Source organism: Phaeobacter sp. B1627 (assembly GCF_006265095.1).
GTDB lineage: Bacteria > Pseudomonadota > Alphaproteobacteria > Rhodobacterales > Rhodobacteraceae > Epibacterium.
Genome location: NZ_VCNK01000016.1, coordinates 1 through 114,473, shown reverse-complemented (window position 1 = coordinate 114,473; position 114,473 = coordinate 1). Strand labels below are relative to the sequence as shown.

Annotated in this window: 104 protein-coding genes, 2 tRNA genes and 5 pseudogenes (1 of these 111 running past the window's edge); 54 read left to right on the top strand and 57 right to left on the bottom strand. The window is 59.7% G+C overall.

Translation table 11 applies throughout. The features are described 5' to 3' along the window. The 4 genes from FGE21_RS09580 to FGE21_RS09565 all read right to left on the bottom strand — a co-directional run. Positions 1-1,739: the 5' portion of a S8 family serine peptidase gene (locus tag FGE21_RS09580; protein ID WP_139663068.1), read on the bottom strand. Its footprint begins 265 nt before the window's first position; 1,739 of the gene's 2,004 nt are visible here — the first part of the coding sequence; the start codon lies at positions 1,737-1,739; its stop codon lies beyond the left edge, outside the window. An 11-nt stretch (positions 1,740-1,750) separates the two neighbouring features. Then, positions 1,751-2,926 (bottom strand): phosphatase PAP2 family protein, encoded by a 1,176-nt coding sequence (locus tag FGE21_RS09575; protein WP_139663067.1) that lies wholly within the window; start codon positions 2,924-2,926, stop codon positions 1,751-1,753. A 33-nt stretch (positions 2,927-2,959) separates the two neighbouring features. Next, entirely contained in the window at positions 2,960-4,585 is a 1,626-nt protein-coding gene (locus tag FGE21_RS09570; protein WP_176695404.1) for a winged helix-turn-helix domain-containing protein, read from the bottom strand. A 167-nt stretch (positions 4,586-4,752) separates the two neighbouring features. Continuing rightward, positions 4,753-5,397, bottom strand: coding sequence for a hypothetical protein (locus FGE21_RS09565; RefSeq protein WP_139663065.1), 645 nt, complete (start codon positions 5,395-5,397; stop codon positions 4,753-4,755). 260 nt (positions 5,398-5,657) lie between these two features. Between FGE21_RS09565 and FGE21_RS09560 the strand changes: the two genes are divergently transcribed. Further along, positions 5,658-6,986, top strand: coding sequence for a hypothetical protein (locus FGE21_RS09560; RefSeq protein ID WP_139663064.1), 1,329 nt, complete (start codon positions 5,658-5,660; stop codon positions 6,984-6,986). A 453-nt stretch (positions 6,987-7,439) separates the two neighbouring features. Further along, entirely contained in the window at positions 7,440-9,308 is a 1,869-nt protein-coding gene (locus FGE21_RS09555) for a heavy metal translocating P-type ATPase (protein WP_139663063.1), read from the top strand. Positions 9,309-9,413: 105 nt separating this feature from the next. On the opposite strand, the gene FGE21_RS09550 is transcribed toward FGE21_RS09555, so the two are convergent. The 9 genes from FGE21_RS09550 to atpD are packed head-to-tail and all read right to left on the bottom strand — an operon-like array spanning position 9,414 to position 15,950. Next, positions 9,414-10,307 carry a F0F1 ATP synthase subunit gamma gene (locus FGE21_RS09550; RefSeq protein WP_139663062.1) on the bottom strand — a complete coding sequence of 298 codons (894 nt, stop codon included), beginning with the start codon at positions 10,305-10,307 and terminating at the stop codon, positions 9,414-9,416. Beyond that, positions 10,291-11,874, bottom strand: coding sequence for a F0F1 ATP synthase subunit alpha (locus FGE21_RS09545; RefSeq protein WP_255731474.1), 1,584 nt, complete (start codon positions 11,872-11,874; stop codon positions 10,291-10,293). Before FGE21_RS09545 ends, FGE21_RS09550 begins: the two co-directional genes overlap by 17 nt. Further along, on the bottom strand, positions 11,819-12,589 hold the full coding sequence (locus tag FGE21_RS09540) for a F0F1 ATP synthase subunit B (RefSeq protein WP_139663061.1): 771 nt from the start codon (positions 12,587-12,589) through the stop codon (positions 11,819-11,821). Before FGE21_RS09540 ends, FGE21_RS09545 begins: the two co-directional genes overlap by 56 nt. A 3-nt stretch (positions 12,590-12,592) precedes the next feature. Further along, the gene (locus tag FGE21_RS09535) at positions 12,593-12,880 is read right to left on the bottom strand and encodes a F0F1 ATP synthase subunit C (RefSeq protein ID WP_139663060.1); all 288 of its coding nucleotides are present in this window, start codon (positions 12,878-12,880) and stop codon (positions 12,593-12,595) included. Further along, positions 12,880-13,572, bottom strand: a complete 693-nt coding sequence (locus FGE21_RS09530) for a F0F1 ATP synthase subunit A (protein ID WP_139663059.1) — start codon at positions 13,570-13,572, stop codon at positions 12,880-12,882. The genes FGE21_RS09535 and FGE21_RS09530 overlap by 1 nt, the downstream gene beginning before the upstream one ends. Further along, positions 13,569-13,868, bottom strand: coding sequence for an ATP synthase subunit AtpR (locus tag FGE21_RS09525; RefSeq protein ID WP_139663058.1), 300 nt, complete (start codon positions 13,866-13,868; stop codon positions 13,569-13,571). The genes FGE21_RS09530 and FGE21_RS09525 overlap by 4 nt, the downstream gene beginning before the upstream one ends. Next, a complete protein-coding gene (locus FGE21_RS09520) occupies positions 13,865-14,152 on the bottom strand; it encodes an AtpZ/AtpI family protein (protein ID WP_139663057.1) in 288 nt (95 codons plus the stop codon). The genes FGE21_RS09525 and FGE21_RS09520 overlap by 4 nt, the downstream gene beginning before the upstream one ends. After that, positions 14,149-14,559: an ATPase gene (locus FGE21_RS09515; protein ID WP_139663056.1), complete on the bottom strand. Its 411-nt coding sequence runs from the start codon at positions 14,557-14,559 to the stop codon at positions 14,149-14,151. The genes FGE21_RS09520 and FGE21_RS09515 overlap by 4 nt, the downstream gene beginning before the upstream one ends. After that, positions 14,556-15,950 (bottom strand): F0F1 ATP synthase subunit beta, encoded by a 1,395-nt coding sequence (atpD, locus tag FGE21_RS09510; protein ID WP_139663055.1) that lies wholly within the window; start codon positions 15,948-15,950, stop codon positions 14,556-14,558. Before atpD ends, FGE21_RS09515 begins: the two co-directional genes overlap by 4 nt. A gap of 493 nt (positions 15,951-16,443) precedes the next feature. Between atpD and FGE21_RS09505 the strand changes: the two genes are divergently transcribed. From FGE21_RS09505 to FGE21_RS09495, 3 genes are read left to right on the top strand one after another with little or no spacing between them, the layout of a single operon-like run. Then, positions 16,444-17,841 (top strand): bifunctional enoyl-CoA hydratase/phosphate acetyltransferase, encoded by a 1,398-nt coding sequence (locus tag FGE21_RS09505; RefSeq protein WP_139663054.1) that lies wholly within the window; start codon positions 16,444-16,446, stop codon positions 17,839-17,841. Further along, a complete protein-coding gene (locus FGE21_RS09500) occupies positions 17,838-19,082 on the top strand; it encodes an acetate/propionate family kinase (RefSeq protein ID WP_139663053.1) in 1,245 nt (414 codons plus the stop codon). The genes FGE21_RS09505 and FGE21_RS09500 overlap by 4 nt, the downstream gene beginning before the upstream one ends. A 59-nt stretch (positions 19,083-19,141) precedes the next feature. Continuing rightward, a complete protein-coding gene (locus tag FGE21_RS09495) occupies positions 19,142-19,441 on the top strand; it encodes a phasin family protein (RefSeq protein ID WP_176695403.1) in 300 nt (99 codons plus the stop codon). A gap of 30 nt (positions 19,442-19,471) precedes the next feature. Here the strand turns inward: FGE21_RS09495 and FGE21_RS09490 are convergent, their stop codons facing one another. Then, a complete protein-coding gene (locus tag FGE21_RS09490; RefSeq protein ID WP_139663127.1) occupies positions 19,472-20,359 on the bottom strand; it encodes a LysR family transcriptional regulator in 888 nt (295 codons plus the stop codon). Between the two features lie 102 nt (positions 20,360-20,461). Between FGE21_RS09490 and FGE21_RS09485 the strand changes: the two genes are divergently transcribed. Next, complete coding sequence (locus tag FGE21_RS09485) at positions 20,462-20,974, top strand: lactoylglutathione lyase family protein (RefSeq protein WP_139663051.1); 513 nt, start codon at positions 20,462-20,464, stop codon at positions 20,972-20,974. A 22-nt stretch (positions 20,975-20,996) separates the two neighbouring features. Here FGE21_RS09485 and FGE21_RS09480 read toward each other — a convergent pair whose 3' ends face one another. Both FGE21_RS09480 and FGE21_RS09475 read right to left on the bottom strand, forming a co-directional pair. Further along, a complete protein-coding gene (locus FGE21_RS09480; RefSeq protein WP_139663050.1) occupies positions 20,997-21,884 on the bottom strand; it encodes a VOC family protein in 888 nt (295 codons plus the stop codon). 84 nt (positions 21,885-21,968) lie between these two features. After that, positions 21,969-22,397 (bottom strand): DoxX family protein, encoded by a 429-nt coding sequence (locus tag FGE21_RS09475; protein ID WP_139663049.1) that lies wholly within the window; start codon positions 22,395-22,397, stop codon positions 21,969-21,971. A 124-nt stretch (positions 22,398-22,521) separates the two neighbouring features. Between FGE21_RS09475 and FGE21_RS09470 the strand changes: the two genes are divergently transcribed. Further along, complete coding sequence (locus tag FGE21_RS09470) at positions 22,522-23,448, top strand: LysR family transcriptional regulator (protein ID WP_139663048.1); 927 nt, start codon at positions 22,522-22,524, stop codon at positions 23,446-23,448. A gap of 100 nt (positions 23,449-23,548) precedes the next feature. Here the strand turns inward: FGE21_RS09470 and FGE21_RS09465 are convergent, their stop codons facing one another. Beyond that, on the bottom strand, positions 23,549-24,460 hold the full coding sequence (locus FGE21_RS09465) for a LysR substrate-binding domain-containing protein (RefSeq protein WP_139663047.1): 912 nt from the start codon (positions 24,458-24,460) through the stop codon (positions 23,549-23,551). A gap of 111 nt (positions 24,461-24,571) precedes the next feature. On the opposite strand from FGE21_RS09465, the gene FGE21_RS09460 reads away from it, so the two are divergent. The 5 genes from FGE21_RS09460 (at position 24,572) to FGE21_RS09440 (ending at position 28,741) form a co-directional block, all read left to right on the top strand. After that, a complete protein-coding gene (locus FGE21_RS09460) occupies positions 24,572-25,405 on the top strand; it encodes a transporter substrate-binding domain-containing protein (RefSeq protein ID WP_139663046.1) in 834 nt (277 codons plus the stop codon). A gap of 67 nt (positions 25,406-25,472) precedes the next feature. After that, on the top strand, positions 25,473-26,237 hold the full coding sequence (locus FGE21_RS09455; protein WP_139663045.1) for an amino acid ABC transporter permease: 765 nt from the start codon (positions 25,473-25,475) through the stop codon (positions 26,235-26,237). Then, positions 26,237-27,106 (top strand): amino acid ABC transporter permease, encoded by an 870-nt coding sequence (locus tag FGE21_RS09450; protein WP_139663044.1) that lies wholly within the window; start codon positions 26,237-26,239, stop codon positions 27,104-27,106. Before FGE21_RS09455 ends, FGE21_RS09450 begins: the two co-directional genes overlap by 1 nt. A 5-nt stretch (positions 27,107-27,111) precedes the next feature. Then, the gene (locus FGE21_RS09445; protein ID WP_305037102.1) at positions 27,112-27,867 is read left to right on the top strand and encodes an amino acid ABC transporter ATP-binding protein; all 756 of its coding nucleotides are present in this window, start codon (positions 27,112-27,114) and stop codon (positions 27,865-27,867) included. A gap of 19 nt (positions 27,868-27,886) precedes the next feature. Next, positions 27,887-28,741 (top strand): D-amino-acid transaminase, encoded by an 855-nt coding sequence (locus FGE21_RS09440; protein ID WP_139663043.1) that lies wholly within the window; start codon positions 27,887-27,889, stop codon positions 28,739-28,741. Between the two features lie 188 nt (positions 28,742-28,929). On the opposite strand, the gene FGE21_RS09435 is transcribed toward FGE21_RS09440, so the two are convergent. The 7 genes from FGE21_RS09435 to FGE21_RS09405 form a co-directional block, all read right to left on the bottom strand. Beyond that, positions 28,930-29,652, bottom strand: a complete 723-nt coding sequence (locus tag FGE21_RS09435; RefSeq protein ID WP_139663042.1) for a TetR/AcrR family transcriptional regulator — start codon at positions 29,650-29,652, stop codon at positions 28,930-28,932. Between the two features lie 224 nt (positions 29,653-29,876). Then, positions 29,877-30,971 (bottom strand): siderophore-interacting protein, encoded by a 1,095-nt coding sequence (locus tag FGE21_RS09430; protein ID WP_139663041.1) that lies wholly within the window; start codon positions 30,969-30,971, stop codon positions 29,877-29,879. Continuing rightward, positions 30,971-32,053, bottom strand: a complete 1,083-nt coding sequence (locus FGE21_RS09425; RefSeq protein ID WP_139663040.1) for an ABC transporter substrate-binding protein — start codon at positions 32,051-32,053, stop codon at positions 30,971-30,973. Before FGE21_RS09425 ends, FGE21_RS09430 begins: the two co-directional genes overlap by 1 nt. Continuing rightward, complete coding sequence (locus tag FGE21_RS09420; RefSeq protein WP_139663039.1) at positions 32,047-34,182, bottom strand: TonB-dependent siderophore receptor; 2,136 nt, start codon at positions 34,180-34,182, stop codon at positions 32,047-32,049. The genes FGE21_RS09425 and FGE21_RS09420 overlap by 7 nt, the downstream gene beginning before the upstream one ends. Before the next feature lie 344 nt (positions 34,183-34,526). After that, positions 34,527-35,819, bottom strand: coding sequence for a sorbosone dehydrogenase family protein (locus tag FGE21_RS09415; RefSeq protein WP_139663038.1), 1,293 nt, complete (start codon positions 35,817-35,819; stop codon positions 34,527-34,529). Positions 35,820-36,012: 193 nt separating this feature from the next. Beyond that, positions 36,013-38,049, bottom strand: a complete 2,037-nt coding sequence (locus FGE21_RS09410; protein WP_139663037.1) for a TRAP transporter fused permease subunit — start codon at positions 38,047-38,049, stop codon at positions 36,013-36,015. A gap of 79 nt (positions 38,050-38,128) precedes the next feature. Continuing rightward, the gene (locus FGE21_RS09405) at positions 38,129-39,133 is read right to left on the bottom strand and encodes a TAXI family TRAP transporter solute-binding subunit (RefSeq protein ID WP_139663036.1); all 1,005 of its coding nucleotides are present in this window, start codon (positions 39,131-39,133) and stop codon (positions 38,129-38,131) included. Between the two features lie 258 nt (positions 39,134-39,391). Here FGE21_RS09405 and FGE21_RS20055 point away from each other — a divergent pair, with 258 nt between their 5' ends. Continuing rightward, complete coding sequence (locus tag FGE21_RS20055; RefSeq protein ID WP_176695402.1) at positions 39,392-39,559, top strand: hypothetical protein; 168 nt, start codon at positions 39,392-39,394, stop codon at positions 39,557-39,559. On the opposite strand, the gene FGE21_RS09400 is transcribed toward FGE21_RS20055, so the two are convergent. From FGE21_RS09400 to FGE21_RS09390, 3 genes are read right to left on the bottom strand one after another with little or no spacing between them, the layout of a single operon-like run. Next, the gene (locus tag FGE21_RS09400) at positions 39,556-40,860 is read right to left on the bottom strand and encodes a TRAP transporter large permease (protein WP_139663035.1); all 1,305 of its coding nucleotides are present in this window, start codon (positions 40,858-40,860) and stop codon (positions 39,556-39,558) included. The two genes, FGE21_RS20055 and FGE21_RS09400, sit on opposite strands and share 4 nt — an antisense overlap. A gap of 43 nt (positions 40,861-40,903) precedes the next feature. Continuing rightward, positions 40,904-41,497, bottom strand: coding sequence for a TRAP transporter small permease subunit (locus tag FGE21_RS09395; protein ID WP_139663034.1), 594 nt, complete (start codon positions 41,495-41,497; stop codon positions 40,904-40,906). Between the two features lies 1 nt (position 41,498). After that, positions 41,499-42,482: a TRAP transporter substrate-binding protein gene (locus FGE21_RS09390; RefSeq protein ID WP_139663033.1), complete on the bottom strand. Its 984-nt coding sequence runs from the start codon at positions 42,480-42,482 to the stop codon at positions 41,499-41,501. Between the two features lie 241 nt (positions 42,483-42,723). Between FGE21_RS09390 and FGE21_RS09385 the strand changes: the two genes are divergently transcribed. Next, positions 42,724-43,626 (top strand): LysR substrate-binding domain-containing protein, encoded by a 903-nt coding sequence (locus FGE21_RS09385; protein WP_139663032.1) that lies wholly within the window; start codon positions 42,724-42,726, stop codon positions 43,624-43,626. A 167-nt stretch (positions 43,627-43,793) separates the two neighbouring features. Here the strand turns inward: FGE21_RS09385 and gndA are convergent, their stop codons facing one another. The 3 genes from gndA to FGE21_RS09370 are packed head-to-tail and all read right to left on the bottom strand — an operon-like array spanning position 43,794 to position 47,265. Next, a complete protein-coding gene (gene gndA, locus FGE21_RS09380) occupies positions 43,794-45,212 on the bottom strand; it encodes an NADP-dependent phosphogluconate dehydrogenase (protein WP_139663031.1) in 1,419 nt (472 codons plus the stop codon). 47 nt (positions 45,213-45,259) lie between these two features. Then, entirely contained in the window at positions 45,260-46,300 is a 1,041-nt protein-coding gene (locus FGE21_RS09375) for an L-idonate 5-dehydrogenase (protein ID WP_139663030.1), read from the bottom strand. Between the two features lie 17 nt (positions 46,301-46,317). Further along, positions 46,318-47,265 carry a 2-hydroxyacid dehydrogenase gene (locus FGE21_RS09370; RefSeq protein WP_139663029.1) on the bottom strand — a complete coding sequence of 316 codons (948 nt, stop codon included), beginning with the start codon at positions 47,263-47,265 and terminating at the stop codon, positions 46,318-46,320. 114 nt (positions 47,266-47,379) lie between these two features. Between FGE21_RS09370 and FGE21_RS09365 the strand changes: the two genes are divergently transcribed. From FGE21_RS09365 to FGE21_RS09355, 3 genes are read left to right on the top strand one after another with little or no spacing between them, the layout of a single operon-like run. After that, positions 47,380-48,171: an SDR family oxidoreductase gene (locus tag FGE21_RS09365; protein WP_139663028.1), complete on the top strand. Its 792-nt coding sequence runs from the start codon at positions 47,380-47,382 to the stop codon at positions 48,169-48,171. After that, the gene (locus FGE21_RS09360) at positions 48,158-48,697 is read left to right on the top strand and encodes a gluconokinase (RefSeq protein WP_255731470.1); all 540 of its coding nucleotides are present in this window, start codon (positions 48,158-48,160) and stop codon (positions 48,695-48,697) included. Before FGE21_RS09365 ends, FGE21_RS09360 begins: the two co-directional genes overlap by 14 nt. 31 nt (positions 48,698-48,728) lie before the next feature. After that, a complete protein-coding gene (locus FGE21_RS09355; RefSeq protein ID WP_255731469.1) occupies positions 48,729-49,757 on the top strand; it encodes a LacI family DNA-binding transcriptional regulator in 1,029 nt (342 codons plus the stop codon). A gap of 84 nt (positions 49,758-49,841) precedes the next feature. On the opposite strand, the gene FGE21_RS09350 is transcribed toward FGE21_RS09355, so the two are convergent. After that, entirely contained in the window at positions 49,842-50,516 is a 675-nt protein-coding gene (locus FGE21_RS09350) for a 4-carboxy-4-hydroxy-2-oxoadipate aldolase/oxaloacetate decarboxylase (RefSeq protein WP_139663026.1), read from the bottom strand. A gap of 226 nt (positions 50,517-50,742) precedes the next feature. On the opposite strand from FGE21_RS09350, the gene FGE21_RS09345 reads away from it, so the two are divergent. From FGE21_RS09345 to FGE21_RS09310, 8 genes are all read left to right on the top strand, one after another. Beyond that, positions 50,743-51,198 carry a biotin/lipoyl-containing protein gene (locus tag FGE21_RS09345; RefSeq protein ID WP_139663025.1) on the top strand — a complete coding sequence of 152 codons (456 nt, stop codon included), beginning with the start codon at positions 50,743-50,745 and terminating at the stop codon, positions 51,196-51,198. Next, positions 51,195-52,568: an acetyl-CoA carboxylase biotin carboxylase subunit gene (gene accC, locus FGE21_RS09340; protein ID WP_139663024.1), complete on the top strand. Its 1,374-nt coding sequence runs from the start codon at positions 51,195-51,197 to the stop codon at positions 52,566-52,568. The genes FGE21_RS09345 and accC overlap by 4 nt, the downstream gene beginning before the upstream one ends. Continuing rightward, positions 52,561-53,214 carry a 5-oxoprolinase subunit PxpB gene (pxpB, locus tag FGE21_RS09335; protein WP_139663023.1) on the top strand — a complete coding sequence of 218 codons (654 nt, stop codon included), beginning with the start codon at positions 52,561-52,563 and terminating at the stop codon, positions 53,212-53,214. The genes accC and pxpB overlap by 8 nt, the downstream gene beginning before the upstream one ends. Then, positions 53,211-54,182 (top strand): biotin-dependent carboxyltransferase family protein, encoded by a 972-nt coding sequence (locus FGE21_RS09330; protein WP_139663022.1) that lies wholly within the window; start codon positions 53,211-53,213, stop codon positions 54,180-54,182. The genes pxpB and FGE21_RS09330 overlap by 4 nt, the downstream gene beginning before the upstream one ends. 1 nt (position 54,183) lies before the next feature. Further along, entirely contained in the window at positions 54,184-54,618 is a 435-nt protein-coding gene (locus FGE21_RS09325) for a hypothetical protein (protein WP_139663021.1), read from the top strand. Beyond that, positions 54,615-55,382, top strand: coding sequence for a LamB/YcsF family protein (locus FGE21_RS09320; protein ID WP_139663020.1), 768 nt, complete (start codon positions 54,615-54,617; stop codon positions 55,380-55,382). The genes FGE21_RS09325 and FGE21_RS09320 overlap by 4 nt, the downstream gene beginning before the upstream one ends. A 40-nt stretch (positions 55,383-55,422) precedes the next feature. Further along, positions 55,423-56,199, top strand: a complete 777-nt coding sequence (locus FGE21_RS09315; RefSeq protein WP_139663019.1) for an SDR family oxidoreductase — start codon at positions 55,423-55,425, stop codon at positions 56,197-56,199. Between the two features lie 90 nt (positions 56,200-56,289). After that, the gene (locus FGE21_RS09310; protein WP_139663018.1) at positions 56,290-57,498 is read left to right on the top strand and encodes an aspartate transaminase; all 1,209 of its coding nucleotides are present in this window, start codon (positions 56,290-56,292) and stop codon (positions 57,496-57,498) included. Between the two features lie 150 nt (positions 57,499-57,648). Here the strand turns inward: FGE21_RS09310 and FGE21_RS09305 are convergent, their stop codons facing one another. From FGE21_RS09305 to FGE21_RS09285, 5 genes are all read right to left on the bottom strand, one after another. Further along, a complete protein-coding gene (locus FGE21_RS09305) occupies positions 57,649-58,623 on the bottom strand; it encodes an ABC transporter ATP-binding protein (RefSeq protein ID WP_139663017.1) in 975 nt (324 codons plus the stop codon). Next, on the bottom strand, positions 58,620-59,612 hold the full coding sequence (locus FGE21_RS09300; protein ID WP_139663016.1) for an ABC transporter ATP-binding protein: 993 nt from the start codon (positions 59,610-59,612) through the stop codon (positions 58,620-58,622). The genes FGE21_RS09305 and FGE21_RS09300 overlap by 4 nt, the downstream gene beginning before the upstream one ends. 1 nt (position 59,613) lies before the next feature. Next, positions 59,614-60,480: an ABC transporter permease gene (locus FGE21_RS09295; RefSeq protein WP_139663015.1), complete on the bottom strand. Its 867-nt coding sequence runs from the start codon at positions 60,478-60,480 to the stop codon at positions 59,614-59,616. Continuing rightward, on the bottom strand, positions 60,473-61,393 hold the full coding sequence (locus FGE21_RS09290) for an ABC transporter permease (protein WP_139663014.1): 921 nt from the start codon (positions 61,391-61,393) through the stop codon (positions 60,473-60,475). Before FGE21_RS09290 ends, FGE21_RS09295 begins: the two co-directional genes overlap by 8 nt. Positions 61,394-61,464: 71 nt before the next feature. Further along, positions 61,465-63,090 (bottom strand): ABC transporter substrate-binding protein, encoded by a 1,626-nt coding sequence (locus FGE21_RS09285; protein WP_139663013.1) that lies wholly within the window; start codon positions 63,088-63,090, stop codon positions 61,465-61,467. 509 nt (positions 63,091-63,599) lie between these two features. Here FGE21_RS09285 and FGE21_RS09280 point away from each other — a divergent pair. After that, positions 63,600-64,406, top strand: a complete 807-nt coding sequence (locus FGE21_RS09280) for a sugar phosphate isomerase/epimerase (RefSeq protein ID WP_139663012.1) — start codon at positions 63,600-63,602, stop codon at positions 64,404-64,406. A 63-nt stretch (positions 64,407-64,469) separates the two neighbouring features. On the opposite strand, the gene phnE (FGE21_RS09275) is transcribed toward FGE21_RS09280, so the two are convergent. From phnE (FGE21_RS09275) to phnD, 4 genes are all read right to left on the bottom strand, one after another. After that, positions 64,470-65,279, bottom strand: a complete 810-nt coding sequence (gene phnE, locus FGE21_RS09275; protein WP_370285612.1) for a phosphonate ABC transporter, permease protein PhnE — start codon at positions 65,277-65,279, stop codon at positions 64,470-64,472. Continuing rightward, positions 65,279-66,073 (bottom strand): phosphonate ABC transporter, permease protein PhnE, encoded by a 795-nt coding sequence (phnE, locus tag FGE21_RS09270; protein ID WP_139663010.1) that lies wholly within the window; start codon positions 66,071-66,073, stop codon positions 65,279-65,281. The genes phnE (FGE21_RS09275) and phnE (FGE21_RS09270) overlap by 1 nt, the downstream gene beginning before the upstream one ends. Beyond that, positions 66,070-66,843 carry a phosphonate ABC transporter ATP-binding protein gene (phnC, locus tag FGE21_RS09265; protein WP_139663009.1) on the bottom strand — a complete coding sequence of 258 codons (774 nt, stop codon included), beginning with the start codon at positions 66,841-66,843 and terminating at the stop codon, positions 66,070-66,072. The genes phnE (FGE21_RS09270) and phnC overlap by 4 nt, the downstream gene beginning before the upstream one ends. A 120-nt stretch (positions 66,844-66,963) precedes the next feature. Further along, positions 66,964-67,944, bottom strand: a complete 981-nt coding sequence (gene phnD / locus FGE21_RS09260; protein ID WP_139663008.1) for a phosphate/phosphite/phosphonate ABC transporter substrate-binding protein — start codon at positions 67,942-67,944, stop codon at positions 66,964-66,966. A 263-nt stretch (positions 67,945-68,207) separates the two neighbouring features. Between phnD and FGE21_RS09255 the strand changes: the two genes are divergently transcribed. Both FGE21_RS09255 and FGE21_RS09250 read left to right on the top strand, forming a co-directional pair. Further along, positions 68,208-68,942, top strand: a complete 735-nt coding sequence (locus FGE21_RS09255; protein WP_139663007.1) for a winged helix-turn-helix domain-containing protein — start codon at positions 68,208-68,210, stop codon at positions 68,940-68,942. After that, the gene (locus FGE21_RS09250) at positions 68,942-71,434 is read left to right on the top strand and encodes an ATP-binding protein (protein ID WP_139663006.1); all 2,493 of its coding nucleotides are present in this window, start codon (positions 68,942-68,944) and stop codon (positions 71,432-71,434) included. Before FGE21_RS09255 ends, FGE21_RS09250 begins: the two co-directional genes overlap by 1 nt. A 311-nt stretch (positions 71,435-71,745) precedes the next feature. Here FGE21_RS09250 and FGE21_RS09245 read toward each other — a convergent pair. Continuing rightward, positions 71,746-71,820: transfer RNA gene (locus tag FGE21_RS09245), tRNA-Thr, on the bottom strand. 319 nt (positions 71,821-72,139) lie between these two features. On the opposite strand from FGE21_RS09245, the gene murA reads away from it, so the two are divergent. The 13 genes from murA (at position 72,140) to FGE21_RS09180 (ending at position 80,862) form a co-directional block, all read left to right on the top strand. Then, entirely contained in the window at positions 72,140-73,411 is a 1,272-nt protein-coding gene (gene murA, locus FGE21_RS09240; protein ID WP_139663005.1) for a UDP-N-acetylglucosamine 1-carboxyvinyltransferase, read from the top strand. Next, positions 73,411-73,887 carry a DUF2948 family protein gene (locus FGE21_RS09235; protein WP_139663004.1) on the top strand — a complete coding sequence of 159 codons (477 nt, stop codon included), beginning with the start codon at positions 73,411-73,413 and terminating at the stop codon, positions 73,885-73,887. The genes murA and FGE21_RS09235 overlap by 1 nt, the downstream gene beginning before the upstream one ends. 63 nt (positions 73,888-73,950) lie before the next feature. After that, a complete protein-coding gene (hisD, locus tag FGE21_RS09230; protein WP_139663003.1) occupies positions 73,951-75,255 on the top strand; it encodes a histidinol dehydrogenase in 1,305 nt (434 codons plus the stop codon). Positions 75,256-75,579: 324 nt separating this feature from the next. Beyond that, positions 75,580-76,059, top strand: a complete 480-nt coding sequence (locus tag FGE21_RS09225) for a UPF0262 family protein (RefSeq protein ID WP_139663002.1) — start codon at positions 75,580-75,582, stop codon at positions 76,057-76,059. Positions 76,060-76,062: 3 nt separating this feature from the next. Continuing rightward, on the top strand, positions 76,063-76,518 hold the full coding sequence (locus FGE21_RS09220) for a low molecular weight phosphatase family protein (RefSeq protein ID WP_139663001.1): 456 nt from the start codon (positions 76,063-76,065) through the stop codon (positions 76,516-76,518). Further along, positions 76,519-76,914, top strand: coding sequence for a ketosteroid isomerase-related protein (locus FGE21_RS09215; RefSeq protein WP_139663000.1), 396 nt, complete (start codon positions 76,519-76,521; stop codon positions 76,912-76,914). It abuts the gene before it with no gap. Further along, entirely contained in the window at positions 76,914-77,501 is a 588-nt protein-coding gene (locus tag FGE21_RS09210) for a GNAT family N-acetyltransferase (protein ID WP_139662999.1), read from the top strand. The genes FGE21_RS09215 and FGE21_RS09210 overlap by 1 nt, the downstream gene beginning before the upstream one ends. Positions 77,502-77,609: 108 nt before the next feature. Further along, positions 77,610-78,488, top strand: coding sequence for a carbon-nitrogen hydrolase family protein (locus FGE21_RS09205; protein WP_139662998.1), 879 nt, complete (start codon positions 77,610-77,612; stop codon positions 78,486-78,488). An 82-nt stretch (positions 78,489-78,570) separates the two neighbouring features. Beyond that, entirely contained in the window at positions 78,571-78,789 is a 219-nt protein-coding gene (gene infA, locus FGE21_RS09200; protein ID WP_005620785.1) for a translation initiation factor IF-1, read from the top strand. Between the two features lie 137 nt (positions 78,790-78,926). After that, a complete protein-coding gene (locus tag FGE21_RS09195; RefSeq protein ID WP_139662997.1) occupies positions 78,927-79,508 on the top strand; it encodes a nucleoside triphosphate pyrophosphatase in 582 nt (193 codons plus the stop codon). Further along, positions 79,505-80,527 (top strand): ribonuclease E/G, encoded by a 1,023-nt coding sequence (locus tag FGE21_RS09190; RefSeq protein WP_139662996.1) that lies wholly within the window; start codon positions 79,505-79,507, stop codon positions 80,525-80,527. The genes FGE21_RS09195 and FGE21_RS09190 overlap by 4 nt, the downstream gene beginning before the upstream one ends. Next, complete coding sequence (locus tag FGE21_RS09185; protein WP_139662995.1) at positions 80,524-80,706, top strand: DNA gyrase inhibitor YacG; 183 nt, start codon at positions 80,524-80,526, stop codon at positions 80,704-80,706. The genes FGE21_RS09190 and FGE21_RS09185 overlap by 4 nt, the downstream gene beginning before the upstream one ends. An 81-nt stretch (positions 80,707-80,787) precedes the next feature. Then, a tRNA-Phe gene (locus FGE21_RS09180) sits at positions 80,788-80,862 on the top strand. Between the two features lie 280 nt (positions 80,863-81,142). Here FGE21_RS09180 and FGE21_RS09175 read toward each other — a convergent pair. Both FGE21_RS09175 and FGE21_RS09170 read right to left on the bottom strand, forming a co-directional pair. Beyond that, positions 81,143-82,358: pseudogene (locus FGE21_RS09175) on the bottom strand (IS66 family transposase); the annotation flags it as partial. Further along, a pseudogene (locus FGE21_RS09170) lies at positions 82,331-83,332 on the bottom strand (IS5 family transposase); the annotation flags it as partial. The pseudogenes FGE21_RS09175 and FGE21_RS09170, both read right to left, overlap by 28 nt. 159 nt (positions 83,333-83,491) lie before the next feature. Between FGE21_RS09170 and FGE21_RS20375 the strand changes: the two are divergent. The 4 genes from FGE21_RS20375 (at position 83,492) to FGE21_RS09155 (ending at position 87,793) form a co-directional block, all read left to right on the top strand. Beyond that, positions 83,492-83,668: a hypothetical protein gene (locus tag FGE21_RS20375; RefSeq protein WP_255731466.1), complete on the top strand. Its 177-nt coding sequence runs from the start codon at positions 83,492-83,494 to the stop codon at positions 83,666-83,668. A 9-nt stretch (positions 83,669-83,677) separates the two neighbouring features. Further along, positions 83,678-84,337: a tyrosine-type recombinase/integrase gene (locus FGE21_RS09165; protein WP_255731465.1), complete on the top strand. Its 660-nt coding sequence runs from the start codon at positions 83,678-83,680 to the stop codon at positions 84,335-84,337. A gap of 232 nt (positions 84,338-84,569) precedes the next feature. Beyond that, positions 84,570-86,828, top strand: coding sequence for a hypothetical protein (locus tag FGE21_RS09160; protein WP_139662994.1), 2,259 nt, complete (start codon positions 84,570-84,572; stop codon positions 86,826-86,828). A gap of 296 nt (positions 86,829-87,124) precedes the next feature. Then, a complete protein-coding gene (locus FGE21_RS09155; RefSeq protein WP_176695401.1) occupies positions 87,125-87,793 on the top strand; it encodes a DUF433 domain-containing protein in 669 nt (222 codons plus the stop codon). A gap of 1,488 nt (positions 87,794-89,281) precedes the next feature. Here FGE21_RS09155 and FGE21_RS09145 read toward each other — a convergent pair. Next, the gene (locus FGE21_RS09145; protein WP_139662992.1) at positions 89,282-90,214 is read right to left on the bottom strand and encodes an IS5 family transposase; all 933 of its coding nucleotides are present in this window, start codon (positions 90,212-90,214) and stop codon (positions 89,282-89,284) included. A 132-nt stretch (positions 90,215-90,346) separates the two neighbouring features. Between FGE21_RS09145 and FGE21_RS09140 the strand changes: the two genes are divergently transcribed. Then, on the top strand, positions 90,347-90,553 hold the full coding sequence (locus tag FGE21_RS09140; protein ID WP_139662991.1) for a hypothetical protein: 207 nt from the start codon (positions 90,347-90,349) through the stop codon (positions 90,551-90,553). 245 nt (positions 90,554-90,798) lie between these two features. Further along, positions 90,799-94,848 (top strand): P-loop NTPase fold protein, encoded by a 4,050-nt coding sequence (locus tag FGE21_RS09135; protein ID WP_176695400.1) that lies wholly within the window; start codon positions 90,799-90,801, stop codon positions 94,846-94,848. Between the two features lie 654 nt (positions 94,849-95,502). Here the strand turns inward: FGE21_RS09135 and FGE21_RS09130 are convergent. Continuing rightward, positions 95,503-96,566 (bottom strand): annotated as a pseudogene (locus FGE21_RS09130) (IS3 family transposase). A gap of 846 nt (positions 96,567-97,412) precedes the next feature. Here FGE21_RS09130 and FGE21_RS09125 point away from each other — a divergent pair. Further along, positions 97,413-97,808, top strand: coding sequence for a hypothetical protein (locus tag FGE21_RS09125; protein WP_139662989.1), 396 nt, complete (start codon positions 97,413-97,415; stop codon positions 97,806-97,808). Positions 97,809-98,058: 250 nt separating this feature from the next. Then, positions 98,059-98,406 (top strand): hypothetical protein, encoded by a 348-nt coding sequence (locus FGE21_RS09120; RefSeq protein ID WP_092061518.1) that lies wholly within the window; start codon positions 98,059-98,061, stop codon positions 98,404-98,406. Positions 98,407-98,764: 358 nt separating this feature from the next. On the opposite strand, the pseudogene FGE21_RS09115 reads toward FGE21_RS09120, so the two are convergent. The 5 genes and pseudogenes from FGE21_RS09115 to FGE21_RS09095 all read right to left on the bottom strand — a co-directional run. Then, positions 98,765-98,923 (bottom strand): annotated as a pseudogene (locus tag FGE21_RS09115) (glutaredoxin); the annotation flags it as partial. Between the two features lie 11 nt (positions 98,924-98,934). Next, the gene (locus FGE21_RS09110) at positions 98,935-99,759 is read right to left on the bottom strand and encodes a DUF6692 family protein (RefSeq protein WP_176695399.1); all 825 of its coding nucleotides are present in this window, start codon (positions 99,757-99,759) and stop codon (positions 98,935-98,937) included. Between the two features lie 77 nt (positions 99,760-99,836). Beyond that, positions 99,837-100,241 (bottom strand): cytochrome c, encoded by a 405-nt coding sequence (locus FGE21_RS09105; RefSeq protein WP_139662988.1) that lies wholly within the window; start codon positions 100,239-100,241, stop codon positions 99,837-99,839. Further along, positions 100,238-101,617: a multicopper oxidase family protein gene (locus FGE21_RS09100; protein ID WP_139662987.1), complete on the bottom strand. Its 1,380-nt coding sequence runs from the start codon at positions 101,615-101,617 to the stop codon at positions 100,238-100,240. The genes FGE21_RS09105 and FGE21_RS09100 overlap by 4 nt, the downstream gene beginning before the upstream one ends. A 1-nt stretch (position 101,618) precedes the next feature. Continuing rightward, entirely contained in the window at positions 101,619-102,059 is a 441-nt protein-coding gene (locus tag FGE21_RS09095; protein WP_139662986.1) for a cytochrome c, read from the bottom strand. Positions 102,060-102,968: 909 nt separating this feature from the next. Between FGE21_RS09095 and FGE21_RS09090 the strand changes: the two genes are divergently transcribed. The 3 genes from FGE21_RS09090 (at position 102,969) to FGE21_RS09080 (ending at position 107,190) form a co-directional block, all read left to right on the top strand. Beyond that, on the top strand, positions 102,969-103,697 hold the full coding sequence (locus FGE21_RS09090) for a hypothetical protein (RefSeq protein ID WP_139662985.1): 729 nt from the start codon (positions 102,969-102,971) through the stop codon (positions 103,695-103,697). 281 nt (positions 103,698-103,978) lie between these two features. Beyond that, on the top strand, positions 103,979-105,814 hold the full coding sequence (locus FGE21_RS09085) for a hypothetical protein (protein WP_139662984.1): 1,836 nt from the start codon (positions 103,979-103,981) through the stop codon (positions 105,812-105,814). Then, a complete protein-coding gene (locus FGE21_RS09080; protein ID WP_139662983.1) occupies positions 105,712-107,190 on the top strand; it encodes a hypothetical protein in 1,479 nt (492 codons plus the stop codon). Before FGE21_RS09085 ends, FGE21_RS09080 begins: the two co-directional genes overlap by 103 nt. A 14-nt stretch (positions 107,191-107,204) precedes the next feature. Here the strand turns inward: FGE21_RS09080 and FGE21_RS09075 are convergent, their stop codons facing one another. The 3 genes from FGE21_RS09075 to FGE21_RS09065 are packed head-to-tail and all read right to left on the bottom strand — an operon-like array spanning position 107,205 to position 110,084. Beyond that, on the bottom strand, positions 107,205-108,362 hold the full coding sequence (locus FGE21_RS09075) for an HNH endonuclease (RefSeq protein WP_139662982.1): 1,158 nt from the start codon (positions 108,360-108,362) through the stop codon (positions 107,205-107,207). Next, positions 108,346-108,846 (bottom strand): hypothetical protein, encoded by a 501-nt coding sequence (locus tag FGE21_RS09070; protein WP_139662981.1) that lies wholly within the window; start codon positions 108,844-108,846, stop codon positions 108,346-108,348. Before FGE21_RS09070 ends, FGE21_RS09075 begins: the two co-directional genes overlap by 17 nt. Next, a complete protein-coding gene (locus FGE21_RS09065) occupies positions 108,843-110,084 on the bottom strand; it encodes a nucleotidyltransferase (protein WP_139662980.1) in 1,242 nt (413 codons plus the stop codon). The genes FGE21_RS09070 and FGE21_RS09065 overlap by 4 nt, the downstream gene beginning before the upstream one ends. A gap of 635 nt (positions 110,085-110,719) precedes the next feature. On the opposite strand from FGE21_RS09065, the gene FGE21_RS09060 reads away from it, so the two are divergent. Both FGE21_RS09060 and tnpA read left to right on the top strand, forming a co-directional pair. Further along, the gene (locus FGE21_RS09060; RefSeq protein WP_139662979.1) at positions 110,720-110,932 is read left to right on the top strand and encodes a hypothetical protein; all 213 of its coding nucleotides are present in this window, start codon (positions 110,720-110,722) and stop codon (positions 110,930-110,932) included. Positions 110,933-111,233: 301 nt separating this feature from the next. Continuing rightward, the gene (gene tnpA / locus FGE21_RS09055; protein WP_139662978.1) at positions 111,234-111,623 is read left to right on the top strand and encodes an IS200/IS605 family transposase; all 390 of its coding nucleotides are present in this window, start codon (positions 111,234-111,236) and stop codon (positions 111,621-111,623) included. Between the two features lie 4 nt (positions 111,624-111,627). On the opposite strand, the gene FGE21_RS20370 is transcribed toward tnpA, so the two are convergent. The 4 genes and pseudogenes from FGE21_RS20370 to FGE21_RS20365 all read right to left on the bottom strand — a co-directional run. Continuing rightward, a complete protein-coding gene (locus FGE21_RS20370) occupies positions 111,628-111,858 on the bottom strand; it encodes a hypothetical protein (RefSeq protein WP_370285596.1) in 231 nt (76 codons plus the stop codon). 226 nt (positions 111,859-112,084) lie between these two features. Beyond that, on the bottom strand, positions 112,085-113,419 hold the full coding sequence (locus FGE21_RS09045; protein ID WP_139662977.1) for a DUF6538 domain-containing protein: 1,335 nt from the start codon (positions 113,417-113,419) through the stop codon (positions 112,085-112,087). Positions 113,420-113,636: 217 nt separating this feature from the next. Next, positions 113,637-114,170, bottom strand: a complete 534-nt coding sequence (locus FGE21_RS09040) for a phage portal protein (RefSeq protein WP_255731464.1) — start codon at positions 114,168-114,170, stop codon at positions 113,637-113,639. A 104-nt stretch (positions 114,171-114,274) separates the two neighbouring features. Then, positions 114,275-114,427, bottom strand: a pseudogene (locus tag FGE21_RS20365) (integrase); the annotation flags it as partial. Positions 114,428-114,473 lie beyond the last annotated feature (46 nt).

The window sequence follows — 114,473 nt, the reverse complement described above, 5'->3', positions numbered from 1 at the left end:
CCGGAGCGGGCCGGGGCGGAACCCGGCACCCGGGGTGTCAACGGGCCGGCCGCTGAATAGCCGGACACGCGCGCTTCGCGTTCGGAAAACGCCGCGACCACCAGTGGAGAGGCACCACATGCAAAACCGCTCAACGATCCCGACCGCCGGATCGGGCAATCGGTCCCTGGTGGATCAACAGCAAGCGGCCGGCCGAAGGGATCAAAGCGCTCATAATCGGAATTGCTGAACCAGGCCTGTCGCCCGCCGGAGCGTGTCCCCGGCAGTGTTTCATCTCTGCGGATCCAGACATGCACCTCTTCGTCCGGGATCATATCCGACGAAGAAATCTTGATTGTCCAGTTGCCGGCCGGTGCCAATGGGGCGCGCCCCGCCAGATGGGCGGTCGGGCTGACCGAGAGCGTCACAAGCGCGCGTTGCGTCGCTCCTGCCTCGTACTGACAGGCCAGACGCGCGATCTCGGCCCCCTGATCATCCACCAGAGACATGCTCTGGCCCGGTTTCGACGTGATTGCCCCGCTCTGACCTGTGGGCGCCGTGACTTGGACTCCCACCAACCCCGGGCGGCTCTCGGTATCATCGGTGGGCATCCACATCTGGACCATGGATGGCGTGCGGTCGTCGGGTTGCACCGACAGGGACAGTGTCGTCGCCCGCCTGCCCCGTGCGACCGCATGCAGCCGGGCCAGGTTTATATTGCCGGCCGGCAGCGTCAGCCAGGCCTTCTGCTGATCCGGCGCCAGCGCCCCCTCTGGCCCGAAGTAATGTTCGAACAAGGCAGAGAACAGTCCCGTCCCGTCATGGGGACCGCCGGAATTCCCAAAGGAAAAATTGAAGATCACCGGCGCGCACTGTCCGTTTGGCAGCCGGAAACGGCGCGCCTGCTTGAGCAGGATGTGAAAGGCCAGGTAGAGCGTCGGCAGCGAGTCGACGCCCGTGGTGTCCTCCACCAACCGCGCAGGCAGCGCCGCGCAGATCACCGGACGATTGCGACACCCCGCCCGCATGGGATGTCCCGCGGCGACCCCGGCAACCAAAGTCCCGTGAGAGGCCTGGCGGGCAACCGGCGACACCGTTCGGGCGGCCCAGTCCACCACCGTCGTTTGCTGATAAAAAACATCCTCATCCAGCACGTCATTGAAGGTGGACCGGGCCAGCACCTCGTCAATCTCGGCCCGCCCGAAGGCGCGCCCGACCGAACAGTGCCCCCCGGCAACCGGCTGTGCCTCAAAAACAGTGGCATGCTCGACCCGGCTTTGCTCGGGGCCCTTGCGCAGCAGGTCATGAGCAATCGCGATACCATCGTCGACCACGGCCATCACCACCGTATCCTCCGGGACAAAAAGCGCCTCCAGATCCGTGGCAAGGGCCGCAGGATCGAGGTATTTCTCAGCCGTGATCGCACCAAGCTGCAGCGCAACGACATGGAAGCGATTTGATCGCTTGTTCAACGCCTTGATCAGGGGCTGGCGGGCATAGATGGCCACCGGTTGTCGCGCGAAAACCCGGGCGCGGTCCGTTGGATCGTATGCCACAGGGATCAGCAGGTCTGCGGAAAATGCGCCGACCGCGGCTTCGAAGGTTTCGATAGAGACATCGGCAAGCTCTATCAGCACCGACCACCAGGTCTCATCGGGTGCCTCCGGATGATGCGCCGCCGCCAGAAACAAGCGGAAATCGCTTGCGTGATCCAGTATATCCTCGGCCTCTGCATCGGGAGTTTGGGTCCACCTATTCATGGCTTTGCCCCTCACTCGACATCCAGGGAAATATCCCGCCACTCGCCCTGCGCCTTGGTCCAGAGCCACGACAGCACCGGCGGCACATCAAAACCCGGGTCGGCCTTCTGCGGGCGGGACTGCATCCAGGTTCCGAGCCCGGACCGGGCTGAGGATTTCATCTGGTCACCTTTGACGCTATAGATCTGGTGCCAGTCGAAATCGTGCTGCGCGTCAAAATTTGCCCCCTCGAAAGAGGCTGCGCACCACTCCCCGCCACAGCATTGAGAGAAGACATGGTCCGCCAGAGTGCAGCCGAGGATCGCCCCCGCCACGCTGTCTACGGGGAAATGCACGCCGGCAACCGTGCGGTTGGTTGCAATCCGGGCCGCAAGTCGCATCAGCATCTCACCCCAATACTCATTTTCGGTGTATTGGGGCAGGCCGCTGCCAGCAAGCAGCTTCCAGATCAGCCGGGCCATCAGGAAGGCCTCGGTCGCATGGCCGCTCGGCAGGCTGCCATGGGTGGGGGTGGCAATCATCGGCTGGATCTGCGGCGAGAACAGCACCGGCCGCTTGACCGCAAGGGCGTATTTCATCCGTTGTGTCACCGCCGTCGCAAAGCCCAGCGCCGCATGAAGCAGCTCGATGGTATAGGGGGTGCGCGCCGGGTCGATAAAACCGATGGTCGTATAAAACGGCAAAGGGGCAGAGACCTGCGTCATGATCTCGGCAGAGCGGTCGGGGCGGATTTGCGCGTAGCCGGACACCAGCGCCATCTGGGTCTGGAACTGCTCCACGGTTGGCGCGGTCATTTCGACCATCCGGTCATAGACAAAAGCGCGGCGGCGCCCCTTTTCCTCAGCACGGCGCCACAGCACCGCCTGCGGTTTGTCACCATCCGCTTCAAAGGTCACATCCACGGTGGGGCCAAGTTCGGCCTGATAGATCGCCGCCCGCACCCCGGCTGCAAGGCGTGGCAGATTGCGCACATCATTTGCGGCCCCCGGGCGAATAGGCCCGACCGGATCCAGCTGCGCGCCGGTGATCCCGTCATGTGTGGTCAGGAAGGCCCCGGACAGGAGACCGTTGTTGTTGCTCGGGGCGCCGTAGGCGTTATAGGCATTGTAGGCGTTATACGCGTTGTAGGCATTATACGCGTTATATGCGTTATACGCATTGTAGGCGTTCTCCGGAAAAATGCTCATGCTGAATATCCCTTGTTTCAAGCTGTATCGAATTCAGTCAGGGACCCCTGCCTCACGTAACATGTCGGCAAAACGTCGCCCGTTTTGGTAATGCGCACTGGGTGACGCCTTCAGCCAGCCGCTGACGCTGAGATCGGGCTGGAGCTTCAACAGGGCTCCCGCCGTCTCGCGGGCGGTATCACCCTTGCCCATACCCACCTGCGCCACGGCCAGCGTGCGCAGGGTTGAGACATGGGTCCGGTTCAGCCGCAGGGATTCCTTTGCCAGGGTCTCGGCCCGTGCAAAATCATCCACCGCAAGATTGGCCGCCGCCGCAAACACGAGATAGAAAAACCGATGCGGATCAAGCGGCGTCAGATGCAGCGCCCGTTCCGTGTCGCGCTTGCCCAGGGCCCCGTTATCGCGAAAGGTTTCCAGCATCCCCCGCAATGCACGCCCCTGAGCGTCATTGGGATTTCCGGAAAGTGCCATCTCATAGCGCTCTGCCGCCGCATCGAGCTGATGGGACATATGGGTCAGAACCTGCCCCTCGCACACAAGCGCCAGCGTGTGACCGGGATCGATATCCAACGCGCGGGCGGTAAACCCAAGCGCCACCTCGGCCTCGCGCTTCGGGTCATCTGTCCATCCCTGCACGGTCCGCAACAGATGCCAACGTGCCAACCACGCCAATGGGGCGGGATTGCGCGGCGCGCGCTGCGCCGCATATTCCAGATGCTCCCGCGCCTCGTTGAAATCGGCCGGCGACAGCCTGTGCATCAGGCCAACCGCGCCATGCAGCAGGCTGAACAGCTTCAGATCAGGCAGCGCCCGGGTCCTGACCCGGCGCACCTCGTTGACCATGATGGCATTGCGGACGAGCGATACGATGCGGTCGACCCAATCCGTATCGGTCAGGATCGTGGGAACACGCAGGCGCATCCGGTCGGACCAGAGCACAAAACCGCTTTCGGTTTCGGCAAATTCAACAGAGAGCGTGGCCGTGTCGGCTTCGCTCAGCAAGACGCCGGAAATCACGAAATCCGCGTTGAGAACCTGCCGCAGGTTTGCAAATGAGCCCCGGACATCCTGAAATTGCTCCGTCGAAAGGCGCGAAATGATATTGACGTCCCGCGACCGCCCCAAAGCGCCGGAAATCTCATCCGCGACAAACACCCCCAAGGGATCCTGACCGGTGCCGGACAGGTTCCGCAGTGGCAAAATGGCAAGTGTCGGCAGGACGTCACGCGGATCGAGATCCGCCAGCAAGGTCTGCCCGCCCTGTGCCGGTGCAGGATGTGGAACGCGCGCCACCGCAGGCGGCGGGCGCAGCACCTCACCCTGCAGCAGGTAGCCGCGTTTGCGCAGGGTCTTCAGCAGCGCATGATCCCGATCTCCAAGCGCCCTGCGGATATCGGCAATACACTGCGTCAGGCTGTCGTCGGTGACCGAAATGCCTCCCCAGACCTGCAAAATCAGCTCGTCGCGGGACACCACCGCGTTCAGATGACCAACCAGAATGCGCAGGACCTGCGCCGATTGCCAGCGCAAGAGCACCTCTTCGCCGGTGGCGGAAATGAGCCGGTCCGTCTCCCCACAATAGGTTGCGCCGCCCAATTGGATGGGTTTTGCAATCTGTTGCCCGTATGCAGGGCTGTATTGCTCCCGACCAGTCGACAAAAAGTCTTTCTCCGCAACATTTTTTGCCCGCACCCGCACCCGGGACACGGCATAGGAAAGCCCCTCCCTCCGGCACAGGTTGGGCGCGCTTGCCTTCGGTCGGTATTGTGCCGGAACCGGGGCTGGAGGACGGTAGCAGTCATTTCTCTGCAGATACAGCCCGCGCATTAACCTTGCTCCCGCAGGAACAGAGCTGACCCCTGCGCTGCAACGCAGGTCAGCCCGTCAACGCCGATGGATTGCATCGTGCGAGAGCATCGGGCCGATATGGTGATGTTCTCCACCCCTTCGGAGAGCGCCGGGGGAAGGGCCGGGTCGTCAATCTGAATTCCCATCATATGCGGCACGGTCAGACAGGTCATCACAAGCCAGCCGTGTAGACCGATCTGAGCCTGCGACAGGCCGACCGCCGGAGGAAGCGCCGGGAACACCGTGACAAGATCGGTCAGCTCTTCCAGCTTGACAAGTGGCGCGGACGCGTCAGCCAGAAGCGGTGCGAAACCTGCCGCCCGGCACCAGTCCCGTGCCATGCCAAACCTACAGCGCGGCCCGGTTGATGTGCAATACAACCAATGCGTCTGCACCGTCTGCCCATCGGCGTTCACTCCCGAGCAGGAGTAGGGAGCGCCAACGCGCAGACGGTCAGTGGAAACGCCAGCATCAAGGATCAACTCGCAAAACTGATGGTTCATGATACGCCCGTTGATGTAGCGCCCCGAAGCGGCTGTCAGTACAGGCGCCACCTCGATGGGAAGATTGCTGTAAAAGGGAAATATGCTGATCTCGCGCAGTCTGGTCACTTCTGTCTGCACGCGTCGGCGCTCCCTCGTCATCTCATCTGTAGCGGCAACCCGATTGTCGCCTCCCGCCCAGCATTGCGGGATCGGGCGGCGGCGTGCCTGAAAACAATACGAAATTAACCTGAAATCTAAAATCGGGCCGCCGGGCTGGTTTCGGACAGCTTTCGGCGAGACATCAGGATTCACGCCCCCCAGAGGGTCAGACTGATGCTGCAGAGGATCAACAGGGTCCCTGCGGCCAAACGGCCATAAACCACCTGGAGGAAATACCGATGACCGATCTCAGCAAGGCAAAAGCAGCCGTACTCGAGCAATTCAAATCGAGCCTGCCCCCCGGCGTGCCGACGCCGGAACAATTCACCATCCCGGAGATGATCACCCGTCCGGTACTGAATGTGGGTGTGCTCGAACACGGGGCCCATGACATCATTGCAGGGACATTTGTGCCCGGCACGAATGGCAAGCTCAACAGCTGGTCGACAGCCGATACCTTCGTCAACACCTACCGCCAGATGGTGGAGGATATGGCCTATGGCCTCTCAGTCGCTGACCAGAACAAAATCACCAGCCTGGAAACCAAGAACGCCGATGTTCTGGGCCGGCTGGTCAGCACCTGGGAGAAAACCTTTGCGCCGATTACCGCAGAGCAAATGACAGCAGCCGGCTTTGCCAATGACAAGGTAGGCTATGTCGTGTCGCACTTCACGTCGAAATTCAAGAAATCCTTAAACTGGCCCAAATTCGCCGCGGACTACAATTCCGCCGAGGCCGATATCACAATCATGTCGAATATCAACTCTGCCAAGTTGGACTTCGCAAACCAGATCACTGCGATCAAGGCCAATATCGCATCTCCCTCGTCGACCAATGGCGGCATCCAGTGCTATGATCGCAACAACAACAAGGTCTGGCTTGCCGGCTATAACGTCGATCCGAATTTCCCGTCAAAATTCAACAACGGCCAGACGGTCAAGATCACCATCGAGCTGACCGATGTGGGGCAGTCGTCCTCAAGCTTTACGATCGACGGCAAGGTCGGCGGCTCGTTCCCGATCGACTTTCTGACGGTCGCCGGAGCGTCCAGCGCGCAATACAAAGAAAGCCATTTCCACCGGCTGATGTCGAAGGCCAAAATCGAGCTGGAGTATGACAACGTCAGCTACCTGGCCGCTTCCCCGTCGAACCTGACCGCAAACAATACCATTGGCTGGTATCTGGCGCTGATCCTGAAGCAGGCAGCCGCCAATACCTCTGCTGATACCGGACCGTTCTTTGTCTCCAATGAGGCAGAGCACAAGGCGGTGCTTCAGGGCGGCGGATTGCAGGCATTGCGCGGCCTGCTGGTGTCAACGATGCCAAAAGGCAAGATGTTCTTTTCGTCGGACGATTACAGCTCGTTCCAGAAATACTTCCACACCCAGTCCCACGCGTCAGTCAGCCTCTTCGGCTTCATCCCGCTTGGCTCGGTCAACACCTCCTACACGAAGTCGTCCAGCGGATCCTCGGACAAGAACTACGCGATGGAAGTCGACCTGAACCCCTCCGCGGACAAGAACAACATGGTCGTTCATGGCGCTGTTCTGGACAATCCTGTGCAATAGCGACAGCTGCACAAACACCGGACCGGTCCCTTTGCTGGGGCCGGAAAAAAGGAACGCGCAGCTTCGGCGGGGCTGCGCGTTTTTGCAAGCCATCACACCGATGTGTCCTATGATCCAAAAGAGAATGCAGATGTAGGCCTGCCCCCGCCGTCACGACAGTCGGTGAGAGCATGGGCTGGATCGCCCGCTCCGCAGGGCACGCCCATAGCCGCGACCTGTGGGCGACCTGTGCGCAACCGACGACACGCCCGACAAGCTGTTTTCCCTGACGCGCTCGGTCGCAACTCCGGCAACGGTTTCCTGCTGCCTGCCGTGTCCCCGTCGCAAAAGGCTGCGTATGATGCGCGATGATGCTAGCACGGGGTATGCAAGTCGCATCGCGCGGATATCTTTGTCCGCTGCATGATGCCAGCGCGACAAGACATCAGCGCGACAGCCAGAAGGGGATGTGGAATGTTCAGGAGTGATTTCAAAACTGTCCTGTTGCTCGGCGCGGTCTTGGGGCTTGTTGGCGGGCTGCTGTTTGGTTTTTCGGGCAGGGACCAGACCGCCGTCGTGGTCTGGACGATGGGGGTGGTGCCCGTTCTCGTCTCGCTTGCGGTGGAAATTCTGCGCAGCCTCAGGCGCGGGGACGTCGGGCTTGATATTGTGGCAGCCCTGTCGATGACCGCTGCGCTTGTTTTCGGAGAGACACTGGCGGCGGCGGTCATTGCCGTCATGTATGCGGGCGGCACCTTTCTGGAGAGTTTTGCCGAGGGGCGGGCGCGTCGCGAAATGCGCGACCTGTTGTCCCGCGTACCGCGCACGGCGATGCGGTACATGGATGGCGAGCTTGAGGAGGTGCCGCTGGAGGACATCAAACCGGACGATCTGTTGCTGATCCGTCAGGGCGATGTGGTGCCGGTGGATGGCCAGATCGCGACGGAGACCGCCTTTGTCGATGCCTCCGCCCTGACCGGTGAATCCCTGCCGGTCAGGCTGTCGCGCGGCGCATCCGCAATGAGCGGTTCGACGAACGCAGGTGAACCCTTTGACCTGCTTGCGACCCACCGCGCCCGGGAAAGCACCTATGCAGGCATCGTGCGTCTGGTGGAGGCTGCGCAGCGCTCCAAGGCGCCCATGGCGCGCATGGCGGATCGCTGGTCGCTGGGGTTTCTCGCCGTCACCCTGCTGATCGCCGGTGCCGCGTGGGGGGCAACGGGGGACCCGATCCGGGCGGTCGCCGTTCTGGTTGTTGCCACGCCCTGTCCCTTGATCCTCGCCGTGCCGGTGGCCCTGGTCGCCGGAGTGTCGCGCGCCGCCCATTTTGGCATCTTGATAAAGGGCGCAAGACCTCTGGAGGCCATGGCCCGCGTGCACACGCTGATCCTCGACAAGACGGGAACATTGACCGACGGCCGACCGCGGATCGTGTCCATCCGCTGCCACAACGGATTTGGTGAAAACGACGTTCTGCGGTTGGCGGCCTCCCTCGATCAGGCCTCCAAACACCCGGTTGCGCAGGCTGTTGTTCTGGCCGCAAAAGCCCGTGGCCTCGACCTGTTTGTCCCCACGGAAGTGTCTGAAATTCCCGGTGAAGGTGTCCGCGGGCGGGTCGACGGCCGCAGCGTCACCCTTGGCGGCGAGGGATTCGTTTCCCGGCACCTCGGACGTCACCCCGAAGCCAGCAGTGATGAAATGGCAGGGTCTGTTCTGGTGGCGGTTTCCATTGACCGCCAACTGGCCGGCCATCTTGTTATGGCAGATCCGCTGAGACAGGGCACGAACGCCTTGCTGGATCGCCTGCGGCAGAACGGCCTGTCGCGTATTCTGCTGGCAACGGGCGACCGGTTCGATGTTGCCAGCAAAGTGACAGAAGGGCTCCGCCTGGATGGCATACACGCCGATCTGACGCCCGATCAAAAGGTCCTGCTGGTCCTCACCGAGCGCCAGAACAGCCCGGTGATGATGGTGGGCGACGGTGTCAACGACGCGCCCGCGCTGGCTGCGGCAAACGTCGGGGTCGCCATGGGCGCCCGGGGCGCCGCCGCCTCCTCCGAGGCGGCCGGTGTCGTATTGCTCGTGGACCGGATTGACCGGCTCGGGACCGGGATCGAAATCGCCAAAGGGTCACACCGGATCGCGCTTCAAAGCGTCGTGGCAGGGATAGGACTGTCGGTGGCAGGCATGGTCGCTGCGGCTTTCGGCTACCTGTCTCCGGTGCAGGGCGCGATACTGCAGGAGGTCATTGACGTGGCCGTCATCCTCAATGCCTTGCGGGCCCTGCGCATTGCACCGCAAGATACTGCGCCGACGGTCCCGACCATCCCCCTGCGTGAGTGACGTTGTCCGGTGCGATTGCACAGGAGGCCATCCGGCCGAGGAGTATCTGCGCGCAGCGATCCCTGGCCGCAAGATCGCCGCTCTGTCAGGTTCAGTCAGCGGCCTTCACCTGGATCGCTTCCTGTTCAGAGCCTCAAATCCGATGATCACATCCAAAAGCTCTGTGGTGATTTCGGTCTGCCGCATTGCACGTGTGTCCGACCTGAGCGCATCCAGCCGGTCGTCCACGGATTGCTCGGCCTGTTGCATCAGCGCCAGCCTGGCGGCATTCTCGGTCACCAGCGCCTCTGCCGCTGCCCGGAACAGGCTGGCAAAGAGATGCTCGCGGATCAGCGCCTTCAACAGGTCGCCTTGCGCCATCGAGAAATATGGCAGGCTCCGCGATGCCCAGGGTCTGGCCTGAAGATCCGCCAGCAGCCCGGCCCCGAGCGGCAGCAGAGGCGCGATGACGGGGCTTTGTCCCGCGCCCTCACTGCGGGCAAAATAGGCCAGCGAAATCGACACATCCCGCGGTTTGCTTCTTGCCCGGATGTCTTCCAGCTTTTGGGTCAGAAGATTTGCAAGGCGCCCGATGCCATCCACCGATGCCGGCGGAAAAAACGTCGTCTCAACCCTGAGGCCATGATCCGTCAGCGCATCCGCCTGTTGTGCCCCGATACACATGACAGAGGTGGTCCGCTCGGCGCTGTCGTCCTCAATCTGCTGCCGCACATAGGCGGCAAGTGCATCATTGTAGTTCCCGCATAACCCGTGGTCAGAGCCGAAAACGACCATGACCCGAACTGCGCCCTCGGCAGCCCCCATGCGTATCGGACCCGTCTGAGACAGAAAGGCCTGCAAGCCGAGGAGAACCGTATCATGGTAGGCCTCGATGGCGCGGGCGGCGTGCTCGTAGGGGGTGGAATTGATCACCGAAAGCGTCTTCATCGTATGCACCACACTGCGGATGCCCTGCATGCTGGTGGTGCGCCGGGTCAGCGTTTCAAGCGTCTGGGCCATGCCGATCCTCCACCGCGCCCCGGACTGTCTTGCCCAGCGCCGACAGCCGGGCGCGAGCGGCGTCGTCAAACGGGGCGTCCTGTGCGATCTGCGTTGCGACATCGCCGAGATCGCGGGCCGCCGCTGTTCGGATCGCGCCCATGACGGTGGCGGTCTCCGCCTCGCTCAACCCGTCGAGCTGGCCATCCATGGCCGCCACCATCACCGCCAGTTGCTCAATTGCGGGAATGGGGTCGCGTTCTGCCTGTCGCAGCGAGGCGCGCACGGCGGCCCCCCGACTGAGCCGCGCGCGGGTGGCCTCGTCAAGCCGGGTGCCGAAGCGCGCAAAGTCTTCCAGTTCCTCGAATTGCGACAGGGTCACGCGCAGGTTCCCGGCAACGGAGCGGAACGCCTTGCTCTGCGCCTTGCCGCCGACGCGGCTGACGGACACCCCCAGGTCGATTGCCGGGAACTGATTTTTCCGCACCAGACGCGGCGACAGGTAGATCTGCCCGTCCGTGATCGAGATCAGGTTTGTCGGAATATAGGCCGACAGGTTCTCTGCCTGGGTTTCGACAACGGGCAGGACGGTAATGGATCCGCCCCCCGCCGCTTCGGTGAATTGCCCGGCCCGCTCCAGCAGGCGGGCATGGATGTAGAAAATGTCCCCGGGAAAGGCCTCGCGTCCCGGCGGGCGGCGCAGCAGCAACGACAATTCCCGATAGGAGCGCGCATGATGGGTCAGATCGTCCAGAACGACCAGAACGTCCCGCCCGCGCCCGGAGAAATACTCAGCCATGGTCAGGGCCGCGTAGGGCGCAATATAGGCAAGGCCTGCCGCCTCATCGTCGCCGGCGGCGAGGATCGTGGTCCGCTCCATCATGCCACCCTCGCGAATGGCGCCGATCACCTTGGCCACCGCGTCGCCGCGTTGTCCGATCGCGCAGTAGATGCAGACCACCTCGGTGTTTTTCTGGTTGAGGATCGCATCTACCGCCAGCGAGGTCTTGCCGGTCTGCCGGTCGCCGATCACCAGTTGCCGTTGCCCCAGCCCGATCGGAACAGCGGCGTCCACGGCCTTGATGCCCGTTGCCAGCGGCCGCGTAATCCCCTGCCGATCGAGGATCCTGCGCGCCTCGGCCTCGACCGGGCGGATCGCCGCCGCCTTTATCGCGCCCTGCCCGTCCTGCGGTTCGCCAAGGGCATCCACGACGCGGCCCAGCAGCGCTTCTCCGACTTTGGTGCCGACAACCGTGCGCGTCCGCATCACGCTTTCACCGACGGTCACCTGTTCTGATGGCCCCAGAAGCACCACCCCGAGCCGACCGGGTTCGAGGTCGAGCACAATGCCGCGGACACCGCTGTCGAAGGTCAGCAGCTCGTCCGACAGTGCCCGGTCCAGTCCGGTGACCACGGCGATGCCGTCAGCCACCTCGGCCACCTGTCCGATCTCGCTGAGATGCGGCAGGGGCGCGGGGCTCTTCAGGAGCATCTCCACGACCCCTGCCGGATCTGCGGTCGGCCCGCTGCTGTCACTGCGCATGGTCTGGGTCTCCCGGAACGGCACCGGCGCCGAGCTTGTCGGCAACAAGCGCCTCCAGGCCATCAATATAGCTGTCCAGCGTCCAGGCCAGCTGCGCGCCACCGATGCGCAGTACAAGACCCGGCGCCTGTTCAGGATCGGTTTTGAAATCCGGAGCAATGCCGGGAAACACCGCGTCCAGCCCGGAAGTCAGGCTGCCCTTCACCCCCGGCGGCAGGGGGGCCTGACTGTAGATCACCGCGCTGGATGCCGCGGCGGCGGCATTTTTGAGCTCCGCCGCCATGGGGTCGATTTTCTGGATGAGCTGCGCCGCCATCCGCGCTTCGAGCGTGTCATCCGCGAGGTCGCCGAGGGCCTTGCGCGTCAGCGACAGAAGCGCATCCGCCCCGACACGATGCAGTTTGCGGGTATATTCTCTGGCTTCGTCGCTGAGCTGTGTCAGCCAAAGCGCGCGTTCGCGCTCCAGTTGCGCGCGGGCTTCGGCGAGTATGGCGTCCCGCTCGTCTTCGGCAGCCTTGCGGACGGCCTCGGATAAATCGGCTTCCTTTGACTGCTGGCGGCTGAGCTGGTCGCGGTAGTCCGCTTCGGCCTGCGCGGCCTTTTCCTGCGCCAGCACGGCGTCTTGCATGCGGTTTGCAATCTCCGTCTCGCGGGCGTCGATGCCGTCGAGGATCGGGCGATAGAGAAACCGCTTCAACAGCCAGACGAGCACCAGAAAATTGGCGATCTGGGCCGCAACAGTGATCCAGTCGATGGACATCCGTCAGCCACCTACTGCCTGAGCGGCTTCTGTCGCGGCGATCCAGAACGGGTTCGCAAAGATCAGGATCATTGCAACGACGAAACAATAGATTGCCGTGGATTCGATCATTGCGAGGCTCACGAACAGGGTCCGCGATATGGTCGATCCGGCATCCGGCTGCTGCGCAATTGCACTGAGTGCGGTTGAGGCGGCCCGCCCCTCACCCAATGCAGGGCCGATCGCGCCGAACGACACGGTGAGCCCCGCAGTAAAGATGGAAACGGCTGCGATGATACCAAGGTCTGTCATCAACTGTCCTTTTGTGTCTGAGTGGAGGGCGACGGTGTGGTCGCGGTGGAGATGTAGACGGTCGCCAGGATCGCAAAGATATAGGCCTGGATCATCCCGGTCAGGAGCCCGAGAACATCCAGCACCACCGGAAAGAAGAATGGCGCGACACCGAGCAGGATCACCGCAATGACCGCGCCGCTCATGATGTTGCCGTAGAGCCGTATGGCCAGCGAAATCCCGCGGGAGAATTCCGAGATGATATTGAACGGGAGCATGATGACCGAGGGCTCCAGATAGGTCTTCAGGTAGCCCCCGAGCCCACGGCTGTTCACCCCGAACATCGGCACCGCAATCAGCACCGAGATGGCCAGCGCGGTTGTGGTGGACAGGGACGAGGTCGGCGGCTCGAACCCCGGCACCACCAGCAGCAGATTGGACATGGCGACAAACAGGAAAAGCGTTCCCACAAAGTACAACAGGCGGCGCGAGGGGCGGCGGGAGATCTCCTCGATCTGGCTCTGGATGCCCTGAACGATCACCTCAAGCGTCGTCCGCCAACGGTTTGGCGGGACATCGGGCCGCAGTTTTCGTGTGATCAGCAGGGAGGCAATGGTCAGCAAGGCCATCACGATCCAGGTGTAGAAGATGGTCGCGTTGAGGGGCATGCCCCACAGCTCGAACATGATGATCTGATCCGGCGTGAGGGTCATGCGCCACCTCCTGCCGATGTCGCCGGGCGGGCCAGCGTGGTCGCAATGACGCGCGTCACGAAAAATGCAGCGGCATATCCGAGCCCCGCCCAGACCCCGAGGAGGTCGAGGACCACCCATCCGACACCGAGCAGGGCCGTCATCCGGACCACAGAACTGATCGTCAGCAGGCGGATCGCCGAAGCGCTGCGCAAGGCCCGCCGCATCCCCAGCGCCAGTCCTGCAAAGAACAGGGCGCCCATGACGATGCCGATTGCCCCTCCGGTCATTGCTGCGGTCCAATCAACGGGTATCATTTGTCGCCCCCTTCCTTGTTCATCCACGATGCGGCGATGAAGCCCCCCAGAACCACGCCCCCCAGGATCAGCGCAATGGTCCAGGAAAACCCCTGCGGCACCACGCGGTCCAGCCAGAGCCCGAGGGCTGCCCCCCCCACGGTCGGCACTGCGATTGACCAACCGATCATTCCGAATGTCCCGAGCCCCCGCAGCGGGCTTGCTCCGGGATTGTCGCGCGTTGATTTCATGCGCCGGGCCTGACGGGCGATGTCATCGATGGGTTTGTCCGGTTTGCGCGTCATGGCTGTGGCCTTTTCAGTTCCGCAAACCGACGCACCAGGTCGGCCTCCAGCCGGGACAGGGCCGAGCGCGCCTGTCGTTCCTCTTCATCCATCTGCACAAAACGCGCCTCGACCAGATCCTGCAGGCTGGCCAGATTGTCGCCATGCACACCGCGCCGCACCGAGACGGAAACCAGATGCCCCTTTTTGACAAGCAGCCCCTCATCCACGCCGAAAATCTCCTCGGTTCCGTCGGTGAGGCACAGGGTCAGCACCGACGGCACGATGGCGGTGACGAAATCAATATGGTTCGGCAAGATGCCGAAGGCCCCATCCGATGCGACCGCCGTCAGGGCCGTGGCCTGCGCCTCATACAGGCTCTGTGTGGGCAGGCGCAGGCTGACGGTCATATCCGGGGCCAGGCTCATCGCGCGCCCTCCAGATCATCCAACCCGCCGATCATGTAATAGGCGCTTTCCGGCAGATCGAATTCTGTTTGGCCGAGAATGGTCTCGCAGCCGCGCAGCGTCTCTTCGATTGGCACCAGCTTGCCCGCCATGCCGCTGAAGGATCCCGTGGTGGAAAAGGGTTGGGTCAGGAACCGTTCCAGCCGCCGGGCGCGAGCGACGGTTGCGCGATCAGCCGCGGAGAGTTCCTCCAGCCCGAGCATTGCGATGATGTCGCGCAGGTCTTCATATTCGGCCAGGGTCCGGCGCACAGCACGGGCAATGTCATAGTGGCGCTGCCCAACGACCGCAGGCGTCAGCATGACAGAGGCCGAGGCCAGCGGATCGACCGCCGGGTACAGCCCCTCGCTTGCCCGCTTTCGTGACAGCACCACCGAGGCCGACAAATGCGAAAAAATATGCGCGGCGGCCGGGTCGGTGAAATCATCGGCCGGGACGTAGACCGCCTGAATTGAGGTGATCGCGCCGCGGCGGGTTGAGGTGATACGCTCTTCCAGACTGGCGAGTTCCGTGGCCAGCGTGGGTTGATAACCGACACGGGACGGCATCCGCCCCATCAACCCCGAGACCTCGGACCCGGCCTGAACGAAGCGAAAGATATTGTCGATCAGGAGCAGAACGTCCTGGCCTTTGTCGTCGCGAAAATACTCGGCCATGGTCAGGGCGGTGTTGCCGACCAGAAACCGGACACCGGGGGGCTCGTTCATCTGGCCAAACAGCATCACGGTCTTGTCGCGCACGCCGGCCTCCCCCATTTCGCGGTACAGCTCTTCTGCCTCGCGCGATCGTTCCCCGATGCCGCAGAACAGGCTCACGCCCTTGTGGTGCTGGACTGTGTTGTTGATCAGCTCGGTGATCAGCACCGTCTTGCCGACACCGGCACCGCCAAACAGACCGGTCTTGCCGCCCCGCTCGATGGGAGACAGCAGATCGATCGCCTTGATCCCGGTTTCCAGGATCCGCGAGTGCAGGACACGGTCGCTCAGCTTGGGAGGAGCGCGGTGAATAGAGCGGCGATCCGTCGCGACCGGTGCCGGGCGTCCATCAATCGGGGCGCCAAACACATCGAGCATCCGCCCCAGAACAGCATCGCCCACCGGCACCTCGATTGGCCCGCCCGTGGCCGTGACCGGCATGCCAAGGCCAAGGCCGCGCACTGGGGCCAGCGCCATCGCCCGCACCACGCCGCGCCCGATCAGGCCCGAGACCTCCATCGCGATCTCCCCTGCGTAAAGAAGATCGTGAATACGCGGAACTTTCCCCTCGAATGCGACATCGACGACCCCACCGTGAATGGCCGCAATACGGCCCTTCGGGGGCTCCGCCGCTGTTGAAGAGGTTTCGGTGGTCATGGGATTGCGCTGTCTCTTTTCGTCCGGCCCGCTGAGGCCCTCCCTGCATACGAAACTCCTGGCGACCCGAATTGACAAAGGTCAATCGCGCGTCCGCAACCGGACCAAAACTCAGAGCCGGAAACCCGGCGAAACGGCGGGACAATTGACGCAGGTCAATGGGTGGGGCCCGATCTGCGAATATGCCTGCCTGGAATGTCCAGAGAACAGCGTTTCCTGAAAACAGCAAAGGGTCCGGCAATGGTCCATGTTCGCTCACTCCACGACGACCAGCCCTGGGCCGAACAAACCGCGATTGCACGTGGTTCTGGCGCCGGAATGCGCGGTTGCGAGACCGAGCTGACCTGCAGAACACCAGTGCGGCTGGACATCCGTGTTTGCGGCGCGTCAAGGCCGAAAGCTGCTGTCACTGCGATGTCGCAGGCGGATGCGCCGGTGTCCCCGCCGCCCCCGTCGCAAAGTCCCCCCTCCCCACAATTCAGGTCCTTCATCCATGCAGTTCATTGAAAACAGAACATTTGACGAAATCGAGATTGGCGAAACAGCCGAGCTCACCCGGACGCTACGGGCGGAGGACATTGAGCTATTTGCTGTGATGTCCGGCGACGTGAACCCGGCCCATGTCGATGCGGATTATGCCAGCTCGGACATGTTTCACAAGGTGATCGCTCATGGCATGTGGGGCGGCGCGTTGATCTCGGCTGTGCTCGGAACCGAACTGCCGGGACCCGGGACAATCTACCTGCATCAGAGCCTCGACTTCCGGCGCGCCGTCGGCCTCGGGGACACTGTGACCATCCGCGTGACCGTCGCCGACAAGAGCGCAAAACACCACCATGTCACATTGAACTGTCTGTGCCTCAATCAAAGTGGTGACACCGTGATCGAGGGGCAGGCGCTGGTCGTGGCGCCAACCGAAAAGGTGCGCCGGCCGCGTGTCTCCCTGCCGGAGGTGCATCTGCACGAGCGAGGGGCGCGGTTCAACGACCTGCTGCGGGCGACGTCCCACCTCGATCCCGTGCGGACTGCGGTGGTTCACCCCTGTGATGCCCTGTCGCTGGAAGGCGCGCTGGAGGCCGGCGCGAAGGGGATGATTGTCCCGATCCTGATCGGGCCGCGCGCCAAGATCGAGGCGGCAGCAGAGGAATTCGGAGGCGAACTGGCCGGTGTGGAGATCATTGACGTGCCCCATAGTCACGCCGCCGCGGAACAGTCCGTCGCATTGGCCCGCAGCGGCAAGGTCGACATGCTGATGAAGGGGAAGATCCACACCGATGAATTGCTGGAACCCGTCGTCAAAAAGGACAGGGGCCTGCGGACGGAACGCCGGATGAGTCATGTCTTTGCGCTCGACGTTCCGAACTATCCCAAGCCGCTGCTGATCAGCGATGCCGCGATCAACATTTTTCCGGATCTGCAGACCAAACGTGACATCGTCCAGAACGCGATCGATCTGGCGCTCGCCCTTGGGATCGAACTGCCCAAAGTCGCGCTGCTGTCGGCGGTCGAAACCGTGACGCCAAGCATCCCGTCGACGCTCGATGCGGCAGGGCTTTGCAAGATGGCCGAGCGGGGCCAGATCACCGGCGGTCTGCTCGACGGGCCTTTGGCCTTTGACAATGCCGTCTCCAGATCCGCGGCCGACGCCAAGGGCATTCTCTCTCCGGTCGCAGGGCAGGCAGACATCCTCATTGTGCCGGACCTTGAGGCGGGCAACATGCTTGCCAAGCAACTGATCTATCTCGCAGGAGCCGACGCTGCAGGCCTGGTGCTGGGGGCGCGTGTGCCAATCATCCTGACCAGTCGTGCAGATGGTGTTTTGTCCCGTCTGGCCTCTGCCGCCATGGCGCAGATTTTCGTCCATCACAACACCACCCGTAGCCCGTCATGAAGGGCGTGTTTCTGATACTGAATGCAGGCTCGTCCAGCCTGAAGTTCGCGGTCCATGAGGCGGGGTCCCCCGTAACGCCGCCTTTGCTGCGCGGCAAGATTTCAGGCCTTGGCACAACCCCGGTCTTTTCGGCGCAGGACAACAGCGGCGCCGACATCGACCCAGGCGCCCTGGCCGCGCTGGAACCGGACTCGAATCACGAAACGTTGATTGCAGATCTGCTGCCCTGGCTGGCCTCCAGGATACGGGGTCAGCCGCTGGTGGCGGTGGGGCACAGGGTTGTGCACGGCGGCCAGCACTTTGACGCACCGGTGCTGATTTCCCCGGAGGTCCTGCGTCAGCTTGATACATTCGTGCCCTTGGCGCCGCTGCATCAGCCGCACAACCTTGCCGCGATCCGCGCGGTCGCGAAGTGGCAGCCCGCGATCCCGCAGATCGCCTGCTTCGATACCAGTTTCCACCGGAGCCAGAACCGACTGGCCGAACTCTTCGCCCTGCCCCGCGATCTGACCAATGCGGGCGTGGTGCGCTATGGGTTCCATGGTCTGTCCTATGAGTACATCGCCAGCATTCTGCCGGACCACCTGGGCGAGCGTGCCTCCGGACGGATGATTGTGGCGCATCTGGGAAACGGATCGAGCATCTGCGCATTGAAAGACCGCAAGAGCGCTGCGACCAGCATGGGGTTTACCGCGCTCGATGGTCTGATGATGGGGTGCCGTTGCGGGACGCTCGATCCCGGCGTCATCCTCTATCTGATGCAGGCCAAGGGCATGACCGCCCCCGTCATCGAAGCGCTGCTCTATACGCAATCGGGCCTTTTGGGCGTGTCTGGCATCAGCAACGATATGCACGTCCTGCAGGACAGCGACAGCCCTCATGCCAAAGAGGCCATTGACCTCTACTGCTATCGGGCGGCCTGCGGTCTGGCCGGGCTGCTGCCGTCTATTGGCGGGCTGGACGGGATCGTGTTCACGGCCGGCATCGGCGAGAACTCGGCCCTGGTCCGTCGCCTGATCTGCGGTCATCTGTCCTGGCTCGGCATCTCATTGAACGATGACGCGAACGACCGCAACGCGACGGCCATCGGTTCCACACAGTCAAAGGTCCCGGTTCTCGTGCTCCCCACCAACGAAGAGGTCATCGTTGCGCGGGCCTGTCACGCCTTGCTGCCGGACGGGCGCGCTCAGCGGCCGCAGGAACAGTATGAAAACACGGCGCAGATTGACACAGGTCAATGAATTTCGCCCGACCCTGTGCTAGAGTGAGGCCATTCATTCAATCCCGAAAGGAAACCGTCATGCCCAAGACCAAGGAGACCGCCGAGGAGGCCGGAATCGAGTCGATCGCCAGTTTCGGCACGGACTGGTTCGAGGCCATGGCAGAAATCGGGAGCGAAATGCTGAACTTCACCGCCGAGCGGATAAAGCAGGATCTGGAAACTCAACACGAACTTCTGAGTGCAAAAGGGATCGCCGATATTCAGCGAATCCAATTGCAGTTTTTCCAGAAAGCCATCAACGACTACGCGGCCGAGACCGCCAAGCTGCTGGAAATGAGCAAATCACGTCCGCCAAATCACTCCAGCGTCCCACTGTAGCACAGCGCCACGCCGCGCCAGAATGCCCCCTCAACCAAGGGCAACCGCGAGGTCCCTGACGACGGCCATGATCCGCGTCAGCCGGGCGCTTGGTGGCTGCCCCCGGCGGGAGACGGCCCAAAGGTCGTGGTAGCGGGGCTGCGGCAAGCTGGCGATATGGACTTGGTCCGCCTGAGGAAATGCGGCCAGGCCGCTGCGCGGCAACAGCGTGTAGCCAACGCCTGCGGCCACAGGAGACGGAATCTGGCCGATCTGATTCACATATGTGCGGATAGTCAGCCTGTCGGCACCGGAGAAGGTTTCGGGGAAATTCAGCGCGAACACGTCGTTTGCATAGCTGAACACATCCGGATGCGCGACAAGGCCCAGCGCCTCCAGCGCGTCAAACTGCAGCGGCACGTCGCGGCCTGCGGGCAGCACCAGGCAGATCTCCTCCTGCCCGATATGCTGCGCTTCTATCCTGGGGTGACGGGGATCCTCGCCAAGGACACCAAGGTCGAAGCGACCTTCCAGAACGCCCGCAAGAATGCGCGCCTGCGGCGCCGCTTCCACATGGATCGCGAGGCCGGGGGCGTCCCGCATCAGTGCAATGGCGCGCGGGTAGAACAGCATCGCGAAACTGCCTGAACAGGCGACGCGCAACTCTCCGGCGTCCGGGTCATCCCTCGCGATTGCAGCACGAAGCGCCTTTTCCTCGGCCCGGCGCATCAAGCCAAGATCACGGACCGCCTCCCCCGCAGAGGTCAGGGTGAATCGCTTTCCCTCCTTCGAGATCAGCTTCTGCCCGAGCTGGTCTTCGAGCTTGCGCAAGTGCTGTGACACGCCGGGCTGGGTCATGTTCAGCCGCTCTGCAGCGCGGGTGAAGTGTCGCTCTTCGGCGAGGACGGTGAAAGTCTCGATCCAAGTGGCATTGAGCATCACATCATAACACCATGTTTCCATTCCGATACATTATGATTATTTCACATGCGGCAATCACCTGTCTAGATCTGCCATATGCACAATGGACAGGAGACCGACATGACCCCCACGCCCCGCAGCTTCTCACATATTGGACTATCCGTGCCGGACGTCGATGCAGCCGTCAAATTCTACTCGGAGGTCATGGGATTTTATGTGCTCATGCAACCGAGCGAGATCACCGAGGACGACAGCGCAATCGGTGTTATGTGTACGGATGTCTTCGGCCCCGGCTGGCAGCACCTGCGGATCGCGCATCTGTCCACAGCAGATGGCATCGGCATCGAGCTGTTTGAATTCGCAGGCCATCATGCCCCGGACGACAATTTCGCCTTTCGCCGTCACGGGACGTTCCACTTCGCGATCCAGGACCCGGACATCGAAGGGCTGCTTGAGAAAATTGTCGCCGCCGGCGGCAAGCAGCGGATGCCCGTGCGGGCGTATTTCCCCGATGAAAAACCCTACCGCATGGTCTATGTCGAAGACCCATTTGGCAATATCTTCGAACTCTACAGCCACAGCTATGAGTTGACCTATTCCGCGGGCGCCTATGCGTCGGCCTCTCAGCCCTGAGGCCCGGGGCGGCTGAGCCCTGTCAGGCGGAGCGCACAGTCACCTCGGCGCCCGCCGGATCACGCCCGTGCCACCGGTCCTGATCGCGCGTCAATGGCGCATGTTCCAGAGCGCTGGGGTCATGGGCGCAGATCTCATAGCCGATCAAACGGGCCATATCATCGGGCGCTGGCGGTCGGTTTTGCCCCGCCCAGACATTCATCGCCAAGCGGTGGGTTCCGGGGATGCCTGCGGACATATCGGCAAACCCCCAGGTGTGCAGCGTCAGATGGCGCGCAAATCCGAGTGCTTCAAACCACTCCAGAGCGGCCTCAATCTCCGCCACCTTGAAGTGCAGATGCGCCAGATAGGTGTCATCGGCCAAAGGCGCCATAAAATCTGCGCCCTGAGCGGCCGCAAGCTCTGCCGCCACATCCAAAGGGGCCCGCCCACTGTGCTGATTACCATCGGCATCATAGAGGATCAGCCCTCGGGACATATCGCCATACCGTCCGAACCGCTCTGGCGTCTCCAGGGTGATTTCAATCTCCAGCCCGTCGGGGTCGTGCAGGTACAGGGATTTCGCCATCAGGTGATCCGTTGGGCTGACCTGCACCCGCAGGTGCAACAGGCGGGCGAGGATGCGCGAAAACTCCGCCTGACTGCGCACTCCGAGGGCCACGTGGTACATGCCGGTATAGGCCGCCGCGACCGGTTTTGACGCACCGGGGTGCAACATGACCAACGTGGTTTCCCTCGTTCCCAAGGCAACACCGGATGCGCCATGGTCCCGTTCGACCAACCCGAGCGCGGATGTCCAGAACGCCACGGAGCGTGCAAGATCGGTGACCTGCAGCTCAACAAGCCCCCAAGACAAGCGATCGGCCTGTGGGTCAGTTTTGGCGGTGCGGGCAATGGATATATCGGTCATCTGGGCCTGTATCGGGTGAAAGGACGGAAGGAGCAAACGCCCCGCATATACAAGCGATACAAGCGGGGCGCGAAAGAAGGGCGTTTAGCTGCGCGGCGCGATAGGCGCCTTTTTGGTGCGGCCCCAGATCACAAAGGCGGCCAGCGCGAACAGCACGGCGTTCATCGGCACCACTTCCAGCTCACCACGATAGATGTGAAAAGCGGCGGCCAGCACCATAATCACAGCCAGCCCGGCGGCCGCCAGTTTCGTCAGCTCCGGCATGATCCGGGTGGCTGCCGGCAGGATGAGACCAACCGCGCCTGCAACTTCGGCCAGTCCGATAAAGCGGATCAGGATCACCGGCGCGTTTTCAACCCAGGCCAATCCCATAGCCACCATTTCTGCGGGGGCGGAGGTGAGCTTCATGAAGCCTGCCATCAAGAACATCGCAGCCAGGGCCGCCTGCGCAATCCAAAGGCCAATCGTCCAGCCCTTGCCCGTCTTTGTCGTATTCGTGTCAATCGTTGTCATGGTTTTCGCTTTCCTGAAGCCGCCCGGCGCGGCGGAGAATTGATCATCACGGCAATATAAATATTTCCACTCAGGGGATCATTACGATAATTATTGATCCAACATTCACCCTGAGTTGATGATCATGGACACATTATTGAGCCTGCGGGTGTTTGCCGCAGTCGCCGAGCACAAGAGCTTTTCCGCCGTTGCGGGGCGCATGGGGCTGTCTGCGGCCATGACCAGCAAACATGTCCAACACATAGAGGCGCGTGTCGGGGCGCGTCTGTTGAACCGCAACAGCCGCAATGTCAGCCTGACCGAAGCGGGCGCGCAGTATCTTTCATCTGTAAAACCTCTGCTGGACGGGCTGGATGAAGCCGAAGCCCAACTGGCGAGCGATACAGCCACCGTCAAAGGCAGGTTGAAGATTTCAATGCCGGTTTGGATGTCCAATCCCGCCTTTGCGAAGATCCTTTCAGCCTATCACCAGCAAAACCCGCTAGTGACATTTGATTTTGATGTGAGCGGCCGCAAGATCAACATGGTGGAAGAGGGCGTCGATCTGGCGCTGCGCGTTGCCACCGAACTCGACCCCGGGCTGATTGCACGCAAAGTGGCAGAGGCAACGTTCCGGATGGTCGCCGCACCGGCCTTTCTCGATCGCTTTGGACGGCCACAAACGCCGGACGATCTGGATCAGGCCCCGTTTCTGGCCTATTCGCAAGTCTCCTCGGAGGGGCGCGTCAAGTTTGGCGGGCCTTCGGGCCTGGACGTCAGGATGCGGCCGGTGATTGTCAGCGGGAATGAGAGTCTTCTGCATCTCGCGGCGGTCGCCGGAATGGGGTTCGCGATATTGCCCAATTGGGTCACACAGGACGATTTGGCCCAAGGGCGACTGGAACCTGTGCTGGCCGGGGTCACGTGGCCAAAACTGCCGATCCAGGCCATCTATGCGGACCGGAGCTACCTGCCTGCAAAGGTCCGTAGCTTTTTGGATTTCCTCGCCGGACCTGACGGGCTGTCTGCGCCGCCTGACCAGCTACTCAACCTGACTGGCCGTTCAACCTGACTGGCCGTTCAAAGCATCATATACCGCCGACACAGGGCTCTGCGTCACAGCATCACACAGCGTTCCCGCAGAATGTCGGTCTGAGTGAGCGACCGGCGCGTCAGAGAGTACCTGCTTCCGCAGCATCCCAGATTTTTTGCATGAGCGACGATCCGGAGACGGACTTGCGGACCAACACGACATCAAGCTCCAGCACGGCGGTGCTTTCGGTCAGGACGACCAATGACTCCTGCCGCAGCTCATCCCGGATCACGCTGTTGGGCAGCCAGCCGATACCCTGCCCGACCAGGATCATCTTCTTGACGGCCTCTGACATCGAGTTTTCGAAAACCGTATGAAACCCAATGCGTTTTGTGTGGTAATGCGTCGTCAATATCTCCTGCATCTTGCCCAGAAAGCAGCCCGGAGAATAGGAGACGAGCGGCAGCGTCTCGCCCTCGGTCAGGGTGCCCAATGCGTGCCCCATACGATCCGCGATCTGCGGGCTGGCAACCAGGACCAGCGGATCCTGCATGAGCGTCAGCGTCTCGAACTGTCCCGAGTTCAGATATTGCGGTCCGAGGATGTGAGAATAGCAAATCGCAAGCTCGCTCCGGCCCAGCGAGAGGCTTTCAATACAATCATAGTAGTCCGTCGCATTCATTCGGGTCGTGAACGGGCCGACCGCGTCTGCCAGTTTGCGGGCGTATGACGGATATATGCTGAGTGCTATGGAATGCAGCGCGCTGATGCTCAATGTATCGGCACCGGGGCTGAAAAGATCACGACATTCATCGCGGAGGCGGTACATGTCCTGAGACAAGCTGCGGGCGTTTTCCAACACGATTTCACCCGCTGGCGTGAGCTTCACCGGATAGGTGCTGCGATCAATAAGTTGCGTTCCAATCCAGTTTTCCAAGGCTTTTATGCGGCGACTGAAGGCGGGTTGGGTAATATGGCGGGCCGCCGCAGCCACGGAGAAATTTCGCGTCGCATCAAGCTCTATCAGGTCTTCAAGCCATGTAATCTCCATGTCTCATGCCTTTTTTGCATAACCCATCAATAATCAGCATTAGATCACATTCCGGATTCCTGCCAGCCTTTCTGCATAAGATGAGAAAAAGCTGCCCAACAGGAGATCCCAATGAAAAAAGTTACAACATTTCTGACAACCGTTGCCGTCGTCGCCTCTTCTACCAGCAGTGCGTTTGCGGACTGCACGAACGACACCTGGAACAAGATCAACGAACGCGGCAAAATTGTTGTTGGCGTGAAGGCCGACACAAAGCCCTGGGGGTTTCTGGACAGCAGCGGGGCCCTCGTTGGCATGGAAGCTGACATGGCGGCTGACGTTGCGGCGACACTGGGCGTGGAGCTGGAGCTGGTGGGCGTGCAGTCTTCCAACCGTATGCAGTTTCTGGAACAGGGCAAAATCGATTTGATGATCGCCACCATGTCCGACCGTGCGGACCGTCGTGCGCTTGTCGGCGTCGTGCAGCCGAACTACTACACCTCCGGCACCAACATCATGGCGCCGAAGGCTTTGGGGATCACCGACTGGTCCGATCTCGCGGGCAAGCCGGTCTGCGGCAAACAGGGCGCGTTCTACAACAAGATCGTCGAAGAGCGTCACGGGGCCAGCGTGATTGCCTTTACCGGCAACGCCGAAGCCAAACAGGCGCTGCGCGACAAGAAATGTGTCGCCTGGGTCTATGACGACAGCTCGATCGCGGCTGATCTGGCGTCCGGCGAATATGGCGACTACGAAATGCCTTTGAAAACAGAGGATGACAACCCATGGGGGCTGGCGGTGCCCTTGGGCGAAGAAAACTGCGTCTTTGGCCGCTTTATGTCAGGCATGCAGTACAACTGGCTGCAGTCGGGCGACCTGCTCGAACTGGAAGCGAAATGGGGCATCCAGAAAAGTGCCTTCCTTGAGGCACAGCAGGACCGGTTCAAGGATTGGCTGGCTGAGTAACCACAGCCGCCATTGAGGGCGCGGCTTTCGGGCGGCGCTCTCTTCCTTCCGCCCGCAGAGGTTTGCCATGATCGAGACGTTTCAAGACTTCTTCCGCTCTGTCGCTGACACCTATCCGAAGTGGAATTTCATCTTTTTCCACGACCCCTCCCAATGGGAGCGCGTGATCAGCGGGTTTTACGTGACGGTTCAGCTTTCGGTCGTCTGTGTGATCCTGAGCGTGGTCATCGGGATCATTGGGGCCTGGGCACAGGGGTCGCCCTCACGGATCATCCGCTGGGTGGTGCAGGGCTATATTCAGTTCTTTCGCAACACCCCTCCTCTGATCCAGCTATTGTTCTTCTACTTCGCCCTCGGGCAGTTCACGCCGACGGTCACCGGGCCGGATGGCTGGACGGAGCAGCCGATCATTTCGAATGTAGGCTGGGCGATCATCTCATTGTCCTTCTTCGCCGGGGCGTTCAACGTGGAGATTTTCCGCTCGGGTCTCGAAGCCGTTCCGAACGCGACGCTTGAGGCCGCCGAGGCGCTGGGGTTCACGCGCGCCCAGACCTATACCAATGTGACTTTTCCCCTGGCGTTGCGCGTCAGCCTGCCTGCGCTCAACAACAACCTGATCAATCTGGTCAAGACAACAACGCAGGCCATCGCGATTGCGGTGCCAGAGCTGCTCTATGAGATGGTGTCGATCTGGAATGACTACGCCTCGGCACAAAACGCGGCAATGACCGTGCTGTTTTTCACATATATCGCACTGGTCGGCATCCTTGCCTTTGGCATGAACCGCTGGGAGGCCAGGCTGCATGTGCCGGGCTTCGGAAAGACGAGCTGATGACCCATTCCTCCACTGCACCCACCGACCTTCCTGTCATGTTGCCCGCCACGTACCGGGGCCCTGATGCGCTTGGCTATTGTCGCTGGCTGGCGGCGATGCCGGTCTGGGCCTTGCCGGTGATGGCCGGTCTGGTTCTGATATGGCCCACGCTCGTTCATGCGCAGACCGTCTACTCCACCGAAAAGATCATGGGGATCATGGCCAAATGGCTGCCCCTGCTGATCACCAAGGGCTTTTCGATGAATGTCGTCATCAGCTTTTTCACCATGCTTCTGGGCACGATTGCCGGCCTGCTGCTGGGGGTGGGGCGCGTGTCGGACAACCGATATATCCGTGGTTTCTCCTGGCTTGTCGTGCAGTTGTTTCGCAACTCTCCGTGGCTGGTCCTGCTGTTCATCGTGATGCTGACATTGCCGTTCGAGATCCGGGTCGCAGGCACCTATTTTTCGGTGCCCGACTGGATGAAGGCCGTCTTTGGCCTCAGCCTGCCGATCATGGCCAATATTGCCGAAATCGTCCGGGGAGCAATCCAGTCGGTGCCCTCAGCTCAGTGGGAAGCCGCCGAAAGCCTCGCATTCACCCGGCGTCAGATCCTGTGGCAGATTATCTTGCCGCAATGCTTCAAGCGCATGATCCCGCCATGGATGAACTGGTACGCGATCATGACGATGGCAACGCCCCTTGTGTCCCTGCTGGGCGTCACGGAATTGGTGACATTGTCGCGCCAGGCGATGGAGGCCGAGGGCAACAACCCATCGCTGCTGGTGCCGTTCTACGGCTTCGCACTGATCATCTTCTTCGCATACTGCTACCCGATCGCCCGTCTCACCATGCGGTTGGAAAAGAAATTCGCTGTAAAGGGGTAACGCGCGTGTCTGACCAAAGATGGACCGACCAACAGCCTATCGTATCAATCAAGGACGTTCATAAATCCTTTGGGTCACTCGAAGTTCTGAAGGGCGTTTCAATGGATATCATGAAGGGCGAGGTGATTTGCATCATCGGCCCTTCAGGATCGGGGAAATCGACCCTGATCCGCTGCATCAACGCATTGAACGATGTGCAGCAGGGCACCATCACGCTCGAAGGCTACGATGTGCACGACCCCAAACTGGACAAGCTGGAGCTGCGCAGAAAAGTCGGAATGGTATTTCAGCAGTACAACCTTTTCCCACATAAGACCGCGCTTGAAAACGTGATGATGGCCCCGCTCAAAGTGCTGAAGGAGCCCAAGGCAGAGGTCGAAGTCCGGGCCCGCGCCCTGATCAAGAAAGTGCGCCTTGAAGGCAAGGAAAACGCCTACCCGGGTGAGCTATCCGGGGGGCAGCAGCAGCGGGTGGCCATTGCCCGTTCGTTGGCGATGAACCCCAATGTGATGCTGTTTGACGAAGTGACCGCCGCCCTCGACCCTGAAACCGTCAAAGAGGTCCTGCTGACCATCAAGGAGCTCGCGACCGACGGCATGACCTGCATTCTTGTCACCCATGAGATGGGTTTTGCCCGCGAAGTTGCGGACCACATCTACTTTACCGACAAGGGCGTCATCGTCGAACACGGCGCACCGGACACGTTTTTTGACAACGCATCCGATCCGCGGACCAAGAAGTTTCTGGGTCAGATCCTCTAGCTCAACCAAGGAGTTCCCCATGCGCACAGTCTTTGTGAATGGCGTCTACCTGCCCGAAGATCAGGCGCAGATTTCCATATTCGACCGGGGCTTCCTGTTTGGGGATGCGGTCTATGAAGTGACCGCTGTCATGAACGGAAAGCTGGTCGATTTTGACGCGCATATGGACCGTCTGGCCCGCTCCATGGCGGAATTGGATATGGTCAGAGGATACGAGCGCAGCGCCCTCCTGACGATCCACAAGAATCTGATTAAGAGAAACAACCTGCAAGAAGGACTGGTCTATCTACAACTGACACGGGGCGCTGCGGATCGGGATTTTGACTTTTCAGACCTCGATGTCGCACCGGGTCTGGTGCTGTTCACCCAGGCCAAGTCCTTGGAGGTCAACCCGCTGGCCGCCCGGGGACAAAAGATTGTTCTGGCCGATGACCTCCGGTGGGGGCGATCAGATATCAAGACGGTTCAGCTGCTCTATGCATCCCTGATGAAGACGCGCGCAAAACGACAGGGCGCCGATGATGTATGGCTGTGTCGCGATGGCAAGATCACGGAAGGATCATCAAACAATGCCTATATCGTCACCCGCCACAATGAAATCATCACCCGCGCGCTTTCAACGGACATCCTGCATGGGATCACCCGCGCTGCCGTTCTCAAAATCGCAGAGCTGCACCAATTGAAGGTGATCGAGCGGGCCTTTTCCGTGGATGAGCTGAAGGACGCAAAAGAGGCATTTTCGACCTCCGCCTCCGGCTTCGTAAATCCGGTGGTCACCGTGGACGGCGCTGACATCGGAGACGGGCAACCCGGCCAAATCGCCAGCGCATTGCGCAGCAGCTATGTCTCGGCCAGCCAAGCCGCCGCATGCTGACTGGGCGAATTGACCGGAAAACTGGGCTGGGAACACCGGACTGGGTGAATCCCGACCGGGCAATCGACCGGGAGTTCAGCCCCCGGCCTGACTATCCGTGGTGCCGCGCTGATCCAGATAGGATTGGCCGGGGACGATGCCGTCTTCATCGCAAGCGGCCCCGCGTTTCGCCCTATCCGCGCCCCGGATCAAGCCGCCGCCGCTCCGCGCAAGGCCAGGGTCCAGGCCATCTCAAAATAGGCATCCTGCGCGGCAGAATCGAGGAATGTCTGCTGGCCCATCATGACGCTTAACAGCGGCTTGATCGACGTGGCATAAAGCAACTGTTCTGCGATTTCCAACGGATCCCCCGCAGACAGCGCGCCGTCGTCCTGAGCGGCGGCCACCAAGGCGGCAAACATCACCATGATCTGGTCCTCGGCGGCCGGGGTTTCACGGACCCCTCCCATTGGCACCGCTTCGCTCAGCGCCACACGGTTCAAAGCGGCCAGTTCAGGGCGCATATTCACCGCAAGAAGCGCGCGCGCGTAGCCTCGCAACACCTGCAGCGGAGTCCCCGGCGCAGCGGCAATGCGCTCCAGCTCCGGCAGGACTTCGCGTCGCGCCCGGGAGATCAATGCCTCGAACAAAGCCGTTTTCGAGGGGTAGCGACGATACAATGTATCCTTGCCCGCCTGGCAGTCGCTGGCAACCTGCTCCATCGTCGTCGCGGCAAACCCCTGAGCCCCGAACAGCCGGGCCGCGACATCCAGAATGCGCCGCTCCAGAGCCAGAACCGCCTCTTTGGTCGGGCGGCCGCCGCGCGGTTTGGGCGTCACCGCCTGCGCGGTGTCGGCAGGTGTTTTGAGAGGCTGGGACTTGGGCTGGGCTGTGGTTTCGGGTGATGCGTTGCGTGACTTGAGCTGCGCCATCTCTACCTCCGGTTGGGTTCGGCCCCTATTGTGGTCGCAAAGCTGGAAGGAGGCAACTCAGAACCATACTGGCGCGTCATGATTACCCTGGGACATGCGCGTCACACGTCGGGTTTTCGACATCATGTCCCTGAAATCCGAAACTCCGGGACCGTATCCCAACTGGGCGCCATCGTCTGCCCGTCCGACCCTACGGCCTTTGGCGTGAGACCGTGATACGGCTGTCACTCCCGGATGGACGCGCTGCCAGTTGCGGCAATTTCCGGCTCGCTCATGCCACGGCGCCAATGGGCAAAGGCAACGATCTGCTTGCGCGGCAGCCCACGCGCGCGCACCTCGCGCCACATGGTCAGAAAGGCGCTCCGTTCTGCCCCGCACCAAAAACTGGCGCGACATGGGTCTTTCGGCCAGTCGATCTCCGCAAAGGCGCTTGCCAGAAGGTCCTGCGTTCCCGGCGCGGCGCCATTGCGATGGAGCCAGCGCAGAGCAACACCCGGGGGCGCCGCCACCGCTTGCTCCTCTTGCGGGCCGTCCACCTCCAGAAGCGCAACACCGCGCGCTGCGGGATCCAAGGCCTCGAGACACCGCAGCACGCCCGGCAGGCCCGTTTCATCGGCGGCAAAGACATTGAACTCTGCCGCAACCAGCCCATGCGCCGCCGGACCGACAAAGCCCACCCCGTCTCCGGGTTCCGCGGACCGGGCCCAATCCGTCGCAGGTCCGGCGTGATCCCCGAGGAAGAAATCCACCGCCAGACGGCCATTGGCCTGATCGACCTTCCGAACGGTATAGATCCGCGTGTCCAGCTCTGCCTCTCCCTGCGGCCAGCGGATGCGGCCCGCATCGGTCATCTGCGGCCAGACCTCCGGGATTCCACGGCCGCGCTTGAACAGCAGGCGGCTATGCAGGTGGTCCAGCGTGTCATAGCGCTCCACATCGCCGTCAAACCAGATCCGACGCATGCGCGGTGTGATCTCCTCGGTCCCGGCAACGATGAGCACCCGCAAGTCCGGCGGCAGCGTTTCGCCCACCTCATCGCCTTGCCAGTTGATCAAAGGCGAGACCTCACGGGCGTTGAAATCAATCAGGCTGGTGATCGTGTACCGCAGGGCATTCAGCTTTGCCTGATCGTCACAGCGGATGACCACCGAAAGGCTTGTCCCGGTGCAGGTCAAACTCACCTCGCGCTCGGCTCCGGCCTGCGCCGCAGAGACGCCCTGCTGCCGCACCGGCAATCCATGCGCCTCGATCGCCTCAAGAAAGATCGGAAAATATCGGCCGATGTCCGGGAACTTGATCGTACTGCGCGCTTCGAACATCAGGCCTCTCCCAGCGACGCCCAGAGAGGCCCCGGCAGAGGGGCGGGAAAGTAGCGGTTGAGAGCAGCAAGGGTCATGACAGGGTCAAGCTCCCGGAAATGCTCCGGATGCAGCCATTTGGCCAGACATTCTGCCAGCAGCGGCCCGAAGAGAGGCGAAGAAATCAATCCCGACCAGATACCGTGTATCCGGCCCTGCACGACCGCGTCTGAGTTCCGCAATCCCTGACGGTCGGCGGCTTTGCGCAACCCGGAGCGCCCCTGTTCCGGATCCAGACCGGGCCCGATGGCAGGCTGCAAACCCGGTGCGAAATTGCCGCCTGTGGCGATATAGACTTCGGGGTTCAGCCCCAGCAGCCCCTCCGGCGACAGTTGGGCCCCCCAGCCGTCGGAACCTGCAAGCAGATCCCCCCCTGCGAGTTGGAACAGATCCCCCCAAAACGCCCGGCCCGCCGCCCAGCAGCAACTGTCATAGGTGGTCATGATTTCCATATAGACGCGCGGCAGAGGCCCGGGTGCGGGCGCGGCTGTCAACGCATCGAACCGCGCCATGCTCTGGTCTCTCAGTTCGCCCGCCCGCGCCTGTTGGTCGAGTAGCTCTCCCCAGAATCCCAGGGATCGCTGCAGCTTTTCCTGGGGTCCCATCGACTGGCCATAATCGCCGCTCCAGGCAACGGGGATGCCCGCATTTTCCAGATGCTGTGCCAAGGTGGCAGTTTGCGGCGACATATAGGCGCTGGTGACCACAAGATCCGGCTCCAGCCCAAGGATGGCCTCGACGGAAACCGTATCTGGGGAAATACCGCCGACTTCGGGAAACACGGCCCCCAGACGCTCTGCCTGCGCCCCAAGATCGAGCCGCGCCGCGCTGGCCCAGCCAACAATCCGCCCCCCCGGATCCGGCAGCAGGGCGGCCATCATATAGTAGTCACTCGCATCGAGCAGCAGGATGCGTTGTGGTGCAGCCTTGAGCCGCACCACATTTCCGAGCACATCCACCACCTCGCGTCCACCGGCGCGCGCCAGCGAAGGCGCACAGAGAAGGGCCGCGCCATGGGCGAGAAAGCGCCGCCGGCTTACCACGTCTTTTGCAGCCCGGCCGTGATCACGCGGCCTTCACCATATTGGCAGAAGTAGTCGTAGCTACAGCTGGAATAGTAGGTCTCGTCAAAGAGGTTCCTGACATTCAACCGCGCCTTGACGCCCGAGAGCAGATCGCCACGATGGCCAAAATCATAGCTGAGCGCCAGATCCACCAGCGTATAGCCCGAAGCCTTCAGGGTGTTGGCATCGTCACCGTAGCTGGAGCCGACCACGCGCAGCCCGCCGCCCAGTGTCAAGCCGCTCAGAGCGCCATCAAAGGTATAATTTGCCCAGATTGATCCGAAATGCTCCGGCACCGCCTGCGGTCGGTTGCCGATGATACTGCTCGTGGTCGAGCTGCTCACCTCGGTATCCAGCAGCGTCATCGCGGCGATCAGTTCGAGCTGTGATGTCAACTGGCCGCGGGCTTCGAATTCCAGCCCGCGCGATCTGATCTCGCCGGTCTGGATGAAGGTGTTCGCGGTCGCACCCGGCGTTTTGACATTCTCCTGAGTGAGGTCAAAGGCCGCCAGTGTGAACAGCGTGTTCAGATGTGACGGTTGGTATTTCACCCCGATTTCATATTGCTTCGACACGGTGGGGACAAAGGAATTGCCATTCTCATCGACGCCGATTTCAGGCTGGAACGAGGTCGCGTAGCTCGCATAGGGGGCGACGCCATTGTCAAACCCGTACAGGACTGCCGCGCGGTAGGAGGTGTTGTTGCTGTCCTGCACCGTGCTGGTTGCCGCCAGCCGGTTGATATTCTCGGTCTCGATCCAGTCCCGGCGCGCCCCCAGCACCGCCCGGAAGTTGCCAACAGAGATCTGGTCGCTCAGGTAGAGCCCTTTTTGACGGGTGATCTGACGGTTGTCGATCGCCGGGAAGAAGGGACCTGTGATGCCGCCGTAGGTGGGATTGGTGACGTCCAGCGACGGCGCACCGGCAAAGGAGTATTGCCAATCGGTGTCATTGCGGGACAGATCCGCCCCCACCAGAATACGGTGCGACACGGCGCCGGTCTGGGTTTCATATTCCAGATTTGTGTCCCAGGCAAAACCGCTCAAGTCCTCAAAGGACTGCAGGGCCACCCGCGGCACCACCCCGGCCGCAGAAACCGGCCCCATCATCTGAACCGCCTGCAGATCCACATCGACGCTGCTGTATCGCAGTTTGGACCGCAATGTCAGGCTGCTGGAAAACCCGTGCTCAATTCCGGCAAAGATCCCCCATTGCTTGCGGTCAAAGGTTTCAAATGTAGGGTCGCCGATGTTCAGCTCGGAGCTGAGATAGGGCGCAAGAGCCGGCGCCAGACTGGCCGGGTAGACCGAGTTGAAATATCCGCCCTCGGGGTCTGCCTGATAATGGGCACCGATCGTCACACGGGTGCGCTCGGTCGGGGTCCAGACCAGTTTCGGCGCAAAGGAATAGCGTGCCTCGTCCACGCCATCGTAGCGCGATCCCGCCTCGCGGAGCATCCCAGATATACTGTATTGCAGGGTCCCTGCCGCGTTCAGAACCCCGTGCTGTTCGGCCCCGAGTTGCACCCGGTTGTGGCTGCCGAGTTCCAGCCGCGCCTCGCCGCCGCTGCTGCCGTCGGGTGCCCGGCTGACCATATTCACCAGCCCCCCCGGGCTGGTTTGCCCATAGACCAGCGCCGACGGCCCCTTCAGAACATCCACCCGGTCCAGCAGAAAGGGATCGATCGCCGGTTGTGCAAAGGCCTGCCCGCGTGGCTGCCGCAGCCCATCAAAGAAAGAGACAAAAGAAGACGCGGTACCAAAGCCGCCAAAGCCGCGCAGGAACACGCTGTCATAGCGGGTCGAGGCATCCACCTCGGACAAGACGCCGGCGGTATAGCGCAGCGCCTGTCCGACGGTCTGAGTGTTCTGGTCATCGAACTGCTTGCGGGTCAGTACGGTGAGAGCTTGTGGTGTTTCCACCACTGGCGTGTCGGTTTTTGCTGCCGATCGCATCTCTGGCAGGATGAGGGAGCTGGAGGTATCCGCCACGTCCCCCTCGACGATAATCGGCTCCAGATAGATGGTCTCCTGCGCGGCCGCCTGGCCCGCCGTCTGCGTCATCGCCACCAGTGCGGATGCCGTCAGCACGCTCACGTTTCTGAACATTATATTTCCCCGTTCAGCTCAAATCGAGATATGGCTACATTAACGGGAATGGATCGTCCAGTTATTTCATGAGTATTTTACTCGGGTTGATATCCAGCAGCAACAGACGCCCCCTGACGGCCGCATGTGCCAACCATCCAAGCACTCTCATCGCACGCGGACGGGCGAGGCGCCCGATCAGGTCACCCGCGCGAGGCCTCTGGGGAGCGTGCTGCAGGCCTTTCATCGCCCACGCCAAAACGGGCGATTGATCGAAACCAACCGCCCAGGAAAAATCGACAGGGGTGAAGCGGGAGTTTCCCCCCGCAGCTTGTATACGCCTCTGCCCTGGCGGGCGAACGCGCCTAGCTCGCCGCCGCGACCCGCCAAATGATGTCACCGACATCATCCGCCATCAGGAGCGATTTCCGGTCCGGTCCCAAGGTCACGCCAACCGGGCGTCCATAGGCCAGCTTCTCATCTTCGGACAGGAAGCCAGAGAGGATATCGCGCGACGGACCGCTGGGCACGCCATCCTGAAAGGGCACAAAGATCAGCTTGTAGCCGCTCAGCTTCGAGCGGTTCCACGAGCCATGCTGACCGATGACCATGCCGGCGCCGAAACCCGGCAGCGTGCCTTCGGGCATCCAGCAGAGACCCAACGATGCCGTATGACCGCCCAGCGCATAGTCCGGTGTGCGCGCTTTGGCGACCATGGCCGGGTCCTGCGGGACGCGGTCGTCCACTGTTTGGCCCCAGTAGCAATAAGGCCAACCATAGAAACCGCCATCCTCGACGGATGTCAGATAGTCGGGCGGCGTTTCGTCCCCCAGCCCGTCCCGTTCGTTGACAACAGTCCAGAGTTTGCCCGTCACCGGCTCCCAGGCCATTCCGACCGCATTGCGCAGGCCGGACGCGAAGATCCGCGCCTGCCCGGAGGCCACATCCAATTCCCAGATCGCCGCGCGGCCCTCCTCGGCCTCCATGCCCTCATCGCCAATATTGGAGAGCGACCCGACACCCGCGTAGATTTTCGTACCATCGGGAGAGGCAAGCAGGCTCCGCGTCCAGTGGCCATGCGGTTTGAACTCCACCAGCGTTTCGCCACTGCCGGACAGCGCGGTGTCGCCCGGCGTGTAGTCAAAGACTTTTACACCATCGGTATTGCCAAGATAGAACCGGTTTCCAACCAGCGCCATGCCGAAGGGCTGGTTCTGCTCTTCCACGAAAACCTCGCGGATCTCTGCGGTGCCGTCGCCGTCCGCGTCGCGCCACAGGGTAACCCGGTTCGCGCTGTCTCCGATTGCCTTCACCCGCCGCATCGTCGCCTGCGCGGCATGGTCCATCAATGATCTCGGCGGCCCGGGCTGAGCCTGTGCTTCGGCCACCAGCACGTCGCCATTGGGCAGAACCTCGACCCAGCGGGGATGATCGAGGCCCGCGGCAAAGGCGTTCACCGCCAACCCCGGCGCGCAGATCGGCAAGCGACCGTTCTGCCAGCCCTCGGCGGCGGGCATCTTCAGGGTCATGATCCCCTGTTTGCGCGCTTCGGGGATCTCGGGGGCGGCACCGAACGCCTGCTTTGACGGCGCCCCCAGACGCCGCACAAATGCGACGGTTCCGCCGACCAAGGCCGTTGCTTTGGCGATGAATTCCATATTTGGCACCTCTCTGTTGCAGCGTTAGCCTATCGGAAAATATGCGCCTGCGACAACTCCCTCCTTCGGCACCGAATTCCCGCAAGGGTTGCGCTTCAGGTGCAGCGGGCGACGGCCGTGGCGGAAGGGCAGCGCGAAGTTGACCGGAGCGCCAACGCGGTCTGGATTTGCACGCGCTGCACCTCTCCCGGCGCTATGCCTTTTGCGGTGAGCTGTTCCGCCTTTTCACCTGAAGCAACAGGATCGGAGCCATCAGGGCGACGCCTACGCCCATGGTGATCAGGCCCGGTGCGATGAAAAGGAACGAGACGAGCGCAACCCACCAGCGCTCCCAGGTTTTGAGGCTTGCGAAGAGATAGCCCGAAAATGCCACGCCCAGCGACGCGATGCCCAGCATGGCGCCGACCAGGGTCACCGTGAAGGCCCACCAGGTGAACCCGTCGGCAACCAACAGCAGCGCCGGTGAATAGACGAAGACGAAGGGCACCAGCGCCTTTGCGATCCCGAGGCGAAAGGCGGTGTTTCCAGTCTTGAACGGGTTTGACCCGGCGATCCCGGCAGCCGCATAGGCCGCAAGGGCGACCGGCGGCGTGATATCGGCGAGGACCCCGTAGTAGAACACAAAGAAATGCGCGACCAGCGGCTCGACCTGAAGCTGCGCGAGTGCCGGAGCTGCGACGGCGACAAGGATGATATAGGTCGCTGTCGTCGGGATACCGGCCCCCATGATGATACAGGCGATCGCGATCAGAATGAGCGATGTGAACAAGGCCCATTGCGTCACCGTGAAGTATCCAAGGACCGGCAGCGAGCTGAGCATCGTGCCGATGTCAGTGGCCGTCTGCACCACCACGTAGCCAAGGCGGAAGCCCACACCGGTCAGTGTGACCACGCCGACAACCACACCAACGGTCGCCGCCGCCGCGCCCACCGCCAGCGTGTTCCTGGCACCCGACGCCAGCCCCTCCCACAGATCCCGGAAGCTCAGGCGATGTGTGGGGTTGAGAAACCCGACCACGACGCAGGCAATGATGCCGTAGACCGCTGCGAAGTCAGGGGTTTTGCCGGACAGGATGAGATAGACAAGAATGATCAGCGGGATCAGGCTCAGCCAGTGATCCTTGAGCACAACCCCCATCTTGGGCAGTTCCTCGGCGCGCAATCCGCGCAGGCCAAGCTTCTTGGCCTCCAGATGCACCATGATGAAGATGCCGAAATAATGCAGAAGCGCCGGGAACAGAGCCGCAGCGAGAACATCCCGGAGCGGGATTTCGAGATATTCCACCATGATGAAGGCCGCAGCGCCAAGGATGGGCGGCGTGATCTGCCCGCCGGTGGAGGCAGTGGCCTCGACAGCGCCGGAGAAATGCGCCGGATAGCCCACCCGCTTCATCGCCGGAATGGTCAGCGCGCCCGTGGTGACGGTGTTGGCGATGGAAGACCCCGATATGGTGCCCATGAAGGCCGAGGAAAAGATCGCGACTTTGGCCGGCCCGCCCGAATAGCGGCCGGCAATCACCATCGCCAGGTCGATGAACAGCTGACCCAGACCGATGCGCGTCGCCAGCACGCCGAAGAGAATGAAGAGAAAAACATATTGTGCCATAACGCCGATGGCGATGCCGTAGATGCCCTGATTGGTCATATACAGATGGTTGATGATGCCCAGCCAGGACGAGCCACCGTGTTTGAGCGCACCCGGCATCCAGGGACCGAAATAGGCAAACGCGATGAACAAGAGCCCGATGATCGGCAGCGTTGGGCCGACGCTGCGGCGTGTGGCTTCCAGCGTCAGGATCAGCAGGGCCGAGCCCATGAAAATGTCCGACGGGGACGGGTTGCCAACCCGCTGCGCAAGAGCGGCAGGCGGCAGGAGCGGCAGATACAGGGCGGCCCCGACGGCCAGCAAGGCCAGAGCGATATCAATCACCGGCACGCCGTCGAAACGATACCATGCGCGTGGCGGCATGGCAGGGTCGGCCTTGCGAACGCCAAAGAGAATGAAGACCAGACCAAGCACAAAGGACAGGTGGATACCACGATGCAGGAGTTCCCGCACGAGGCCGAAACCGGAAGCGTAAAAATGGTAGACAGACATCGCAACCAGAACCGAAGCGACAATGAACCCGAGCGTCTTTCCGGTGGGTCTGAACGCTGTTTCAGGGTCGAACCTGCGCTCGATTTCGGCAAGCTGTTCGGGGGTGAGTTCTGGAATGGTATCAGCGGTCATGGCCCTGTCCCCAAGAATTGATCACAGAAAAGGCCCCGGGCAAACGGTCGCCCGGGGCCGGCAACACAGGCTGCGTCTTTTACTTCAGCAGACCGGTTTCGCGGTAGAAACGTTCTGCTCCGGGATGAAGGGGAACGCCCACCCCTGCGAGCGCGGTCTCGCGGGTGATGGCCTGACCCTTGGCATGACCCACATCAAGCAACTTGCGGGATTCGTCGTTCCACAGCGCCTTGGTGATGTTGTAAATCAGCTCTTCGTCCGCTGTTGCCGAGGTGAACCATTGGGCTCCGACGGCAACCGTGCTCACGCCCGGGACGCCCTCGTATGTGCCCTCGGGAATGTCGGATGCAGAGAAGAACCCGTATTTTTCGGTCAGGGCCTCAGCACCGGCACCATCGATCGGCACCAGCTTGATGTCTGCCGCTGACGCCAGTTCCACCAGCGAACCGGTGGGGTAGCCGGTGACCACGAAGAACGCGTCGATCTTGCCGTTCCGCAGCGCTTCGGATGCTGCTCCGCCCTTGAGCGCCTCCGGTGTCAGATCATCGACCGAAAGCCCATTGGCTTCCATGATCAGCAGCGCGTCCACATATGTGCCGGAGCCCGGCTCATCGAGGGACACGCGCTTGCCCGCCAGATCGGCGACCGAGTTGATGCCGCTGTCGGCCATGGCCACAAGGTGGATATGCTCTTCGAACAGGGCGGCGATGGTGCGCAGGTCGGTGGCGGGCTCGCTGCCCTCCATGGTGCCCGTTCCGGTATAGGCCCAATAGGCCACGTCCGACTGGGCAAAGCCTGAATTGCGCAGGCCGGAGATGATGGCATTCACGTTATCGACCGACCCGCGCGAGGAAACGGCAGATGCAATCAGCCCCTCGACGCCACAGGAGCCGCCGTCGCCACATTCGCGCGATCCGGGTGGTTTGGAAATCGCATTGGCGATGACGCCGCCGATCGGGTAATATGTGTAGGCGGTGCCGCCCGTGCCGATGGTGAAGAACGTAAGCTCCTGGGCCACGGCCGTACCGGCCGCACCAAGAGCCAAAACCGCGCTAACCGCAGCCGCCTTGAGTGATGTGATCATAGAATCCTCCGTGTTGGTTGTGCTTGGACCATGTCGCAAGGCCACTTCGGTCTGCTGTGTCTGGACCGTCCTGGACATTGGCCTGCCATGGAATTCGGCCCCTGCCGGAACCGGTGGCGTGTGGGCTTGCCCTCGCGTGTATCGCGCGCCCGCGATGCCTATGCAACCTCTTGCAGGGTATTGAAATAGCACATCGAAATGCGAACGCATCCGGTCAGGTTTAGCGGATGCGGGATGCAACCGCCATAGGGATCTGCTGTGCCTGTGTTCGTCGCGCCCGACTATGGTGCCGCAAAGGTGGTCAAAGCCGCCTCACCGCGCCCGAAACAATTTGTCCCCCGCCGGACCCTTTGGGAGGATCTGGCGAGGGACTGGGGTTGGTTTGACCGTGGCGAAGCGGCCCTGACAGGCCGAGGGTTCGTCTAGCCGAGGATCAGATCCGGCATGAAGGTGACGATCTGCGGGAAGACTGCGAGCAGGATCACAAACAGGATCATGATCAACAGGAACGGCAGCGTGACCCGCGCGATATAGCCGGTACTGCGTCCCGTGATGTTCTGGATGACGGCAAAGTTGAACGCTACCGGCGGGGTGATCTGGGCCATTTCGACCACCAGCACCATGAAGATGCCGAACCAGACCTTGTCGAAACCCGCCGCTTCCACAAGCGGCAGAACCACCGGCAGAGTTGTCGCGATCATGGAGAACCCTTCCAGCGCGGTGCCGAGGATCAGGTAGAGCAGGATCAGCGCCATGATCAGCAGGATTGGAGACAGATCCAGAGCGGTCACAAAATCGGCGACAGCTGCGGGAATGCCAAGTGTCGCGGTAACATTGCCGAGAACCGAGGCCCCCAGAATGATGATCCCCATGACAGAACAGGTCTGCACCGCGCCCAGAATGATGTCGCACAGAATTTTCAGCGTCAGGGCGCGCTGAGAAAGGGCGACGAGGAACGCACCGACAACACCCAGTGCCGCCGCTTCGGACGGCGTCGCGAGGCCGCCGTACATGGAGCCCAGAACGCAGATGATGAGAAACATGGCCGGGGCAAGATCGCGCAGGGCGGCAATCCTCTGGCGCAACGGCATGTGGCGCAGCTGGCGCTCGCTTTCGGGAATGAGATCCTTTTTGATCGTGCTGCGGATCATGATGTAGGCCGCAAAACTCGTGGCCAGCAAGAGCCCCGGCACAAAACCGGCCGTGAACAGGCGCAGAACCGATTCATTGGCCAGCACGCCGTACATGATCATCACGGTGGATGGCGGGATCAAAAAGCCCAGCGTTCCCGCCCCGGCAAGCCCGCCGATGGCAAGCTCCGGTGAATAGCCGCGGCTCAGAAGCTCCTTGAGGGTCATCCGCCCCACAACCTGTGTCGTCGCGGCGGAGGAGCCGGAGATCGCCGCGAAAATCGAACACCCGACGATATTGACATGCAACAGGCGCCCCGGCAGCAGACCGGCCCAGGGCGCAAGGCCCGAAAAAAGCGCCTCGGAGAGCTTGGTGCGGAACAGAAATTCGCCCATCAGGATGAAAAGCGGCAAAGCCACAAGGTCGGGCGTGGTGAGAATATTGAAAACATACTGTGGAAACAGGCGGTCAATCGGAAGGTTGGTGAACATTACCGTCAGCCCGATCGCAGTGGACAGGAGTGCAATCCCGATCCATGCACCGGCGGCAAGAGTTCCGAACAGCAAACCGAAGAGGCCGGATAGAATCGCGCCCATGTCTTTTCCTTTTTTATCTGAGGCTCGCGTTAGAAGTGAATGCTCACTCGATTGCGCTGGCGGCGCCGAGTTTGGAGCTGTTCACGGGATTGCCACTCAGGGCGGTCACAAGGCGGGCAATCATCTGAAACGCGAGAACAGCTGCGCCGAACGTCAAGACGGATTGTGGGATCCACAGCGGCGTGAAACTTTCCTGGGACACGTCGCCGTATTGAAAATTGCGCAATGTGAACTGAAACAGCCAGAGCGTGAGACTGACGGTGACGGCAGTTCCCAATGCGGCCGAGACAATTTCGAGAAAGCGCACAAGCTTTTCCTTGCCGGACGAAACGACCAACTCCACCCGGAGCTGCAAGCCTGCGCGCAGGGTCATGCCGGAGCCGAGAAGGAAGGCTGCCCCCATCAGGTAGGCGCTGTATTCCCAGCCAATGCCGGTTCCGGAGGGCACAAAGGAAAGGAACCCGCTGAAAAAGGCCAGGAATATGTCGATCAGGACCAACATCGTCAGGCTGACGACGCAAAGACCCGCGATCCCTGCTCCGAACAATGAAACCGCATCGGCGGCCCTCTGAAGGGCCGCCGCAGGTCCATGAAGCTCCGGGGGGGTGACCGAATTTTCGTTGGACGTTTCGTTCATCTCAGTTGGAACCCTTGGATGCGAGATAGGCCTCGGCAATCGGCTTGGCCGCTGGAACACGGGCAAAATACTTGGCCTGAACATCCTGAGCCTGCGCAATGATTTCCGCCTTCAGCGCGTCAGAGATCGGCACAAGGGTCATCTGGTTTTCTTTCATGGTGGCAATGCTGGCCAGATCGCTGTCGCGGGACACCTGCCAGAAGCCGGGCTCGAGATCAGCGGCGACCTTTTCAATGGCTGCGCGATCTTCTGCGGGAATTGCGTTCCATGTGTCGAGGTTGACCGTCACGGCGTTGGATCCCCACGTGTGGTTGGTCGGGTAGATGTAGTCCAGGAATTCCCAGAACCGGCCATCCACACCCGAGGTCGCAGAAGTCGCGACCCCTTCTACGCGGCCGGAGGCCAGCGCCGGCAGCAACTCGCCCCAGGGCATGACAATGCCATCCATGCCGATGGCGGTGATGATGTCGACGGTGTTCTTGTCAGCGCCGCGAACCGCGATGCCCTCAAACCCTTCGATGGTCTCGACTTTGGTCTTGAGATAGACGTATTGCGCGGGCGACGGCACCATATAGAGGAGTTTCTGGTTGTACTTCTCAAAGAGCGCTTCGAATTCGGGACGCAGATAGGCGTGATAGTCCTTCAGCTCCTCCATGGAGCTCACGAGGAACGGAACACCTTCGGCGCCGAACAGGGCGTTGCTGCCGACCTGCTGGCTGATGTTGATATCCGCCATATCCACAAGCCCGTCGCGAACTGCATTCAGTTGGTCAGGTCCCTTGAACCCGAGCGAGCCGGCCGCGCTTACAGAGATCTTCACATCGCCGTCGGTTGCCTCTTCAACAGCGGCAGCAAAGGTTTTGGCATTTTCCACCATGAAGTTGCCTTCGGGCAGAACGTCGGACAGGCGCAGATTGGTCTCGGCAAAGGCCATGCAGGTGGAGGCAATAAGGGCGGCTGAGCCCAAGGCGATTTTTTTGAACATCTGACTTGTGTTCTCCCTGGCTGTGTTGAGCCGAAACACCAGCGCCCGGAGCGCCGTGGTCTTCAGCTCGTTCTTGTTGCATGTTAACAGTGATGCACAGTAGTGATCAGAGTGGGTGCCGCAAAACAACGGTTCGCTCTGATGTGATCGCGAATGCATATGCATGCGGCCTGATGCCTTCATGATGAAAATGAACGATAGCTGTCGGCGTGGATAGCATCCCAAACTGGGGAGACGGTATATGGATGTCAGGAAACTGAAATCTTTTGTGAAAATCATCGACATCGGGAGCATCACGCGCGCATCGGCAATCCTGCATATCGCGCAGCCTGCGCTCAGCCAACAGATCGCGGCGCTCGAAGCCCACTATGGAAAGCCGCTGCTTATTCGGTCAAAGCGGGGGGTGACGCCGACCGAAGCGGGCAAGGTGCTCTACCGGCATTCCCAGCTGATTCTGCGCCAGATGGATGAGGCCGAACTGGATATCGCCAGTGCATCCGAAGAAATTACCGGCGTGGTCCGCGTGGGTCTGGCTCCGATGGGGCTCGGCGCCCTTCTGGCGGCACAGCTCATCAAGGGGATCCGCGAAAGCCATCCGGGGATCGTTCTCTACATCAACGAGAATGTTGGTGGCGGCGCCATGAGCGAACAGATCATGATGGGGAAAATGGATGTCGCGCTGATCTTCGACCCCGGAGCAATCCCGAGCCTGGCATTTGAACGAATTGCGACCGAGGATCTTCAGTTCGTTACCATTTCCGAGGATTTCGAGGCCGGAACAGAAGTCGATTTCGAAGATGCCATCGCCCGCCGGATGATCCTGCCGAGCAAGATCCACACCCTTCGTCAGGTGATCGACACCACACTTGGGCGCGTCGGGCTCACGGCGCGCGTGGTATGCGAAACGGAATCGATGTCGGTGCTGTCAAATGCGCTCGGAGAGGGGCTCGGGGATGCTATTCTGCCGCGTTCAGCAGCCAAAGCGGTGAAACGACGGGTGCCGGAAACCCGAATTTGTGGCATCAAAAAGCCCAATATGAAAACCAATATGTCTGTCTGCTGGTCCGCTCAGCTGGCCTTGTCCGAAGCCACGAATGTGGTCCGGGAGGAACTCGTCCGCATGGCTCGCGAGATGGTGAAATAGCAGCCCACCACCACGCATATCGCGGGCAGCCCCACGGCCGAAAGGCGCCCTGCCACCGTGTCTGCTGACGCACAAAAGCACGTCAACAGCTATGGGCATCGGACCGTGATGACAAAGGTTTGCGAGGGAAAACAAAGGCACGCTCGGACGAGCATGCCTTTGCACTGTCAGCTGTTCGAAGACCAAGGCCCGTGCGGGTCGTCGATGGCGTCTGTGCGTTCGAACCCATGCGCCCCGAAAAAGTCCCGCTGCGCCTGAATGACATTCGCCGAGGACCGTCTTGTGCGGATTGTGTCGAACCAGCTCAACCCGGCAGACAGAGCCGGGACCGCGATCCCCGCCGCAATGGCGCATTGTACTGTCTTGCGCAGCGCCGGTTCGGCCTTGCGCAGCATCTCCGTAAACGGCTCGGAGAAAATCAGCAGCGGCGCATTCTTGTCCGCCAGAGCCTGCGCCATCTCATTCAGCATATCGGACCGGATGATACAGCCGTTGCGCCAGACTTTGGCGATCCTGTCCATCGGCAGGTCCCAGTCGAACTGGCTGGAGGCCGCTGCAAGCATGTCAAAACCCTGCGCATAGCAAAGGATCTTTCCCGCAATCAGGGCCTGCTCCAGTTCCGCAAGCGTCAGGTCCGTGGACGCGCCGCCCGCATCTGGAAGCTCGCCAAAGGCCGCGGCACCGGCGGCTCTGTTGTCGATCCCCGCAGACAGGTTTCGCGCACAAACGGCGGCCTCGATCACGGGCACCGCGACACCGAGATGCTGTGCTTCGATGGCTGTCCAGCGCCCGGTTCCCTTTTGTCCGGCCCGGTCAAGGATCACATCGAGGATAGGCGCCCCGGTGTGGCGATCGCGGCTGTGCGCAATCTGTCCGGAAATCTCGATCAGATAGGAAGACAGTGGCCCCTTGTTCCATTCGTCGAAGGCCGCCGCGATCTGTTCAAGCGGGAGCGACATCCCATGGGACATCAGGCTGTAGCCTTCCGCGATCATCTGCATATCGGCATATTCAATGCCGTTGTGCACCATCTTGACGAAATGGCCGGCCCCTCCGGCTCCCATATAGTCGGCGCAGCTCTCGTCCTCGTATTTGGCAGAAATCGACTTCAGCATCGGTGCGACACGGAGCCAGTCATCCTGTTGCCCGCCAACCATGATCGAAGGTCCGTGACGCGCGCCGTCTTCGCCGCCCGACACGCCCACACCGAGGAACGAATAGGGGGCCTGCGCCGCCTCTTCCATGCGCCTGTTGGTGTCGTGATAATTCGCATTCCCGGCATCGATCACAAGATCGCCGGCGTCGAGATACCCCCGCAGCGCTTCGATCTGGGCATCGACGACCGGACCCGCGGGCACCATCAGGATGATCGTGCGCGGCCGTTGAAGGCTGGCGACAAACTCGGTGAGGCTCCGTGTGGGAACGATCTGCTCCGCAAGCTCGCCTGCGGTTGACACAAATTCGTCGACCACGGACGTGGTGCGGTTGAACACGGAAATCCGGAAGCCGTTCTCAGCGATATTGAGGGCAAGCGCCGCTCCCATTGTGCCGAGCCCGATCAGGCCGACAGTCGAATTTGCCGTCATGTTACACACCTCTTTCTGCAAATTTTGATATCGATAACATTGCTCTTCTAGTCGAATTCGATCAGTGCCTTGATCGCGCTTGAACGGTCAGAGGCGATTTGAAAGGCGCGTTCTGCCTCCTCCAGCCCGACCCTGTGCGTGATCAACGGCGAAAGATCGATCCGTTTCTTTCGCATCGCTTCAATACCCGTTGCGAACTCTTCATGAAAGCGGAATGAACCGCGCAGGTTGAGCTCTTTTGCTGTCACCTTCATCATATTGAGAGGCATTTCCCCACCCAGACCGAGCTGAACCACGACACCTCGGGGGCGCATGGCGTCCAGCGCCGGGTTGAGGGCCGCCGCAACACCGGTGCATTCAAACATCGCATCAAAGGTGCCCTTGCCATGTGCAAACTCAGAAAGCCCGTCGGGCTGCGTGCCGGTGTTGATTGTGCGGTCCGCCCCGATCCTGCGCGCCATGTCGAGGGTGAAGTCCGACAGGTCGGTGGCTACGATCTCCTCAGCTCCGGCCAGCCGCGCTGACAGGATCGAAAGGAGGCCGATCGGGCCGCATCCGGTCACCAGCACGCGTTTGCCAAGCAATTCGCCCGCCCGCCGCACGCCATGCAATGTGACCGCGAGCGGCTCCGCCATGGCCGCTTCGCCGGGGGTGAGCCCGTTGGCGACCGCGCATTGCGACGCATTGACGATCATCTCCTGTCTGAATGCGCCCTGGATATGCGGGAATGGCATGGCCGAGCCGTAAAACCGCATGTTTTCGCAGTGGTTCGGAAGGCCCCTGTTGCAGGTTTCGCAGCCGCTGCAGGGGCGCGACGGCGAGATCGCAACAAGATCGCCAACCGCCACGCCCTCAACCTCGGCACCGATTTCGGTGACTTCGCCGGACACCTCGTGACCAAGGACCATCGGCTCGCGCAGACGCACAGTGCCAAAGCCGCCATGATTGTAATAATGCAGGTCGGACCCGCAGACGCCGCCAGCCTTCATGCGGACGCGCACTTCGGCTTTTCCTACATGGTCGGCCCGCTGCTCGGTGAAGTCCTCGACGCGGAGATCTTTGGCCGCGTGAATAACAACTGCTTTCATATCAGTATCCTACGACGTCAGAGAACGGGGCTTACGAGGGGTTTACCTGCGAAATGGGCCGTCAGGTTTTCCCGCAGGAGGGCCCCCATGGCCTTGCGCGTTTCGACCGTGCCGGAGGCCTGATGCGGTTGCAGGAGGATATTGGGCAAATCCATAAAACGCGGATCAAGCGCGGGCTCCCCCTCAAAAACGTCGAGGGCCGCCGCGCCCAGCGCGCCCGAAGACAGCGCGTCGATCAGCGCCTCTTCATCAACGTTGGACGCGCGGGATACATTGATTAACATGCCATCTGCGCCAAGAGCGTGGAGCACGTCTCGGTTGATGATATGGCGGGTCTCCGCAGAGGCCGCCGCCGCAACAAAGAGGAAGTCGCACTGTTTTGCCAACTCGACAGGGGTCGCCGCGAAGGTCCAGTCTTCCGCGTAGTCTTTCGGCGCGACATCGCTATAGGCGATGTCCATCCCGAAACCAGAGAGGCGCTTCGCGATCTCAAAGCCGATACGCCCAAGGCCGAGTACGCCTGCGCGACGCCCCCATGCGCGGCGCTGAAGGGGCAAGCCGCCCTCGGTCGCCCAACTGCCATCGCGCACCCAGGCGTCTCCGGCGACGATTCCGCGCGTCTGGGCGAGCATCATCGTGACCGCGAAATCGGCTACATCTCCGGACAGAACATCCGGTGTATTGGTGACGCGCACGTTGTTTTCGCGACATGCCTCCAGATCGACAGCATCGAAGCCGACACCATAGACAGATACCAGCTCAAGACGGGGGCAGGCTTCGATCATCGCGCGATCGGCACCAAGTTCCCCCCGCGTCGCAATCGCGCGGACATCCGGGCCGTGTTGCGCCAGAAACGCCGCCTTGTCTTCGGCCTCAAAATACCGGCGCACTTCGTAGTCGCGGTTGAGCGGCTCTTCATCCCACGTGGGATAGGCGCCGATTTGCAGGATAACGGGGTTCGACATCAGGATCCTCCTTGGCTCAGGCGTCACAGGCATGAGTCTCTTTGCTTGACCTCAAATAGTTATCGATAACATAATGGCGCCGAACGCGATTGTCGACATGAAAAGGAAAGTGGAATGAGTATCGAAACGTCCTACCTCGAACGCAGCTTCGGGCTGAGTGGTCGCCGGGCCCTTGTGACAGGATCCTCGCAGGGGATCGGCTTCGCCCTCGCGGCAGGTCTGGCAAAAGCGGGCGCCGCCGTGGTTCTGAACGGGCGGGACGGCGCCAAGCTTGAGGGCGCTGCGGAAGCGCTGCGGGAAATGTGCCCGGATGCGGAGATTGCGACCCTGGGGTTCGATGTGACCCGCCACGGCGAGGTCCGCACGGCCATCGATGCGTTTGAAAAAGACCACGGCGCGATCGACATTCTGGTGAACAATGCCGGCATGCAGCACCGCAGCCCTCTTGAGGAGTTTCCCGCAGACCGGTTCGAAGCCCTGCTGCAGACCAATATCGCCTCGGTTTTCCACGTCGGTCAGGCTGTCGCCCGCCACATGATCGGCCGGGGCAAGGGCAAGATCGTCAACATCTGCTCCGTCCAGACCGCACTGGCCCGCCCGGGCATTGCCCCCTATACTGCAACCAAAGGCGCGGTCGGGAACCTCACCAAAGGGATGGCGACGGATTGGGCCGGGCACGGGCTGCAATGCAATGCAATCGCGCCGGGATATTTTGACACCCCGCTGAACGCAGCCCTTGTCGCTGATCCTGAATTTACCGCATGGCTGGAAAAGCGGACCCCCGCCGGCCGCTGGGGAAAGGTCGAGGAACTCGTGGGCGCCTGCATATTCCTGTCATCCGATGCCTCAAGCTTTGTCAACGGGCACGTGCTCTATGTCGATGGAGCGATCAGTGTCTCGCTTTGAGCAAAGTCACGTGGTGATCATGGGTGTCTCCGGCTGTGGCAAGTCCACAGTCGGCGCGGCTCTGGCGGCCCTTTCGCGGCTGGAATATGTCGATGGGGACGATCTGCACCCGGTCGCAAATGTCGACAAAATGCGGGCGGGGATCCCCCTGACCGACGCCGACCGACAGCCTTGGCTGGAGGATTGCGGCGCGGCACTCGGGCGGGCGCACACGGGGCTGATCCTGGGGTGTTCCGCATTGAAATTGAGCTACCGCGAGATCATCCGGCGCACGGCCTTTCCGGCGAAACCGGTGTTTGTCTACCTGCACGGCAGCCGCGAGGTCCTGAGCGCGCGTATGGGGCAGCGCGAGGGGCACTATATGCCCACGTCGCTTCTCGACAGTCAGCTCGCGACACTCGAACCGCCGACCGGCCCGGAGGGGGCCATCACGGTCGATATCGATCAACCCGCGGACCGCATCGCAGAGCTGATTTTCAATGGGCTCGGCTGGCGGGCGGAGTCTATTGCCCGGCAAGGCAAGTGAACGTATCGTCCGCCGAAAGACAAGGCCGATCATGAAGTCCACCCCACATCGCTCCAAAATCAAAATGGCCGATATCGCCAAAGCGGTCGGTGTCTCCGCAATGACGGTCTCGCGCGCGTTCAAGGGGGATCAGGGCGTCAAGGCCGCGACCCGTGCCGCGATCCTGAAGAAGGCGGATGAACTCGGCTATGTCTTTGACGCTACAGCGGCAAATCTGCGCCAGAACCGCACGGGTTTCGTTGCGGTCACCGTACCATCCGTCGAGAACGCGAATTTTTCCACGACCGTTCGCGCGATATCTCAGGTGCTCGCCAGAAAGAACATCCAGATCCTTCTGGCAAACACCGAATATGACCCCGACGAAGAAGAACGGCTGATCAATCAGGTGCTCCGGCGCAATCCGGAGGCCATGATCCTCACCGGGGCGCAGCATAGCAAAGGCACCGAAAACCTGCTGCGCAAGGCGGCCATACCCATTATCGAGATCTGGGACCTGCCGGACGACCCGATCGGCCATGTGGTCGGGTTTTCAAACCGCGAGTCGGTGAAGGGTCTGGTCGATCATCTGGTAAAATCGGGACGGCGCAACATTGCCTTTCTCGGGGGCGAAACCCAAGCGGACCCCCGTGGCGTACAGCGCCGCGCGGGGTTTGTCGCGGCGATGGAGGCGCAGGGCCTTGCGGCCCACCGGCTGATCCCGCTCGGCAATTCCCCCGTCAGCATGTCCGAAGGTGCGACGGGGCTGGATCTTCTGTGTGAACGTTTCCCGGAGGCCGATGCGATCATGTGTGTGTCGGATCCCGTGGCCTTTGGCGCCCTTGCGCAATGCGCGCGCCGCGGGATCACAGTGCCCGACGATATCGCGATTGCGGGCTTCGGGAACTACGAAATCGGGCGCATTTGCGAACCACCTCTGACCACGGTGGACGTCAAGGCGGACCTTATCGGCCAGCGAGCGGCCGAATTGGCAATCGACCTGCTGGCGGGCAATACGGAAAATTCGGACCGGATGCGCGTCGTCATCCGGCCCGACCTGATCTTGCGCGGGTCAACGCAGTAAAACCTGTGAAATCAGTGAGATCAAGGCCGTGACCGGCGGTTGAGGAAAGGACAGACGGTTTTCCCGACTGCCCCCACTTTGCGCTTAGAGGTCGGTCGTCAGGCCCTTGGCCGCAAGCACCGGTGCCAGATTGCACAGATCAATCACTGTTCCGCCGGCCTTATAGGCTTCGATAAGGTCTGCTTCGACGTCATCGCGGGTCTGGGATTTCACGGCGACCTCGGCCGCGTCTTCCTTGCGCACCATCACCAGACCATCTGCGTCACCGCTGATGACATCGCCCGGACGGATCATCTGACCACCGACGACGATGTCGCCATTGATCTGACAGAGCGTCTCTTTGACCGTGCCTTTGATACAGACGCTCAGCGAGAAGACCGGCAATCCCAGTTCGATCAAGGCCAGCGTGTCGCGCACGCCGGTGTCCGTGACGACCCCTGCGATTCCCTTGGCCACACAGGCGTTGCCCAATACGTCCCCGAAGCTGCCCGCCTCTTCGTATTCGCCGGCAGAGACCACGATCACGTCGCCTTTCTGCGCGTAGTGGATCGCCAGTTGCAGCATGAGGTTGTCACGCGGCGCGCTTTCCACGGTGAAGGCAGGACCGCACAGGCGCATGTTGCGGTCAATGGGCTTGATCGAGGAGTTCAGAGCGCCAAGGCGTCCCTGTGCTTCGTGAATGGTGGCGGTGCCGAATTTGGCCAATGCGGCCACGTCTTCGGCGGCTGCGCGTTCGATCTTGGTGATGATGTTGGGCATGAAAACTTCCCTGTAATGTCCTGTGAGCGGTATTCGCTCGGATCGAGGGCGAGCATAGGCGCCAAACGCGTGCAGGCATAAGACCATGCGCATCTGACGTGATCGACAATCCCTATGCTTGCCCGGCAAGTCATTCCAAACCGCTCTGACATCATTCGTCGTTTGCAGTGCTAGGTTTTTCGAAATTTCGAACGCAAGAAAACCAAGCCAAGGAGCCGACATCACCATGTCGATCACCATTGAGGCCCTGATCGAACGGATGGAGTGGGCGGCACGATGCGGCCTGACCGAATTTCAGTTGTCAGAGAACGGAACGCATGTCGCACTCCGGAGAGAGACCGCCACCGCCGCAACGGGGACGGCCCCCGACACCGCATCGCCCGACCCTGAATCCGTAATGCTGGACGCAACTTCCGATATGTTGCCACTGAGCGCGCCGCAGGTTGAGGCCGGTATCGAGGCGCCGCTCTCCGGCCTTTGTTATCTCTCGCCGCAGCCGGACGCTCCGGCCTTTGTCGGGATTGGCGACAGGGTGAAACCCGGCCAGACCATATGCCTGATCGAGGCCATGAAAGTCATGACATCGGTCACGGCGGACCGGGACGGCATCATCGAGGACATTCGCGTTGCGGACGGGGATACCGTCGAGGCCGGAACGCTTTTGATGAAGGTGCGGACATGAAGGCCACATCCCGCCAAACCGTCTTTGTCGCCAACCGGGGCGAAATTGCCCTGCGGATCATCCGCGCTTGCCGCCGTCTGGGCCTGCGTGTCGTCTGCGGCTATTCCGAAGCGGATCGTGGCGCGCCCTATCTGGCGCTTGCCGACGACAGCATCTGCCTCGGTCCGGCAGCGGCGAACAAGAGCTACCTCAATATCGCCGCCGTCATTCAGGCGGCCCGTCTGCTCGACGCGGATTTGATCCATCCGGGCTATGGTTTCCTGTCCGAGAACGCCGCGTTTGCCGAAGCGGTGCAGGCCGCCGGCATGACCCTCATCGGCCCCAAGGCCGAGGTCATGCGCCGCATGGGCGACAAGGTGGAGGCAAAGGCCGCGATGATCGCCGCAGGTGTGCCCTGTGTGCCCGGTCCTGACCGGGTATTGCCGCATGACCCGGAAGACATCGCCCGCATTGCCGAAGACATCGGATATCCGGTCATCCTCAAGGCCGCAGGTGGCGGCGGCGGGCGCGGGATGCGCATCGTTCACGAGGAGTGCGAACTCGCCGACGCCTCTATGCTGACCCGTCAGGAGGCGCAGCGGTTCTTTGGAAATCCGGACGTATACATGGAGAAATTCCTCGGGCGGCCGCGCCACGTAGAAATCCAGATCATTGCGGATTCCCATGGTCAGGCACTCTGGCTCGGGGACCGGGACTGTTCGATGCAGCGACGCCATCAGAAACTGATCGAAGAGGCCCCCGCCCCCGGCATCGATCGCGCGCTGATCGCCGAAATCGGGGCCCGCTGTGCCCGGTCCTGCGTGGACATCGGTTATGTCGGTGCGGGCACCTTCGAGTTCCTCTACGAGGATGGGCAATTCTATTTCATCGAGATGAACACCCGTATTCAGGTGGAACACCCTGTCACGGAGATGGTGACCGGGCTCGACATTGTTGCGCTGCAGATCGATGTGGCGCGGGGGGAGAAACTGACCCTCTCTCAGGACGATCTGCGCACCGAAGGCCATGCCGTCGAATGCCGCATCAACGCCGAAGACCCCGAAAGCTTTGCGCCCAGTCCGGGACGTGTGAACGCGCTGCATCTTGCCGGGGGTCCGGGCATCCGCGTGGACACACATATGGAAGCGGGGGCGGAGGTCCCGGCGAGCTATGACTCGATGATCGCCAAGGTCATCGCCTATGGCGCCGACCGGTCCGAGGCGCTTGCCCGCGCCCGGGCCGCGCTTGAGGAAATGCGTATCGAGGGTGTGAAGACCAACATCCCGCTGCATCGCGAACTTTTGGCCGAGGACGGGTTTGCCGCAGGTGGCGTGTCCATTCATCACCTCGAACATTGGCTCAAGACGCGGGAGGGGCAGGAAAATGCCTGACACCGGACTATTCCCGATCGGCAGCCGCGCCCTGACCTATCAGGTGGACTGCCCGTTCGACCTTGACCACCAGCGCCGCTTCTGGGCGATGGCAGAGGAGGTCTCGCAATGGGACGGCGTCTGTGAGGCCGTGCCCGGGATGACCAATCTGACGCTGCGGTTCGCGCAGGTTCCGGCGGATCTGGACGATCTCGACGCGCGGCTTTGTGCGCTTTGGGACAGTGGCCGTCAAAAGGATCTCACCGGCAAGGTTCTGGAGATTGACATCGTCTATGGCGGTGCCGGTGGGCCGCACCTCGGTGAGGTTGCCGAACTGACGGGCCTGACCATCGACGATGTCATCAAGCGCCACGCGGCCCCGGCCTATACGGTTTTTGCCGTCGGCAGCCACGCCGGATACTGCTACCTCGGCGGGCTCGACCCGATGCTTGAAACCCCGCGCCGCAAGATACCGCTGCAAAGCCTGCCGGGCGGGTCGCTGTCGGTGGCCGGCCTGCAGACCGGCGTGTCCGCCTCTGCCGGGCCGAGTGGCTGGAACACCATCGGATCTGCCGAAGTGCAGTTTTTCGATGTGATGCGTGACCCTGCGGCGCTGTTGGTGCCGGGCGATCAAATCCAGTTCAACCCAGCCGAGGTGATCGCATGATCGAGGTGCTCTCCCTCCCGCCGCTGGCAACCGTGCAGGATCTTGGCCGTCCGGGCCACTGGGCACAGGGGCTTGGGCGCGCCGGGGCGATGGATCCCCTGGCCCACCGGATTGCCAACTGGCTTCTCGGCAATCACGAGACGGCGGCGACACTGGAAATTCCGCTGACGCCCGCGCGGTTTAGCTTTGCCGAGGATACTGTCTTTGCTATCGCGGGTGCCGCATGCGGCGCGACGCTGGACGGCGTGCCACTCGCGCGCAACTGGGCGGGAGCGGCCAAAGAGGGGCAAGTGCTTGCGCTGGGGCCGATGACCGAGGGTGCCCGCGTCTACCTGGCGCTGGCCGGCGGTATCGACGTGCCCGAAATGCTCGGCTCCCGCAGCACGCAGTCCCGCGAGGCCTTTGGTGGCTTTGACGGTCGCGTGCTCCGCCCCGGCGACCAGTTGCGTGCCTGTGACGGGCAAACGACATCCGCCAAACCATTGAGCTGCGCCATGCCTGCGCTGCGCGGGTCGGACGCGGATGCGATCACCCTGCGTGTGATCCCTTCTGCCGAAACGGATCAATTCAGCGCGGCATCGCTCGACGCGTTTTGGTCGCAACCCTACAGCGTCACACCGCAAAGCAACCGTCAGGGCTGTCGGCTGGACGGGCCTGCGCTGCAGCGCGAGACCGAGGGCGAGTTGCGCTCGCACGGGATCGCGCCGGGCATCATTCAGGTTCCGGGTGGCGGTCAGCCGATCATCCAACTGGCGGATGCTGCGACCATGGGCGGCTATCCCAAGATCGCCTGTGTGATCGAAGACGACCTCTGGCGTATCGGTCAGGCCCGTCCGGGGGATCGTTTCCGGTTCACCGCCATCGATCTGTCGCAGGCCCGCGAGATTGAACGAAACACCCAGGCCGAGCTGGACCGGATCCGCACCGGTTTGCAAAAGGCCCGCGAGCTACAGAAAGGGTGGAGCTGACATGTTTGCCGAAAGCGAACTCGAACATCTGATCACCGCCATGCGCCGCACGGGCGTAACAGAGCTGTCGGTTGAAACCGCAGAGCGCTCGGTCCGGTTGGCGCTGCCGGTGCCCGCTCCCCTGCCCGCCTCCCGACCCGCGCGGGACGCCGCAATGTCCGGGCCTGTTTCCGGGCCAATTTCTGAACCGGTCACGGATGTGGTCAAAAGCCCCGGCTTGGGCCGGTTCGCTCCGGTCGGCGAGAACGACGGGCTGGATGCGGTATCTGTCGGTGAACCAATCCGCGAAAACCAGATCCTCGGCTATGTGGCCGATGGCACCGTCCGCCTGCCGGTTCATGCCCCCTGCGCGGGCGTTCTGGCCCGTGCGCTGCGGGACCGCTCTGCCCTGGTGGGATACGGCGATATTCTTTTTGAAATCGGGAAGACGTCATGAAAATCGATATCAATTCCGATATGGGCGAGGGGTTTGGTCCCTATACCATCGCGGACGACGACACCCTGATGACGCAGGTCAGCTCCGCCAATGTTGCCTGTGGTTACCACGCAGGCGACCCTGTCATCATGGACAGGACCGTGCGTCTGGCCAAAGCCAATGGTGTTGATCTCGGCGCACATGTCAGCTTTCCCGACCGTATGGGGTTTGGGCGGCGCAAACTGGACATGGACACCGATGAGCTGCAGGCCCACATCCTGTATCAACTGGGGGCGCTGGATGCCTTTGCCCGCCGTGCCGACCATCGGATCACACATATGAACCCGCATGGGGCGCTCGGCAACCTCGCAAGCTCCGATCCCAAAATCGCCGCAGCCGTTGCCGAGGCCACGATGGCGTTCGATCCCGAAATCGCCTTTCTTGTGCTGCCGGGCAGTGCCCTGGAAACCGCCGCACAGGAGCGGGGCGGACGTGTCGTGCGTCTGTTTCTCGCCGACCGGGGCTACTTGCCGAACGGCCAGCTTGCCCCCCGCAATCAGCCGGGTGCCGTCGTCAAGGATCTGGACGAGGTCATCGCGCGGGTTCTCAAGGTTCTCAATCACCAGAAGCTGACCTGCGTGTCGGGCGCGGAAATCGACATGCCGGTCCAATCGGTCCTCATCCACTCAGACACTCCCGGTGCAGTCGCCATGGCGACGCGGTTGCGGTCGGAAATCCAAGCATCGGGCGGGGAAATCGCGCCCATTTCGACCCACCGGGCCTGACCTGCAAAATCACTGCCGACAGAAAACAAAAGGAAGACACATGCCATTCTCCGACTATAAAACCGCTCTTGTCACCGGCGCCTCCGGCGGTATGGGCCGCGCGATTGCCGAACGCCTGAGCCAGAAGGGGCTGACCGTCCACGCCTTTGCCCGCAGCAAGGACAAGCTGGAAGAGCTTGCAAGCAGCTGCGAGAACATTGTCCCGCATGCGGTCGACATCTCAGACACCAAGGCGGTCACCGCGGAGCTCGAAGGCCTGGAGATCGACGTTCTGGTCAACTGTGCCGGCGTTTCCCGGCCCGGCAGCATTCTGCAATCGGATGCGTTTGACATTGACGAACAGATCGACGTGAACCTGCGTGCCTGCCTGCATCTCGCCCGCCTGTTGCTTCCCGGGATGATGGAGCGCGACAGCGGCCATATCGTCAATATCTCCTCGATGGCGGGTCACTATGAATTCGGCGGACATATCGCCTATCACGCGACCAAAGCGGCGATGCACACCGTGTCCCGCCAACTGCGTGTCGATGCCTTTGGCCGCCGTGTCCGCGTGACCGAATTGAGCCCCGGCCGCGTCGAGACCGATATCTTTGCCAATGTCGAGAAAATCAGCCCCGAAGAAGCCAAGAAGAAATATTTCGAAGGGTTCGAAATGCCGCAGGTCTCCGATATTGCCGATGCCGTCGACTATGCGATCGGCACCCCGCAATATGTGAACATCGGCCTCATCGAGCTGTTGCCGACCCTGCAGGTTCCGGGCGGCCTGCGGACCGCCAAACGCGTCGGCGACGAAGTGATCCTCACCGGCAACAAGTAACCCGCGCACCGCATCCGGGCCGGACAACCCATCCGGGGGACCGGTCCGGTTGGGATGTGATCTCAATGCACAGGATTTCAGGAGCAGCATATGTCTGCAGATAAACTTGCGTCACGCGTGACGTCCATTCGTGTCTCCCCCAGTACCGCCGCCGCGCAAAAGGTGCGCGATCTCAAGGCAGAGGGGCGCGAAATTCTCAACCTGACGGTTGGCGAGCCCGATTTTGATACCCCCGACAGCATCAAAGAGGCGGGGATCAAGGCGATCACGGAAGGCGATACCAAATATACCTCCGTCAACGGCACTGTCGGCCTCCGCAAGGGCATCCAGCACGATTTCAAAACCCGCCTCGGCATTGACTGCGGCCTGGATGACATCTGTGTCGGTGGTGGCGCCAAACAGATCCTTTTCGTGGCCATGATGGCGACGGTCGAAGAAGGAACCGAAGTGATCGTGCCGGCGCCCTACTGGGTGTCCTACCCCGACATGGTGATCGCCAACGGAGGCACGCCGGTGATCGTCCCCTGTGACGAGACGGTGGGCTTCAAACTGACGCCCGCGGCGCTCGAGGCTGCGATCACGCCCAAAACCCGCTGGGTCATCCTCAACTCCCCGTCCAACCCGACGGGCGCTGCCTACACCGCAGACGAGCTACGCGCCTTGGGCGAGGTCATCAAACGTCACCCTCAGGTATTGGTGATGTGCGACGAAATCTATGACCGGATCTGGTACGCCGATTTCAAGGTCCAGAGCATTCTGGGCGTCATGCCGGAACTGCGCGACCAGGCGCTGGTCGTCAACGGGGTGTCGAAATCCTACGCGATGACCGGCTGGCGGATCGGCTATGCCGTCGGGCCGAGGTTCCTGATCGACGCGATCAACAAGCTGCAGTCCCAGATGTCCTCCTGCCCCTCCTCGATCAGCCAGGCCGCCGCCGCTGCGGCTTTGCTCGGCCCGCAAGAAGGGGTCGAAGACGCCGTCGCGGTCTACCGCCAACGTCGCGACCGGGCGCATGAGCTGATCAACGCCATACCGGGCCTCAGCTGCAGCTTGCCGGATGGCGCGTTCTACCTCTTCCCGAGCTGTGCCGGTGTGATCGGCAAAACGGCGCCGGACGGCAAGATCATCGAGAGCGACCTGGACTTCGGTCTCTACCTGCTCGAAGAGGCAGGCGTCGCGTCGGTCCATGGCGGGGCCTATGGGCTTGAGCCCTATTTCCGTATCTCCACCGCCACCTCCATGGAGGAGATCGAACAGGCCTGCGCGAAGATCGCAGAAGCCGTCGCGAAACTGCACTGAGCAGCTAGGCCCCGCCCCGGCCGTGAAACGGCGGGCGGGCGCGGCTCGGGTTATGTTCCCCGGATTGGTTGATGTTCCCCGGATTGAGAAAGGCCCCGAAGCCGTGCTTCGGGGCCTTTTGCGCGTGCCGGGCCGCAAGGACCCGCGTCCCTATTTGTAAATATGGCAACCGACCTGAACCTGCGGCGTCTCCGCTGCCAGCTGGGGAAATGCCGTCGAACAGATATTGCCGACCACCTTCGGACATCTCGGGTGAAAGGGGCACCCGTCCGGCGGAGACAAAGGCGAGGGGATCTCGCCTTTCAGGACAATCTCGCGGTTTTTCTCGGTCGGCGAACTGGGCAGCGCCGCCGAAAGCAACGCCTCTGTGTAGGGATGGCGCGGATGATCAAAGATCTGATCGGTGTCGCCCGTCTCGATGATGCTCCCGAGATACATCACCGCCACTTTATCCGCGAGATAGCGGGTGGTCGCGAGGTCATGCGCAACCAGAATGTAGCTGATGCCGTATTCCTGCTGCATGTCCTTGAGCAGGTTGATGATCTGGGACCGGATCGAGACATCGAGACCGGACACCGGCTCATCCAGGATCACCAGATCGGGGCGCGTCACAATCGCACTGGCAATCGCGATCCGCTGCCGCTGCCCGCCGGAGAACTCATGAGGATATTTGCGTGCATGTGCAGGCCCCAGCCCGACCGCGTCCAGGGCCTCATGCACGCGCCTGTCGACCTCTCCGCTGGTCAGGGTTTCATTCACGATCAGCGGCTCGGCCACGAAATCCCGGATCCGCACGCGCGGATTGATCGACGACCAGGGGTCCTGAAACACCGCCTGAACCCGTGACCGAAACCGTTTGAGGTCGGCGCCGGTCAGGGAATGCACATCCTTGCCTTCGAAATTGATGACCCCCTGCGTCGGGTTCTGCAGGCGCAGCAAAAGCCGCGTCGTCGTTGTCTTTCCGCATCCCGACTCCCCGACGAGCGCCAGCGTCTCGCCTTTTGAGATCTCGAAATTCAGGTCGTTGACAGCCCGCACCGTTTTGGTCTCGCGGCTGAAAAACCCATCCTTGACCTCAAAGTGCTTGCTGAGTCCGCGGGCTTCTAAAATCGTTGGGTTTTTCATTGGTTGACTGCTCTCCAACAGCTTGTTGTGTGCTCACTGTCACCGTTCGCCAACACCGTCGGCGGTGCTTCGCTGCGACACCGCGCGTCGGCATAGTCACAGCGTGGTGCAAAAGGGCAGCCAACAATCTTTTCGGCGGGCGATGGGGGCTGGCCCGGAATTGTGCGCAACCGGCCCTGATTGCCTGACAGGCTGGGAACGGTTGCAATCAGGGCTTCGGTATAGGGGTGCGCGGGATTGGCAAAGATCTTGCCCACGGGACCGGATTCCACAATACGTCCCGCATACATCACCAGAACCCGATGGCACAGGCTGGCGACGATGCCGAAATCATGGGTGATGAACAGGATCGCCATCCCGGTTTCTTCCTGAAGCTCCCGAAGAAGGCGGAGGTATTGCGCCTGAACCGTCACGTCGAGGGATGTGGTCGGCTCATCCGCAATGATGACCTTGGGCCGGCAGGAGATGGCGATGGCGCCGACCACACGTTGCCGCATCCCGCCGCTGAGCTCGCCCGGATAGGCATCGATCCGCTGTTCGGGGGCGGCAACCTTCACCGCCTTGAGCGCATCAATCGCACGGCTGCGCAGACTGCGCCGGGGGCCGGGCGCATGGAGCCTCAGGGCTTCCTTGATCTGGGATCCGACCGTGAAGGCCGGGTTCAGCGATGTCTGCGGGTCCTGAAGGATCATCGAGATCTCCGCGCCCCGCACTTTCCGCATCTGCTTTTCACTGAGGGTGAGGAGTTCCTTGCCGTCCAGCCGGACGCTTCCCTCGGTGATCTTGGCAACATGTTTGGGCAGGAGCCGCATCAGCGCCGACGCGGTCATCGATTTGCCCGATCCGGACTCCCCGACGATCCCGATCGTTTCGCCTTCGTGAACGGAGAAACTATGCCCGTTCACGGGGACGAAGCTTCCCACCTTGGTTTTGATCTCCACCTTGAGATCCTGGACTTCGAGCAATGGCTTTTTCGTTTGGCTATTCATGTCAAAACTGCTTCAATCTGGGGTCGAGCGCGTCACGAAGCCAGTCGCCGATCATGTTGACTGACAAAACGGTGAGCATAATCGCGAGCCCTGGGAAAAATGCGATCCACCAATCTGTGGCGATAAAGTCGCGACCATCGGACACAAGCAGCCCCCATGCCGGGGTCGGACGTGGAATACCGATGCCGAGAAAGCTCAGGGACGCATCGAGCATGATGGCAATGCCCACCTGCAGGGTCGCAAGCACGACGATGGTGTTCACCACATTCGGCAGGATATGCCGGAAGAGAATGCGCGCATGGGACGAACCGGCGACCAGCGATCTGGCGACGAAATCGCTGTCGCGGAGCAAGAGGACCTCGGCGCGGACCTGACGCGCGAAATAGGCCCAGAGCGCAAAGCCGACGACGATGACAACCGACAGGAAGCTGGCGCCGAGTGCCGCCGCAAGGGCAAGCGCCAGCAACATCGCAGGCAGTGCCAGCGAAATATCGACCAGGCGCATCACGAGACTGTCGAAACGGCCGCGCACATATCCTGCGATCAGCCCGAGTGTGGTGCCGACGACCACCCCCACGAAAATGCCGATCATCGACACCGCCATGACGTACCAGGCTCCGTGGAGAATGCGGCTCAGGATGTCCCGCCCGAGGCGATCTGTACCCAGCGGATACTCCCAGGTCCCGCCGAAGAAGACGGGCGGTTGCAGGCGTGCTCTCAGGTTCGGCACATATGGGTCATGCGGCGCGATCCACTGGGCAAAGAACGCCGGAATAATGAACACAACCAACAAGATGATGATCGGGACGAGCGGCAGATTTCGCAATCGGCGCAGTGAAAAGCGGGAAGGCGTTGAGAGTTCAGCCATGATGCATCCTGGGGTTGACGACGACATAGAGCAGGTCGACGAGCAGATTGGAGAGCATGTAGATGACGGCGTAGGCCAGGATCACGGCCTGGATGACGGGAAAATCACGGCCCCGAATGGCTTCGATCGCGACCCATCCCATGCCCGGATAGGAATAGACGGATTCGATGACCACCGAGCCGGTCAGGATCGAGGCCGCCAGAATTCCGAAATATGTGAGGGGGACGACCGCGGCATTGCGAAAGGCATGTTTGCAGATGACCAGCCATTCCGGGACGCCTTTGACGCGCGCCAGTTTGACATATTCCGCATCCAGAACTTCGAGCATCGCCGACCGCGTCAGTCGGGTCAGCGCCGAGATCTGAAACCAGGCGATGGCGATGGCCGGCAGGATCAGATGCGCGAAACTTCCCGTTCCGGAGGTTGGCAGCCACCCGAGCCAGACCGAAAACACCCAGATCAGAACGATACCGAGCCAGAAATTCGGCATCGACTGCCCGAGAAGTGCGAAGAGTTGCGCTGCGTTATCGGTGATGGACCCTTTGGTGTAGGCGGCGGCAATCCCGAGCGGCAGCGCGATTACCACGCTGATGAGAATGGCAAGACCGCCCAGTTTCAACGTGGCGGGCATCCGGTCCAGGACAAAGCCCATAGCGCTTTCCCCCGGCCACTTGAGCGAGGTGCCGAAATCTCCGAGCATCGCGTTCCCGAGGAACGTCATATATTGTTTCCAGAGCGGTTGATCGAGACCCCAGTCCCGGATGAAGGTATCGATCTGTTCCTGTGTCGCATCATCCGGCAACAAGGCGTCAACCGGATTGCCCGACAGCTGGGACAGCGAAAAAACGATCATTGAGATGATCAGGAGCGCAAAAAGGCTCGACCCCGACCTGAGCAGGAGGTGGCGCAACATGAACTATTTCCTTGTAGTGAAACTGCAGGATGAAGCAGCCGAAACGCTTCATCCTGCAAAAGGCGCGGGCCTTACTTGAGATCGAGCAGCTCGAAATGGCTCAGACCGGAGGAGGTTGATCCGGGGAAGCTCCAGCCCTCGACCAACGCGCTGTTCACCACAACGGATGCGGGCACCGTTGCCATCGGAAGATGCGCGTAGGTATCGAATATACGTGTGTACATCGCCTGCAGCGTCCCGTCCCGCTTGGCAGGATCGGTCTCCTGGATGAGAGCCGCGCCGAGGTCATTCAACTCCGGGTCACCGACATCGAGATGCGGGCTTGCATGGGTGGTGAAGAAGATCTGCGAGCCCAGCGCGCTCGGGCGCACAGGCGCATTGCGCATCGGGGTCACGAAATCAGCGTTGAAGCCCCGGATGGCGGTGTTTCCTGTGGCCCAGTCCTGTTCCCGCATCTCTGTCTGGAGGCCGACGAGATCGAAATAGGCCTGTACCAGCTCGGCCATCTGCGCGAACTCGGGGTTGCCTGCGAGGCTCGTCACCACCAGCGGGATCTTTGGATTTTCAAAGCTGTCCGGATATCCCGCCTCGGCCAGCAATTCCATCGCCCGCTCGGGGTCATATCCGTAGTCCGCATCGAAACGCTCCGCGAGCGCCTCGGAATAGCCAGGAAAGCGCGGATCCATCGTGTAGACAGACAAGGCGCCGACCCCTTCGCCATAAAGCGCTTCGAGAATGGCGTCCCGGTCCAGCGCGCGGTTCATCGCCTCCCGCACCCGGACATCCGCCCAGGCATAGCTACGCGCATCCCGATTTTCTTCGGCCTCGGGGTTCATGAACTGCCCCGTGAACAGCATGGTCGTCTGCATGGCGCCGGCACTGGACACGATCACCTTTTCACCTGCCTCGACGGCATCGTCCTGCAGATCGCGGGGAAGTGTGACCACATGGGCTTCGCCTGCGGACAGCATTGCCAGACGAGTCGAGGGCTCGCTCACCCACCGGAATTCTATCTCGTCATATTCGGGGGTTGTTCCGGTCCAATGGTCCTCGACCGTGCTGAACAGGATGGATTGACCGACTTCGCGGCCCTCGTATTTGAACGGGCCCGAACCGGCCGGGGCGCTTTCATAGCCGTCCAGCCCCTCGGCGTCGTACTGGGCCTTGCTATAGATCACGAGCGAGCCGCGGCCCGCGTGGGAGAACAGGAAATTCGGTTCAGGCGACGGCAGGTCGAAGCGCACGGTATGCTCGTCAACCGCAGTGATTTCGATCTCGCGGAAAAGGCTGATGCCGCTGAGTTTCGCATCATCGCCCACATGCAGGCCGAAGCTGTGAATGACATCTTCCGACGTCACAGGGCCCCAGTCGTCGTTGAATGCCGCGTCCGGGTGAAGGTGGAAAGTCCAGGAGGTGAAGTCTTCGTTGTGCTCCCAGCTTTCGGCCAGTTGGCTATTGTCATATTTGCCGGACACAGGATCCTGCCCGACCAGCGTCTGAAACGACGGCATGATGAAGGCACCGGTCGTGGTCCAGTACAGATTGGAATCCGCGCCGAGCGGGCTCACAGCCACAACCACTTTGTCCTGAGCAGCAGCCGCGCCAACCGTGGCGCCACTCAGAATGCTGCCGGCCAGAAGCGCGCTTGTCAGCGTGCTTGATAGACGGAATTTGAGTTTTGAAACCTTGGGTCCCATTGGAAAGTCTCCCTGTTAAGAGCGTTGAAATGTTGCGGTCTCCGGGATGTCCGTGCCGCGTTTTTTGTGCTCTGAGTTTCAGTGGAGGTGTCCAAGTTGTATAATATCGATCAGCTCTGACGGCATACTGCCTCGCGATGCCGCGCCGAAATGCTGCATCAGACCGCATGTTATCAGCCCCGCAGCAGCCCGTGGTGACCCGTCGTCGCCCGTTGTCGCCCGTCGTCGTCCCTGGCACGCGACCCCGAGGGACCTCACCTTTGGCAGCACAGCCGGCGGCCGATGCGCCACAGGGGCATCGTGCTCGCATATGACGCCAGTCAGGGATTGTATTTCCCTATTCCCGCAATGTCCCCCACGGTTCGCCTCGACGTGCGAATTGACGCAGAGGTCAGTCCGATGGGCGCATGTTCGAGCAGTGCGTGGGCCCGCGGCTCTGCACCCTGCATCCGGTCGCGCACCCTGCAAACGACATGCAACCGACATTCAAACGAAAGGTCTCTCAGCCAATGAAACTCGCCGCCGTAACCAATGAGGTTGCCCCGCTCACGTCGCCAAACACCCTTGATACTATTCTCAAAACCGCCGTGGAACATGGCATCACCACATTCGAGGCGCGTACCGTCGAAGGCAAGCGGTTCCCGCTTCTGACCGGCGACGCATGGCGCGTTCTGAAAGGCGCACGGACCGAATATGGCATCGAATATTCCGCCGCCTCAGCTGGAAATCTGATCGGCATTCCGATGGGTAGCGATCTTGTCAGCCTCCACAAAGACCAGCTTTGGTCGATGAGCATGGATATGGCCGAAGTCATCTCAGCGCCCGCTTTGATCACATTCGCTCCGCAGCGCAGCGCCAGCGATGATGCCGCCACCTTTGAGCAGGTGGTGACCCTGCTGGGCGATATGGTCGACCGCGCGGCGGCACGCGGCATCAACGTCCAACTGGAGAACCTGCCGGGCACCTGGGCCGATACATCGCAGAGCTGCCTTGCCCTGATGCAAGCCGTCGACCGTCCCACATTCGGCTATGTCTGGGACACCGGAAATCTCTATGAGGCGGAAAAAACGACGTTCGAAGAGGGATTCGAAAGGCTGAAACCGTATATCTGCAACGTGCACCTGAAAGACGGTGAGTTCATCGACGGGAAAATGACCTGGAAACACTACGGGACGGGTCAGACCAACCTTAAAGGCCAGATCGATGCCCTGAAATCCATCGGCTACACGGGCACTCTGGCTCTGGAGGCGGCTCGTATCCCGCATATCGAAGGGGATTTTGAGGCCTCCCTGGCCTATCTCAGGACAATTCTCTGATCCCGGCGATAGGTTTGAACGACACGCGTATCTGGCGGCCAGCCTGACTGGCCGCCAGATGGACTACAGGATTTTCTTGCGCATATAGGACGAGACAACCTCTCCGAACACGACCAGCGCGAGAATGGTGAGCAGCACCATGGAGACCTCGGGCCAGTTGAACGTATCGATCGCGCCTTGCAGGATCATCCCGATGCCACCAGCGCCCACCAGCCCCAGCACGGTGGATTCACGCAGATTGATATCCCAGCGCAGGATCGCAACCGCAAAGAAGGCGGGCATCACCTGCGGCACGATGGCGTAGAGCACGATCTTGAAGCGTGATGCCCCGCAGGCCTCCAGCGCTTCGACCGGCTTCTGGTCAATCTCCTCGATGGCTTCGCCCAGAAGTTTGCCCAAAAAACCAATGGAACGAAACATGATAGCCACGATACCGGCGACAATTCCGGGGCCAAAGATCGCGACGAAAAGAAGCGCCCAGATGATCGTATTTACGGACCTCGAAGAGACCAGGATAAAGCGGCCAATCCACAGGGTCACCCGGTTTGGCGTCGTGTTCTGCGCCGAGATATAGGCGACAGGCAGGGAGACGACGACAGCAATCATGGTGGCCAGTGTCGCGATGTTCACCGTCTGCCAGATGGCCTCAAGTATCGAGGGCAGATTGCTGGGATCCGGCGGCATCATACGGGCGAACAGATCGCCCATCTGCGTCGGGGCGTCCCACACCCATTCCCAGATCACGTCGATGCTGCTGAGGGCCCAGGCCACGACGAGCACGGTAAACAGCAGGCCACCATAACGCATCAGGCGCTGGCGTAGGGTGAAGCGGGACCAGTGATCGAGTGTTTGCTGCAGAGGTTGAGTGCCCATCATGCGATCCGCTTTCTGATAAATCCGCTCACCGCCTCAGACAGGAGAATGACGCCGACGATGACCATTGTGATGGCAAGGGCGAAGTCATAGTCGTAGCGGCCAAAGGCATTGGCCAACGTGGCGCCGATGCCACCTGCGCCAACGATGCCGACCACGGCGGAGGCCCGCAGGTTGCTGTCCAGCTGATAGATCCCCAGCCCGACAAGCCGTGGCATGATCTGCGGCACGACCGCATAGGCCAACGTGGCGAGGAAGCCCGCACCAACGGACCGCATGGCCTCCACCTGGCCGAAATCGATCTCCTCGATCCGTTCTGCCAGCAGCTTTGCCACGAAACCGACGGAATAAACCACCAATGTCAGAGCCCCGGCAAAGGGGCCAAACCCGACCGCCTTCACAAAGATGATGGCGACAATGACCGGGTGAAAGCTGCGGGCCACGATAATGATCCCCCGGCCGAGGAAATAGACCGGTTTGATTGCGATGTTGCGCGCCGCCATGAAGGCGAGAGGCACAGACAGGAGAATGCCGCCGACGGTTGCCAGGATGGCGATCTTCAGGCTCTCCAGAAACCCGTCGATCAAAAGTCCGGACCGGTCGAAATTTGGCGGAAAGGCGCCGCTGAAAATCCGCTGTGCCCGGCGCATCCCGTCGGAAACACGATCCCAGTCAATGGGCAATGTGGCCAGAGTCGCAACAATATATATGGTGAGGACTGCATATAGCCCGTATCTGAGCACCGGGTTGCGGATAAAGGGGGGCTTGCGCCAGATGGCTTTGTCCGGGGTCATGCGACGGCCCCGACTTCGGCACGGTCCATGGCGGGAACGCCGGCATAGATTTCATCCATCTCCGCCTTGTCCAGTTTGCCAGGCAAATCGTCAAATATGATGCGCCCGTAGCGCATGCCGACGATCCGGTCGCTGTATTCCTTTGCTTCGGTCACATTGTGGATGTTGATAATGACAGGCAATTTCAACTCGGAGGCCAGATCGCGCAGCAGCGACATGATCTGCTCGGAGGTCTTGGGATCGAGCGAAGCCGTGGGCTCGTCCGCCAGCAGGATCTCGGGGCGCTGCATCAATGCCCGGACGACTCCGACCCGTTGGCGCTCACCGCCCGAGAGTTCATCGGCGCGGCGGTCTGCGTAGTGGGCAATGCCAACCCGCTCCATCAGCTCATAGGCGTGGCGGATGTCCTCCCGCGGGTAGCGGCGGCTCAGCGCGGCCCAGGTGGAAATGTAGCCCAACCGACCCGATTGCACATTTTCCATCACAGTCAGGCGGTCGATCAGATTGAAACTTTGAAAGACCATGCCAATGCGGCGGCGCGCAATGCGCAGTTCACGGCGGTTGAGGGTGGTGAACTCTGTGCCGTTCAGATCGACGGAGCCGGACGTGGGTTCAACCAGCCGGTTGATACACCGCAGCAGCGTGCTTTTGCCGGCCCCCGACGAGCCGATCACAGAGGTCAACTGATCACCTTCGACAGTCAGATCCAGCTCCTTGAGCACCGGATCGCCGGCCCCGTATCGTTTGGTCAGTTTGGAGATTTTTAGCATTGGGTTTCCTCCGGCATAGCGCAGCTCTGCCTATGACGTGCGCCCCACAAGGGGGTCGCAAGGCTGGAAAAACTGCCCGGACAGCAGACTGCGCTCTCCGGGCATTCGCAGGGGGGCAGGTTAGTTCCCGGCCAGCCCCTGAGGGGTATATTCCACACCGTTGGATTTCTGGATCTGACGAATGACCGCCCATTGATCCTGGTAGGTGATCGGAATGAACTTGCTGACGCCTGAGAATTCGTCACCCAGCTTGGTGCCGGCAAATTCGAAGGTGAAGAAGGCCTCTTTGATCTTCTCGGCCAGCGCGGGATCCAGGTTATGCGCCAGATTGAAGGAGGTCGTCGGGAACGGATCGCTTTCCCAGATCATACGCACGTCCGCCTCATCATAAAGGCCACGCTCAGCCATCCGCTCGACCACTTCGGAGGCCACCGGGGCCGCGTCGTAGTCGCCGGCCACAACGCCCAACATGGATTGGTCATGAGAGCCGGAGTAGGTCACTTCGTAGTCTTTGTCAGGTTCGATACCGAGCGCCGGAAACAATGCGCGCGGCGCCTGGTTCCCGGAATTGGAGGTCGGCGAGGTATGAGCAACGCGGCGGCCCGCCAGATCTTTGACCTCTTTGATGTCGCTGTCTGCCTGAGTGAACACCTGCAGCTTATAGCCGAACTGGCCGTCCTCCGCGCCCATGATGGCAAAGGGCACGGCCCCTGCGAGGTTCACGGCGAAGGGGGTCGGACCGGTTGAAAACCCCGCCACATGCAAGCGGCCGGACCGCATGGCTTCGACCTCGGCGGAGTTGGACTGCACGGCAAAGAATTGCACATTCTTGCCCGTGACCTCCTCCATATGCGCGATGAAGGGGGCCCAGATGTCTGCATACACTGCCGGATCCTCGACCGGGGTATAGGCAAAGACCAGAGTATCCGGATTTTGAAGCTCCGCAGGATCGGTCGGGGTATCTGCGACCAGGTCGCCATTGGCGTCACAATAGAGTTCGTCAAGTGCGCCACGGTCGGCACAGTCTGCGGCAGCTGCCGCAAAGGCGCTCGCGGACAGGATGCCCAGTGCGGTTGCAGCTCGGGTAATAAATGGTGTCATGGTTTCCTCCCTTTTCACGCATGCCTCTCGCCGTCCGGCCAAAGGCAATGCGCTGACCCGCCGAGGATAGGAGCGGGCGGCGCGCCGAGGCGAGACCGCCTCTGTTAATGGAACAGACGGAACGCCTGTTTAATGTTAACAATATTACAAACCCGCCCCTACCGCCTTAAAACCTGACATGATCTGCGTCACTGAATCGCGGAGATTCCGGACTTGGCGGAATTCTGATGCGGCGCGACGTTACAGGAAGAAGTTGCATACAGATGGGCAAAACCGAACCACTCTCCGGACCTCTCATTGCCATTGTGGACGATGACGAGAGCGTGCGCGTTACCCTGTCTGCCTTGATGCGCGAAAGTGGGTTTGATGCGGTGTGCTGTCCTGACATCCCGTCGTTCATGGCGCTGGGCGACCCGCCGCCGGTGGATCTGGCCCTGATAGATCTGCGCTTGCGTGGAGAGTCTGGATTGACCCTGGCGATCCACATTCGCGAACGCTACGAAATTCCAATCGTGATGTTGACCGGCGTCGGCGACGAGATCGACAAAATCATCGGGCTGGAAACCGGGGCGGACGACTATCTGATCAAACCGTTCAATCCCCGCGAACTGGTCGCGCGAATCCGAGCGGTCCTCAGACGCTATGGCCATGGGGCGTCGAAGCCTGGTGCGAGCTCCGGCAAAGGCATTGTTTTTGGCTCCAAGCGGATCGATGTGCTGACCCGTCGCGTGCTGGATGCAGACGGTGAAGAAATCCCGCTGACCAACGCCGAATACCGCCTGTTGGAGTATTTTGCGCGCAATCCCAACAGGGTCATCCCACGGCCCGAACTGCTGGAAGAATTGGGATCCGATATGCAGCGATATGTAGACCGGACCATCGACGTGCTGATTTTACGACTGCGCCGCAAGATCGAGCCTGTTGCGTCCAAACCTGTGCATCTGCAGACCCGCCGCGCCCAAGGCTATGTTTTCCACCTGTCGCCAGAAGGCACGTAATGCCCTCAATTTCCGATTTGAGTGTCCGCTTCCGCCTTTCCGCGGCGATCGCTGTTCTGTTTGGCCTGATCCTGCTGGTCTGCACTATTGGATTGCTGGTGCTGAACCGCACCGAGCTTTGGATGAATGTTCTGCACAAAGACACGCTGGCGGAAGTCTCCGAAGCTTTGGATCTGTCACGCGAATCTGCCGATCTGGCGACCTCTGCCCCCTTCTTGCATGCGCTTTTTCCGCCGTTTCAGTTGGAACAGGAAGCGGCGAGGGTCCGGGCAAACCTGGATCGGATCGAAGCTCTCTCGGCGGGTGACCCGGAACTGCAACTGCCTGTGGCGCGTCTGCGCTCGGCCATCGATGATCTGACATCCGCACTGGCACCGCAGACGGCGCGGCAGGCGGCATTGGAGGCGATCGCCAGCGATATGGTGCGGCTCGATCAACGGGTGCGGCGCTTGACCAGCGACGCGGCTCTGCCGCTGGCAGAGCGGGAGGGCTGGTCCGCTCTGCAACAGCTCACAGCGAGCGCAATTGGTGCGGTCCGGGCCAATGCGCTCATTGAACTCGGAGAGTTCAGCCGTCACTTTACAAGGCGACGGGATGCAGTGGTGCCGCAGCTTTTGCCGGTTCATCAGGCGACATTGGCCGAGATCGAACAGACCGCCCTGCGCGGAGAGACCCTGTTCGTGCTGAAACACCGCGATCTGGCGGCGCGGCTGGATGCCGAAAACGCGCTGTTTCGCATCCGGCAGGAGGCCCGCCGCGTCAGCACGTTTGCCGAGATCAAGGTTGCTCTCGCAGAAGAACGCCTGTCACAGGCCCGCGCCGAGACCTCCAACAACCTGGAATTTGCCAAAAACGCATTTCTGGCGTTGACGGTTGCGAGCTTGCTGGTGGCAATCACATCCTCGCTTTATGTGTCGCGCTACGTGGCGCGCAACCTGCAACTCATTTCCGAGGCCATGCGCCGGCTTGCCTCCGGGAACCACCGCACCGTGCTGCCTCAGGGTCCGAAGTCCGAGGATGAGATTGGCCAGCTCTATGCGGCCTTTCACGTCTTTCGCGAAAGCGCCCGCAAGCTGGAGCGCCGGACCCGGCAGATTGGCCACCAGAACGCGCTGTTTTCGCGGGTGTTTCGCAACATCAAAGACGGCGTGGCGATTGCCTCCGCCGAGGGCTGGATCGAGGCCGAGAACGACAAACTGCGGCAGCTCCTGCGGTTGCCAGCGGCGGAGCACGCCACCCGCGCACAGGTTTCTGAATTGATCGCAGACTCCCGTTTTTCGCGGCGCACCTCCGCGAGCGAACATGGCGGTTTTGAGGAATATGCCGATCCCGCCGGCAACGTCCTGGAGTTGCGCCGCTCGCCTCTGCCCAGCGGCGAAGAGGTCTGGCTTTTGTCGGAAACCACCGAACGAAAACGGGTTGAGCAACGGCTGGAGGAAATTCGCCGGGTCGAGGCGCTGGGAAAAGTGTCTGGCGAGGTCGCCCATGATTTTGGCAATATCCTGTCAAGCATTTCCGGCAATCTGCACCTGCTGGAGGCCGCTGTTCCGGAAGAAAGCCGCCACCTTCATACCCGTCTGAGATCTGCCCTGGATCTGGGTGTCTCGCTCACAGAGCGACTGCTGGCTTTTGCCCGGAAGCAACATCTGGAACCGCAGGTGACGGACATCGGATTGCTGGTCGAGGGCATGGCAGATCTGTTGGAAATTGCGGTGCCGAGCACGGTCAAGATGGAGGTTGAGAGTCCGCCACGGCCAGTTTTCGCGAAAGTAGATCCGGGGCAATTGGAAAGCGCGATTTTGAACCTTTGCGTCAATGCGGGCCAGGCGATCGGCGAAACCGGCCACATTCACGTGCGCGTCAGCGACGAAGACGGGGCGCAGCTCTCTATCCAGGACACCGGCTCCGGCATGACGCCGGAGGTACTGCGCCACGCCACAGAGCCCTTCTATTCCAACCGCGCGGACGGCAGTGGCACGGGATTGGGGCTGTCCATGGTCGACGGTTTTGTCCACCAATCCGGTGGCCACATGACCCTCGCCTCTCGCACGGAGGGGCCGCATCGGGGCACGACTGTGACCCTCTGGTTTCCCGCACTGGCAGAGGACAGCGGCCAGCCCGGTGAGATGTTCAAGCCGGGAACCGCATTGGTGGTTGATGACGATCCCGCCTATCTGGCATCTGCAGCAGAGACCTTGGAACGTTTGGGCTATGTCGTGATCCGCGCCGGAAGTTTCAGCGAAGGCAAGAGCCAACTGCACCGGCAGCCCGGGCTGGATCTGGTGCTCAGCGACCTGAATCTGGACAAGGGCGCGTCCGGATGGGAAATTCTGCACCTCGGGCACCGGCTGTTTCCAAAGTGCCGACTGGCCGTTATGTCGACCCGGGACATTAATCGAACGCCACGGGGACTTGAAAAATCGGCCCGGCCGGCGAAACTGCCTAAACCGTTCACTGACTCAATGATGCGGAAACTGGTTGCCCCATTTTGACAGCTGCGATCCTGCCCCGGCGGTCCCCGGGTGGGAAGGCTCTGATGAGAAGGGCTGCCCTCCGTCAAAGGCTCTGGCACTTCGAGAGAGGTCGGCCACAGCGATCCGTTGAGCCTCCGGATGAACGCGCCAAGTGAAAGTTGCTGATGAGAGACCCTTGGGACTCGTCAACCGCATGGTTCAGACCAAGACCCTCTCCCGTATGCGGTGAGGTTTGAAAAACATATGGAACACCAATAAACACCTTGCTCTGCTGTGTATTAGGAGATTCACAAGGGCGTTCGGAGATTTTTCCAGAAGAAAGTATGAAATGGTGCTGCTGGTGAGGATCGAACTCACGACCTCCCCCTTACCAAGGGGGTGCTCTACCACTGAGCCACAGCAGCACTATGTCACTTCGAAGCCGTCAGTCTTTCAAAGCACTCCCCGAAGAGAGCAGTTCACCTTTGAATTGCGGCGTCTCTGTGAGCGGGCTTCTATGCATATTCGGTAGGGGATGCAAGAGGATCTGGACGCTTTTTTTCGACTAAGTTAGACACGGTGTATGGCAGAGAAAAAGAAACCTACCGGTAACCGACCCGGGGCCGCCCGTGAGGATCGCCTGAAAGCGGCCCTGAAGGCGAACATGGCCCGGCGCAAGGCACAAGCCAAGGCACGGTCCGAACAAAAAGACGACGCCTCGGGCGACGCTAAAGGATAGAGCAGATGGATTCGATTTTGGTAACCGGAAATGGCCCGCTAAACGGTGCGATTCCCATCGCAGGGGCCAAAAACGCCTGCCTGACGCTGATGCCCGCGACGCTTCTGAGCGAAGAGCCGCTGACCCTGACCAATGCGCCCCGGTTAAGTGACATCCGCACGATGACCTCCTTGCTGCAATCGCTTGGGGCGGAAGTGTCGGCCCTGCAGGATGGCAAAGTGCTGGCCATGTCGAGCCACGCGCTCGACAATCATACGGCGCATTATGATATCGTGCGCAAGATGCGGGCGTCCATTCTGGTTCTCGGGCCCATGTTGGCACGTGACGGACAGGCGGTCGTGTCCTTGCCCGGTGGCTGTGCGATTGGCGCGCGTCCGGTTGATCTTCACCTCAAGGCGCTGGAGGCCATGGGCGCGGAGCTGGATCTTCGCGACGGATACGTCCACGCCAAAGCACCTGGCGGGCGGTTGCAGGGCGGCGTGGTCGAGTTCCCCTTTGTGTCGGTCGGAGCAACGGAAAACGCGCTGTTGGCAGCGACCCTGGCCAAAGGCACGACGGTTCTGAAAAACGCCGCCAGAGAGCCCGAGATTATCGATCTGGCCGAGTGTCTGCGCAAAATGGGCGCGCAGATCGAAGGCGAAGGTACCGAAACGATCACCATTCAGGGGGTGGACCGGCTGAATGGGGCGACGCACCCGGTGGTGACCGACCGGATCGAGCTTGGGACCTATATGCTGGCCCCGGCAATATGTGGCGGCGAAGTCGAGCTGCTTGGCGGGCGCCGCAATCTGTTGGAAGCGTTCTGCGCCAAGCTGGAAGCCACCGGGGTGGAGATCAGCGAAACCGACAGCGGTCTGCGGGTGCGCCGCGTGGTGGACCGGGTTCGCGCGGTTGATGTGGTCACAGAACCCTTTCCGGGCTTTCCAACCGACCTGCAGGCGCAGTTCATGGCGTTGATGTGCACGGCAGACGGCGTTGCAACCCTGGAAGAGCGGATCTTCGAGAACCGTTTCATGCACGCGCCGGAACTGATCCGCATGGGCGCGCAGATCGACGTCCACGGCGGCACCGCCAAGGTGACCGGTGTTGATCGTCTGAAAGGAGCGCCGGTGATGGCCACCGATCTGCGGGCCTCGGTGTCACTGATCCTTGCGGGGCTTGCTGCGGCGGGCGAGACAAAGGTCAGCCGTGTCTATCACCTTGATCGTGGCTACGAACATGTGGTGCGCAAGCTGTCGGCGGTGGGTGCAAAAATCGAACGCATCAAGGAAAGCTGATGTCAGACGCAACCTTTGAAGATGGCCGCGAACGCCCGCTCAATCTGGGCGCCTGCGATCTGGTGGATCTGGACGTCATTTCCTCTCTGGTTCAGGATGCGGTTTTTCCCGTGACAGAGATGACCTGGCAACCATCCGCACGTCGCTTCGCGCTTTTGGTGAACCGGTTCCGCTGGGAAGACCGGGCCGCAGCAGAGCGGCGCGGGCGCGCATTTGAGCGGGTGCAGTCATTGTTGGTTGCAGAAAACGTCCTGGGTGTTGCGTCCCAGGGGGTGGACCGTCGCGACACGGATCTCGTTCTGTCGCTGCTGTCCCTCACCTTCGAACCGGGCGAGGATGGGGCGGGCCATCTCCTTCTGACGCTGGCGGGTGATGGCGCCATACGCCTCTCGGTGGAGGCTATCGATGTGACGCTCAAGGATGTGACCAGGCCCTATGTGGCGCCTTCTGGGCATATGCCACGGCACGGCGAGTGATCCCACGCCTTGAGACCAGCGGGACAGCGGTTTAAGCAGGGTCAAATTCTGAAGGAGGCCGCAATGCCCGTTTTCCTCGACACGACGGACAGTACGTTTGAACAGTCCTTTGTCACGCTTCTGAACGCCAAGCGCGAAGACAGCCCGGATGTGGACGCGACAGTGGCGGGGATCATCGCCGACGTGCGCTCCCGTGGGGATCAGGCCTTGCTGGAGCTGACGGCAAAATTCGATCGCCTGGCGCTGGACGATGCATCGCAATTGCGTATTTCCTCTGCCGAGATCGACGCCGCTATTGCCAATGTTCCCAAGGCGGAACACGCGGCGCTGGAGATGGCTGCCGCCCGCATCCGGGCGTATCACGCACAGCAGATGCCCGAAGATCGCTCCTGGACGGATGATGCAGGGGCAACGCTTGGCTGGCGCTGGTCGGCGGTTTCGGCTGCGGGCTTGTACGTGCCGGGCGGGCTGGCCAGCTATCCCTCCTCTGTTCTCATGAACGCTGTGCCCGCAAAGGTGGCCGGTGTCGCGCGCCTTGCGGTGACGGTCCCGACCCCGGACGGGCAGATCAACCCGCTGGTACTGCTGGCCGCGAGGCTGTCTGGCGTGGATGAAATCTACCGGGTCGGAGGGGCGCAGGCGATTGCGGCACTGGCATATGGAACCAATACCATTGCTCCGGTGGATAAGATCACAGGCCCCGGAAACGCATTTGTCGCGGCTGCCAAACGCCGGGTCTTTGGCAAGGTGGGCATCGATATGATCGCGGGCCCTTCCGAGATCCTCGTCATCGCCGACGAGGACAACAACCCGGATTGGATCGCATTGGACCTGCTGAGCCAGGCCGAACACGACGAAAGCGCGCAATCCCTTCTGATCACAGACAGTGCAGCCTTCGGCCGGGCTGTCGTCGCGGCTGTCGAGGCCCGTCTGGAAACGCTGGAGCGCAGCCCCATTGCCGGGGCGAGCTGGCGCGATTTTGGCGCCGTCATCGTGGTTCGGGACATGGAGGAAGCCGCGACCCTCTCCGACAGGATTGCGCCGGAGCATCTGGAGCTTTGCGTGGCTGATCCGGAGGCCCTGAGCAAACAGACCATTCATGCGGGCGCCATTTTTCTGGGACAGTATACGCCCGAGGCCATCGGCGACTATATTGGCGGGCCGAACCATGTGCTCCCCACGGCACGCTCCGCCCGGTTCTCCTCCGGCCTTTCGGTGATGGACTTCCTCAAGCGCACGACCCTTAGCCATATGACCCCCGAGGCGCTGCGGGCGGTGGGGCCTGCGGCGGCGACGCTTGCGTCGAGTGAAAGTCTGGAGGCCCATGGCCTGTCAATCCGCGCGCGGCTGGACGCGCTGAACCGTTGACCCTCACACGCAGGCGTGAAGCCACTTGAGGAAGCAATGCAAAAAATATCAAGGCTCAGCTTTGCGGGCTGCCCTCCGCAATGCTGAGCCTCTTGCAGGCCGGACCGTGTCTCTATCCGGCATATCTTGATCAGCGCATGCCCGTGGTTAACAAATCCTTGACGCCAGGGCGCGCAGCGGCGGCTTTCCAGACGTCCCTTCGGATTTGATGGCGCGCTGACGCAAAAGTTGCGCAGTGATTGCGTTGCGTCAGGATCCGGATCGATTGTGCGAACGGCAATGATCCGCTAGGTCAATAGATGAGATGGATTTGGGACCAGAGATATGAGCCGGATCAGCCACTTTGAACTTGATGACAGCAACCTGCCCGCTCCGACACCGGAGATCGAGCAGGAACGCAAGGTTGCCATCTTTGACCTGCTTGAGGAAAACAGCTTTATTCTGCCGCCGAAAGATGGCCTCGCGGCACCGGACGGCCCCTACCACGTCTCTCTCTCCATTCGCGATAAACGGCTGGTCTTTGATATCCAGACCGAAGAGGGCGAAAAAGCTGCGGAATTTCACCTGTCATTGATGCCGTTCCGGCAGGTGGTGAAAGACTATTATCAAATCTGCGAAAGCTACTTCAACGCGGTCAAGACCCTGCCCCCCAGTCAGATCGAAACCATCGATATGGCGCGGCGCGGCATCCACAACGAAGGCAGCCGCGTGCTGCAGGAACGTCTCGACGGCAAGGCGGAGCTGGACACCGACACCGCCCGCAGGCTTTTCACGCTGATTTGCGTTTTGCACTTCGGAGGCTGATGGGTGGAGGCTCTTCCGCAGTCCGTTCTGTTCTGCTGTGACCATAACGCGGTCCGATCTCCGATGGCCGAAGGGATCATGAAAAAACTCTATGGCACCGGCACCTATGTGCAGTCGGCCGGTGTCAAGAACGATATGGAAATCGATGGTTTCTGCATCACGGTCTGTCAGGAAATCGGGGTGGAGCTGTCACGTCACCGCTCGCGGTCCTTCGACGAGATGGAGGAATGGGGCGATGACATCTCCGCCTATGACCTCGTGATTGCGCTCTCTCCCGCCAGTCAGCGCCGCGCGCTGGAACTCACGCGGCTTTTTCACCTCGATGTCGATTATTGGCCGATTATGGACCCTACCGGGCTGGGCGAGACACGTGAGGCGAAGCTAGAAAGCTACAGACAGACCAGAGACCAGATCCTGGAGCGGCTGACGGCGCGCTGGGGCACCCCGATGGAGATTTGAATGAACGATACGATCGCCCGCTATTTCGCCGCCTTCAACGCCGATGACACCGACGGCATGATAGAGTGCCTCGCCGATGACGTGGCGCACCATGTGAATGAGGGCGAAATCCGCGTTGGCAAAGCGAAATTCGCGGAATTTTGCACCCATATGAGCCGATGCTACAAGGAAGAGCTGACGGATTTGGTCATCCTGACCAATGAAACCGCTGATCGCGCCGCAGCGGAATACACGGTAAATGGCACCTACCTTGAGACCGACGCGGGCCTGCCGGACGCAAGCGGTCAGACGTACAAGTTGCCGGCGGGTTCATTTTTCGATCTGCGGGACGGGCTCATCACCCGGGTCACCACCTATTACAACCTTGCGGATTGGATCAAACAGGTCTCTGCCTGATGTCGTTGCGCATCCATGCCCTGACAGGTGCCGCGCTGGAAGCCTCGTTGGATGAGGTCGCGCGCCTGCGCATTGAGGTCTTCCGGTTCTGGCCCTATCTCTACGATGGCGATCTCGCCTACGAACGACACTACCTGCAAAGCTATCGCACCAGCAAAGAGGCGATTGTGGTCGGTGCATTCGATGGGGAACAGCTGGTGGGCGCGGCAACGGGAACGCCTCTGGCCGATCACGCCGATGATTTCGCGCAGGCATTTGACGGGAGCGGACTGGATCTCAGCAGAATCTTTTACTGCGCCGAGTCGGTATTGCTGCCCGAGTATCGCGGCCAAGGAGCCGGGCACGCGTTCTTTGATGTGCGCGAAGCGCATGCCCGGCGGTCCGGATATGACAAAGCGGCGTTTTGCAGTGTGACCCGTCCGGACGATCATCCTCTCAAGCCAGCCGATTATTCTCCGCTTGATCCCTTTTGGCGCAAACGTGGCTACGCCCCATTGATCAATGTTGAGGCAGAGTTTTCGTGGAAAGATATCGATCAAGACCAACAATCGCGAAAATCCCTTCAGTTCTGGATAAGGGACCTCTGACGATCCAAAGAATACCTGCCCCCACCTCTGGGGCCTCGAAAATAACGTTATTCTGCAAAATAGATGCGCCAACCTTCCTACGGCCATCGCGCACCGGAGAAGTATGACATGAAGATCGCAACCGCCGCCTACCCGCTCGACTGGCTCGACAGCTGGTCGCAATACGAAGACAAACTCTCGGACTGGGTGTCGACAGCAGCGCGGAACAAGGCAGACCTGTTGGTTTTTCCCGAGTACGGCGCCATGGAGCTCTCGACGCTGGACGGAGCGGCGATCGCCGGGAACCTCGAAGCATCCATTCAGTCGGTCTCCGAAAAGATGGAAGCCGTCGCCGAATTGCACCTGAAGCTCGCGGCCGAGTACAAGCTGCATATCCTTGGCGCCTCCGCTCCGGTCCACGCCGGTTTTTCACGGCCGGTGAACCGCGCGGAACTCTACACACCAACCGGGGCGCGCGGCCATCAGGACAAGCAAATCATGACCATGTTCGAACGGGACCCTTGGGACGTGGTGACGGGCGGGCCGCTGAAGGTCTTTGAAACTGCCATCGGAAAGATCGCGGTTTTGATCTGCTACGACAGCGAATATCCCTTGCTGGCGCGTGCGGTGTCGGAGGCGGACTTTATTCTTGTCCCCTCCTGTACTGAGGCGCTGGCCGGATATTGGCGGGTGCGCATCGGCTCCATGGCGCGCGCGTTGGAGCAGCAATGCGTGACCGCCATGTCCTCAACCGTCGGGGCCGCCCGTTGGTCTGAGGCGGTGGAGGAAAACGTTGGGATGGGCGGGATTTTCGGCCCCCCCGACACGGGCTTTCCGGCGACGGGTGTTTTTGCCGAAGGGAGCCTGAATCAGCCCGGTTGGACCTATGCGGAAGTTGACCGTGAGATGATCGCGAAAGTCCGTAAAGAGGGGGTTGTGCGCAACAGAACCCACTGGAAAGATCAGGAATCGCGCATAGAACCTGTCGTTAACCAAGAGTTGGTATAAAAGCGCCCTTGAAAATCAGGGCAAATGCGCTCATTTAAGCGCACATCCCGGTTTATCCGGGCAACACAGATATGGAGACAACATGGCCAAGGAAGATACGCTCGAATTTCCCGGTGTCGTGAAGGAACTCCTGCCAAACGCGACGTTTCGGGTCGAGCTGGAAAACGGCCATGAAATCATCGCGCATACGGCAGGCAAGATGCGAAAGAATCGCATCCGTGTTCTGGCAGGCGACCGGGTTCAGGTAGAAATGACCCCTTATGACCTTACCAAGGGTCGGATCAACTACCGCTTCAAGTAAGCACCCCTCAAGACGGTAAAGAGCCCGGCCCAATTGAGCCGGGCTTTTGCTATCGGGCTTCGCCGTTCCTGGCTCTGGGCTTTTCTGCCGATCTCGACAGGGCTATGACGAAGCAATCAAACAACAGGAGTTAAGGCATGGCCTTCATTCTCGGCTCGGGTAGCCCCAGGCGTCTGGAGCTGTTGGCTCAATTGGGGATCGTGCCGGATGAAATCCGCCCCCCGGATATTGATGAGAGCCCCGAAAAAGGCGAACTACCGCGTCCCTATTGCACGCGGGTCACCCGTGGCAAAGTCATGGCTGTCGCGGCCGATCCGCAGGATCTTGTGCTCTGTGCTGATACGACGGTTGCCCTGGGGCGTCGCATCATGGGCAAACCCCGTGACGCTGGCGAAGCCGCAGAGTTTCTGCTTGCCCTGTCGGGGCGACGCCATCGCGTCATTACGGCAGTCGCGCTCCGCCGGGGTGATCAGCTCTGGGAGCGGGATGTTGTCAGCATGGTCAAGATGAAACGTCTGTCGGATCAGGAGCTGAACCACTACCTCGCGACCGACGACTGGATTGGCAAGGCAGGTGGCTACGCGATCCAAGGGCCCGCCGGGGCCCTCATACCCTGGATCAGCGGCTCCTTTACTGGCATCGTCGGCTTGCCACTGGCGGAAACTGCATCCCTGCTGCAGGCCGCAGGATACCCTCTTTACAAGGATATGGCCCAATGAAAGGCACACAGATCCTGCTGGATCATATCGACGGACGCGAGGCTGCTGCGCTCATGGTTGACGGCCTGCTTGAGGATATTCTCGTTGCGGGCGACGCGCCAACACCGGGAACCATCTACCGGGCCCGCGCGGACCGCGCGATCAAGGGGCAAGGGGGAATGTTCCTCACGACGCCGGATGGCCCGGCCTTCCTGCGACAGGTCAAGGGATTGGCTCCGGGGCAATTGATGCTGGTTCAGGTGACCGGCTACGCCGAGCCGGGCAAAGCGGTGCCCGTGACGCAGAAGCTGTTGTTCAAGAGCCGCTACGCCATCGTGACCCCCGACGCCCCCGGGCTCAATATTTCCCGCTCCATTCGGGACGAAGATGAACGGGATCGCCTGATGGAGATCGCCCACGAAGAGATGGGCGATGCGAGCTATGGCCTTATCCTGCGCTCTGCTTGCGCCGGGGCGGATCCGGAGGCGATTGCCGACGATATTACCGCCATGGTCACGGCCGCGCGGCAGGTTCTGGACGACATCGGCACTGAGGTTGAAACCCTGCACGAAGGCGAGGCTCCGCATCTTTTGGCATGGCGGGAATGGGCCGACCCGGCCCAGATCGACCAGACCGCTGGCAGTTTTGAGCGCGGCGGCGTCCTCGAAGCGTTGGATAGCATTCGCAACGGGCGGGTGGCGCTGGGCGCCGGCTCCTATCTCTATATAGAGCCGACCCGCGCTCTGATCGCTGTCGACGTGAACACGGGCAGCGACACGTCTCTGGCGGCAGGTGTGAAGGCCAATATGGCCTGCGCGCGCGCCCTCCCCCGCGCCCTGCGCTGCCTGGGTCTCGGAGGGCAGATCGTCATCGACGCAGCCCCGATGCCCAAGAAAGATCGCCGCCCCTTTGAGAGCGCGCTCCGGGCCGCATTCAAGTCCGATCCGGAAGAGACTATTCTCGTCGGCTGGACGACGTTGGGCCATTTCGAATTACAGCGCAAACGCAGCCGACTTCCATTGGCGGAGATACTCACATGACCTGCCCCATCTGCGGAGAAGAGACTTTGCACGCCTTTCGGCCGTTTTGCTCCAAGCGCTGCGCTGATCTTGATCTGTCCCAATGGTTGAGCGGCGGCTATGCCCTGCCGAGCGAAGATCAGGAAGACCTTGAAATCGCTTTAGAAGACGCCGAAAAACGCAAACCCACAGAACATTGACGCATTTCTTGCAAAAAGCCTCTGGACACTGCTTCGCACAGCGCCTAGAAGGCCTCCACCCAAGGCGATAAGCCTTCCGGTGCCCGGGTAGCTCAGGGGTAGAGCAGTGGATTGAAAATCCTCGTGTCGGTGGTTCGATTCCGCCCCCGGGCACCATTTATCCGAAGCGGATATACTCAATTTCCCTTAAAAACATGAGTATAGAAGGGTTTTCGGTGTGGGTGGGCTCAGAATTGCTACAGCATTTGCTACGGAAATTGCTACAGTGAATGAGTTCTGCAGCTTTGAACCTTTCAGTGTAGCCTGCGGAATAAAGGTAACATTTCTCTTGGATGTTTTATTCATCTGGGAAGGGCCATGGATCCAACTCCGTGGCTCGCAATAACCATAGGACACCCATGTCGTCCGTAAGCGCTGTCTGGGCAGCGCGTGGCTTTCAGCTTGACGGCTTGAAGTTCCAGGGGAGCAGGTCGTCGATGCGGTTGGTTGGATGACCTGCCGCTATCGCTTCGAGTGTAGATTTCAGGTAGGCAAAGGGCTCCACGCCGTTGATCTTGCATGTCTCGATCAGCGAGGCGATGCGGCCCCACGCGCCACCACCTTCGTCATGACCGGCGAACAATGCGTTTTTGCGATTAAGGGCAATCGGGCGCACGAGGTTCTCGACGCTGTTTGAGTCGATCTCGACGCGTCCGTCGGTCAGGAAGGTTTGCAGGCCGTCCCAGTGGCGGTGGATGTAGGCCAGTTTCTCACCGAGGCGTGACTTGGCTGAGATGCGCAGGCATTGCGCCTGAAGCCAATCACCGAAGGCGGCGACCAGAGGAGCGGATCGGGCTTGGCGGGCTGGCAGGCGTTGGCCGGGGGATGTGCCGCGGATCTCTTTCTCGATGGCGTAGATTCCGGCGATCCGGCGCAGGCCCTCGGCAGCGATCTCGGACCCGTCGCGATCAAAGACTTCCTTCAGTTTGCGGCGGGCGTGGGCCCAGCAATACGCTACGGTGATGGGGGCACCTCCCTTGCGGGATGGTTTTGTCAGCCGGTTATAACCGGTGTAGCCGTCGATCTGCAGCGTCCCGTTGAAACCGGTCAGAAACGTTTCGGCATGTGCGCCATGTCGCCCCGGCGCATAGAAATAGACCACGCCGGGCGGGTCATCGCCGCCCCAACTCCTGTCGTCGCGCGCCAAGGCCCAGAGATAGCCGGTTTTTGTGCGTCCCTGGCCCGGGTCCAGCACCGGTCATCCATGAAGAGCTTCGTGGACGATCTCAGGTGCTCAGCCAGTCTGTCCACGACAGGCCCAAGATGGAAGCTTGCCACACCCGTCCAATCCGCCAGCGTTGACCGGTGGATGTCGAGGCCGGACCGGGCCAGGATTTGCGACTGCCGGTATAACGGAAGATGGTCCGCATACTTGCTGACCCGTTGACCGGCAGGCGATGCTTTGCATCGCCGAGAGGGGGCACATGGGCGATGGCCCCTTCGGTCGGCAACCCGCCCTCGATCAGCCAGGGCGGCGTCGGGGCTTGCGTGACCCCGTCGGTGCATGTGCGGCAGGCGTATTTGGGTCGCACTGTCACCATCACCCGCAACTGCGCAGGCACGATATCCAGCCGCTCGTTAGCGCGGGCATTTGGCCGGTGAGGATTTCCACCTGTTCCAGCGCCTCGGCCAAGGTATGGCCGTCGTAAGGGTTGCCCGGCAGAGCCCGCATGCCGACAACGAAGCCTTCGTCGATGGTTGTAGCGAGGCTGACCTTGGTGCCGAACTCGTAGCGCTTGCGGGCCTTGCCCTTGGAGATGCAGTCGACCTCGGGTTCATGCAAAGCGTAGATCTTGCCGCTGCTCTTCGGGGCCTGATGCAGCATGCGCCCGACCAGCACGAGCCGGTCCAGCGCGCGCTCGCGGAAAGAACCGTCGGGGATCTCATCCAGGTGACGGCGGATGTCGCGCAGGACGCGGCCGGTATAGCCCTTCAGTTTTTTCAATGCCTTGCGCATGCGCTTGAATTGTCTGGCGTGAATTTAGCGACCGGCCTGTAGCGCCAGGCGCGGTGCCAGACGGTTGTAGTTCTGGCGCAGCGTGATCCCAGCCTCAATCGCGAGGGCGACAAGCTGACGACGGGCCTTCTCGTACAGGCGCGCGTCGGTCGGGTGGGCGATGTTCTTCTCCATCACCGTCGTGTCCACCGCGACGCGCGACAGGCTGCCGTCATCAATGGCACCGGAGGTGCGCCCAGCCTCGATAGTCTTGGTGAGCAGCCACTCGGCCCCTTCCTCTCCGATCCGCTTGCGCCAGCGGGTCAGCGAGGAGGGATCGATCGGCGGGCGGTGCTGAAAGAACACCTCACCTGTGAAATGCTGGTAGTACGGATTCTCAACCCAACGGGCGACCACAGCCTCGTCGGACAGCCGGCAAGCGTGCTGGAGATACAGCAGCCCCGCGACGAGGCGCGGCGATGTGGCTGGCCGCCCTGTCGTGGAAGGAAAGAAACCGGCCCATTCCGTCTCGAAGAACTCCCAGTCGATTAGCTTTTCCAGCTTCGCCAATTCGTGGCGTAGATCAATCATGTCGGTCAGGCGGGGACGCAGGAGATCATCCTGCTCTTCAGCGCGGGGATGAGGCTTCATCACAGCTCCGGAATTTGCAAGGTTTCAGGACCCGGTATACGAAATCCTGCAATTTCCCGCTACTGTTTCGGCGCGATCAGGCCGCAAATTCAGACGCTTGGGAGTTGTTCAGGCTGAACGATCGAGAGTGGGACGAGTATCTGCACGCGCAACCAGACGATGACCGGGGTGAAGTTTCTGCTCCGCGTGACGCTCCGGCGGCATGATCTTGTGGCGGAGGTTTTCAGCCTCAAGGAGCCCGTCAAGGTGCCGCTGGTTCTGAGCCGCGACGAGGCAAAGCGCCTCCTGCTCATGGCGCCGAGCCTGAAGGCGCGCGTGATGCTGTCGCTCGCCTAAGGGTGCGGCATGCGTGCCAGTGAGGTCGTCCGGCTGAAGGTCGGCGACATCGACGGGGAACAAAACATCATCCGCATCGTGCAGGCGAAGGGTCGCAAGGATCGCAATGTGATGCTGCCCACCAATATTCTGGGACTGTTGCGGGAGTGGTGGAAAGAACGTCCTGTTAGTCAGGATGCAGGCGTGGCGGGGCCTGAGCGGGTCATTTTCCCCGGCTATTGCGGCAGGCACCTGTCTCCCCGTCAGATCTCGCGGCTGTTCAAGCAGGCGGCGCGGGCGGCAGGCATCATCAAGCCGGTCACGCTGCACACGTTGCGCCATTCGTTTGCGACGCATCTTCTGGAACGTGGCGTGGACATCCGGGTCATACAGGCGCTGCTCGGGCATACCAAACTGACCACGACGGCGCGGCATGCCAGCGTCGCCACAGGCATGATCTCGGCGGTGGTAAGCCCGCTTGACGATCTGACCGCGGCGAAGCGCAGGAAGGGAAGATCAATCTTGTCTCATGCCGTTCCTGTTGTTCCTGATCCACGTCGTAGCGTAGGCGACAGTCTGTTGTTCGACAGCAATTTTCGAGGAAAGTTCTTCGCCACCGCGATCAATGGCCAACATTCGCGGCATCGAGGGTTCAAGCGTCTATGCGGCGTCGCTGGTACGGGCTCTTGAACCAGTCCTGCCGCGACCGTCAAATCAGAAAGGCAAACATCATGTATCGCAGAAGTCAGTTCACCGCCGTGCTCCCAAGCAACCCGAATTTAGGTAACAAAATACACCCCATAGATTTGACGGCAGCTCCCCCGAACTGCGATGCCGCTTCGCGTCAAGCTGCAGGCGAATATGGTTTTTGTGCTTTCGTAAACGATCACATTTCCCTCGCATGACACATACAGTTACTTCTATGAGCCTTGCTGATCTGCAGCTCCGGATAAAAACAGGCAGCGTGCCTTCGCCCCGCAGCTCCTCGATACTTGCCTTTCTCGACCTGTCCCACGCAGCCTTGGGGACCGAGACTTTCCACGACCCGAGTGTTCTTGAGTCCGAGCAAACGTTCTCGGTCGCGTTTCCCTTCGAACCCGAGGAAGCTCTCGCAACGGCATTTGGCGATCCTGCCATCTACGGACGCTGTCGCAATAGCATTCGGAGGCACACACTGCTTGCAGGAGCTTGGCCCGATGATCCTTACCCCCTGCTGAACCAACTTTCCCGGGACCGTAAGCTGCCAAAAATAAACAGGACGTTGCTCCAAGAGGTTTTGCCAGGCGTGGCGCTACGCGACTTGACGCGGGAGATGGCATTGGAGGCTGATCGCGATCTCCGCGGGACAAAGAGGAGCGCCTTCCGTAATTCCCTCGCGACGATGGATGGGCTCCGGGATGACCCGCGCATTGTGTCGGCGGCGTTTCTTAGTCAGGAAAAAATTGGCCCGATGCCTGCCTATCGTGACGGTGACAAGCTGCGGGTGGAATTGCCCGCATGTTTTGCAGAAGTACTCGGGCGGCTTCCCGTAGGTCATGCCCGACACGCCCGGCGCGCCTTTGAACTTGCCGTGGATTTCGGATTGTTTAGCGAAGAAGGTCCTTGCCCCGGTTGGTCGGTGACCATCATGGACGCAACGCAATATCATGTAACGGCAGGCGAACATGCCTCTGCATCCACTGCGGATTTATATCTGCGATCTCTGCTTTCTCTTTTGCGCCATGCGGACCCCGCGTTTGTTCCCGATGACGTCACCGCTGACCGGATAAGACGCCCCAAGCGCTACGAAACACCCGCCGCCCCTAAGACAAGAAAGACAGACAAACAGCCGGACCCTCTGCCAGATCAACTGGAGAACGAAGTTCTCACCTATGCCATAGAACGCTCCAAAGATCGTAAGCAAATTGAAAACGTCCGGCGAGTGCTACGCCACCTGATCAAAGGCGGCATTGCCTTGAACAACCGGATCGCACTCGATGATGCGATGAGCATAGTCCGCAAGCAGTGCCCACATATCCTCGACAGCACTTTGGGAAACTACGGGTCAGTTTTGAGGTGTTTCCTGCGTCACACCGACCGGTTGCCGCCATGGGACATGCTTCTTTCGAGAGCCAAGGATATGGGTATACGGGGTGAGAACATGAAAGACTTGTCCTGTCTGGCGAAGCTGGCGGAGAGAGCCGAACCCGTCATCCAACCTGAAGACATCGACGTCAAAGCTGCACGACGCTTGGTATTGCAAGCCAGACAGGATGGTACGGCCACGAAAACTATCGCGGGACTGCGTTCGCTGGACGGATTGCGGGACACCATACCAGGCCTTCTCCCCGATGCGGTAACCGACATTGTGAGGACGGAGGGCGAACTACCTGATTGCATTGTGTCGAATTTGACGGCCCACGCAAAAGCAACAGGATACAGCGCGCACGGTGTCAGGACGAGGATTGTCGCAGTACGTGCCCTATATCGTCTTGCCCCTGACAAGTCCCTATTCACGGGGGACATTGAAAGTATCCGCTGGCAAGAGCTTGTCGAAAGCACGCTTGCCGTCCATCCGAAAGAAATGGCGGTCTACCAGCCTGAACTGCTGCGCTTGGCCGACCAGATCGGAAAACCGTGGCCGCTCGGCTGGAAGACCCTTCAGTCGAAGATTGTCAAAGCCGGAATTCCGAGGGCCGATAACCCGGTTGATGTCCTGATGGAGGTCGCGATGACAAACGATCTGCAACCATGGCAACTTGATCGTGAATGGGCCTGGGTTCATGAGCGGTCGTTGCGTCCGGATCTACGCCGAAAATGGACCCGTGCCGTCGCAAATTTCGATGCCCTGCGCGCCCTCCCTGAAATAGAGGAAGCCGGGCTCCTGCCAGCTCTGCCTCTCGGCCCAATGCCCCGGGTTGGAACGCGTCTGAAGAATGCGCACTTTCCCCTGCCACGCAGTTTCGAGAGTGCCCTTGAAGGGGAGAACAAGCAGGTTTTGGAATCCGCGCATTTCCTGTGGCGCTGCCTGAGGGCATTCGGGGATTATGCTCGCGGTGACGATCCCCTGATCGCGATGCTGGTGGCCGAAGAAACCCTTGAGCGGACTATGCAGCAGCAAACATTCATGTTGGCTCAGTCGGCCCAAGCACACGTCGCCCGTATACGCGATTGGCGTGAAAGCCGCGTTGTGACCATATAGGGTTCCACAAGCTTGTCGGGGTGGCTGCAGCGAAATGCATGAAGAAAGCAATCACCGATAATCTCTGACAAAAGCATACATGCCACCGTCGAGACGTCAGCATCGACAATTCCCAACGGGGCTTGCAAAGGTTTGCGCCATTCATTGCCACCCCGGGGGCAAACATATTTACTTACGGCTTTGTAGCGGTTCCTTAGCTCTCTCACGCCCCTTGGTCACCCTCAACCCGGTGCATCCCAATTGCTGACCAACCACTTGAAATGTACATTTATTGCACCGGCTCGGAAGGCTACATCATGTCGTCGGATTATCTAACTTTCTCTGACCTGCCCAAATCTATCCTCCGCCCGCTTGGGGTCGATGAGTTCGCGGCAATCATCGGGGTATCACGCAGAACCATGATCCGGCTGGTCAAAAATGGCACCCTGCCAAAGTCGCCGTTTCACCGGTCCCGGAGCACCTCAACACCAGATGCGTGGCCCATGATGAAGCCTGCAGCATGTCCAATGGCGTATTTCGACGTGACCACCGGTCCGCTTCTGAGCAGCCAGATGCGGCGTCGGATGATCCAACAAATCGGCAGGATTTTGCAAGGGAGAGCGCCTAACGAGATCTTCGAGATCGAAGCGTTGCGCATTGACCTTCCGTTGTCGATCTCACAAGCCGTATCCAGGATGGCCGCCCTGGCCGCCGCTGAGGCTGAGGTGATCTCTGATCCAGGAATTCGTGGCGGCTTACCAGTGATACGGGGAACCAGAATTGGGGTTTATGAAATAGCCGACCTCTCGAAAGGTGAACCTGACGAGTATATCCTTGAGCAATTCCCCAGCCTGACGCGCACCCGTCTTGAGCACGCAAGGCTCTATGCAAAAGCCCATCCACTTCCCCGCCGCGTGGGAGGATCTGATCGGCCGCGCCCGCCAGGCATCAGAACGCACGTGATCACGACAAAACTATTGTCCTGATCGGGATCATACCGCTCCGCCCTACGCACAGACCTTTGGTGAACGGCTTGAAGCGCAACCGCGTTCTTCACGGGTATATTGTGGGCAATGATATCAGTTGCCGCTTCACAGACGGATTTGAAGTCGGTGCGTCCCGACCGCTGCAGAACGGCTTCAGGGCACAACACTCACGACGCAATGGTGAGGCCCGGAGCCGGTGGTCATGCGCAATAAGGTCACTTGCTCCGATATCGGCAAGTCCGCGATTTCTTTTGATTTTTCTCGATTTGTCATTTTCGTCTCACCAATTTTTCTGGATGAGGTAATTGGCTCTGCCCGCTACCTTACAAAGTAGGTAGGTTCGAAATACAGCGCGCCGAAATGCTTGAGTTAAAAAGAGTCTTGCTAAAAAGCATATAAGTCAAAAAATTCTGGATTAGGTCCGCAAATCTTATTGGCTATCCTTGCAATCCGACAGAATTGATCTTCCTCCTCTAAATCCTGAAGAATGCCCTTTGCGTCGTATCAAATCCGTCTTCACTCTCGCGATGGATTCAACCGGATAATCGGCGGGGAGTTTTTGCGTCTCTACGGGGAATTTTTGCGTCGCACCGGGGAGTTTTTGCGTCGCTGTGGGGAGTTTTTGCGTCGCAAGAGGGAATTTCTGCGTCGCGCCCCCTGTAAGGCTTTGATCTCAAATACCTATTCAGCCCCCGAATCAAGAAGAATCATGAATCAATTGTAAAGAGACGGCAGAATAAAAATTGCGCTGGCCATTTTGGCTTTTCGGAAAAGAACTTCATATACTTTTTGTGTTCAGCAGATGCATCCGCCAGGCGGGGCTCTGGGTTAAAGCATTGCGGCGCGCATCAGTGTGACAACTCGGGATCTTGCTTGAAAACACAAACGTCGCTTTTGCGACCATGCGAGTGCTTTTTCCCTTCCGGGGCGAAGCAAACTTGGGGCCTTGAGTCCCAAAACGTGGCGAAGTCGAACCGGCCGGAGGCTTTGGGGAAACAAGCGTTCAGGGTGCGCACTGAATGCAGGTTTCCCCTGCCACACCTATAAATTCACAAGGCTGTTTCACCATGACTGATTTCCTTGAAGGTCAGGAGCATACAACAACAAAGACGCTGAAATAGATCGGACGTTAGACTGCCACCAGCAGACTTAGGTGACTTTCTACTCAGTTACAGACAAATCTGAATTTTTGTCTGTAACTTTGGTCGTCGGCCCAAAGCTACCAAGTCATCCTCGCTGCTATCCCGCGCGATTAGCATATGCGGGTCGTGGTACAAGCTTTGCTTGCTGCGGGTCATACACAAACTGAGTGATCGTACCGTCCTTGATCTTCTGAACGGCATCGTCGATCGCGAAGAGTGGCACCAGAAACCACTCTCGTGGCACGACAGGGCGGCCAAAACGGTCTTCGATTTGAATATCGAGCCGTGCACTGGCTCTGTTGCACAAATCTGGTGACAGGCGGACTTCCCCTTTCCCCGGACAGACTCATCCCACGGCTTCTTTGACGGGTATGCCGAGCGCGGTGAAGCCGGTCAGGACGGCCACGCGGACTTGAAACTCAGCGACCTGACGGTCGAAGTCCCTCGCGGACAGGCGTTGGCCCAGCAGTTTTACGCAATGCATCTTCGTTTCGACGCGGCTCCGGCGGTGGCAACCGCTCCATCGTCGCCAGATGGTCCGACCGAAGCGTTTCGATGCGCGCAGGGCCTCGTTGCGCGCGACGGCACCGGAACTGTCAGGCTTCCAGGGCCGTGCGTTCTTGCGGGGCGGAATTATCGCGGCTGCACCTCGGGCGGCGATGGTATCGTGGCACTTGCGGGTGTCGAAGGCGCCATCGGCGGTGACGCTTGCGATCTCTTGGTCCGGCGGGATCTGGTTGAGAAGTTCCGGCAGCATAGGCGCGTCGCCAACATCGCTGGTGGTGAACTCGGCGGCCCGGATTTCCAGCGTTTGCTCGTCGATTCCGATGTGGATCTTGCGCCAGACACGACGCTTCGTGCCGCCGTGCTTGCGCGCGTTCCACTCCCCTTCGCCCTCGACCTTGATGCCGGTGCTGTCGATCAGCAGGTGCAGCTGCCCTTGCGAATCACGATAAGGGATATTGACCTTCAGCGTCTTCTGGCGACGGCTCAGCGTGCTGAAGTTGGGCACAGCCCAGTCCAAACCGATCAACCGCAGCAGGCTCTCGACGAAGCCCGTCGTCTGTCTAAGCGCCATGCCAAACAGCACCTTCATGGTCAGGCAGGTCTGGATCGCGGCATCGCTATAGTCAGGCTGTCGGCCGCGCTTGCCGGTCGGCGCAGCCTCCCAGGTCATGGCGGGATCAAACCAGATCATCAGCGAGCCGCGGCGCTTGAGCGCTTCGTTATAGGTCGGCCAGTTCCTGGTCTTGTAGGCGGGGGGAGTGGGTTTGCTCATACCCTCCAGCTACCACGCTGGATTCACGAGATGAATCCCTCATCGGATTTGTGCAACAGAGCCGTACGGAACGGTAAGTCGATTGCCGCCATCGAGGTGAAGTCACATCGTCAGAAGAGGCATCAGCGATACTTGCTTGAAACGCTTGGCATGGCGACGCTGGCCGCCCGAGAGTATTGTAAGACCGTGCTGGTGATACCAGAAAGCTGGGGAGACTCGGTCGATGTCATGGCCAAGCTGATAGAGGAATTAAACATCGCGGACGTCAAGCTCGCTACTTTCAAAGAAGGCGATGCCACCGGAGCTCCGGGGGAGTTCCATTATGTCCTTGGAGCTTAAGAATATTCCATCTAACGTAGCCAAGCGTGAATACTAACAGTCCAATTGGCGTGTTCTCGCAAATTTACTCACTCTGGGTAAGGCGCTATCATTGTTGGATATGATGGTCCGTGTTGCAACAACAGTATCATTGGGTATTGGGCGATGCGAATGGCTAATCGCACAATCCTGTTGTTCAGATCAGGTATTGGCGCAATACTATAACTTCATATTGCCAGCCGATGTCATTGAGAAGAAGTGAAAAAATGAAGAATTCCTCCCATGAAAATTCGCCGCCCCCAAAAACAATGCCCAGCATTCTGGACAGGGAGTTAGAGGATCGCGATGCGGACGCATTCGGGCATCAAGATTTCGCGGAAGCGTTAAGAGATTTAATTGAGGCCCCCACGAATAAGCCTCCGTTCAGCATTGGGTTACTTGGTCCGTGGGGAACTGGGAAGAGCTCAATTAAGGCTCTCTACAGACGCGACTTAGAAGATGACAAGACCGGTGCAGTTGGCAACCGTCGAGCCGACCTTATTCACGTAATTTCGTTCAATGCCTGGCGGTTTGGCGGTGAGCAGGACCTAAAGCGCGCATTGTTGCGGGAAGCGTTTAAGCAACTTGGTGGCGACGAAAGCGCTCTTCGGCAGCATCTGTTTGAGCAGGTCAACAGCGTTACACATGAGCGCCGGTTATTCCGAGACTGGTTTGGTGAGTCGTTCGGCCAGATTGTTGGTAGTGCCGTCTTACTATCGCTACTCTTTCTCGCCGCCGTGTTGATCACGGTAATTCTTGTAAGGACGACGGGGCTTGAGGGGCAACAATCGGCAGTGTGGGTTGCCGTGGCAGCAATAGGACTGACAGGTTGGTTCGCGAGAAACATCGTCGACCTTCGTATTCGCTCTCCCGCGCGTTTTATACCGCAAACGTCAGTCTCGTTTCCTACGACATCGGCAGAAGAATACGAGAGGTTGCTGACGGAGCAGATCAATAAATTCAGGAAGGGTGATGGCCGAAGATGTGAACGGTTAGTTGTATTTGTCGACGACTTAGATCGTCTGTCCGCGCCAGAGATGGTGGCCGGTCTCGATGCCATACGCACATTTCTTGAGCTGCCATTTAATACTTCGGAAAACGGATTTGGCGTTGTTTTTGTGATTTCATGCGACGAAGACAAAGTTTCGGAAGCCATCAAGCGGCGGAGCGGGCTTGGGAGTCCCGACTTACCTGGCGCCGTGTTTTCGCGTGGTGATGCGCGCCGTTATCTTGATCGACTTTTTCAGTTTCGCTTAGAGATTCCACAGTTCCCGAAGCTGGATATGAGAGATTTCGCTCTAAAAAAATTAGAGAGTATACAAAGTGTGTCGGTCGATTTTGAGAAGAGAAACTATTCCCTGGAGGATGTTATCGATCGATTGATCCATGTGGATGTCCAGAGTCCACGAAACGCAATTCAGCTTTTGAATGCCTTCATACAGTCTTGGTGGCTCGGTAGTCTACGCGAACGAAACGGGATTGGATCCGACGCAAGGGGCGGTCTGCACAAAGGTGCTGTTTCTGATCATCCGCTGTCATTAGCGGCACTATGCGTGTTTCGGGTTGATTTTCCCGACTTCTACGACGCAGTGCAAAATCGGCCCGATATCATACAGGAATTCCGCAGTGTGGTATTTGGCGGCAAGTCACCGTTGGAATTAGCCCCACAAGCACAAGAGCTGCTTAAAGACTTTCTCGTTGTTGGCAAGGATGGCAGTCTGACCGCCAACGTGCGGGCTGATCACCGGAAACTCAGACGCTATCTCTCCAGCTTGGCAGATCTTAGATGGCCCGTCGTGCTGCAGCCGCTTCTGCGGCTCGCTGAAGACCCAATAACACGGAAGTTTGGTGACAGAGCTGCGATTGTTTTTGATAGTCTTGTTTCCGGCGACGTTTCGGGCGTACTTGAAGCATTTGGACGGCATTTGGACCACAAGCCTCTGTCGAACGAAGATGTTCTGCTGTTGGAGGGATTCGGGGAGGCCCTGCCGCAGGAAAACGAGACACGCCGAACCAACGCCGCGCGTGTTCTGGCCGCCTTGGTAGATCGGATCCCCAAGGACCGACGACGCAGAATTCTGTCGCCACTCATTAGACAAATGGCGACACTTAAAGCTGTTCGCATGAACATCCAGCCAAAGCGTGCCCTACAGATCATAGAAGGGGCAAATGCCGAGGATCGGCGTGATGTTTCCGAAAAGTTTATCAACGATCTCTTGATTTCGGAGCCGCTGGAGTGGCGCCTTGCAACAGGCGGTGAGCCCAGCCTTGATGAAGTTACCGTCGCTGTCAGGGATGCCGCCGATTTAGCTCTGGAAGTAAGGGGATCGAACGGTCTTTCAGCAGAAGTGGATACCCTACTCCGAGATTGGCTACTGAAACGTGAGATCCGCCTCGGAGCCGAGTCGCACACATTGCCCTTCATGGAAATTGAACCATGGGTAGACCGATATGGTGAGCCTCTCTTAAAGTATCTCGGGGCTGACTATTCAGATCAAGCCATTGGTGAATTTGAAAGGCCAGAGGTTACTTCTGAGTTTGTAGACGCAGTCCTTCCGAAAATTTCGTCGATACACGAAGGTATCGCTGAGCTCGGTCAGCAAGAACGTGAGGTGTTATGGACCCAACTCACGCGGTTAGTCGCCGTCCAACCGCAATCGGCGGCAACTGCCGCATGGGCTGAAGCGGCGCGCTACAGCAATTTGGCTGCACCTGATGAAAGACGGACGTTTCTTCTCGCGTTTGCCGATCGTCTATACAAAGCAATGGAAGATAAAGAAACGTGGCCGCTTAATGTCGATGAGGGCGCAAATAAGCTCAACGACCTGACTGCAGAGTGGTGTAAGGACATCGACCCAGCTACAGCAGAAGAGCTGGAGAAGATCGTTCTGCAATGGGCTGAGGACGACTCGTCGGAAGAATTTGCGATGCGCATGCTTGACTTGATGAGAGGTCAGGCAACGCCTTCTTGGGAGCGAGTACTTTCCAAACTCAGTGAAAAAGGACTTCCCAAACATCCAATGGGTATTTCTTGTTATCTGGGGCGCAATTTTGAATTAGCAGGCAAAGCCATAAAGAACCAAATCGTTGTCCGTCTGAATGAAGTAATAGAAGACAATGCACCAGATGAAGGAGCTATTGAGGCCTATGGTGCTCTCGTGAAGAGTATGCCGGACGATGAATGGTCTGTAGAGCCTCTTCTTGGACACCTTGTGCGGTTGTTGGATCGGGTCAACGCAATGCATAACACTCCAGCCTACTTGCGCCGGTTCTTGCCAATATCTGTGCCATTGTTCAAATTTTCTCCGGATGGAAAGGTGGGCCAGATACTAAAGCAACTACTTGCAAATGCAGCAGGCACTCCCAAAGCATATGTTGCGGTCCATGAATGCATGGTCGGAGTATGGCCTGCCCTGAATGATCAAATCGGCAACTACCAACCGAACGAAATCGTGACCAGGGCATGTCAGTTTATTCGTGAACAGCCCGGCAATAAGGGTATCGGTGAAGTATATGCATCAATATGCAGCATAGCACGACAGGTTCTATCAGGCGCTGAAAGCAATCAAGAGATAGCGGAGGTCACCCCAATTGTATGGAGTGTTGCACCAAACGCTGTGTCCGCTCTTTCCGGTTTCGTGGCGTCGATCTTGGCGCCTGCGGGCATAGCAAAAATCTTGACAGAGACCCAAGAACCGGATCTGGATCAGAGTGATTTGTCCTCAATCGTGACGGCAATATCAGAGGCGTTTGACGAGGCTCAACAGCTCGAAGCGGCCAAGATTGTCCTTACCACGCCACCAGTACCAATATTCGGCAGACCTGACGGAGCATATGATTTCTGGATTTCGGCCGCTGGTGAGAACAAACCAAAGCTTTCGATCAAGCTTCTTGCGGACGACGGCCTGAACGACGAGCAACGAAGCCGTGTTCTTGTAAAGTCCGAAGATGCAACACTTGCAAGCTCTCCGGCTTCTGTTGAGGCCCTGCTCAGGGACGCCAAATACCCCATTACAAGAAGAACAATAGTTGGAAGATTGGCTCAGGTTGCGCCAGCTTGCACCTCGATGAGCGCGAAGAGTAAGCTGGCAGAACACATGATTATGTCTCTCCCCTACCTGTCCGGAGAAGAACTGCACTCGGTTGCACAAATAATTCACGGTTTAGGTGGCGAAAGCACGCTTGAGCGCAATGATGAGGTATTAAGCATGCTTGACGAAGAACAGACTGAAATTGTCGCGAAGGCGTTTCCATCTTCTCGCCGACTACGTAGCTGACGTTAAAGGCTCGAACAGGCTGATACTGCGGTAGGTTCACTTTGACAGTCGAGAGAGGAGCGGGCATTCGATGCGGTGATATCAGATACCAGATTTGGGCTCGTATGCTGATTTTAGGGTTTCGAATGTCTGCTCACTAAAGTCGGATTTCGTATGGATGCGAGCAAATAATTCGTACAGTTGAAGACACGGAAACAGCCGATCTACAAGAGGTTACCAAGAAAGACCGGCTTGAATTGTGAACTCTTCTTTCAAGTGCAGTCGAGACCCGTCTGGACAAAAGTAGTGGGAAGATATGTTCCAGAGAAGGGTATTAGATGACTCTGCCTGCCCACAACGCCACTCTGCCCTTCCCCATGGTTTATCGCGGTAAGACATATGATAGCTTCAAGATGCTTTGGCTTGCGGTTGCGAGGAGATCGCACTCAAACGAGACCACCGTGGCGGGCCGCCTGCGTCGACGCTTGGGCAGTGAGGCGGTCTCTGATGATTTGCTTGATGAGTGCCTACTACTCGATGCCGACAGGTATCGAGAGAAATACGGAACTCGCAAGACTCATGTAGTCACTTCTAAGGGAACTGTCCGTCGTCAGAGTTTTTGGAACCAATGGCGGCCTAATCTAAGAGAGAGTTTGGCTCATCTGGTTTGTTTGATTATGCGGCGCGTTGTCTGTGATGCAAGCGTCGCGTTTCGAGCGTCTTTCGTTTGATCCTTTCGCGTTGTTTTAGAATGGCTTTGTCACGCCCGAAGTAGACGTCAGCGGGCGTGACGTTTCTGATGCTCTCGTGGTAGCGCTGGTGATTGTAGTGATCGACGAAGGCTTCGATTTGGCGTTCGAGATCACCCGGCAGGAAGTAGTTTTCCAGCAGGATGCGGTTCTTTAAGGTCTGGTGCCAGCGTTCGATCTTTCCCTGTGTTTGGGGATGATATGGCGCGCCACGCGAGTGCTTCATGCCTTTGTCTTGCAGCCATTCTGCCAGATCGCCCGAGACGTAACTGGATCCGTTGTCACTGAGCAGACGTGGCTTGTGAACGACGTGAACTTGGTCACAGCCAGACGTCCGAAGAGCGAGGTCCAGGGTATCCGTCACGTCTTCAGCCCGCATGTTGGTGCAGAGTTTCCAGGAGACAATATAGCGGCTGTAATCGTCGAGTACGGTGCTGAGGTAGAACCAGCCCCATCCCAGAACCTTGATGTAGGTAAAGTCGGTCTACCAGAGCTGATTGATCGCTGTGGTTTTATCTTTGAATTCGTTAGCGGCCTTGCCCAGTTTGGCCAGCGTCAGACGCGCTGACAGGTGGCTTTCTTCGACCAGGCGGATGATCTCTAACTTCTCTGACGCAGGGTATCTCATTCGGGGTCGCCCCCACCGTCGAACATGCTTTTTTTGAGAAGCCGCAGTTCGAGCGTTTGCTCCGCCACAACCTCCTTCAGGTCACGGGCCTCTTTGCGCAGGTCTTTGACTTCGTCAGTCGTGGCAGCACGGGCCGTATCGCCAGCCAGTCGGCGCTTCCCAGCTTCCATGAAGTCCTTCGACCATTTGTAGTAAATGCCCTGCGATATGCCTTCGCGACGGCAAAGCTCAGCAATGCTATCCTCGCCGCGCAGGCCATCCAACACGATCCTGATCTTCTCTTCAGAGGAATAATGCTTGCGCGTGGCGCGCTTGATGTCTTTGACGATCTTCTCGCCGGGTGTCTTCGTTGTCTTTCTCATCGCCCACTCCTTAGTGGCTACGATGAGCAACAAACCCTCTCTTAGCAAACCGCCCTATTTGGACCCATAAGCGCTGACGTCAGACAAACAGGATAATTTGAACTTTAGGCCCTTCTCCTTTGAGATGATTTGGGTATCGAAAGCTGCCATGGTCAGCTTTCTGGGAAAGACGTGCGCGGGCACATAGAGTCTCGGGGTTCAAGATCAGGCGATTTGCGCCTGTCGATCATCGCGTGTGGGACTGATCAAATCCCGCAGCGCGCTGCTTTTAGCGATGATCTTTGAGAATCTTGCTTTTGCTTGGCCGGTGCCGGCCATCAAACCTAACGCCTCCTTTCTGCATGCAAGAGATTTTCCCGAGACCGCTGCGAAATGCTTCACATCGATCTTGAAGAGTAGATGAATACGTTTGGTCCGATACGGAAACATTTTTTAGACCGAAACGCGCTATGCCCTCCGAACACGCCGTCCCTTGTAAAAGGCAGACCCTCCAAGTGCCCCCCGAACGACAATTCTCCTAAAGGTGCACAAGTGAACCGTGCGGATCGTATTGGTCGGCACACTGCATCCTGATGGTCTTAGACGGCAGTAGAATCGTCTCAGGGAAAGTGAGTTTCCAATTTTTTTCAAAAACTTCTTCGTCATGGGAATTTTGGCCAATCTCTTATCCAGAAGCCATCAAGAAGGACGATACGCAATGAAGAGAAAATTGACAGACACCGCCATCGACTGATTTTCGCGCCCTCAGAGTGAGGCGCGCAACTCAGCAGATGACGATCACATGAACCTCCAAAACATCCTGACCGCCGGGACGAAACCTGGCAACTTTTTTCAACAGGAGGCACCATGTACTACAACAAGATCATCCCCGACCCAAAGCTCACCAAATGCCAAGGAAGCGAACACGCGTTTCGGGCGTATTTCCAAGACAACGATGAAGCCCTCGGCCACGCCGCTGTGCTGCTCGGTGGGCGGCGCGGCGCGCGGCTCATCAATGCGGTTCGCGAGGCGCTGAGCCACCACAGGCCATTTACCCGTCGTCTGCGCCGTCAATTGCTTGAGCTGCGGAACCTTCTGTTCCTCGAATACGCTTACAATGACGATTGGGGCGATGACTCGGGTTTTGCACTGCTCGAACCCGACGATCCGATTGTTCCGGAAATCTGCCTCCTCGCGGATGGCTTGGAACAGGCCCTCCAGGATGCAGGGGTGTTCAAATCCGATCCCGGTCAAGCAGCGTGATGTATCTCCCCGCGCCTCGTCACCTTGGCGACGGCGTGGGGGTCTCGCAAGAAAGGTTTGAGCACGCGCATTTTTCTTCTTCGTGGATTCGCAAAACGACCAATGTCATTGGTACCAGCAAAAGCCCCCTTCCGATCCAAACACAAGGAGCACATCGGCAAACCAACCACCTCCTCTCATGCCGGATTTCGTGACGCCGCAGAATGGCACCCACCCAAAACAATCCAACCACATGAACAGGAGGTCCCACATGGACACCACTAATGAAAACATCGCACAGGCCGCATATGACCGGATCGCAGATACGGAGCAGCATCTGCGCCGTCATGGCGCTGCCCTGTGCAATCTGTTCGACGCTTTCGACGCGCCTTCGGGCTTTGATGCGCTTTGCGATCTTCATGGCATCTTCGGGAACCAGCACCCGGATGCCAAGATGATTAGGACAGCTCTTCAGGAGATCGAAACATTTCTGGCGAAGCAGACATCGCAAGCTGCAGATGCTGCCGCGCGGGATCGTGGTTTTGACGCGTCTGGTGCCCTGCGCTGGCATGGTGCCCGGATCAGTGAACTACATGCGCGGTTCTGCAATGCCGACTGACACCGTCTCGGGCTGTCAGTTGCAACACGCTCGTCGTCGGGGTCCCGACCCCGACGAGGGCGACTCTCTCCAACAAGATATCTGCGACATCTCAATGTGGCTTCTACAGAAATTTCGGGTGCCGTTTGTCCATCTCTGGGTGGACCGACACCCGTATCAGCAAGGTAGGGAAATCGCATGTATTTCGGTCATGCAATGGCAGCATCACTTTGATCACTTGGCCGCTGCGGCAAAGGAGGCGTTCCTTGCGCTCGGATATCAGCTCCTGGACCTTGGGGATGCCCTGATCTCTTGCACTTGTTGTGATGGTGGACATTCGCGACACGAGGCCCTCAGGGCCTATGTCCGGGCACCCGCGCTTGAACGCTTCGGTCTCGTCTTTGGTCTTCAGGTGATGGTCTTCGACGACGTAGCCGTTGCGCTCCAGCAGATTTTTGGACTTCAGACCAAAGGGGCAGGTATGCTCGGGCATGACCATGCGATAGAGGACGGCGGTTTTCGTGGTATCCTTTGCCATGACGGGCTCTCTCAATTCGTGCAGTTATGCTGGCCGCGGAAACCGGCCTCGTAGTCAGGGCCCGCGCTGATAACGAAATCCTGAAGGCTGTCATCTTCCGTTTCGCGCACCTGGACCGTGATAGGATCAGCAGCGAAGCTTTCTCCCTCGGCGTCGAGGCGGACCAGATCACCGCTGATCTTGACCAGAGCAGTGTCGTTGCCGGACACGAACACGGGCGGGCTTGCCTCAGTATAGGTGAAGCTGCACGCGGCTCCGTCCGGGAAGACCTGGGCGATATCTGCCTGTGTCAGGAACTCTGGGTCGACCTTGGAGACGACCTCGCTGATCAGGGCGTCCTGTGCAGATTTCAGCTCGGCTGCTTGTTCATCCCCGGCGGGGGTCGCTTCTCCATTCGCCGATATGTCCGCGATCAGATAGCGCATCTCCGCGATTTCCTTGTCTTGGGCGTAGATGATGTCATCCGCCAGGGTGCGCACCCTGGGATCGGTGATTTCCGCACGGGACGACGTCATGATGGCGATTGAATGGTGCGGGATCATCGCCCGCATGTAGGCGCGGTCCTGCACCGTCACCTGACTGCGCACCAACCAGAGCGCCCCTGCGAAAACGATGATGGAGCCCACAAAGATCGCGATGTTGAGCGTGCGGTTCTTGTACATGCCAAGCATGAAGGCCAGCATGACGAAGGCCATGACCGCCCCCATGACGATTGCCATATAGGCGCGTGTTTCCGACCAGAAGATATGGCTGACCAGATACGTGTTCAGGTACATCAACCCGAACATCAGGATCGTAGATACGGCAATCATCAGGAAAAAGCGGGAATAGGCCATCGTCACCTCCGAGTGCGTTTAAGGGAATAACAACCTTCCAGTGGGTGGATGTTCCCTAACAGTTGATTTTTTTCAGCCTATTCCTGCCGGGTTCTTTCACGTTGATAGGCGCGTTCGCGCTCGGGCCAGGTGGATTTGATGTAATCGAGGATCGCTCGAATTTCCGCATCCCTCAGGCTGTCGCCAAAGCCGGGCATGTTACTTTCATAGCCCCCGCCGACCACGGCGGCAGTTCCGTCCCGCGTGTTGCGGAACAGGATGTCGTCGCCATGATGCCAGGTGTGGCCCGTTGCATCATGGGGTGGCGCAGGCAGGCGGCCGTCGGGACCGGGGCTACGCCAGTTCGGTTGCCCCTGAAGCTCCGTCCCGTGGCAGGATGCGCAGTTCTGCTGATACAGAGCTGCGCCATCCATGGCTTCCTCTGCTGCGATGGCCTGCGCGCAGCTTGCAAGAGTTGCTGCAAGTGCGATCAGGTCCTTCATGTGACCATGATCCAGTTCGTCATGCCGGAAGCGGCGTGACCCAACATGTGACAATGCAGCAGCCACTTTCCTGGATTATCCGCGACGAAGGCGATTTCCGTCGTCTCGTTCGGCATTACCAGCACCGTGTCCCGCATCGGACCAAGCGCTCCGTCTTCCTTGCGCGCCCTGAAATGCATACCGTGAAGGTGCATCGCGTGCGGGAAGATCGTGTCATTGGTCATGCGGATGCGGGCTGTCTCCCCACGCGACAGGGTGGCAAAGGGCGTCTTTCCCATCCCGACCTGTCCGGCCAAGGCCCAGAACTGGCCATTCTGGACCAGCTCCTGCCAGCCCATCTTTTGTCCGTCGAAGGTCGCACCCTCCATGCCGCGCATCGCACCGCCTTGCAACGGCATGTCGAGGACAGGCGCGGCGTCGACGCCCACAACCTCCATCCGCGGATTGCGCGGCAGGGGCTGGGGCGCACCGCGCGGCACTGACGCGGCACGTCCTTCGACAGAGACTTCAGCCAGTACGCGCCAGGTATCATCTGCCGCGGCAAAGAGAAGCCCTGCGGTTTCCCCTTCCTCGGCGGTGACATCGACGATCAGATCCATGCGCTGTGCAGGGGCGAGCACAAGCGTGTCCGTCACCGGCTCTGGTGCCGCAAGCGGCATTCCGTCAAGAGCCACGGTCCAGCCGGTAAGCCCCTCCAATTTCAGGCCGAAGATCTGGGCATTGGCCGAGTTGATCAGCCGCAACCGCAGCCGCTCGTTCTGCCGGGCGGGCAGCCTGTAGTCGTAGCGCCCGTTCACGCCCACGAGGTTGCCGATCTGTCCGCCGTGGCTGCGCGTCATCGGCGCTGCGAAATCATCGACGAACAGGCCCGTATCGGGGTCCAGCAACCAGTCGTCGATCATCAGTACCTCGTCCCGATCCACATCCGGCGGTGTCGCCTCTTCGATGATCAGGGCACCGGAAAGCCCCCGCGCAACCTGTTCCATCGAATTGGTGTGCGCGTGATACCAATAGGTTCCGGCATCGGGCAGATCGAGAGCATAATCGAAGCTCTTGCCGGGCGGCACCGCATCCTGGGTCAGCCCCGCGACACCATCCATGGCGTTGTCGATGCGGATGCCATGCCAATGGACCGAGGTCGGAACCTTTAGCGCATTCAACAGCCGCCGTTCCAACCGGCTGCCTTGCGCGGCGCGGATCACGGGGCCGGGGATTGTGCCATCATAGCTCCAGACCGGCGTGGCCGGATAGCTGACAGGGGCAAGCTGGACCGTGGCGTCCATGGCTGTCAGGAGGGGCATGTCCTGAGCGAAGGCAGGTCGTGCGAATGGAGCAGAAGCAAGACCTGCGCAGAATAGCCGTCGAGTCATCTTCATGTCAGTTGATCCCATTGGCGCGCTGTACTTCGCGGATATAGGCGATGATCGAACTCACGTCCGCACGCGTCACCTCGGGCTGCGGCGGCATGTCTCCGAATTTCCAATGATGCGCGCGCACGCCATTCGCAACCGCCATCTGGAGGGCCATGTCGCCATGGTGGGATGGCTCGTAGATCTTGTGGATCAGCGGCGGAGCAAACCCCATTATCCCGGCGGCATTCTCGCCGTGGCAATCGGCGCAGACGACATCGAAGGCCCGCTTGCCCATGGTCGCCTCGGGCGACAGTGTATTTGGCAGCATGACGGACACCATGGGCGCGCCTTCCACAGGTGATGGGATTTCCTCTACAGAGGCAGTTTGAGGGGTAAAGCGGGTGAAACCATAGGCACCAAGCGCCACGGCAAGAACCGCGGCCCCGGCGAGGGTGAATTTGTTCATGGGAGTATCCTGTCCTGCACGGCTTTGGCAGCCGTGCGCTCTGATGACGGGTCGACCAAAATCGACCCAGATTCAACCGGAGCTGGCTCAGGCGCGAGGAGGAGGGAGGTCCAAAGACAGACTTATCGTCATGCCATTTCGAGGCTCCGGCCACGCATGACGGACGCGTGGCAGATCATCGTCCCGAAGCGGCTGACTGGTATCAAGAAGGGCATAGGATGCGCAAGTCGCCATGTCTGCGCAAGGCGCGTCAGCTTGGTGGTGGTTCGCCGGGGCCTGCTGATCAGCAGAGATCATCGTTTCCGGACAGGCCGCACAGTCATGCATCGCGGGCCCTGCCGCAGACATTTGCGGCAGGGCAGCCAACAAAATGAGGCTGGTCAGGAAGATGACGGCGATTAGGCGCATAAAGACCCTCGATTGCAGCGCAAAGGATGGGTTCTGACGACGGCTTGGTCAATCCCAAAATCGCTCCACTTCCCGCGCTCCCAGTATCAATGGTTACGCAGCCGATAACCGCAGTCCCACCTTAGTGTCGGCGTTTCGTGCCAAGCGGCGCGGGCAAGTAGTGACGCTGAGCGGACGAATGCAGCCGCAGCGAAGCTTCGGCATGGTCACGGGTAGTTTGGGCTCCAAGCCGCCTTGCGGAGGTGCAGAAAGAAACTGAGTTCCTCGGTAATGTGAATGTCAGCTCTCGCTGTTGACGCACTCCCACCACGCACTTGCAGCGAAAGGCTGGAATCCGCCCATCCTGTTGGAAAAAACGTATTTCTGGAGAAGAAAGCGGTGCACCGAACTGAACCCGAGCGCCTTCCTTTTCGGCGATAATTGGGCCGCTTGGGGGCCAGGGTATAAATCATTTCCGTACGGTTAAAACCGGAACCATCTCCTGCGAAACAGGAGATTTCTATGCTGCCCTTTGAAAAATTCCACGCCGCGACGCTTCTTGATTTGAATAAATGGTCGACGATGTCGCGAAACGAAGTTGGCCCCGTCTTGGCTCGATTTGGGATTCAGCCGCTCGGTCGCAAATATCCAATGCTCAGAGTTTACGAGCACCTGCTCGGCCTGTCGGCATCAAATCCTGCTGAAGCTGACATGCTTGGAACTGGTCTTCTTCGCGTCGCGAAAGCCGCGGAGAGGTTCGGCGTTTCAAGTGATGTTTTGTTGCACGCTTTGCGTTCAAAAAACAACAAATACCCGCCCCTCTATGCGCTCGGCCCGAATAGGCATTTCTTTCTGGCGGCTCAGGTCGAGCAGTTGTTGGCGAGCCCCAGAAATGAATTCTATGACCTTCCCCTGCGCCCGGAACATGCACTGCCAGCATCGCGCTTGGCGCGGCATCTTAAGGTGCCGCAAGCCAAAATCGACGCAATCCTGATAGAAAAAGCCAATCTTCCGGCCCGCATTATCAGCCGTGGGCACGTCCGATTCATCGTCTCGGACGTCGCACACAAGCTGGAAACCTCTCATTTGGATGAAGGCAGCACCGCCGCTGACAGCCCGGCCGACGACAAAGGAAGTCGCGCTGCCACTGAGGTTGTACGGCCCTCTACCAGCGGGGCGCATCGTGGCCTGTTTGCGGATACCGCGGCACGTGCAACTGGCGAGGCTCAACCTCCGCGGACCTGCACTTGATCCGGCATTTATGCACACCGAGGCGATGGCCCGCACGGGGTGCCGCCCGAGGCGAAACTGACGGAAACATAAGGAGTCGCTTAGTTCCCGGATAATTCGACTCGACTGCACATTTTCGCTTCGTCTGCACTCTAAGCGGCCAATCTCTTCAGTGAGCCGCAGTGGCGCGCAGTGCAAGTTTTCCGCAAGGCCGCTTCCGTTCCTAAGTCCGACTAACCCCAGAAATCACGCAGCCGACCAAAAAGGCGGCCGTGTCCAATCAACTCAAGAAGGAAAGCAGAATGGGTTTGTTCTCAAGTGCCTCTCAGGCAGCTACGGCTGTCGCAGTGCCAGCTCCAAAAACCATGCAGACGGTGTTCGATGAGGCTGACGACGCAACTGAACGCAATCGCATCGCCCGGGTCGGCGAATTCTTCGCCAAGCCCCTTTCAACCCTTGATGGCGATGGGGGTGATCTGCTGATGTGGTTCGACAACCATTTCCAGCCCCTCAAACAAATCGGTGCGGGACCGTTGCCCGGCTCTGATCGCCAATTCTGGAAATCAACAAGCAGTTACACCAAATGGCGCGAAGTCGTCCGCCGCAGGATCAAGACCACCCTTGGCATGATCGCTGCGAAGAAAACACTGCGGGAGCGCATCGACGGCTGGACTCCATTCCTTGCGCTCCTGGAGGAGCTCTCAAAGGATCACGGTCCGGTGCACCCCGCGACGGTCGGCTCGGTTCAAACATTCTCTGATCGCGCACGAGCGGCGGGCATCGACCCGATGGATCTGACGCCTGACATCGTGCCAGCGTTCCTGGATGGAATGCCGGTCCACGAAAACAAGGCATCCACGAGAGCTCTCAGGGCGCTTGGGCGCCACCGCATTTTCCCACAGATTGCAGAATTTCTGCCGGAAGACTTTGACACTGATTTTCTTATTCCTACAGCCCGCACCGTCGTTCCCGAGTCTATCCGAGAGATGATCGCGGAGATGGTCAAGACGGCACGCTACGACCACAGCACATACGACGATGTTTCGGAGAGTTGCGCTGAGAATTTCAATGAGAAGACCGCAGGAACCTACTGTGCTGCGTTAGTAGCACTTGCCCGGGCTGCGCAGGACACCGGCGTGGTGGATCTGGGATCGCTGAATTGTCTCGACTCCCTGTTCGAGACCCGGGTTCGCATCGCTACCGTCCGCCACTGGATCGACCTGTCGGAAACGGATGCAAGGTTCGGCCTGAGAACCGCGGCAGATTACGTCCGCATCGTCGCGCAGATTGGCAAGGCCAATGGCCTTAAAACAAAGAAATGGCTTAAGAACCTGAAGAAGAATCAGCACCTCCAGGAGGGTCACGCGGCAGGCGAGAAGATGTCCCCAAAAAACCGGAGTTTCTGCGAGACCCTCATTCACAATCCCGCCGATGTCCGGACCTTCCTGAGGCAGCACGTGCTTTATCAAGATCGGGCAAAGGACATCCTTGCGACGGACAAGCCTCTCACCCAGGAGCAGCTGCGCATTGTGCGGCGGTATGCCACTTGCGCGGCATTCTCGGCGCTGGAAATACGCGGTGCTGGCCTGCGCAAGGGCAGTGCCTTGACTGCCGAATGCGATGGCGTTGGGCAGAACCTCTTCCGGAAGACAACTGGGGAGAAGAAGATCTTTGAGTTGAGGATCCCGCAGAAAGACATGAAAGGCGGTTATATTGAGATGCCACCTATTCATGTCCGGGATGACAAATATTGCGGCTACGAGGTGCTCGACTGGTACATATCGACTGCACGACCACTTTTCGATTTCGCCAATCCGGAATTCTGCAAACAGAAGGAGTGCGCTCAGTCCACGCACCTGTTTGTTTCGGAGCAATCGGCCCGACCTTTGTCCGGGGGCATGCTTTACAATTGGTTGATTCGCAGCAGTGCTGAAATAGGCCTGCCGATGTACCCGCACAATTTCCGGCACGGTTTCGCCACCCTGTTGCTTGCGCGATCCTGGAGTAACCGTGGGCGCGCCGCCGCATATCTCGGATGCTCGGTCGGGGTGTTGGATACCTATTACGGATGGATCGACAAGCAACAAAAGCTCGAAGAGGTGCAGGATCTTTTGGCGGAGGCTTTGGCCGGAAAATGACCCGTCACCAGATTCTCGCAAAGCCGCACTGGCAGCCCAACGCGGCGTCACCCATCCTGCTCAGCATGCCTCTTGCCGAATTGCAGTCCCTCGACAGCCTCGTCGAGTTCATGTCCGAACACGGCTGCACAGACCTTTCGCCATCCGACTGCCATGTCTGGGCGCGCCTCAATGAGGATGCAGTTGTGATCGAGCATGTCATCGCGGCCATGATCAAGACCGATGGCCCCGAGGCTCCGCCTCTTGCATCCCTTCGGGCGGCGGCACAGAATCTGACGGCCTGTGCGCGCTTTGCCGGTATCTCGCGCGAGCCACGGCGTGATTACGAACGCAAGATCTCACTCTATCCCGACGACCTTCCATTGGGCTGGCAAAATCACCTCGCAGACATCCGTGACAGGAGGGACGATAGTGATATCAAACTGGCACCTGATCTCTACGACCGCATGACGCGCAAGCTCTGTCAGTACGGGTGGTATCTCCGGGAAAACGACATGCCGCTGTCCTTTGATATACCCTCGCTCAGGGCGTTCTACGCCTTTGAAACAACACGGATATCTAACCGGGGTGCGTCTCTGAGAACCTCGACAATCATTGCGACATTTGGGGACCTCAGGGATTTCCTGCGGTTCTCCAAGGTCTATCCGAAGCGCCTGATCAAGGAACTCGACAAGCTTCTCAAGAAACTGCGGGATCGTGCCGACGTTGAGACAGCGCAGAAGTTTGAAGCCCTCGCCGCGATTGACATTACAACGATCCATCCCCGCGCGGAGGCCATCCTCGCAGAAGTGGCGAAGCAAACCAATCCTGCCAATCGGGTCATCAAGCGCAACCGTGCCTTGGCGATCGCGGTGCCTCCCCTCACGCCTCTCCGCCGCGAGTGGCATGATCTACGGTTCGGCCGCGACCTTGTCTGGAGCGAGGGTCGCTATCGCCTCCGTGACTACAAGCTGCGGAAAACCCGGCATCTCATCGGTCGCGAGGAATATCCTGGCTCCGTTCACCCGAGCGTGCAGCATTTCGTCGATGCGCGATTGCTCCAAGATGATGATGCGAAGTACCTCGACGTCCTGCGCGAGAAGGCCGAAGAGCAGGAATGGCCTCTATTCGTCCATCCTGACGGTGCACTCGTTGCCGAAAACTACGTGTCGCAGGTCTGGTCCTCGGAGTTCCAAACCGGCGCCCATATCTGCCGATCCATCGTGTATGACGTGGTTTTTGCCATCAGTGAGGACGCGACGCTGGCTGGGATGCTAATGAATGATCACACATCGCAACAAGCACGCAAAAAATACACCGGGGACCGCGCCAAGCAGGCAGCGCTTGCTGCGGCAAGCAAGGAAATCGATGATCTCTTTGATGCGTTTGGTGCATGACACAGGCAGAATTTCTATTCGACAGCCTGCGTCGAAGCTCGGATCTTGTGTCGGACCACGAACCCCTGATCAGGAACTTGGTCGTAAATCAAGAAAGGCGGATGGACTTTGTGTTGCCAAGCCCGGCCGAACTCGACAGCACACGCAGCTGGGGCTGCCGGAAACACTGATAGTCTTACGTCCATCCCGTGTTGATCTTTGATGGCGTCGAATGTCTTACCGACGAGTTCCCGAAAGCGAGAGAGATCATCCTTGTTGCGAAGCTCAGAAGCCCCCAGCCTACTGCTCCGGATCTCCCAGATTGAAACCCGATCATCAGGCAGCGCCTGGGTGACACGGTCGTCTGTTATGCCCGCGGTTACAGAAATTTTCAGCGCCACTTTCTTGGTGCCAGTTGTCCCAGGGATACAGGTGAATTCGAGAGGGTCACGATCGTTCGGCCAGACCCAGCCCGGCGTCGGTTCCCGGTGTCGCCCGTAGACCGATACGGCTGACAGGTCCGAAAGCAGTCGGCCGAGCTCTATGAGGACGGGCATCGGTGCAAAACCGAAGACCGCGAGATGTTCCAGATCATCGTCTGCGAAACGTCCGTCGATCTCCCGCTGGATCTTTTTGCGAAGTGCATCGATGACGACGGGGTAGTAGTCTGGATCGCTATCCTTTTGCGCAATGTCTCGGATTTTGATGTCGATGGGACGCCGATCTGCTGGGGTAAACCCTGGCCTCAGGGCCTCGATGCAGTCGCAGAGCGGAACGGCTGTCTCGTTGTCGCCGATCGCAGCAGCAATCCGAAGGATATGGGCGGGCGTTGCATTCGGGTTTTCGAGCAGCCGCTCGATCCGTTCCTCGTTGGCACGCTTCATCTCGCGCAAGACCTCTACGGTGTAGCGGTCGATCTTGGCGGGATCGTCGATCTCGCGGTGATGCGGATCGCACATCAGCATCAGGTTCTCGGGATCGTCCGCGAGCTGGTGCGAAAGGACCGGGTGGCCACGTACGAAGCCCGGGTCAGAGGCTATGATATGAGCCAAGTAGGCATGGTTCTTCGCCAGGTCACCCGTCACAAGGTCGCCGTCGAGGCGCTTACCACAGCCGTGATACTGGCATCGCCCGGCAGCACGGCCCCAGACGAGAATTCTTGTCTTTTGCGATGGACTACGCCCTCGTGCCATCCGGAGCCTCCTGTTTCTGCCTGAGGATCTCGCCCACGGAGATCGGACCCGGCGCGTTCGAGCCGCGCCAGACGCCGTCGAGATGCCAGATTTCATAGAAATGAAGCCACTCGGATGCCCATGGGACAATCCGGTCGGCGATGAGCATGGTGCTGTCCCATTCTCCAGCATCAGGGTCAAACAGGCAAAGCGCCGAGTCTGCCGGAGTTTGATGATCGTAGTTCAGGTGCGGAAGATCGATGAAGTCGGTCCCCGGCCGGGGCTCTATCTGCGGGTCCAGAACATGGACCAGGGGTACGGCTTTCGGATTCTGCCATGCCCAGAGGATTGCAACCTTGTATTTCATCTGGAAACCCCTGAGAGGCCCGATCCACGCGATAAACCGACCTTCGCTCACTATACGCGGTTGAAGGTCAGGCCAGCGGTGCTCCATGCGGTTGATCTGCACCTGAGCAGAACGCGGCTTCCGGGGCTTGGTCTTCATTTACCGCGGAAGCCGGGATGGAAGTGGTGGGCCGGGGCCTTCGAGACCTGCGCTGCCTTTTTCGGAGCGGCCGCGATGAGGGCGGGATTGGCCACGAACCCCTTGTTGTGCTCGTAATGAGCAACGCCAGCCGTCGAGGAAAGACCATCAATATAGGCTCGAACCGCCTTCTCGCTGACCTTTTCGCCAAACAGGTTGTCGAAGATCTTGCGCGTATCTGACAGACTGGAAGACCGGGCACGAGCCAGTTCCTCTACAAGATGGCGCAGATCCATCCGGAAGAGCTTCATTTCACGGGTATGTTTCGGCCACCGGTCATTGAAATTCTCTTCCCAGAGCGCGGGATTGCGTTCTTCCGGACGACGACCGCTTTCCAGCGCGACTGCCATGCGCCTGTCGAGTTGTGCGGCATAGCTCTCAAGCTGCGCGCAAATCCCGAAGGGGGATAGGGGGACCTCGGCGGCGATCTTCGACAGATAGACTGACACCGGACGCTTCTCGTCCCGGTTGGCATAGCGCAGGTTGAGGTATCGCTTCATGAGCTTGAGGGCGATGACCTGCGGTGCATCCCGAACCGGATCAATGGGCTCGGGAAGCGCGTCTATGTCTGCATCGGCCATGGTTGTGCCGGCCACCAAGCGATCATTCATCTGCAGATTCGATCGCACATCGCGCACATGATCCTGGAAGCTCTGGCTCGGCATCGTGATGCGTGCCCTGAAATCTTCCGCAAAGCCGTAGGGATTCACGCGGAACCGTTCATCACGTCCTTCGTCGGGGCTGTGATAGATCTCACCGACACGTTCGCGCCGAGGAACTCGGTCCGGGTCCATCGGGGTGACGTCCAAGTGCATGAAGGCGAACTGTAGCTGGATGCAGCGTGTGCAGCGCTCGATTTTCTTCACGTCGGGAAAGCCCTCGAAGGCGGTGTGAAGCTCGTTGAGCACTTGTCTCGGCGTCCATCCGACCGGGGTGCGGAATTCGAGGATGGCGTCCAGGTCGAACCTGTCGTCGTCCGCACCATGAACGATGGTGGCACCAATGGAGCGGGAGCCCTGAGGATAGACGAGCGCCGTCTCCATATATCGGCGGATCGGACTATTCGGCCGTTGGAGATGCTCTGGGATCAGGTTGTACCGTTTGGAGGCGACCTGGTTGTCTCGGTCGCTCAGTTCCATTTCGAGGACTGTCCCCAGCATGAGGGCGTCGAGTTGCGGTGCGGTGTCATCAAGCGGCATCGGTAAGGCCTCCTCCAAAGTGGTGCCCGTTCGATTGCCTCCCTTCAATCATACGCGCGAACAACCACAATATATGGCCGCTACTGATTCGGCTCAATACTACCAGATGTATTTTGTTCTCCATATGTCCCGAGGGTGTCAACCTCGGCACCATAGTGAACTTGGATTCCTGTTAGCGCCCCTCCCTTCGGGTGCCCGTCCCGGGTATCATCGAAACTGATTGCATCTTTGGCGATTGGGATCACCTGCGGCGACCGGAAGTAAGGTCCGCATTCCGGAACAACGCGGTTTGCCGCTATCCCGTGATTACTTCGAGTACGGTTTGGGACGATAGTGAAGCCGGTCCATGTCCCTTTGGACTGCTTCGAACCCCGGGCATTGTGATTCATAGACACGAATTCGAACATCGGGCGTTTTCTGGCGGATGTGATGCTGCATCTATCCGAGCCCATTTCGGCAGAAACCTTAGTGATACTGGTGAGAGTGTTGCCCCAAGCCCATTTTGGTAACTGAACACCCATCAGAGGTTTCAATGCTGAATCTGATAGATATCGAACCTTAAACACAGGCTTTTTCGGTCTAAATTATTCGAAACCATGTCCTGACCTCAATGAACAAGAGGTCAAGCGAATTCGATGGGCTACAAGGTTGCGAGCATTGCGCCAAAAAGTGAAAGAGCAAGCTTGGAGAATGCTTTGCTCTACATTGCAGAGATGATCGTTTTCGAGAACGGTGACGTATATCTACCCCTGTTTGAAAAGCTGGAATGTGCGCTCAATTCCCTTTCTGAACGGGAGACGACAATTGAGCGGGCTCGCCGGATAGCACAGGAAGCGCGTGCAGCGTGACCTGCTCCTTAAAGGACCCGTTGGGAAAGGACTGACGACATCAACTGACCGGCGGTATACAGCGCTCAGGGTAATACGAGATCACGTGATCCCGCAACGCCGGGTCAGGTCTGGCTATTTGCACTTTGCGTCAGGCTTTTTAGTATCCACTCATTGGTTCAAACCCTCCGTCTTCCAGTCGGACCCGCTTCAGCGCGAAGAATCGTGTTATGATCTTACCCTCCCGAAAATGAGCCGCAGCCGGGTCGGAGGCTCATTTTCGGGAGGGTAAGATCATGCGATATGACACTGGCAACACTGCGTGTTTTATCACCGCTATCACATCGTCTGGTCGACGAAGTACCGCTACAAGGTGCTGACCGGAGCACTCCGCCTGCGGGTGCGCGACATCTGCCGCCAGGACTGCCGCGAGAACGAGGTCGACATCTTGCGCGGGGTGCTGTCGTGTGACCATGTCCACATGTTCGTATCGGTGCCACCGAAGATTGCCATCTCGGACCTGGTGCGCAAGATGAAGGGCCGTTCGTCTCACAAGGTGCAACAGGAGTTTCCGGTCATCCGAAAGCGCTACTGGGGCTGCAGGTTCTGGGGCGGGGGCTACTTCTCAACCACCAACGGTGCCATCACCGAAGACATCGTACTTCAGTACCTCGAAAATCACAGCGCCGATCCTACCGGCGCCAGCCGGTAGTCGTTCAGTCGAGTATTTTCTTTTCCAATGCCTGCACCTGCGCTTCGGTTAGGATGGCAGCCGCCTTGCCGCCCCTAACTTCTAAGGCCTTCAGCCGGGCTTTGACGTGGGCCAGATCGTGCCACGGCCAGATCGAGTGGACACCGGAGAGCGAAACAAAGACACCTTGTTTGCGCAACTTGTTCGAGGTGCTGGCCTGGCCATAGGCCGGGAAATCGGTGGTGGATTTGATCACAGCCTTCCTGGGCGCATCATCAATCCAATTTTACTGCTATGTTCAGCAGGTCGGATTTGTGTTTGATGATCTTGTCGGTAGAATTCCACATTATGGCTTCCTCGTTTGGATGGTTTGATTGTCACCACCATCAAAACGGACAACCATCTCCCTTCAAAGGAACCGCCGCCCCCATTCCAATTTGAATAATGGGGGGCGGTGTCCGATCACATCGAGACTAATTCAGCTAAACTGGCGTGAGCTTGATTGCATCCGCGATTGCCAGTTTTTCCTCAAGGGATAGCGGGTTGCCGTAAACCTCCCGTCCGCGGATACGTTTAATCGAGTGCCCCATCATCGCCCCGCGCTGCTCGTTGTTAAAGCCCGCATTTTGCATTCGTTTCTCGAAAGAATGGCGGCTACCACCCATGGTGACCACTTCGGGCAGAAGACCGTTCTCGTGTAAAAATGCGTTAGCGGCCGCAGAAAAAGTGCCTTTTCCTCTGTAACGTGGAAAGCCATTGGGATGTCTGCGCATCGCCTCCAATGCCATACCTACAAGAGGGATTTTGCGCTTCGCGGCCTTGTTTTTGATGTTGCGGGCAAATTTTCCGCTTTCCTTTTTGATCTCAACATGCGGTATCTCCGCGTCCAGATGGATGGAATTCGGTGGCAAATCGGTGATTTCAGATTGACGAGCCCCAGTTTCAATTAGGACATAGGAGATGTCGCGTGCTTCTTGGTTCATCCGAGAAAGGGCACGTGGGGCGATTATGCGCTGAAGGTTCTCCAAGGGAATTTCAAGTTTCTGCCCATCTCCTTGAGCGAGCTTTGAAAGCGGTGAGAACAGATTCCTCCAGGGCGACGGGGGGATTTCTTCCGGGTCGACGCCCAAGGCTTCATGATGTCGCTTCCAAAGCCCGTTCAGGTTTTCAAGCTCTTTTTTGGCGGACTCAGCTCTATAATCTTCCTCCATGACGCGATCTTTCAGCGCATCGCGGAACGCTACGGCGGACCTTCTATCAATGCTTGAAAATTCAGGATCTCGGCCGATGAGTTTGATGAATTTATCTGCCGGTCGTAGCCAGCGACTTTCCCAAACTCTTCTTCCTTTAGCGGTTTTGTCCTTCCAGTCCTCAGGATACCGCTCCGGCATGCTCTCGGCAACTTCCATGAGCGTCATTTTAGGTAGTTCAACGCCCCCCAAGATCGCTTGTGCTGCGGCACTTCCAGGCTGATCAGCATTGGCCTGCAACCGCTCGATTCGGCCGAGAATCTCCTCGACACCCATGTCGGCGATCTCTTCGGCAGTGCGGTAGATTTCTCCGCGCGATGCGGCCAATTCAGCGGAAAGTTGATACCGCGACTTGGCACTTACATTCTGCTTACCTGCCAGCAAAGCGTTCCACTGGGCATGCATCTCGCGCTTCCACGTGACACGAAACTCTATTGCATCGTCGTAGTTCGACGTGCCCGTGGCCTGCCATACCTCCTTTTTGCCGACCGTTTTCTGGAACTGGACCGGCACCTGAAGGCGAGCGGTGTACTTTCCTTTTTTGCCTCTTTGGAACAGTCCATCCATCGTCAGCTCCCTTCTCTTTGTGGGCGCTTTAGGGGATACACACGCACCGCATTGGAGGAAGTGATCAGACTTGAAGCGCAACACTATTTGCTACACTTTTTGCTACAGGTCCAGTCCAATTCGAGAGAATTACGTCATATAAATAAGGAATTTTAAGTTTGGTTCGATTCCGCCCCCGGGCACCATTTAAGCTCTTGATATTGCTGATCTTTCATCTTCAAGCCTCTCCCGGTTTGACGATTTTGCTGATGGGTTTGACAACTTGCGATCGGCGTTCGTTCTCTAGCTCCAATGTTTCCATGGTGATCCGGTTGCGATCTGCGAGGTTGGCGGATCGCGAGTAATGGCGCGCCATGGACGGGGTTTTCTGGCCCAACAGGTCGGCAATCTGGCGCTCTTCCATATTGAGCGGTGACAAGTATTCCTCGCCGCCCTCGATGCCCTTGAGGTTTTCCCATGCACGAATGTCGTTCGGGCTGAGCCAGCCCCATTCGCGGCCGATACGATACGCCTCATATCGGGCCTTCATGTCGCCGCGCATAAGCCCCGCCAGATCATGCTCCACAAAGTAGCGTTTGCGCCCCTCGGCGGTCAGGAGAGCCACGTTCATGGCTTGCTCAACCCTGCGGGCCATGGGCGCAAGACAGCGCACCACAAGTGCACGGCTTTCGCCATCCACGTTCGAATAGGTGGCGTTGTCGGTGATGCCGACGACAGTCGGCGGCACGCTGAAGGTGCGGGCCACGTCCATATTGGAGAGCTTGCGGCTGTCCAGGAACTCGGCATCCTTGGCAGGGATCGCAGTATGTCCACGGCCTGCGGGGGCAAAGGCACGATGTGCAAGCGAGCGTTTTTCACACGGCTCGCCGGAAGTTCCCAAATACCTTCATCAAGATTGAGTTCAGACCAGCGCATGTCAGACACTTCTGCCCGTCGCTGCCCCGTCATCGTCAACAGCTTGAGGAAGGGACCAAAAGGATAGTCCTCGGCATCGCTGTGCTGCCATATCGTGCGAATTTCGTCATCGCTCAGTGAAGTGGTCCCAGCTTTTCGG

Coding starts and splice junctions, on each gene's coding strand:
- FGE21_RS09410 (WP_139663037.1), bottom strand. CDS start 38,049: ATGACCGCTGATACCATTCCAGAACTCACCCCCGAACAGCTTGCCGAA.
- FGE21_RS09045 (WP_139662977.1), bottom strand. CDS start 113,419: ATGGATGGACTGTTCCAAAGAGGCAAAAAAGGAAAGTACACCGCTCGC.
- FGE21_RS09480 (WP_139663050.1), bottom strand. CDS start 21,884: ATGACCGATATATCCATTGCCCGCACCGCCAAAACTGACCCACAGGCC.
- FGE21_RS09205 (WP_139662998.1), top strand. CDS start 77,610: ATGAAGATCGCAACCGCCGCCTACCCGCTCGACTGGCTCGACAGCTGG.
- FGE21_RS09485 (WP_139663051.1), top strand. CDS start 20,462: ATGACCCCCACGCCCCGCAGCTTCTCACATATTGGACTATCCGTGCCG.
- FGE21_RS09120 (WP_092061518.1), top strand. CDS start 98,059: ATGGACACCACTAATGAAAACATCGCACAGGCCGCATATGACCGGATC.
- FGE21_RS09040 (WP_255731464.1), bottom strand. CDS start 114,170: ATGGACGTGGCCCGCACCTTCAGCGTGCCGCCGACTGTCGTCGGCATC.
- FGE21_RS09060 (WP_139662979.1), top strand. CDS start 110,720: ATGGGCTACAAGGTTGCGAGCATTGCGCCAAAAAGTGAAAGAGCAAGC.
- FGE21_RS09395 (WP_139663034.1), bottom strand. CDS start 41,497: ATGAACGAAACGTCCAACGAAAATTCGGTCACCCCCCCGGAGCTTCAT.
- FGE21_RS09225 (WP_139663002.1), top strand. CDS start 75,580: ATGAGCCGGATCAGCCACTTTGAACTTGATGACAGCAACCTGCCCGCT.
- FGE21_RS09285 (WP_139663013.1), bottom strand. CDS start 63,090: ATGGGACCCAAGGTTTCAAAACTCAAATTCCGTCTATCAAGCACGCTG.
- FGE21_RS09085 (WP_139662984.1), top strand. CDS start 103,979: ATGGGTTTGTTCTCAAGTGCCTCTCAGGCAGCTACGGCTGTCGCAGTG.
- FGE21_RS09405 (WP_139663036.1), bottom strand. CDS start 39,133: ATGATCACATCACTCAAGGCGGCTGCGGTTAGCGCGGTTTTGGCTCTT.
- FGE21_RS09280 (WP_139663012.1), top strand. CDS start 63,600: ATGAAACTCGCCGCCGTAACCAATGAGGTTGCCCCGCTCACGTCGCCA.
- FGE21_RS09310 (WP_139663018.1), top strand. CDS start 56,290: ATGTCTGCAGATAAACTTGCGTCACGCGTGACGTCCATTCGTGTCTCC.
- FGE21_RS09530 (WP_139663059.1), bottom strand. CDS start 13,572: ATGACCCTCACGCCGGATCAGATCATCATGTTCGAGCTGTGGGGCATG.
- FGE21_RS09350 (WP_139663026.1), bottom strand. CDS start 50,516: ATGCCCAACATCATCACCAAGATCGAACGCGCAGCCGCCGAAGACGTG.
- FGE21_RS09090 (WP_139662985.1), top strand. CDS start 102,969: ATGCTGCCCTTTGAAAAATTCCACGCCGCGACGCTTCTTGATTTGAAT.
- FGE21_RS09460 (WP_139663046.1), top strand. CDS start 24,572: ATGAAAAAAGTTACAACATTTCTGACAACCGTTGCCGTCGTCGCCTCT.
- FGE21_RS09495 (WP_176695403.1), top strand. CDS start 19,142: ATGCCCAAGACCAAGGAGACCGCCGAGGAGGCCGGAATCGAGTCGATC.
- FGE21_RS09370 (WP_139663029.1), bottom strand. CDS start 47,265: ATGTCGAACCCCGTTATCCTGCAAATCGGCGCCTATCCCACGTGGGAT.
- FGE21_RS09440 (WP_139663043.1), top strand. CDS start 27,887: ATGCGCACAGTCTTTGTGAATGGCGTCTACCTGCCCGAAGATCAGGCG.
- FGE21_RS09080 (WP_139662983.1), top strand. CDS start 105,712: ATGCTCGGTCGGGGTGTTGGATACCTATTACGGATGGATCGACAAGCA.
- FGE21_RS09430 (WP_139663041.1), bottom strand. CDS start 30,971: ATGTTCGAAGCGCGCAGTACGATCAAGTTCCCGGACATCGGCCGATAT.
- accC (WP_139663024.1), top strand. CDS start 51,195: ATGAAGGCCACATCCCGCCAAACCGTCTTTGTCGCCAACCGGGGCGAA.
- FGE21_RS09520 (WP_139663057.1), bottom strand. CDS start 14,152: ATGACGCGCAAACCGGACAAACCCATCGATGACATCGCCCGTCAGGCC.
- FGE21_RS09185 (WP_139662995.1), top strand. CDS start 80,524: ATGACCTGCCCCATCTGCGGAGAAGAGACTTTGCACGCCTTTCGGCCG.
- FGE21_RS09070 (WP_139662981.1), bottom strand. CDS start 108,846: ATGAAGACCAAGCCCCGGAAGCCGCGTTCTGCTCAGGTGCAGATCAAC.
- FGE21_RS09535 (WP_139663060.1), bottom strand. CDS start 12,880: ATGACAGACCTTGGTATCATCGCAGCCGTTTCCATCTTTACTGCGGGG.
- FGE21_RS09235 (WP_139663004.1), top strand. CDS start 73,411: ATGTCAGACGCAACCTTTGAAGATGGCCGCGAACGCCCGCTCAATCTG.
- FGE21_RS09320 (WP_139663020.1), top strand. CDS start 54,615: ATGAAAATCGATATCAATTCCGATATGGGCGAGGGGTTTGGTCCCTAT.
- FGE21_RS09420 (WP_139663039.1), bottom strand. CDS start 34,182: ATGTTCAGAAACGTGAGCGTGCTGACGGCATCCGCACTGGTGGCGATG.
- FGE21_RS09540 (WP_139663061.1), bottom strand. CDS start 12,589: ATGTCCATCGACTGGATCACTGTTGCGGCCCAGATCGCCAATTTTCTG.
- FGE21_RS09450 (WP_139663044.1), top strand. CDS start 26,237: ATGACCCATTCCTCCACTGCACCCACCGACCTTCCTGTCATGTTGCCC.
- FGE21_RS09435 (WP_139663042.1), bottom strand. CDS start 29,652: ATGGCGCAGCTCAAGTCACGCAACGCATCACCCGAAACCACAGCCCAG.
- FGE21_RS09145 (WP_139662992.1), bottom strand. CDS start 90,214: ATGAGCAAACCCACTCCCCCCGCCTACAAGACCAGGAACTGGCCGACC.
- infA (WP_005620785.1), top strand. CDS start 78,571: ATGGCCAAGGAAGATACGCTCGAATTTCCCGGTGTCGTGAAGGAACTC.
- FGE21_RS09250 (WP_139663006.1), top strand. CDS start 68,942: ATGCCCTCAATTTCCGATTTGAGTGTCCGCTTCCGCCTTTCCGCGGCG.
- phnC (WP_139663009.1), bottom strand. CDS start 66,843: ATGCTAAAAATCTCCAAACTGACCAAACGATACGGGGCCGGCGATCCG.
- FGE21_RS09300 (WP_139663016.1), bottom strand. CDS start 59,612: ATGAATAGCCAAACGAAAAAGCCATTGCTCGAAGTCCAGGATCTCAAG.
- FGE21_RS09330 (WP_139663022.1), top strand. CDS start 53,211: ATGATCGAGGTGCTCTCCCTCCCGCCGCTGGCAACCGTGCAGGATCTT.
- FGE21_RS09315 (WP_139663019.1), top strand. CDS start 55,423: ATGCCATTCTCCGACTATAAAACCGCTCTTGTCACCGGCGCCTCCGGC.
- FGE21_RS09525 (WP_139663058.1), bottom strand. CDS start 13,868: ATGATACCCGTTGATTGGACCGCAGCAATGACCGGAGGGGCAATCGGC.
- FGE21_RS09195 (WP_139662997.1), top strand. CDS start 78,927: ATGGCCTTCATTCTCGGCTCGGGTAGCCCCAGGCGTCTGGAGCTGTTG.
- FGE21_RS09455 (WP_139663045.1), top strand. CDS start 25,473: ATGATCGAGACGTTTCAAGACTTCTTCCGCTCTGTCGCTGACACCTAT.
- FGE21_RS09375 (WP_139663030.1), bottom strand. CDS start 46,300: ATGAAAGCAGTTGTTATTCACGCGGCCAAAGATCTCCGCGTCGAGGAC.
- FGE21_RS09345 (WP_139663025.1), top strand. CDS start 50,743: ATGTCGATCACCATTGAGGCCCTGATCGAACGGATGGAGTGGGCGGCA.
- FGE21_RS09160 (WP_139662994.1), top strand. CDS start 84,570: ATGAGCCTTGCTGATCTGCAGCTCCGGATAAAAACAGGCAGCGTGCCT.
- FGE21_RS09475 (WP_139663049.1), bottom strand. CDS start 22,397: ATGACAACGATTGACACGAATACGACAAAGACGGGCAAGGGCTGGACG.
- FGE21_RS09110 (WP_176695399.1), bottom strand. CDS start 99,759: ATGGCCTATTCCCGCTTTTTCCTGATGATTGCCGTATCTACGATCCTG.
- FGE21_RS09400 (WP_139663035.1), bottom strand. CDS start 40,860: ATGGGCGCGATTCTATCCGGCCTCTTCGGTTTGCTGTTCGGAACTCTT.
- FGE21_RS09385 (WP_139663032.1), top strand. CDS start 42,724: ATGGATGTCAGGAAACTGAAATCTTTTGTGAAAATCATCGACATCGGG.
- FGE21_RS09550 (WP_139663062.1), bottom strand. CDS start 10,307: ATGGCCCAGACGCTTGAAACGCTGACCCGGCGCACCACCAGCATGCAG.
- FGE21_RS09190 (WP_139662996.1), top strand. CDS start 79,505: ATGAAAGGCACACAGATCCTGCTGGATCATATCGACGGACGCGAGGCT.
- FGE21_RS09215 (WP_139663000.1), top strand. CDS start 76,519: ATGAACGATACGATCGCCCGCTATTTCGCCGCCTTCAACGCCGATGAC.
- FGE21_RS09490 (WP_139663127.1), bottom strand. CDS start 20,359: ATGCTCAATGCCACTTGGATCGAGACTTTCACCGTCCTCGCCGAAGAG.
- murA (WP_139663005.1), top strand. CDS start 72,140: ATGGATTCGATTTTGGTAACCGGAAATGGCCCGCTAAACGGTGCGATT.
- FGE21_RS09355 (WP_255731469.1), top strand. CDS start 48,729: ATGAAGTCCACCCCACATCGCTCCAAAATCAAAATGGCCGATATCGCC.
- FGE21_RS09095 (WP_139662986.1), bottom strand. CDS start 102,059: ATGAACAAATTCACCCTCGCCGGGGCCGCGGTTCTTGCCGTGGCGCTT.
- FGE21_RS09515 (WP_139663056.1), bottom strand. CDS start 14,559: ATGAGCCTGGCCCCGGATATGACCGTCAGCCTGCGCCTGCCCACACAG.
- FGE21_RS09305 (WP_139663017.1), bottom strand. CDS start 58,623: ATGAAAAACCCAACGATTTTAGAAGCCCGCGGACTCAGCAAGCACTTT.
- FGE21_RS09210 (WP_139662999.1), top strand. CDS start 76,914: ATGTCGTTGCGCATCCATGCCCTGACAGGTGCCGCGCTGGAAGCCTCG.
- FGE21_RS09470 (WP_139663048.1), top strand. CDS start 22,522: ATGGACACATTATTGAGCCTGCGGGTGTTTGCCGCAGTCGCCGAGCAC.
- FGE21_RS09155 (WP_176695401.1), top strand. CDS start 87,125: ATGTCGTCGGATTATCTAACTTTCTCTGACCTGCCCAAATCTATCCTC.
- FGE21_RS09100 (WP_139662987.1), bottom strand. CDS start 101,617: ATGAAGATGACTCGACGGCTATTCTGCGCAGGTCTTGCTTCTGCTCCA.
- FGE21_RS09365 (WP_139663028.1), top strand. CDS start 47,380: ATGAGTATCGAAACGTCCTACCTCGAACGCAGCTTCGGGCTGAGTGGT.
- FGE21_RS09390 (WP_139663033.1), bottom strand. CDS start 42,482: ATGTTCAAAAAAATCGCCTTGGGCTCAGCCGCCCTTATTGCCTCCACC.
- pxpB (WP_139663023.1), top strand. CDS start 52,561: ATGCCTGACACCGGACTATTCCCGATCGGCAGCCGCGCCCTGACCTAT.
- FGE21_RS09325 (WP_139663021.1), top strand. CDS start 54,184: ATGTTTGCCGAAAGCGAACTCGAACATCTGATCACCGCCATGCGCCGC.
- phnE (WP_370285612.1), bottom strand. CDS start 65,279: ATGGGCACTCAACCTCTGCAGCAAACACTCGATCACTGGTCCCGCTTC.
- FGE21_RS09255 (WP_139663007.1), top strand. CDS start 68,208: ATGGGCAAAACCGAACCACTCTCCGGACCTCTCATTGCCATTGTGGAC.
- FGE21_RS09290 (WP_139663014.1), bottom strand. CDS start 61,393: ATGTTGCGCCACCTCCTGCTCAGGTCGGGGTCGAGCCTTTTTGCGCTC.
- FGE21_RS09560 (WP_139663064.1), top strand. CDS start 5,658: ATGACCGATCTCAGCAAGGCAAAAGCAGCCGTACTCGAGCAATTCAAA.
- FGE21_RS09065 (WP_139662980.1), bottom strand. CDS start 110,084: ATGCCGCTTGATGACACCGCACCGCAACTCGACGCCCTCATGCTGGGG.
- FGE21_RS20375 (WP_255731466.1), top strand. CDS start 83,492: ATGACCGGGGTGAAGTTTCTGCTCCGCGTGACGCTCCGGCGGCATGAT.
- FGE21_RS09555 (WP_139663063.1), top strand. CDS start 7,440: ATGTTCAGGAGTGATTTCAAAACTGTCCTGTTGCTCGGCGCGGTCTTG.
- FGE21_RS09415 (WP_139663038.1), bottom strand. CDS start 35,819: ATGGAATTCATCGCCAAAGCAACGGCCTTGGTCGGCGGAACCGTCGCA.
- atpD (WP_139663055.1), bottom strand. CDS start 15,950: ATGACCACCGAAACCTCTTCAACAGCGGCGGAGCCCCCGAAGGGCCGT.
- FGE21_RS09135 (WP_176695400.1), top strand. CDS start 90,799: ATGAAGAATTCCTCCCATGAAAATTCGCCGCCCCCAAAAACAATGCCC.
- phnD (WP_139663008.1), bottom strand. CDS start 67,944: ATGACACCATTTATTACCCGAGCTGCAACCGCACTGGGCATCCTGTCC.
- FGE21_RS09125 (WP_139662989.1), top strand. CDS start 97,413: ATGTACTACAACAAGATCATCCCCGACCCAAAGCTCACCAAATGCCAA.
- FGE21_RS09165 (WP_255731465.1), top strand. CDS start 83,678: ATGCGTGCCAGTGAGGTCGTCCGGCTGAAGGTCGGCGACATCGACGGG.
- FGE21_RS09505 (WP_139663054.1), top strand. CDS start 16,444: ATGCAGTTCATTGAAAACAGAACATTTGACGAAATCGAGATTGGCGAA.
- FGE21_RS09295 (WP_139663015.1), bottom strand. CDS start 60,480: ATGGCTGAACTCTCAACGCCTTCCCGCTTTTCACTGCGCCGATTGCGA.
- FGE21_RS09500 (WP_139663053.1), top strand. CDS start 17,838: ATGAAGGGCGTGTTTCTGATACTGAATGCAGGCTCGTCCAGCCTGAAG.
- FGE21_RS09075 (WP_139662982.1), bottom strand. CDS start 108,362: ATGGCACGAGGGCGTAGTCCATCGCAAAAGACAAGAATTCTCGTCTGG.
- FGE21_RS09465 (WP_139663047.1), bottom strand. CDS start 24,460: ATGGAGATTACATGGCTTGAAGACCTGATAGAGCTTGATGCGACGCGA.
- FGE21_RS09575 (WP_139663067.1), bottom strand. CDS start 2,926: ATGAGCATTTTTCCGGAGAACGCCTACAATGCGTATAACGCATATAAC.
- phnE (WP_139663010.1), bottom strand. CDS start 66,073: ATGACCCCGGACAAAGCCATCTGGCGCAAGCCCCCCTTTATCCGCAAC.
- hisD (WP_139663003.1), top strand. CDS start 73,951: ATGCCCGTTTTCCTCGACACGACGGACAGTACGTTTGAACAGTCCTTT.
- gndA (WP_139663031.1), bottom strand. CDS start 45,212: ATGACGGCAAATTCGACTGTCGGCCTGATCGGGCTCGGCACAATGGGA.
- FGE21_RS09105 (WP_139662988.1), bottom strand. CDS start 100,241: ATGAAGGACCTGATCGCACTTGCAGCAACTCTTGCAAGCTGCGCGCAG.